This is a genomic window from Leucobacter sp. USCH14, from assembly GCF_037619215.1.
Lineage (GTDB): Bacteria > Actinomycetota > Actinomycetes > Actinomycetales > Microbacteriaceae > Leucobacter.
On the sequence record NZ_JAQPZP010000007.1, the window covers coordinates 1 to 113,819 of the forward strand.

The window sequence follows — 113,819 nt, forward strand, 5'->3', positions numbered from 1 at the left end:
GGGTTCGGGCGGTTCGTCATGTTGCGGTTGAGCTGTTCGAGGATCAGCACCGAGCAGCCGAGCTGCTTCGCGAGCTGCTTCGCAGCGTTCGCCCAGTCCTCGAGGTCTTGCTGGCGAGACTTCGACTCCGCCGGGCTCTTCACGAGGCCGAGGTAGTCGATCACGATCAGGCCGAGGTCGCCCTTGCGGTGCAGGGCGTTCGCGAACCCGATGATGTCTTCCCAGCGGGCGCCGGCCCGGTCGAATACCTCGAGGGGGAGCGCGGCGATCGCGGACTCGGCCGCCTTCACCGACGCCCACCCATCCGGGGTGAGCTGATGGTTCTGCAATGCGCCCTGGTGGATGCCCTGCATCATCGAGATCAGCCGCTTAAGCAGATCCTTCTCGGTCATCTCGAGCGAGACGTACCCGACGCGCTTCCCGAGCTCGGCGATGTGGAGGGCGAGCTGCAGGCCGAAGATCGACTTGCCCCCGCCGGAGCGCGCAGCGACGGTGTAGAGCGAGCCGGGGCGGATGCCGCCGATCATCGCGTTCAGCGGCACCCACGGCGTCGGCGTGAACGGCGCCCGCGTGCTCATCTCGTCGACGAGCTCCCCGAACACGGACCCGATGGGGCGCGACTGGCGCAGCGTGCCGCCGCGCAGGTCGGCGATGATGCCCGCCGCCTTCTCCACGATGTCGCCCTCAGCGTTCCCCGAGGCCGCGAGCGCCGAGATCGAGAGCGACGCCTCATGCAGCTTCCGCCGTTCCCCGTGGTCGCGCACGATCTCGGCGAACTGCATCGCCTGCACGCCGCGCGCCCCGAGCCCGTTGATGTCGTGCGGGTAGGTCGCGTCGAACTCGTGCGACCGCCCCGCCGCGACGCGCAGGTCGTTGACCGTGATCGGGGAGACGGTGATCCCCTCGTCGGCGAGCGCGCACATGATCGAGTAGACCGACGCCGCGCGCGGCACCGCGAAGTCCGTCTCGCGCACGATCTGCCGCACTTCCCAGATGCGCGCCGGGTCGTCGAACACCGAGCACAGCAGGTAGCTCTCGGTCTGCGAGTCGTACTCGATCGTGTCGTTCACGACTGCACTCCTTCCTCGACGAGCTCGACGATGTCGCCGGGGGTGATCCACCGGTGACGGTTGGGGCCCAGGAAGTACGCGCGCACTGCGGCTTGCGCGTCCTCCACGGGGATGCGGTACGGGCCGAGAGCGTCGCTCCATGCCACCGCCTCGCCCTCGCCCCGCTCGCGGGAGTCGTACGCGGCGACGTACGCGAGCAGGTTGAAAGCGGCGCGGCGCCCGACGACTCGTGGACGGCGATCTGCGGCGTCGGAAGACGCTCGGGCGACCGCCTGACCGGTCCTGCCCTGATCGCCCGCGGTGCACCCCATAGCGGCGCGCTCCGCGTGCGTCATGTGCTCAGGCGCCGAGTGCACGGGGCACCTCCTCCGACTGCATCGCGCGCGCCCGGGCGGCCATGCGTTCCACAGCGGTCCCGCCGGCGGCGCCCGCGCGCTGCGGCAGCGGGCCGTTCTCCCACGCCTCCGCGTTCAGCCAGGAAGCCGGGTACTTCGTGAACGCCTGCACCCGGTTCGGATCGTCGCGGTACTGAGCAGCAGCAGCGAGCAGCGCCTCGGCAGAGACCTTCTTGAGAGCGGCCTTGTACGCGGTGCGGGCTCGGCCCTTGTCCTTCTTGAGGGGGTAGACCTGCCACCACTCGTCGAACGAGTGCGCACTCTGCGCATGCGCACTTGCGCATGTATCTACCTCAGAACTATCTACCTCTATAGGAAGGACAGATTTTGCGCCTGTGCCGGTTGCTCTGTCGTCAGGTGCCGGTTGCTTCGGCCTACCGGCACCGTGTGCCGCTTGCTCCTCGTCGTCGCGCAGCGGCCGATCCATCAGGCGGTAGCCGTCGGGCAGCCGCCCCTCTCCGCGTCCTCCTCGGCGCACTCTCTCGACAACCCCGAGCGCTTCCAGCTCGGCGAGCGCGTCGCGCACCTTGCGCTCCGAGCACCTCGCCTCCGCCGCGAGCGTCGCCTGCCCCGGATAGTTCCCGCGCAGTCCCGCGCGGGTGGCGAGCGAGCCGAACACCATCACCGCGAACGATGAGACGCGATCGTGCTCGCGGAACATCCACGTCGGAATCGCTGCGAAACCCTCAGCCATTGCCCTCACTCCTTCCTCTGTCCTGTGGGCGGTCATGCCTGCCGCCCTCGTCGTCGAGCCACTGCGTGCGGCCCCCGAGGTCCACGTACGGAACCTCGCTCTCGTGCCGCCTCTCGTGGCGGCTGATCGCCCACCCGGGCGGCGCCTTCGAACCGCGATGCGCGATGCCGTGGCACTTGCCGTTGTCGTGGTTCCCGTCGCCGCAGAGAGCGAGCAGGTTCGCGAGGTTGTGCTTCCCGCTCCGGCTCAGGTAGCGGCGGTGGTGAATCTCCTCCGCCGGCCGCCCGCACCCGCCCTCGCACATGCCGCCCGAGCGCTCGACGAGCTTCTCGACCGTCTTCGCGGGCACGGGCCCCGTCCGCTTGTTGCTCACGCGAACGCCCCCGCCTTCGTCACACGGAACTCGTGCACGCCTTCCCACCGCATCCGCGTCACCGACCGGAGCGACTCGAGCGTGAGCATCCCCGTCTTCGGATCGCGGGCGTCGACGCGCCACGTGTCGGTGTCGTCATCCACCCGCACCGGGTCGCCGACGACGACCTCCTGCAGGCGGCGCTCGAGCGTCACAGCGTCACCCCGAACTTCTCGGCGGTGCGCTCCACAACGGCCGCCGCTTCCGCGGTGCCGATGTCTCGCGCCTGCCGGCGAGCTTCGAGCAGCACGCCCTTCGTCAGGTGCTCGCGCGCCTCGGCGAGGTCGGCGGCCGCGTTCGCCTGCGCGGTGCGAGCCGCCCGCGACTCCTCCTGCGCCCGGTCACGGTCTGCGATGAGCTGCGCGATCTGCACCTCTGACCACTCGGCCTGTTCTTCGTCTGACTGCATGGTCCTCATGCCCTTCTCGGATTGCTCGCCAACTGGTAGGTCGCGAGCACCAACTTCGATTGCGTCTGCAGGCTGCTCTTGCGGGAGTCGACGAGATCCGCGAGACCCTTCGCGTAGCGGTAGGCGATCTGCGCATCCACTTCGGCGTCGTGCTCGTCCTCCGTCGCGAGGTCCACCTCTGCGGCACGGACCTCGGCGTTCTTCCCCTCGGCGGTTCGCAGCGCCACGGCGCGCGCCCGGAGGAGAGCCTTCGCCGCGGTGGCCCGCACCTTGTCGGCTTCCTTCACGATCCACAGCGCATTGCCTGCGACCGCGTCGACGAGTTCGAGCTGGCTGATGATCTCGTCGGGGGTGCGGATGGTGCCCGGGGTGGGCGGTTCGATCGCGATTTCCTTTCGCATCCGAGCCACCCACCCTTCGACATCGGCTGCGGTGTTCGGGGCGGGCATGTTCACTCCTGCCCCCGCGCTTCGAGCTCGGCCTTCGCCTGCCGGAGCACCTGGTCGAACGTCAGATCCTCGACGAGCACGGTGCGCAGCAGTCCGGCCTCCTTCGCTTCCCCGTGCAGGGTGCGCAACATGTCGACACCGATCGCGACGTCGTCGGCCTTGAGGCACTGCTGAATGCGGTCGACCCATGCGGCCTGATTGAACTCCGGCTCGTTCACGACCTCCGCCTCGACCGGGTCCGGCTCCGCTTCGGGGCGAGGTGCGGGCTTCGGAGGGGTCTCAGACTGACGGGGAGTGTCAGCCTGCGCCATTTCATCCGAGGTGTACAGACCGGAATAGTCCTGCGGGTACGCCTTCCGAAGCGCGAGCGCTTCGGCAACCTTCGACGTCATAAGCGCCGGCATCTTGCCCCACTGACCCGTAGGTTCTCCGTTGCGCAGCGGCACGTACTCGTCGTAGCGAGCGACAGCGGTGATTGGCTTCACGAACCCATCGAGGTAAAGCGTGATCCGGGCAGCGGCGGGCGGCGTATTCTCGAGCCATACGTCACGCCAGGCACCGTCCGTGCCGCACCAGTGCTCCTCCATCCCCCGGAACGTGCCCTTACGGTCACGGATCACGCGGAACCCGTCGATGCTGGTCTGGATTGTGTACTTCGTGACCCAGTTGTTGCCCTGCTTCGATCGGCGCCCGATCATGTAGATCTGCCGGGCGAACGGATCCAGGCCGGAGCGCTTCGCCTGGTGGAAGAACGCCTCGATGTCGCCGCGTGGCGCATCGCCGAGACCCATCTGTACGAGCGCTGCCCGCTGCGCCTCATTGAAGAACTTCTGATCGGTCGCGATCGCGAGGTTCGTCTCGGTATCGTTCCGCTCTGCAAGTGCCGTGCTCATTACTTCGTTCCCTTCCCGGCGGTCACGGTCGCCCGAGCCGCCTTGCCCTTCCTCACGGTTCGCACCGTCTTCGTGTGCTGGTTCGCCAGCTCGTCGAACGCGGCCTGCAGCTTCTCCACGCGGGCCTTCGCTCGAGCGAGCTGTGCGGCCTCCTTCGGATGCGCCGCGTCGGCCGCCTCGAGGTCGACCACTTCCTCGTCGACCTCCTGGTCCGGGGTGCCCGGCGTGATCGTGACGCGGGCGAGCGGTGAGTCCTGCGAGATGCCCTTTGCAATGAGCGCCGAGTACGAGGTCTTCTTGAGTGCCTCCCACTTCTTCTCCTCGTCGAGCGCCCGGAGGTAGTTCACGGCGTGCGTATCCACCTCCTCGTCAATGACCGGGCCCGCTTCGCTGTCCATCGCGGCGAGCACCGTGTCAGCGACCTCGACGAGCTGCGCGATCATCCCCTCGTCGCGAGGGAACCACTCGCGCGACATCTCGCCCGCACGGAACTCGCCGGGACGGCCGAGGCGCAACTCGACATTCAGGTGCGAGCCGACGGCGCCGGTCACGTAGTTGCACCACTGCATCTGCCACTCGTAGCCCTTCTCAGCGAGCGCGGCGGAGCCCTTCGGCAGCGGCTTGCCCGACGTCTTGATCTCGTCAAGTTCGATCTCGCCGTCGAAGTTGATCGCGATCCCATCGGGGGAGGCGAGGTGGCGGGAGTTCTGCGCGGCATGGAACACTCGCGATTCCGCTGCGACGCCGTACCCCGCGAGGTACGCGGCAATGACCGGCTCGCGCAGGTTGCCCCACTCGGTGAACGCGTTCCCGGTGAACGGGTCGCCGTCGTGCTTCTTCTTCACGAGATCGGCGATCGCCACCTCGCGGTTCGGCGCGACCATGATCTTCGCGAGCTCGGTCGCGGTCACGCCGCCAGTGCGCTCCGCGAGCCACGCCTCGCGATCCTTATCGGATGCGCCGGCCCGCGACTCCAGGTCGACGAGCACGGGCGCCGGGTCGAGGTCGGTGAACGAGAGGCTCACTGGTCCGCCGCCTCTCCGTCGATGGGGAGCTGGCCGTCAGCCGGGAGCTCCTCGATCGGGAGCGGGGTATTCCCGGTGCGCTTCCCGTACGCCTCGTTAAGCAGAGTGCGCACGACCTTCTCGTCTTCGCCTTCGACCTGCTCGATGTGCTTCACGCGCACCGTCGCCTGCCACTCGTTCGACGGGTCGGTCTTCGCGATCCCGTGCCGCGAGATCACCGCCACGACCACGACGTCATCCGGGCTGCCCGTGGTGAAGTGGTCCTCGAGGTCTTGCAGACCGTCGAGCTCCTCGTCGGGGCGCTTGCTGGTGTACTTGAGTACCATTTCTCATTCCTTCTCTCGGTAGACGCTCACCTGAACGCCGGGGTTGGGGCCGTAGACCTTGCGGCCGGGCCACTGGACCATCTGCGCGTCGTCGCGCCACACACCCGCATCGGTGAGTGCGTCGCACAGAGCGCGCAGAAGCTTGTCGCCGTCCGGCTTCACGGACGGGTGAGCGCGCTTCACGCTCTTGGGGCGTTCGAACTCGAACAGCTGCGCGAGGATCAGGGGGCCGTCGAGCGGTTGCGAGATGCCGGCGGCGATCATCGCTGCGCGGGCGCTCGCGGTCACCTTCCGGCGCCACGGCCGGAGCTTCTTCGCGTTCGCGTCCACCGCGCGCCCGTTGAACACCGTCTTCGAGCCCTGCGGCACAGGCACGCCGTCGACGCGGAACGACAGGAGCAGCTCACGCGTCATCGCACGAACCCGACTGCTCGGGCGATAACGCGTACCGTGGCGACGATGCTGTCGACGAGGCGTAGTCCGCTATCACGATGACGAGCGCGAAGATCAGCACGAGCACGATCGCGACGCCCTGCACGATCGGTCCCACCAGGAACCAGAGGGGCGTGAAGGGGAGCGCTGCCGACGTGGCGGCGAGCAGGCACAGGGTCCACCAGGCCGTCGTCCAGTCGCCGCCGGCAGGGGCTCGTCGAGTGGCGCGGCGCATTCACTTCACACCTGCCTCGGCCTGGCACGAATCCGCGAGGTCCGCATAGACGCGACGCGCTTGGTCTGCGGAGATGGGCGCGTGAGCGATCATGCTGGCGGTCTCGGCGTTGATCCGCAGCGCGTCTGCGCGCTCGTCGCGCGCCTCGGCGAGCATGTTGGCCGCCTCGGCGCGGTGCTCGAGCGCCTTCTCTAGTCGGTGAGTAGCGAGCCACAGGAGCAGCGCGGCGATGAGATAGGTCGCGACGCCGGCGATGACGTTGATGTCCATGAGAGGGGAGTTCCTTCGTTTTCGGGTACGACAAATCGGCCCCCCACTAGGTCGGCGGAGGCGAGAACGGGAGAGCGGGGGAGCTACGCGGCGGAGCGCCGGGCCCGGGCTTCCGCTTCTGCGTGGAAGCCGCGGATCTGAGCTTCGAGCTCTTCTACCGAGGGGGTGACGTTCGGGATGTAGGCGCCGAGGGCCGCTTCGTGCGGGTCCATCGACATGGTGCGGATGACTGAATCGGTGAGAACCCGGCTGAACGATTCGACACAGTCAGCCCGTGACGGTCGGTTCTGCCGGGCACTCATGAAGCGGCGGCCTTCTCTGGAAGGCGTGCGCCCGGGATCGCTTCGGGAACGGAGAGGAACTCTTCGACCGAGAGTCCGAACACGGCGGCGATGGTGCCGACCTCGGCGAACTTGAACATGGTGCGGTTGTTCATGCGGTGGCCGATCCAGAACTGGTCCTTCCCCACCTGTTCGGCGAGCCACTTGCGGGTCTTGCCGTGGGCGACGAGGAGGAGGTCAATTGCAAGAACTACACCGTCTTGAGAGCTGTCGTTGTTTGGCATAGATGAAGCTTGGCATATCCGAAATGCAACCGGCAAGCTGATTTTCATACTTGACTAGCAAATAGCGCATATGCCAAGCTTTAGCGCGTGAGCAAATACCCTGAACTCAGCCCGTTCTCCCTCGCATTCGCGGACGCGTACCGCGGTTTCATGCGAGAGCACCGCATCACGGGCCAGGCGCTCACCGAGAAGCTCGGCCGTGCTCTGGGCTATGTATCGGAGCGAATTAATGGGAAGCGAGCCCTTGATACTGAAGATGTAGACGCGCTCGCGATGCTTGCAGGAAGCGAGTGGTCCGGTCGCACGCTCATGATCGAACTGGCGCGCCGTGCTCGCGTCGCGGTTGAAGGCCCGGGTGAAGATGCACTTCCCGACAATGTCGTACGTCTCCCGCAGACTGGCGGCGCCGTCAGCGCACTCGATCTCATTGACGATGCCGGAGTCGTCGAATACCACGGGCAGGCCGCTGATCGGGGGGAACACGAGGCCGACCGCCACTCGGCGCCCGGCGAACATCCAGACGACTAGGAGACGCAATGCAACGCCTGATCGCCCTCGCTGCCGAGGATGGGCTTTCCGTGCAAATCGCTACCATCACGCCCGGGATCCGCGGGTTTCTCGACCTCGCGACGATGACGATCTACCTGTCGCGCCGACTCAATCCTGTCGAGATGCTGTGCACGCTCGCGCACGAGCTCGGGCACTTCCACTACGGTCACGATTGCTCATCTCTGACCGCCGAAGCGCAGGCGAACAGCTACGCGTGCCGCATCCTGATCGACCCCGACGCCTACGCGGCTGCCGAGGCGCTCTCGCCCTACTTGCAGGACATCGCCGACGAACTCGGAGTCACTGTCACGATGGTCGAGCACTACCAGCGGCACGCGTTGCAGAAACTCGGCGAGCGCACCTATGCGCGAGCCCCGCATCGAAAGCTCGCATGAACACACAGCTTCGGCCAGTCCCCGCGGTTCGCCCACGTGCCGTTCTGTATCTGCGCCAGTCCGTCGCACGTGACGACTCGATCAGCCTCGAGCTGCAGGAGATCGCGGGCCGAGATCACTGCGCCCGCAGCGGCTATGACGTCGTACGCGTGGAGGTAGACGAGGGAATCTCCGGGCGCACGTGGGCGAAGCGCCCCGCCGTGCAGCGCGTCATGGGCATGATCGAGTCGCGTGAGGCAGACGTGATCGTGCTGTGGAAGTGGTCGCGGCTGTCGCGCTCCCGGAGAGACTGGGCCGTCGCGGCCGATCGCGTCGACGTCGCCGGAGGGCGCATCGAGTCGGCGACGGAGCCCATCGACACGGCGACCGCGTCGGGCCGCTTCGCGCGCGGTGTGATGACCGAATACGCCGCCTTCCAGTCGGAGCAGATCGGCGAGCAGTGGGCCGAGGTTCGCGCGCGCCGCTTCGCACTGGGGCTCCCTCCGACGGGTTCGGTGCCGTGGGGCTGGGTAAGCCGGAAGACTCACATCGAGCCACACCCGGAGCGCGCCCCCTTCGTGGCGGCCGCTTATCGGCTGTACCTCGAAGGTCGCGGCATGACGTACATCGCAGGGTGGCTGAACCGGTCAGATGCGCGCACATTGAACGGGCGCGACTGGATCCAGGCCACCGTGCGGAAGCTGCTCGATTCCCCGGTCCACGCCGGCTATGTCGAGTATCGCGGCGAGGTGAAGCGCGGCGCGCACACCGGGATCATCTCGGAGAGCGACTGGGCGCGCTACCAGGCTCGGCGGAGGGATCGCCACGTTCCCATGAAGGCGCGTACCTCGAAGCACCTACTCTCGTCTCTGGTCGTCTGCAACTGTGGACGGAAGCGCTACGGGAACACGACGATCGCCCGGCACGATGGAACGACCCGGTATCACTCGTACGTGTGTCCGTCGACGGTGCCGCATCCGCCGAGGGCCAAGACCATTGCAACGTGGCGCGTAGACGCTGCTGTCTCGAATTGGGTAAAGGGCATCAGCGACGCCTCCCCGGCGCTCTCTGAGGCGAACGCAGTGCGCGACGATGTCGAGGCCGTGGCCCGGGAGATCGTCGCCGCAGAACGGCGTCTCGTGAAGCTCACCGAGCATCTACTCTCCGGCCTTGTCCCGGAATCGGCATACCGGGCGTCTCGGGACAACCTCAACAACGAGATCGCGAGATTGAACGCCGAGCTCGCCAAGATGCAGCGCAGTCGCAAGATCAATCCCGCGGACTATCTACGCGGCATCCGCGACCTCGCCGCCCGCTGGGATACCGCGCAGTTCGACGAGAAGCAAGCCGCATTGCGGACCCTCATCGAGAGCGTGACGATCCTCGAGGCTCGGAAGATCGAGATCGTAGCCGTGTGGGGAGAGCATGTAGTTATCGACCTCTGATCGTCATCATGGCAGCCGTCGCGTTCGCCGGTCTCCTGGTGGCGATCATGCGTTCGAGCGAAATCCGAGCGATGCTCGTGCAGCTCGTCGAGAACGCTCTCGGCGCAGGATCCTGATGTTCGCGGCGCTGCGGCACGACGAACGCGGTACGGTCACGGCTGAGTTCGCGATCGTCGTGCCCGCAGTGCTCGCGGTGCTCGGACTGGTCATCGGCGGCATCTATCTGGCTGCGCATCGAATCACGCTCGTATCCGTTTCGGCGCAAGTTGCGAGGCTGGAGGCGCGCGGAGACGAGAGTCGGGCGGAGGAGCAGCTCGACGCTCTCGGCTCCCGAATCGTCGTCGACCGCGAAGAAGATGGAGCGCTGCACTGCGTCACCCTTCGCTCCCACCCGGCTGGCGGCCCCCTCGCGCACGTGGCGGTCGAGTCGCGCTCGTGCGCCGCCCGCACAGGAGAGGGGGCAGCCCCGTGAGCGCCCCGGCCACGCTCGTGTGCGCAGCAGCTGCGGTCTGCCTCGGGCTTCCGATCATCGCGGCCTCGTCGCACCTCGAAGCCGCCCACCGCGCTGCCGGGGCCGCCGATGCAGCCGCGCTCGCCGCAGCCGACGCCGCCGCCGGTTTCGTCGCCTCCGACCCCTGCGAACTGGCCGCCGATGTCGCGCGGTCGGCGGACGCCGAGGTCGTGCGCTGCGAGCTCGATGCGACGCTCGAGGACGCCAGGATCGAAGTGGCGACCGGTGGGCCGTTCGGTACGGTGACTGCTCTGGCGCACGCGGGGCCGCCGCCCTTCGCGGAAGCGCCGCGAGGGCCGGTCGGTGCGAACGGATGGGCATGGCCGAGCGCGGAACCCGGAATCACACAGGGGTTTCACGACGGCTACTCCATTGATCTGCGCACCACTGAGGGCTCTCCGTTGTACGCGCCCTATGACGGCGTGATCATCATGGCCGGAGCGGACGGCGGGGGCCCGCCTGCGCAGTGCATCGCCGAACCCTCCTGGTGGCGCGGGCCGAACTACACCGTACTGATGCGGCACGAGTACCGGGGCCACGTGCTCTACAGCTCGCACAATCACGTCGCCCCGGGGTCGCCGGAGGCATATGGAATCACGCCCGGTGCCACGGTGCGCTCCGGGCAGACCGTCGCGCTCGCCGGCATGAGCGGCTGCACCTCCGGCCCGCACTCGCATTTCACCCTCTCGACCAAGCCGTCGAACGCGTTTCCCGACGTGAATCCCTACCTCTATATCGGAGGGGGCGACGAGGGGTGATGCGCTCGCGGGAGACCCCGATGCGTGGACTTCGCGTGACGACGGACATAATGAAGGGAGAACGTGCGTGGAATCCCGGAGGTGGATTCTCACGCGAGAATGTGTATCGTGTCGGAGCAGAACCCTCAGCCGGTCCTGGCGGAGCAGCCCTACACTGCGTGAAGCAACGAAGGAGACCCGTGAAGGGTACGAAGAAACTCGTCATCGTCGAGTCGCCGACCAAGGCGAAGACGATCGGCGGCTACCTGGGAGACGAATACGAGGTCATCGCCTCGGTCGGTCACGTTCGCGACCTCGCGGAGCCGTCGGCCCTCCCCGCAGAACTGAAGAAGGGCGCCTTCGGCAAGTTCGCGGTCGACGTCGAGAACGATTTCGCTCCCTACTACGTCGTCAACGACAACAAGCGCAAGACGGTCTCCGAATTGAAGCGGGCGCTGAAGGGAGCCGACGAGCTCTGGCTCGCAACTGATGAGGACCGCGAGGGGGAGGCCATCGCGTGGCACCTCCTCGAGGTGCTGCAGCCCAAGGTGCCGGTGCACCGCATGGTGTTCCACGAGATCACCCGGGATGCGATCGAGCAGGCGAAGCAGAATACGCGCGATCTCGATACCGCTCTCGTCGATGCGCAGGAGACGCGGCGCATCCTCGATCGACTCTACGGGTACGACATCTCGCCGGTGCTCTGGCGCAAGGTCGCCCCGAAGCTCTCCGCCGGTCGCGTGCAGTCCGCGGCGACGCGTCTCGTGGTCGATCGCGAACGCGAGCGCCAGGCCTTCCGCGCGGCCGAGTACTGGGACCTCACCGCCACCTTCCGCCCCGATCAGGGCGCTGAGGATCTCACGGCGTTCGAAGCCCGCCTGGTGCGACTGGACGCGCAGCGGGTCGCGACTGGCGGCGACTTCGGCGATGACGGAACGCTGACGCCGCGCGCCGAGAAAGCGGGGGTGATTCCGCTGCAGCAGGAGCGAGCCGAGCGCATTGCGGCGCTGCTCGCCGCTGACGCGCGTGGTGAAGTCGTCTCGGTCGAGACCAAGCCGCACACCCGCCGCCCGGCCGCACCGTTCACGACCTCGACGCTGCAGCAGGAGGCCTCGCGCAAGCTTCGCTACAGCTCCCGCCAGACCATGTCGTTCGCCCAGTCGCTGTACGAGAACGGCTACATCACCTATATGCGTACCGACTCGCCCTCGCTCTCGAAGCAGGCGGTGCAGGCGGCGCGGTCGCAGGCCGCGGAGCTCTACGGCGCGCAGACGCTCCCCGAGAAGCCCCGCGTGTACACGGGCAAGTCGAAGGGCGCCCAGGAGGCGCACGAGGCGATCCGCCCGGCCGGCGACGTGTTCCAGCGGCCGACGTCGCTCAAGGGAAAGCTCACGCAGGGCGAGTTCGCACTCTACGAGCTGATCTGGAAGCGCACGGTCGCAAGCCAGATGGCCGACGCGAAGGGGTCGACGGACACCGTGACCCTCGCGGTGCAGGTTCGCGAGAGTGAGAGCGCAGCGCCGACGGCTGCGGAGTTCACCACGAGCGGCACGGTCATCACGTTCCCGGGCTTCCTTCTCGCGTACGAGGAGGGTCGCGATGAGAACCGCGGAGACAAGAGCGGCGATCAGAACGCAAAGCTTCCGCAGCTCACCGCAGGGCAACCGCTGGGCATCGAAGAGCCGTCGGCCAAGGGCCATGAGACGAGCCCGCCGCCTCGCTACACGGAAGCCAGCCTGACGAAGCGGCTTGAAGAGCTCGGCATCGGTCGCCCATCGACGTACGCCGCGATCATCAGCACGATCATGGATCGCGGTTACGTCGCGAAGAAGGGTCAAGCGCTCGTTCCGAGCTGGATCGCATTCTCGGTCGTGCGGCTCCTCGAGGAGCACTTCAGCGAGCTCGTCGATTACGACTTCACGGCCGAGATGGAGAACGATCTCGACCGCATCGCCTCTGGCGAGGCGGATCGCGGGAAGTGGCTCGGAGAGTTCTACTTCGGCTCCGATGCGCACCCCGGTCTGCGCGGTGTCGTGGACAACCTCGGCGAGATCGACGCGCGCGCGATCAACACCATCAAGATCGATGACGAGATCTCGCTGCGCAACGGCAAGTACGGCCCGTACCTGGAAGTCTTCGACGAGAAGTGCGAAGTGGGTGAGGACGGTGCGCTCAAGCCGCGCAGCGTCAACATCCCCGACGGGCTCGCCCCCGACGAGCTGACGCCCGCCAAGGCTCACGAGCTCGCCGATGCCGAACCAGCCGAGGATCGCGTCGTCGGTCTGCATCCGGAGACGTCGAAGCGCATCGTCGCGAAGAACGGCCGCTTCGGCCCCTACGTCACCGAGCTCCCCGATGAGGGCGAAGAATTGCCGAAGGGTCAGAAGCCGCGCACCGCGTCCCTGTTCAAGAGCATGGACCCGGCCACGATCGACCTCGACACGGCGGTCGCGCTGCTCGGGCTACCCCGCGTCGTCGGCGTCGACACTGAGTCGGAGGCCGAGATCACGGCGCAGAACGGGCGCTACGGCCCGTACCTCAAAAAGGGCAATGACACCCGTTCGCTCCCGAACGAGGACGCGATCTTCTCGATCGACCTCGCCGGTGCCCAGGAGTTGTTCGCGCAGCCGAAGTACGGCGCCAAGCGAGCTTCGAGCGCGCTGAAGGAGTTCGAGGCCGACCCGGTGAGCGGCAAGCCGATCAAGGTGAAGGACGGGCGCTTCGGTCCGTACGTCACGGACGGGGAGACGAACGCGACGATCCCTCGCGGCGACAGCGTCGACGACGTCGACTTCGCACGGGCAGTCGAGCTGCTCGCCATCAAGCGGGCGAAGGGCCCGGCGAAGAAGAAGGCACCGGCTCGCAAGCCGGCTGCGAAGAAGACAGCGACGAAGAAGCCGGCAGCGAAGAAGTCGTCGACGGCCAAGAAGTCGGCGGCGGCGAAGACTGTCGACCCGGCGCGGTCGGCGGCAGCGAAGAAGGCCGCCGCGACGCGCGCGGCCAACCGGGCCGCTGCCGAAGCGCAGGCGTAACCACGAGCGCGGCCGTGTGCGGTCGCTGAGGAGCACATGAGCGGGACCTTCATCACCTTCGAAGGGGGAGACGGCGCGGGCAAGACCACGCAGGCCGCGCTGCTCGAGCAGTGGCTCGAGGGGCGCGGGCTCGAGGTCGTGCGTACCCGCGAACCCGGCGGCACCCGCCTCGGGGCCGAAGTACGCCGTCTGCTGCTCCACGGAGGGGACGAGATCGGTGCCGTCGATGCGCGCGCCGAAGCCCTCCTCTACGCCGCCGATCGCGCGCAGCACGTCTCGAAGGTCGTTCGGCCCGCGCTCGACCGCGACGCGGTGGTGGTGCAGGATCGCTACATCGACTCCTCGCTCGCCTATCAGGGCGCGGGGCGCGTGCTCGAGGTCGACGAGGTGCGGCGCATCAGCGAGTGGGCGGCGGGTGGTCTCTGGCCGGATCTCACGATTCTGCTCGACATCGACCCCGAGTCGAGCGCCGGGCGACGCCGTTCTCGAGGAGACGCCGCCGATCGGCTCGAGTCGGAGGATGTCGCATTCCACATCGCGGTGCGGGAGGGATTCCGTGCACTCGCGAAGGCGGATCCGCACCGATACTTCACCGTCGATGCCACCCTGCCCGTCGACGAGATCCATACCCGCATAGTGGGGCGGGTCGCGGGGTTCATCACGCGCTGAGCAGCTTCCCGGCTGCTCGAGTGCGGGATTGTCCCTAGTCGTCGATCTCGAGCACGTCCCCCATGAACGCGTCGACGACGACCTCGCGATCCGTGCCCTGGAAATCCACCTGGTACACGAGTCGGCCGTCCGAGTACTCGAGCGACCACCGTTCAACCGGTCGGTCAACCTGGGTAGCCGCGCTCGTCATTGCGGCCTCGGCATCGATGACGTCGGAAAGCGCGATTGCGGGGTCGGGGCGATCGTCGGGCTCCAGCCGCTCGACGCGGGTATCGAGCACCGAACCGTCAGTCCCATCCACGAGGCTCTCAACCTCGTTCTCTGAGGTGACGATCTCGACGCGATAGACCAGGTTGCCGTTTCTGAACGCGAGTTCGACCGACTGCAGGTCGCCGGGAGCCGACGCTTGAGCGACATCCACCGCCTCTTCGATTGAGATCCCGGGAACGCTGTCGCGCAGGTCTGTGCTCGCGGACGCATCACCTTGCGCATCCGGGGCGGATTCTTCAGGTGCGGCGGTTGGGGCGGAACTCGACGGCTTCGGCGCGCTCTCACTCGGAACGTTACTCTCCGTGCAGCCGGTGAGCATGAGCGTTGCGGAGAGCATGGCGGGAACCACAAGGGTGTATGGACGAAGACTCATCGGATTCTCCTGCCGGGGTCGGGTGCAGTGCAGGGGAGGCCGGCCACACCCCTCAGTACATTGAAGTCAATCAACGCGCGCACCGCGACTGGAGATGAACGTTTGAGTAGAGGAGAGAATCACATTCAGTACGGTGAACGAGTACTGCGGATTCATGACTCACGTGCGCGAGCACGCAGCACCGGATTCCGTGGGAGAACCGGCCTCGATGAGGCCTCCTCTGCAGAAGATGTGTCGTCGAAACCGGTTCTCTCGTCCGAGCCAGGGCGGGCGATGCGTTCAGCCGATGACCGCCACCCCTCGCTTCGCTCCGTGGGCTGGCGCTGTGGCGCCACCACGGCCGTCGGCCGAACGCGGTGCGTTCAGCCGATGACCGCGCCGAAGCGGGCGGGGAGGGTGGCGCGCGAAGCCGCGCCGAGCTCCGAGAGCGGCAGCGTGAAGCGATCCTGCACCTCGATCGCGGCGTCGGCACCCGAGCCGTCCGTCACACCGATGCGCAGCACCGGGAAGTCGCGGCCCGAGCAGAGCCCGCGGAACTTGACCTCCTCCTCGTGCGGCACGGCGACGAGCACGCGCGCCTGCGATTCTGAGAAGAGCGCGGCGGTCGCATCGACGCCGTCGCGGGAGATGATCTCGTCGATCCACACGCGGGCTCCGACGCCGAAGCGCAGCGCCCCGTCGGTGAGTGCCTGAGCGAGGCCGCCCTCCGACAGGTCGACCGCACCTGAGATGAGCCCGCCCTGCGCGCCGGCATGCAGCAGCTCGGCGAGAGCGCGCTCGTCAGCGAGCGATGCGACGGGCGGGCGTCCGCCGAGATGGTCGTGCACGGTCTCGGCCCAGGCCGATCCGTCGAGCTCGTCGCGGGTGACGCCGAGCAGGTAGAGGTGCTCGCCCTGATCCTGCCAACCGCTCGGCACGCGTCGTGCGACGTCGTCGATGATGCCGAGCACGCCCACGACGGGCGTCGGGTGAATCGGGGTGTCGCCGGTCTGGTTGTACAGCGAGACGTTGCCGCCGGTGACGGGCACCTCGAGCTCGAGGCAGGCGTCCGAGAGTCCCTCGACCGCGCGCGAGAACTGCCACATGACCTCGGGGTTCTCGGGGCTGCCGAAGTTCAGGCAGTCGGTCACCGCGGTCGGCACCGCGCCCGACGTGGCGACGTTGCGGTAGGCCTCCGCGAGTGCGAGCTGGGACCCGACGTACGGATCGAGCTGGCAGTAGCGTCCGTTCGCGTCCGTCGCGATCGCAACGCCGAGGCCGCTCTCCTCATCGACGCGGATCATGCCGGCGCCGTCGGGGAACGCGAGCGCGGTGTTGCCGAGCACGTACTTGTCGTACTGATTCGTGACCCACGACACGTCTGCCTGGTTCGGCGAAGCGGCGACGGCAATCATCTGCGCGCGCAGGTCGTCGCCGGCGTCGGATCGCGAGAGGCCCGAGGCGTTCACGCCCGAGGCCTGCAACGCATCGATCCATGCGGGGTACTCGACGGGGCGCTCGTAGACCGGGCCGTCGACGGCCACGGTCGAGGGATCGACGTTGACGATCTCCTCTCCGCGCCAGTTGATGACGAGTCGGCCGGTGTCGGTGACCTCGCCGAGCACGCTCGTCTCGACGTCCCACTTCGCGGTGACGGCGAGGAACGCGTCGAGCTTGTCGAGGTGCACGACCGCCATCATGCGCTCCTGGCTCTCCGACATGAGGATCTCCTCCGCGGTGAGCGAGGGGTCGCGCAGCAGCACGCTGTCGAGCTCGATGAACATGCCGCCGTCGCCGTTCGCCGCGAGCTCGGAGGTCGCGCACGAGATGCCCGCGGCTCCCAGATCCTGAATGCCCTCGACGAGTTCGTCGCGGAAGAGCTCGAGGCAGCACTCGATGAGCACCTTCTCGGCGAATGGATCGCCGACCTGCACCGCCGGCCGCTTCGTCGGCCCGCCCTCGCTGAAGCTGTCGGAGGCGAGGATCGACGCGCCGCCGATGCCGTCGCCACCGGTGCGCGCGCCGAAGAGCACGACCTTGTTGCCCGTGCCCGAGGCATTCGCGAGGTGCAGATCCTCGTGGCGCAGCACTCCGACGCCGAGCGCGTTGACGAGCGGGTTCGCCTGGTACACGCCGTCGAACACGGTCTCGCCGCCCAGATTCGGGAGGCCGAGGCAGTTCGCGTACGAGGAGATGCCCGAGACGACGCCGTGCACGACACGGGCCGTGTCGGGGTCGTCGATGGCGCCGAAGCGGAGCTGGTCCATCACGGCGACGGGACGCGCGCCCATCGAGATGATGTCGCGGATGATGCCGCCGACACCGGTCGCCGCGCCCTGGAACGGCTCGATGTACGAGGGGTGGTTGTGGCTCTCGACCTTGAAGGTCACCGCCCAGCCCTCGCCGATGTCGATGACGCCGGCGTTCTCGCCCATGCCGACGAGCAGGCGCTCGCGCATCTTGTCGTTGACCTTCTTGCCGAACTGGCGCAGGTAGATCTTCGACGACTTGTAGGAGCAGTGCTCCGACCACATGACCGAGTACATGGCGAGCTCGCCCGAAGTGGGGCGGCGGCCGAGGATCTCGCGGATCCGCTCGTACTCGTCCGGCTTCAACCCGAGAGCGCCGAACGGCTGCTCCTTCTCGGGCGTCGCGATCGCATCGGCGACCGTGTCGGGGCGGGGACCGCTCTGGGTGGCGTCGATGTCTGTCACGCTCGATGTGCTCCGTGGATCGGGGTCGGTTTCGGCGCACGGGAGCGCCGAACGTACGGGATTCAGTCTACGCGGTCGTGCAACCCGCCCAGTGCCGTGCTGCTCCTGCGTTCTGCGGGGTATTCCCGGGCTCAAACGGCGGACGGTCTAGGGTGGAGTTTGTCAGCAGATCAGGGGAGACTGAACGCCATGAGCGATCCGAATACTCACGCAGCAGGCCAGACGCCCGTTCCGCAGCCGAGCGATCAGACGCAGGCTCCGTCGTTCTCGCCGAACGGCGCCCGGCAGGCCTCCGGCCCGACCTCGCGTCCGGAGAACCAGCAGCGCAAGCTGTCGACGTTTCTGAAGGTCAGCATTATCCTGCTCGCGGGCCTGACCGTGGCGTCCATCTCGTTGCTGTTCATCGGGGATTTCCAGGGCAAGTTCGAGCGCGTCTTCTCCACGTTCGCACTGTTCGCGGTGTTCGTCATCTTCACCGCGCTCGATACGCGCCGCGAGCAGAAGTCGGAATGGTACGCCCCGGTCGCGCTCATCGCGAACGCCTACATTCTCGGCCTCCTGATGATCGTCATCTGGATGACGCCGTACAACCCGTACTCGCTGCTGTGGGAGATCTTCTGGAAGTCGGTCTTCGTGATCCTCGTCACGCGGCTCGTCATCCTGTGCGCTCAGCTTCTGCTCCGGATGGGGTCGCAGCACTCCGAGACCATCACTCGATTCGCCTTCGTGACGAGCGTGCTGGCGGTACTCTCGGGGATCCTCTTCACCGCGCCGGTCGGCATCGATGCCTTCGACCTGCACGTGCCCGACATGTACTGGAAGATCGCCACGGCGATCCTGATCCTCACCGCGCTCGGTCTCTCGATCACGCTCCTGCTGCGCTGGTTCTTCGGCGCGGATGAGCGCGAAGCCGCCCGAGCGGCCCGTGGTGCCCGCCAGAGCGGCCCCGCCCCGTACGTCGCGCAGCAGTCGCATGGGCGTGCTCAGCAGCATCGCCCGCAGGCTCTGCAGCACCAGCCTCATCAGCCGGCGCCCGCGCAGCAGCAGCCCGCCGCGACGGCGCAGCAGCAGGCTCCCGCACCCGCGCAGCAGCAGCCCACCGCACCCGCGCGGCAGCCGCAGCCGCAGCAGCCGAGTGGCACTTCCGAACTGCTTCCCTGGCCGACCTTCGCGGACGGTCGTCCGATTCCGGCGGGGCCCGACGGCCAGCCCGACTTCTCCGTGCCGGGCGCCCCGCGCCCGCCGCACGCGCGGTAAGCACTCGAGCGTCTCCATCTCCCGGGTCCGAGTTTCGGATCCGGGAGATGTTCTGTGTGTTGCAGGCGGCGTTTTCCCGCGCTCCAGAAAGTCCCTCCGACCTGGAGGAAGTCGGCGTGAAGCGCGTCGGCGAAGCCGCCCTCGGTTGAACATCAGATGAAACATTGGCTAGGCTAACTCGCGGCCCGCGCTCCACCGCGCGACCACTGCGATCCGACTTCGCGTTCGGCGCAGATCGATGAGACCCGAGACGAAAAGAGCAGCCATCGTGTCCACCAAGATGTTGCGCAGCACGGCATTCACCGCCCTCGCTGCGACCGCCGCCCTCGCACTGTCGGCATGCGCTCCCGCCGCGGAAGCCGACACCGAGCAGTCGGCGTCGAGCGAGACGACGGTGACCGTCACCGACAACTACGGCGAAGTCGAGGTGCCGGTGAACCCCGAACGCGTCGTCGCGCTCGACAACCACGTGTTCGAGACCCTCGACGAGTGGGGCGTGCCGCTCGTCGCCGCTCCGAAGGGCATCATGGGCACGGCGTGGCCCGACTACACCGACGACGCGGAGGTCGCAGACGTCGGCACGCACCGCGAGCCGAACCTCGAGGCGATCGTCGCCGCGCAGCCCGACCTCATCATTGGCGGCTACCGGTTCTCGGAATCGTACGACACCATCGTCGAGCAGAATCCCGACGCCACGGTGATCGAGATCGCGCCCCGCGACGGCGAGGACCCGATGGAGGAGCTCAAGCGCGAGACCGAGATCCTCGGCCAGATCTTCGACCGCGAAGACGAAGCCGCCGAGATCACCTCCGAGTTCGACCAGTCGATCGCAGACGCGAAGGATGCCTACAACGGAACCGACACGGTCATCGGCCTCATCACCTCCGGCGGCAAGATCGAGTTCGCCGCTCCGGTGACCGGCCGCAGCGTCGGGCCCGTGTTCTCGGCCCTCGACCTGGCGCCCGCGATCGAGCAGGAGGCCGAAGACACGTCTCACGGCGACGACATCAGCGTCGAGGCGATCGCCGAGGCGAACCCCGACTGGATCGTCGTACTGGATCGCGATGCGTCGTTCGCCGAACCCGAGCCGGGCGCGGTGCCGGCCGATGAGCTGATCGCCGGCTCCGAGGCGCTGCAGGGCGTCACGGCAGTCGAAGAGGATCAGATCGTGTACCTCGACTCCGACTTCTACCTGACCGAGGACATCCAGGCGTACACCGGGCTGTTCGAGCAGCTGCAGGAGGCGTTCGCCGGCGCATGAGCGTGACGCAGCAGGCCGCCCCGGCGGTCGTCGACGGGGCTCGCACCGAGGGTGCGGGCCCCGCTCGTCGTTCTCGCTGGAGGAGCTCGATCGCGCTGATCGTCGCGATCGTCGTCGTGGCGGCTCTGCTCGCCGCGTCGCTGCTCATCGGAGCGTACGACATCGCGGGTGGCGAGCGCGGCGGCGAGATGTTCTGGATCACCCGAGTGCCCCGCACCCTCGCGCTGGTGCTTGCGGGTGCGGCCCTCGCGACGAGCGGTCTGGTGATGCAGATGCTCACGCAGAACCGCTTCGTCGATGCGACGACCTCGGGCACCACGGAGTGGGCGGCACTCGGGCTCCTGCTCACCGTGCTGATCGCGCCGCAGGTCGGCCTGGTGGGTCGCATGGTGATCGCGAGCCTCTCGGCGTTCGTGGGAACCCTGGTGTTCATGGCGATCCTCCGCCGCATCGTCATTCGCACCACGCTGGTCGTGCCGCTCATCGGCATCATGCTGGGCGCCGTGGTGAGTGCGCTGACCACGTTCCTCGCCGCGCAGTTCAACCTGCTGCAGATGATCGGCACCTGGTTCATGGGCAGTTTCACGTCGGTGGTGCGGGGCCGGTACGAGGTGCTGTGGGTGGTCGGCATCGTCACGCTCCTGGTGTTCATCCTCGCCGACCGCCTCACGGTGGCCGGTCTCGGCAAAGACGTGGCGACGAGCGTCGGCGTGCGCTACGAGGTGGTGCTGGTGGCGGGCACGGCGCTCGTGGCGGTGGCCGCCGGGGTGACGACCGTCGTCGTCGGCTTTCTGCCGTTCCTGGGTCTCGTGGTGCCCAACGTCGTGGCGATGATCCGCGGCGATCACGTGCGCAGCAATCTGCCCTGGGTGTGCCTGGGCGGAATCGCGCTCGTGACCGCATGCGATCTGATCGGCCGCACGGTGCGCATGCCCTTCGAGGTTCCGGTGTCGATGGTGCTCGGCATTGTCGGGTCAGTGGCCTTCATCACGATTCTGCTCAGGCGGCGCAGTGCGTAGCGGGCTTCGCGGCACGGCGGCCGATGCGTCGGCGGCGAGCGCGATCCGCCGCGAGGGCTCGAGCGCCGCGTGGTTCCGCACGCATCGCCCGCTGCTCGTCGTCGGAGTCGCGGCCATCGTGCTCGCGGCCGCGATTCTGGTGTACGGCAATCCCGCTGCGCCAGGCTCCGCCGGCTTCTGGATCATCGTGGACTCCCGGCTCACCTCGCTCGGCACGATCGTGCTCGTCTCGGTGTGCCAGGCGGTCGCGACCGTCCTCTTCCACACGGCGACCGCGAATCGGATCCTCACCCCGTCGATCCTCGGATTCGACGCCCTGTACGTGCTCTCGCAGACGGCGCTCGTCTTCGTCTTCGGCATGGCCGCGGTCGGCATGGAGGGGATTCCGAAGATCATCGCGCAGAGCCTCCTCATGATCGCGTTCGCGACGCTGCTCTACGGGTGGCTCTTCTCGGGGAAGCGCGCGAACCTGCACCTGCTGCTGCTCGTGGGCGTGGTGCTGGGCATCGGGTTCGGCTCGCTGTCGACCTTCATGCAGCGCCTGCTCACCCCGAGCGAGTTCGACGTGCTGAGCGCGCGCCTCTTCGGCAGCATCGGCAGGGGCAACCCCGACTACCTGCCCATCGCGGGAGCCATCGTCGCGATCGTGCTGGTCGTCGTGTGGCGTCGCCGCCGCGTCTTCGACGTCGTCGCGCTGGGGCGGGACGTGGCGACCGGGCTCGGGGTCGCGTACCGCAGAGAGGTCGTGCTGATCCTCGTGACCGTCGCGGTGCTCATCTCGGTGTCGGCGACGATGGTGGGCCCGATGACGTTCTTCGGATTCCTCGTCGCTACGATCGCGTACCAGTTCACGCGAGAGGATCGCCACGCCGAGACCCTCCCGCTCGCGATCGGGGTGGCCCTCGTCACACTGCTCGGCGCCACGTTCGTGCTCAAGCACGTGTTCGCCGCCGCGGGGCTCGTCACCGTGATCATCGAATTCGCGGGCGGACTGCTGTTCCTCGCCATCCTGCTGAGAAAGGGGCTCCGCTGATGAGCCGTCGCACCATTCGCCCGGCGACCGGAGACCGCGCATGATCGCGCTCACCGATGTCGCGAAGCACTACGCCGGGCACCGGGTGCTCGGTCCGATCGACCTCTCCATCGAGCGGGGCGGCGTCACCGCGCTGATCGGGCCGAACGGCGCCGGCAAGTCGACCATGCTCACCATCATCGGGCGCCTGCTCGACGCCGACTCGGGCCGGGTCACGATCGGCGATCTCGACGTGCGCACCGCGAAGCCGCGCGAGCTGGCGCGTGCGGTCTCGATCCTGCGGCAGGAGAATCACTTCATGTCGCGCCTCACCGTGCGGCAGCTCGTCACCTTCGGGCGGTTTCCGCACTCGGCGGGGCGCATCACCGCGGCCGATGTCGAGGCGATCACGTCGGCCATCGAGTTCCTCGACCTCACGGCGATGGAGCACCGCTTCATCGACGAGCTCTCGGGTGGGCAGCGGCAGCGGGCGTTCGTGGCGATGGTGCTCGCGCAGGACACGGATTACGTACTGCTGGACGAGCCGCTCACCGGGCTCGACATGCGTCACGCCGTGTCGATGATGGGGCAGGTGCGCGCCGCGGCGGATGCGCTGGGCAAGACCGTCGTGCTCGTCATCCACGACGTGAACTTCGCAGCGGCCTACGCCGACCGCATCGTGGCGCTCGCCGACGGGCACGTGGTCGCGTCGGGCACCCCCGACGAGGTCTTCACGCCCGAGGTGCTGCAGCGCGTGTTCGACACACCGGTCGAGGTCGTGGAGCACGGAGGTTCTCGCGTCGCGATCTACTACCGCCCGTAACAGGGTCGGGATCCGGATGCGTCCGAGCGCCGCAGCGTTTCAGCGCGACTGCGCCCGGCGGGGCCTCGCCCCGTTCGTCGGCTCAGGCGCGATCCGCCGATTCCAGGCCGAAGAGGGCGGAGAGCGCGTCGGACGCCTCCGACGCTCGGCCCTCGCGCCCGAGGGAGCGGATGCGCGTGGTGGGCGCGTGCAGCAGGCGGCCCGTGAGTCGACGCAGCGCGGCCTCCACATCGGCGGAGGTCGCCTCGTCGTCCTCGTCGCCCGATCGCCTGGCGCGGCAGAGCTCCTCCTCGAGAATCGCGTTGACGTGCCCGCGGAGCGCCAGCAGTACGGGGAGGGTGTCGCGCTCCGCCTGCGAAGCGCCGAACTCGACAGCCGCGTCGTGCACGATCTCCAGCGCCTCGTGCTCGGTGCTGAGCTCGGTGATCGGGGCGTGCTTCGCGACCGTCTCGAGGTCGAGCAGCTCGATGCCGTCGATGCGCGTCACCGCAGGATCGATGTTGCGGGGCATGCCGAGGTCGATGAGGAGGCGCGAGGCGCGCGGAGCGGAGTCGGCGTCAGTGAAGTCGGCCTCGGTGAAGTCGGCCTCGGTGAAGTCGGCCTCGGTGAAGTCGGCCTCGGTGAGCAGCGGCTCCTCGGTGCGGCTGCACGCGATGATGATGTCGGCGTCGTCGAGCGCGCTGCGCAGATCGGCGGGGTCGACGGCAGTGAGCTCGTGCCGCGCTGCGTAGTCGGCCGCTCGGCCCGAGGGCGAATGGACGCTGATGCGCTCCGCGCCCCGGGAGCGCAGCGCCGCGATGGTCGCTCCCGCGTAGGCCCCCGTGCCGATCAGGAGCACTCGCGCCTCCTCCCACACGGGCACGCGGCTCTCCGCGAGGCGGAGGGCGAGGCGCACGAGCGAGCGCCCCTGCGAGTGGATCTCGGTGCGATGCTTCACCGTGCGCGAGGTGCGCGTCGCCGTCTGGAAGAGGCGCTCGAGGTGATTGGTCATGGTTCCGCGCTCGCGTGCTTCGACGTGCGCGCGGCGCACCTGCCCAGCGATCTCCTCCTCGCCGACCACGGCGGACTTGAGCCCCGAAGCGACGGCGAAGAGGTGCTCGGCGGCGCGGTGATCCAGCTCCACGTCAGCGGCCATCGAGAGCGACGAGACCGGCACGCCCGCGGTCTCGGAGATCTGCTCGACGACGGCGTTGCTCGTGTCATGAGCGGCCTGGGCGTACACCTCGAATCGGTTGCACGTCGACAGCACGACGACGCCCTCCAGATCAGGCGCGGCGGTCAACGCGTCGGTGATCTCCCGGGTGCGCCCGGTGAGGCGCTCCAGCAGAGGGAAGGAGCACCCGCGGTGATCGAAGGAGAGGCACAGCAGCATAGATAATCGATACGTTTTCTGATCGGGGATTCGTGGATGTTTCGCGCGGCGTTTCGCTCGAATCTGAACACATCAGATGTGACACATCAGATCTATAAGCTAGCATCTCGACCGATGAACTTCCTCCCAGCTTCGCACCCGCTCGTCACCGGCCGAACGGGCGACGCACCATTGATCCGAGCCCTCAGGGGCGACCGCCCCGAGTCTACGCCGGTCTGGTTCATGCGTCAGGCCGGTCGCTCCCTGCCCGAGTACCGCGCCATCCGCGCCGATCACCGGATGCTCGATGCGTGCCTGACCCCCGACCTCGCCAGCGAGATCACCCTGCAGCCGGTGCGCCGGCACGGTGTCGACGCCGCGGTGTTCTTCAGCGACATCGTGGTGCCGATGAAGCTGGTCGGTGTCGACGTCGATCTGGTCGCCGGGCGCGGTCCCGTGTTCGCGAACCCGGTGCGCACCGCCGCGGATGTCGCTCGGGTTCGCGAGGAGTTCACGCCCGAGCGTCTTCGTGCCGCGCTCGACCCGGTGCGCGAAGCGGTGCGCCTCACCGCCGATGTGCTGGGCAGCACGCCGCTCATCGGGTTCACCGGTGCTCCGTTCACGCTCGCCGCGTATCTCGTGGAGGGCGGCCCGTCGCGCGACCATCTGCGCGCGCGCACACTCATGCACTCCGACCCCGAGACCTGGGCCGCGCTGCTCGACTGGGTCGCCGATCTCTGCGGAGTGTTCCTCGAAGCGCAGGTCGAGGCGGGCGCGAGCGCCGTGCAGCTGTTCGATTCCTGGGCGGGATCGCTGTCGCCGACCGACTACCGCGAGCGCGTCGCACCCGCGTCGCGGCGCACGCTGGAGCCGGTGCGCCGGCTCGGCTTCGCCGCCGGCGAGGGGTACGCCGCCGAAACGCGCGCCGTTCCGATCATCCACTTCGCGGTCGGCTCGGGCCACCTGCTCGAGGAGCTCGCCGAGGTCGGCGTGGATGCGCTCGGCGTCGACTGGCGCACGCCGCTCGAAGAGGCCAACCGCCGGCTCGGCGGCCGGATGCCCCTGCAGGGAAACATCGACCCCGCCTTCCTCGGCGCTGCTCCCGAGGTGCTCGAGGCCCACGTCGCCGATGTGCTCCGCCAGGGCCGGAGCGCCCCCGCTCACGTGCTGAACCTCGGTCACGGCGTGCCGCCGGAGACCGACCCCGACGTGCTCACCCGCATCGTCGCGCTCGCGCATGGAGCCTGACTCTCGGCGCCCGCGCATCGCGGTCGTCGGCGGAGGGGTCTCAGGGCTCACTGCGGCGCGCGAACTCGCCGTCTCGGGCGCTGACGTCGTCGTGATCGAGGGCGCCGATCGCCTCGGAGGTCGCATCCGCGGCGCCTCGATCGCCGGTGTGACCATCGACATCGGAGCCGAATCGTTCGCCACACGGGGCGGCACCGTTGCGGCACTGATCGACGATCTCGGCATGACCGATCAGATCGTTCGGCCCGCTCCGCTCGGTTCCTGGGTGATCGACGGACCGCGATCGATCCCGCTGCCCGCCGCCGGAACGCTTGGAATCCCGGCCGCCCCGCTCTCCCGCGCGACCGTTCGCGCGCTGGGCGCGCCGGGCGCGCTGCGGGCCGCGATCGAACCGCTGCTGCCGCGGAGCATCGGGCGCGACGCGGCCTCCCTCGCCGAGCTCGTGCGCGCTCGGTTGGGATCGCGCGCCCTGCACCGGCTGGTGCGGCCCGTCGCGCTCGGCGTCTACTCGTCCGACCCTGATCGGCTCGGCGTGACCACGGTGCCCGGACTCGCCGATGCGTTCGCGAAGCGGGGCACGCTCATCGCGGCGGCTCGCGACGTGCGCGGTGGACAAGCTGCAGCGGGCGGGGCGGTCGCGGGGCTTCGCGGCGGGATGACGCAGCTGATCGCCGGACTCGAAGCCGATCTTGCTCGGCTCGGCGTCACCGTGCGTCGGGGTGCGAAGGTGCGACGACTGCAGGAGCCCTCGGCCGTGCACGACACCGCGCATGCCTGGCGGCTGCTCGGCGACGACGATGCCGTGCTCGCGGAAGTCGACGGCGTCGTGCTGGCGGTCCCCGAGAATGTGGCTCGACGCCTCGTCGGCGAGAGCGGCACTGCCGGGCAGACGACCGATCGCATCGAGGTCGTCGCGCTCGCGATCGACGATCCGCGCCTCGATCGTGCACCGCGCGGCACCGGCGCGCTCGTCGCACGCGACGCGGTCGGGGCGGCATCGAAGCGCGGGGGCGAGGCCGCCCCGATCCTGGCGAAGGCGCTCACGCACGTGACCGCGAAGTGGCCCGAGCGCGCCCGCGAAGCCGGGCCGGGGCGGCACATCGTGCGCCTCTCGTACGGACGTGCGGGCTCGGCACCCGAAACGGTCGGGCTCGACGACGCCGAGGTGCGCAGCATCGCCCGCTACGACGCGTCTCGCATCCTCGGCATCGACATCCGCGCCGATACGGTCGTCGACCTGGTGCGCTGCACGTGGCGCATGGGCCACCCGCCCGGATCGCGCGATGCCCGCCCCGTCGTCGCACCGCCCGGCGTCACGCTCGCTGGCGACTGGGTGAGCGGAACCGGCCTCGCCGCGATCGTGCAGGGCGCGCGCGAAGCCGCCGTCGCGGCCCTCACCGCCGTCTCACACTGATGAATCGACCCGAAAGACTCCTCGACATGAACGCATCGCTTCCCACCTCGTCCGGCCGCGTCTTCCGCTCCGACGCGCCGCTTGCGGCCGCGCCGGGGCTGCTGCGCGTCGGAACTCGCGGAAGCGCCCTCGCCGTCTCGCAGACGACGATGGTCGCCGAGCAGATCGCGACGGCCACGGGCCTCGACGTCGCTCTCGTCATCGTCACGACGCACGGCGACGTGACCCGCGCTCCGCTGTCGCAGCTCGGCGGCACCGGCGTCTTCGTGAGCGCGCTTCGAGATGCGCTCCTCGCGGGCGAGTGCGATCTGGCCGTGCACTCGCTCAAGGATCTGCCGACGGGCGCCTGCCCGGGCATCGTGCTCGGCGCGGTTCCGGCGCGCGCGGATGCGCGCGACGCGTTGTGCGCGCGCGACGGCCTCACGCTCGTCGATCTTCCGGAGGGCGCACGCGTTGGCACCGGTTCGCCGCGGCGCGCGGCGCAGCTGCGCGCGCGCCGTGCAGACATCGAGGTGCACGATCTGCGCGGCAACGTCGACACCCGCCTCGGTCGTGTGGGCGTGGATCTCGACGCCGTCGTGCTCGCTGCTGCGGGCCTCGACCGGCTCGGGCGAGCGACCGCCATCACCGAGCGCTTCCCCCTGACCGACGTTCCCGCAGCTCCCGGCCAGGGCGCGCTGGCGATCGAGGTGCGCGAGGCCGACGCGACCACCGAGCCGTACGTCGCCGCCCTCGCGGCACTCGACGACGCCGAGGGGCGCGCCACCGCGCTCGCCGAGCGGGCGCTGCTCGCCACACTCGAAGCGGGGTGTGCCGCCCCGATCGGGGCTACCGCCGAGATCGAGGGCGATGCCCTTCGACTGCGCGCAGTGGTCTACCTTGTCGACGGCTCCGAGCAGCTGACCGCCGAGGCCGCCCTGCCGTGGAGCGGCACCGCCGCAGACGTCGAGGTGCCGGTGGCCGAGGTGCCCGCCGAGCTCGGGCGTCGGGTCGCCGCGGAGCTGCTCGAGAACGGAGCCGCGGAGCTCGCGCCGCTCGGGGGCGGGGCATGACGGACGAGGATCGCGCGGCCCGCTCCGCTGGGACCGCGCCCGCCGCATCGAGGCCGGGCGATCCGCACGCCTCCATGCTCGGGGGAGCGCGCGTGCTCGTCACCCGCGGCGGCGCCGCCGGCGAGCGCGACGCCGCGGAAGTGCGGGCGCGGGGCGGACTGCCCGTGCAGGCACCGCTCACGGAGATCGCCCCGCCGTCCGATCCGGCCCCGCTCGAGGCTGCTGCGGCGGCGTGGAACCGGGGAGAATACGAGTGGCTGCTGGTGACGAGCGCGAACGCCGCCGATGCCTTCGCGGCCGCCGGAGCGGCAGCACCGGAAGCCTCTCGGCCGGGAGATCCGCGCGTCGCCGCGGTCGGCCCCGCAACGGCTGACGCTCTCCGGGCGCGCGGCTTCGACCCCGCTCTCGCACCGTCCTCCGACTACTCGGCGGTCGGTCTCGTCGAGGCGCTGCTCGAACTCCCGACCGATGCCGCGCTGCGATTCCTCCTGCCTGTCTCCGAGCTCGCCGACCGAACCCTCGAGACGGCGCTCGAGCGCGCCGGGCACCGGGTCGACCGGGTGACCGCGTATCGCACGCTCCCGGCCCCCCGCGACACCTCGGTCGAGGCGAGCGTGCGCGCAGGCGAGGTCGACGTGATCCTCGTGCTCAGCGCTTCGGGTGCGCGCGAGGTCGCGCGTCGCTTCGCGCCGCTGCCGCCCGGGGTGCGGCTCGCCGCAATCGGCGCTCCGTCCGGCCGCGCGCTCGCGGAGCACGGCCTGGCCGCAGACGTCATCGCCGATCCGCACACCGTCTCGAACCTGCTCGATCGGGTTTCTCACGCACTGTTCCCGAGCACCCCAGGAGGTCGCCCAGCATGATTCCCACCGTTCGCCCGCGCCGCCTGCGCACCAGCCGCGCGATGCGCCGCCTCACCGCAGAGACCCGCCTGCACGCCGCGGACCTCGTGCTGCCGCTCTTCGTGCGCGAGGGGATCTCCGAGCCCCAGGCGATCTCCTCGATGCCCGGCGTCCACCAGCACACGATCGACTCCCTGCGCCGCGCCGCGGGAGAGGCGGCGGAGGCCGGGATCGGCGGCGTCATGCTGTTCGGCGTGCCCGAGGTGCGCGACGCCGTGGGCAGCGCGGCCGACGATCCGGACGGCATCCTCAACGTCGCGACGCGCGCCATCGCCGAAGAGGTGGGCGATGCCCTGGTCGTGCAGACCGACCTCTGCCTCGACGAGTTCACGGACCACGGCCACTGCGGCGTGCTGCGCGTCACCTCGCCCGACAGCGACCAGATCGTCGTCGACAACGACGCGACGCTCGAACGATACCGGGCCATGGCGCTCGCCCAGGCGGAGGCGGGCTCCGCGCTGCTCGGGCTCTCGGGAATGATGGACGGCCAGGTCGCCTCGGTGCGCGACGCGCTCGACGAGCACGGCTTCCACGACACGGCGATCCTCGCCTACTCGGCGAAGTACGCCTCGGCGTTCTACGGGCCCTTCCGCGAGGCGGTCGACTCCCAGCTCGTCGGAGACCGCCGCACCTATCAGCAGGATCCCGCCAACCGCCGCGAAGGGGTGCGCGAAGCCGAGCTCGATCTCGCCGAGGGCGCCGACATCGTCATGGTGAAGCCCGCCATGAGCTACCTCGACGTGCTCGCCGACGTCGCCGCGGTCAGCCCCGTGCCGGTATGGGCCTATCAAGTGTCGGGGGAGGCTGCGATGATCGAAGCGGCCGCAGCGAACGGCTGGATCGATCGCGAGCGCGCCATCGAGGAATCGGTGGTGAGCATCAAGCGCGCCGGAGCCGACACCGTACTCACCTACTTCGCAACCGAGATCGCAGGATGGAACCGATGAACGCGCACCTCATTCCCCACCCCGAAGCCGCCGCGAGCGCCGCGCTGTCCGAGCGCGCCGCACGCGTGATTCCCGGCGGCGTGAACTCGCCGGTGCGCGCGTTCGGGTCTGTCGGAGGCACCCCCCGCTTCCTCGTCTCCGGCTCCGGCCCGTACGTCACGGATGTCGACGGCAACGAATACGTCGACCTCGTAGCATCGTGGGGGCCGGCGCTGCTCGGGCACGCGCACCCCGCCGTCGTCGACGCCGTGCAGCAGGCGGCCGCGCGCGGCCTCGGCTTCGGGGCATCGGTGCCGCAGGAGGCCGAGCTCGCCGAAGAGATCATCGCGCGCGTGCCGGTGATCGAGCGAGTGCGGCTCGTCTCGACGGGTACGGAGGCGACGATGACGGCGATCCGCATCGCCCGCGGCGCGACGCAGCGGCCCCTCATCATCAAGTTCGCAGGGCACTACCACGGCCACTCGGACGGCCTGCTGGCCGAGGCGGGGTCGGGGCTCGCGACGCTCGCGATGCCGGGGTCGGCCGGGGTGACCCCCGAGACCGCCGGGCAGACGCTGGTGCTGCCGTACAACGACCTCGACGCGCTCGAAGCCGCCTTCGCCGAGCACGGCGACCGCATCGCCGCCGTCATCGCCGAGTCCGCCGCCGCGAACATGGGCGTGCTGCCGCCGATGCCCGGATTCACCGAGGCAATGATCCGGCTCGCGCACGCGCACGGCGCCCTCGTCATCCTGGACGAGGTGCTCACCGGGTTCCGGGCCGGGCCCTCGGGGTTCTGGGGCATCGAGCAGGATCGTGTCGCCCCGGGCGTGGCACCCGATCTGCTGACCTTCGGCAAGGTCGTCGGGGGAGGCCTGCCGCTCGCCGCGCTCGGCGGACGCGCCGAGCTGATGGAGCTGCTCGCTCCGCTCGGACCCGTGTATCAAGCGGGGACGCTGTCGGGGAACCCGCTCGCCGTCGCCGCGGGACTCACCACCCTGCAGCACGCCGACGACGCGGCGTACGCCCGTCTGTCGCACGCCGCCGACGTGCTCACCGGTGCGGTGACGGCGGCCCTCGAGGACGCGGGGGTGCCCCACCGCGTGCAGCGGGCCGGCACGCTGTTCAGCGTGCTGTTCGGCGCATTCCCCTCGGCGCCGCGCGGGTACGCGGAGGTGCAGCGGCAGAACGTCGCGGCGCATCGCGCGTTCTTCCACGCGATGCTCGAGCGCGGAGTGAACCTGCCGCCGAGCGCGTTCGAGGCGTGGTTCGTCACTGCCGCGCACGACGACGCTGCACTCGCGCGCATCATCGAGGCGCTCCCCGACGCGGCTCGCGCAGCCGCAGAGGTGCGCGCACCCGCAGAGGAGTAGGCTTCCGGGGTGCAGGAAACGATTGAGATTCGACGTGTGCGCCCCGAGGAGTACGCCCCGGTGGGCGCCATGGTGCGCGCCGCCTACGAAGGCGACTACACGCTGAACGACGAGTACCTCGCCGAGATCGAGGACGTCGCGGGGCGCGATCAGATCTCCGAAGTGCTCGTCGCCGTCGACCGGGCGAGCGGAGATCTGCTCGGCTCGATCACGGCACCGAGACCGGGAGAGCGGCTGATCGACGACACCGCCGAGAACGAGTTCGACGTGCGCCTGCTCGGCGTCTCGCGCGCTGCTCGCGGACGAGGCGTGGGTGAGGCGATCATGCGGCACGCCGCCGAGCTCGCGCGGAGACGCGGACTCGACCGCGTCGTGCTGCACACGGGCGAGCAGATGATCTCTGCGCAGCGCCTGTACGAGCGGCTCGGCTTCGTGCAGATTCCGGAGCGCGAGTTCACGATCGAGCGCGACATCGGGCCGCTGCGCGTCCTGTCATACGGCCTCGACCTCGCGCGAGTCACGGCCTAGGGGTGCCGTCCCCGAGTCGCCTCGGCAGCGCCGTTCAGGCTGCGCGCGCGACGAGCGCCTCGACGGCGCTCTCGAAGAAGCGCAGGCCGTCGGTGCCGGATCGCATGGCCTCGGGCATGTCGGGGCCGAAGCCGGCCTCCACCGCGTGCTCGGGGTGGGGCATGAGGCCGACCACGTTGCCGCGCTCGTTCGTGAGCCCTGCGATGTCGTTCAGCGATCCGTTCGGGTTCACACCGGCGTAGCGGAACGCGATGAGCCCTTCGCCCTCGAGGTACTTCAGGGTCTCCTCGTTCGCGATATAGCCGCCGTCGCCGTTCTTCAGCGGGATGACGATCTCCTCGCCCGGCTGGAAGCGGTGCGTCCACGCCGTGTCGGCGTTCTCCACGATCAGTCTCTGGTCGCGGCGGATGAACTGCTGATGCGCGTTGCGGATGAGCCCGCCCGGCAGCAGGTGCGCCTCCACGAGCACCTGGAACCCGTTGCAGATGCCCAGAACGGGCAGCCCTCGGTTCGCGGCGGCGACGACCTCGGTCATGATGGGCGAGACCGCTGCAATGGCTCCGGGGCGCAGGTAATCGCCGTAGCTGAAACCGCCGGGCAGCACGATCGCCTCCACGTCCTGCAGGTCGTGGTCGGCGTGCCAGAGCTCCACCGGTTCGCCGTCGGCGCGGCGAATCGCGCGCTGCGCGTCGCGGTCGTCGAGGGAGCCGGGGAAGGTGACGACCCCGATCCGCGGCATCAGCGGGCCTCGCCGGCGAGCGCGTCGGCAGCGGGCGCGTCGGCGACCTGGACGCCGTCGACGCTGATCGCGACGACGTCCTCGATGACCCCGTTCGACAGGATGTCGTCGGCGACCTGGCGCACCTCGGCGAGTACCGCGTCGGTCACCTCGCCGGCGACCTGGAACTCGAACCGCTTACCGATGCGCACGTTCTCGAACTTCTCGTGGCCGAGACGAGCGAGCGCCCCCGTGGTGGCCTTGCCCTGCGGGTCGAGCAGCTCGGCCTTGGGCATGACATCAACGACAATCGTGGGCACCCGGGGTCTCCGTTTCTCGTGGTGAAGCTCCTGAATATTCTCGCACGGATCGCGAGGTGTCGGATCGCTCGGCCGTTCAGACGGCGACGGGCGAGTACGGCGGCTCTCCGCCGGTCAGCCGCACGTAGAGCTCGCGGTACCGCTCGTACGTCTGCGCGACGATCGCTTCGGGCAGCACGGGAGGTTCGCCCGCCCCGTCCCAGTGCTCCGACAGCCAGTTGCGCACGATCTGCTTGTCGAAGGAGGCGAGGCGATCCTTCCGGGGGAGCGTCGTGTCGTGGTACACCGATGCGTCCCAGTACCGCGAGGAATCGCTCGTGAGCACCTCGTCGGCGAGCACGAGCTCGCCGGTGCCCGGGTCGCGCCCGAACTCGAACTTCGTATCGGCGAGCACCACGCCGCGCGCCGCCGCGAGCTCACGTGCGGCGGTGAAGATCTGCAGCGAGGCGTCGCGCAGCGCGGAGGCGACCTCGGCGCCCACGAGCTCGACGCTGCGCTCGAACGTGATGTTCTCGTCGTGCTCGCCGAGCGGCGCCTTGTAGGCGGGGGTGTAGATCGGTTCGTCGAGCAGGTCGCCGTCGCTCAGCCCCTCGGGCAGCTCGATGCCGCAGACCGCTCCGGTGCGCTGGTACTCGGCGAAACCCGACCCGGTGAGCGCGCCCCGCACGACGCATTCGATCGGGTGCATCTCCAGCTTGCGCGTCAGCATCGCGCGATCGGCGACCTCGTCGGGCACCGCCGGCGCCTCGGCCGCGTCGGCGACGAGGTGATTCGCGAGGTCGATGCGCGAGAACCACCAGTTCGACAGCGCCGTGAGCAGCGCGCCCTTGCCCGGGATCGGCGGTTCGAGCACGTGGTCGAAGGCGCTCACGCGATTGCTCGCGACGACGAGCAGATGCGCGGCGGAGCCGTCGGCGGGCGTGTAGAGGTCGCGAACCTTGCCCGAGTAGATGTGGCGCCAGCCGGCGAGCTGCGTGGATGCGGGGAGTGTGGTCACCCGATCATTCTCGCACTGCGCGCCATGCGCACGTGCGCGAGGACGCAGGATCGCCGGACGTGCTGCAACATCTCGATTCCGGCGGCAATACTCCGAAAGGCAGCTCGTCCGCGCCCGATTGTCAGGGGGTGGCGCTACGCTCGGAGAAAGGCGGAGACTCGTGCGCGAGCCGAGCATCCGCGGCCGGTCGAGAACGCCGGCACGAGTGACCTTGAGGAGAAGTATGATCCCGCTGGGGCCTGTGGTAGCGCGGAGTCGAGTGGGCGTCGCGCGAGCCGCTGCCTGGACGTATCTCGTGGAGCCGGATCGCCGGGCCGAGTGGTGGCCCGAGCTGCAGCTCGAGGCGCGCGTGGGCGGCGCTGTCGCGGAGCAGTGGTCCGAAGGCGAGGGGGATGCGGCGGTCAGCCGCGACGCCTCGGGCACCATCGACGTGTGGGTCGACGGCCATGCGGTCGGCTTCACGTGGCGCGAGGCGGGCGATGAGCGCGACACCGCGGTGCTGATCACGCTGCGCACTCAGGGGCTTGACACCGGCATCACCGTCACGGAGACGGGCTTCGACGCCCTGCCCGCGGCGAGCGAGCGAGCGGCGGCCTCCCAGGAGGGGTGGCAGGTGCTGCTGCGCGATCTCACGTCGGCGCTCGAGGCCGCGCAGGCCGCCGGCGTATTCGGCGAGCGGGAGACGCCCGCTGCGGGCGGCGAGGCGGCGGAGGGCGGAGCCGGTGCTGCGGCTGGCGCCGGAGCTGCTGCTGGAGCCGGTGCCGCCGGCGCACTGGAGGTCGCGGCGCCCGAGCTCGACGGCGAACTCGACGACGGAGACGTCGACGGCGCCCCGGAGTCGCCGTCGGCAGCGACTGACGGTCAGGCCGAGATCGAGCTGGAGGCCGAGCCGGCGGTCGGCGACCTTCCGGAGCTCGAGACGGGCCCCGTTGCGGTCGTCCCGACTGATGACGCCGAGGGGCAGCCGATCGAACGCCCCGCCGAGGTCGTGGCCGACGACTCCGAGGAACTCGTGCCCGAGCAGGACCTCGACCAGACGCTCCAGATCGATCGCTCCGAGCTCCCCGACGCGAGCGGGAGCGGCCGCACCGATCAGTCGGACGAGCCCGAACAGGCTGACGAGCCCGATCAGGCTGACGAGCCCGATGAGACGGACGAACCGGACGAGCCCGACTTCGACACGCTGATCCGCGGCAACTAGCGGTACAAGCGAGCGCGCCCGAACAGCTCGAGGTCCGTCAGGCGACGCGGGCCGCGATGTCCGTGCGCGACTGGCCGCCCTCGAGCGAGATCTTCGAGACGCCCGCATACGCGCGGTCGCGGGCCTCGGAGAAGTCGGCTCCGCGCGCGACGACGCCGAGCACGCGCCCGCCCGTCGCGATCCACCCGCCGTCTTCGCTCCGCGCGGTCGCGGCGTGCACCACATGCACGCCGTCGAGAGCGGCCGCCTCCTCGATCCCGGTGATCGTGCGGCCGGTGACCACGTCGCCGGGGTAGCCCTCGCTCGCGACCACGACGATCACAGCGGGGTCGGAGGAGAACTCGGGTTCGGGCGCGGCGGCCAGCGCGCCGTTCGCCGCAGCCAGGAGGTAGCGGCTGAGCGGCGACTCGAGCCGCGCGAGTACCACCTGCGTCTCGGGGTCGCCGAAGCGCGCGTTGAACTCGATGACGCGCACGCCCTTCTCGGTGACGATCAGCCCGCAGTAGAGCAGCCCGACGAACGGGGTGCCCTCGGATTCGAGCTGCCGCACCGTGGGCAGAGCGACGGTGCGGGTGATCTCCGCGACGAAGTCGTCGGCGACCCACGGGAGCGGCGAGTAGGCGCCCATGCCGCCCGTGTTCGGGCCCGCGTCTCCGTCGTAGATGCGCTTGTAGTCCTGCGCAGGGCTCAGCGGCAGCACGTCGTGCCCGTCGGCGAAGAAGAAGAGCGACACCTCCTGCCCGTCGAGGAACTCCTCGATGAGCACCTCCCCGTGCGGGGCCCAGGTCGCCACGTGCGCGAGCGCAGCGTCGCGATCCTCGGTCACGAGCACTCCCTTGCCGGCGGCCAAGCCGTCGGCCTTCACCACGTACGGCGCACCGTACTCGTCGAGCACCGCGCCTGCGGCTTCGACCGACGTGACCCGGGAGGCGCGGCCGGTGGGCACTCGGGCCTCTTCCATGACCCGCTTGGCGAACGCCTTCGAACCCTCGAGCTGCGCGGCGGCTCGGTCGGGGCCGAACACGGGAACCCCTGCAGCGCGCAGCGGATCCGCCACTCCCGCGACGAGCGGCGCCTCGGGGCCGATCACCACGAGATCGAATGCGCGATCCTGCACGAACGAGGCGACTGCCTCGGGGTCGGTGTACGCGAGCTCGGGCGTCTCGACCCCGCTCGCAGCGATGCCCGCGTTGCCTGGGGCGCAGACGATCTCGTGATCGGCGCCCTCCGCGAGGAGGGCGAGGACGATGGCGTGTTCTCGGGCGCCGGGGCCCAGGACGAGGATCTTCACGCCCTCCAGACTACCGAAGCGCGGATAGGCTGGAACCGTGGCGAAGCGGAGGATTTCCATCGAGGACGGGCGCGCAGCCCTGGCCGCCGTGCGGTCGGGGAGCACGGCGCGCACCGATGTTGCGACGGCGGTGCGCTACCTGCTCGAGGAACTCGCCGAGCGGGCGCCCGGCAACACCGTCGAGGTGCGCGTGCCGCCCTACGGCGCGACGCAGTGCGTCAGCGGCCCGAAGCACACGCGCGGCACTCCGCCGAACGTGATCGAAACCGATGCGGAGACCTGGATCGCGCTCGCCTGCGGCGACGTGGACTGGAGCAGCGCGGTGGACGACTCGCGGGTCATCGCCTCGGGTTCGCGCGCAGCGCTCGTCGGGCTGCTCCCGCTCGTGCGCGAGCACCCAGTCGAAGCTGAGACACTAGAGGTATGACTCAGTCCGATCTTCCGACGGGCCTTCCTGCACGGGAGCCCGCCGACGCCGAACCCGCGAGCACGGCACCCGCGCCCGCCGCACCAGAGGACGCCGTATCCGTCGAGCGCGAGCCCGTCGTCGAGGTGACGCAGCGCGAAGTCACCATCGAGCGCTCCGTGCGGGTGGGGCGCATCGTCATCGGCGGTCTCGTCGCAGGGGCGCTCATCGCCATGATCGCGTGCCTGTTCTTCCCGATCGAGGAGGGAGCCGAGTACACGCTCGGGCAGATCGTCGGGTTCATGGCACTCATCGGCGCGGCCATCGGCGCCGGCCTCGGCAGCCTCTTCGCGATCCTGCTCGGGTTCGCGGCGCGGCGCAGGCGCGGTACCGGTATCGCCATCCAGTCCGACGTGCGATAATCACTCAACGACGATTCGGAGAAACTGCCATGCTCGGTAACCTCACAGGGATGCACCTCGTTGCGATCCTCTTCATCATTCTGCTGATGTTCGGCGCTCCGAAGCTGCCGGCGCTGGCGAAGAGCCTCGGCCAGTCGATGAAGATCCTTCGCAAGGAGGTCGGCAGCGACGCCGAGAAGTCCGCGGAGGCGACCCCCTCCAACACCAAGACGGACGCTTCCTAAGCGTCTCGCCGCAACGATCGGAGCCTGCTTTCCATGATCGGCAACCTCTCAGGGCCGACGTTGATCGTCATCCTGTTCATCGTGCTGCTGTTGTTCGGCGCTCCCAAGCTTCCCGGGCTCGCGAGGAGCCTGGGGCAGTCGATGAAGATTCTGCGCAAGGAGGTCAGTTCGGATCGCGACGGCTCCGGCGACGATGCCGGACCCGCAGCACCGACGTCTTCGACCGAGCAGAAGAGCCCGACCGAGCCCGAGCGCCCGGCGACGCCGCCGGCCGCCCCCGCGGCTCCGCAGCACCCGACGCCCCCTGAGGTGCCCGGGTCGCAGCAGGTCCCTCCGCCGGCACCGGAGAGCCCGGTCGATCCGGAGAATCCGAAGCGCTGACGCTCGCTCGCCCCGAGACGAAACCCCCTGCTCGCGCACGCGAGGGCAGGGGGTTTCGTCGTGAAGCGGTCGGAGGGGGACGCCTCAGTTCACCGGCGTCTCAGCTCTCCTGCGTGGCCTCGACCCAGGAGAGGTACTCCTCGTCGACGCTGCCCGTGATGTACTCGCCGGTGAAGCAGCTCTGCTCGAGTTCGGTGACGCGATCCTGCCCCGCGAGAATCGCGCGGTTCATGCCCTCGACGCTCATGTAGACGAGGTGGTCGGCGTTCAGCTCGGCGGCGATCTCGCCGGTCGTGCGCTGGTGAGCGATGAGTTCGCTGCGCGACGGCATGTTGATGCCGTAGACATGCGGGAAGACCACGGGCGGGGCGGCCGACGCGAAGATGACCGACTTCGCTCCCGCAGCGCGAGCCATCTCGACGATCTCGCGCGACGTGGTGCCGCGCACGATCGAATCGTCGACGAGCAGCACGTTCTTGCCCGCGAACTCCGAGCTCATCGCGTTGAGCTTCTGACGCACGCTGCGCTTGCGCACGGCCTGGCCCGGCATGATGAACGTGCGGCCGACGTAGTGGTTCTTGAAGAATCCCTCGCGATAGGGCACGCCCAGACGCTGCGCGAGCTGCATCGCGCTCGGCCGGCCGGAATCGGGGATCGGCATGACCACGTCGATCTCGACGCCGGGCAGTTCCGCCTGCACCTGCTCGGCGAGCACGTCCCCCAGGCGCAGACGCGCTTCGTACACGGAGATGCCGCTGAGCACGGAGTCGGGGCGGGCGAGATAGATGTACTCGAACGCGCACGGAACGAGCCGGGTCTCGGTGGAGCACTGCTGCGACGTCATCGTGCCGTCGGGGGAGATGAGGATCGCCTCGCCGGGCTCGACGTCGCGCACGCGCTCGTACCCGCCCGACTCGAGCACCAGCGACTCCGAGGCGACGACCCACTCGTCGCCGCCATTCGCGCCGGTGCGGCGACCGAGCACGAGCGGGCGGATGCCGAACGGATCGCGGAAGGCCAGGAGACCGTAGCCCGCGATGAGCGCGATCGCCGCATACGACCCCTCGACACGCTCGTGCACGCGCGAGACCGCTGCGAAGACCTGCTCGGCGTCGAGCGACAGCCCGCTGATGGTCGACTGCAGCTCGTTGGCCAGCACGTTGAGCAGCAGCTCCGTGTCGGAGTGCGTGTTGAGGTGACGCCGGTCGACGTTGTACAGGTCGGCGGTGAGCTCGCGGGTGTTCGTCAGGTTGCCGTTGTGCACGAGGATGATGCCGTACGGGGCGCCCACGTAGAACGGCTGCGCCTCGTCCTCGGCGGCCGCGGAGCCGCGCGTCGCATAGCGCACGTGGCCGAGACCGACGTTGCCCATGAGGCTGCGCATGTCGCGGGTGCGGTAGGCCTCGCGCACCTGGCCCTTGGCCTTCACCATGTGGAAGAAGTCGCCGTCGAGCGTCGCGATGCCCGTCGAGTCCTGGCCGCGGTGCTGCAGCAGCAGGAGGCTGTCGTAGATCTGCTGGTTGACGGGTTCGGACGAGACGATACCGACGATGCCGCACATGCTGTAGTGAATGCTCCCTGCGAAGTGGGTGACGCGTCGAGTCGAGGTGACGCAGCGTCTAGTCTCCCACACGCAGCCGAACGCTCGATCGAGGGCCCCGATTCCGGGGTGCTGCACCGCAGGGTACGCTGTTCGGGTGAGCGAAAACGCGTCGATCTATGCCCAGTCCGGAGTCGATACCGCCGCCGGTGACCTGGCCGTCGAGCTGATGAAGTCCGCAGTGGCGCGCACGCACGGCCCCGAGGTGATCGGTGGCGTCGGCGGGTTCGCCGGGCTGTTCGACGCATCGGCGCTGAAGGAATACCGTCGCCCGCTGCTCGCGAGCGCTACGGACGGGGTCGGCACGAAGGTTGCGATCGCGCAGGCCATGGACATCCACGACACCATCGGGCAGGACCTCGTCGCGATGATCGTCGACGACATCGTCGTGGTGGGCGCGAAGCCGCTGGCCATGACCGACTACATCGCGTGCGGCAAGGTCGTGCCGCAGCGCATCGCCGACATCGTGCGCGGCATCGCGCAGGCCTGCGAGGCCACGGGCACGGCGCTCGTCGGCGGCGAGACCGCGGAGCACCCCGGCCTGCTCGGCGTCGACGACTACGACGTGGCGGGGGCGGCTGTCGGCGTGGTCGAGGCGGACCGCGTGCTCGGGCCGGAGCGCGTCGCCGACGGCGACGTGATCCTCGCACTCGGGGCCTCCGGTCTGCACTCGAACGGCTTCTCCCTCGTGCGCCACATCTTGGCCGAGCGGGGCGTCTCGTACACGGACCGCAGCGCCGAGCTCGGCGCGAGCTACGGTGAGGCGCTGCTCGTGCCGACCGCGCTCTACACCTCGCCGCTGCTGCGCGTGCTCGACGACCCGGCGCTCGACGGCGCCATCCACGCGCTCTCGCACGTGACGGGCGGGGGCATCGCGGCGAATCTCGCCCGCGTGCTGCCGGTCGGCACATGGACCGAGCTGGATCGCGGCGCCTGGTCGCCGCTCCCCGTCTTCCGGCACCTCGCCGATCTCGGCGGGCACACGCTCGAGTCGGTGGAGGGCGCGTGGAACCTCGGCATCGGCATGTTCGCGGTCGTCGACGCGAGCTCGGCGCAGCACGTCGCGGCCGCACTCACCGCTGAGGGGCTCGACGTGTGGGTTGCGGGAACCGTGTCGGCGTCGTCCCGCGATCTCGAGGGATTCGAGCAGGGCGCGAAGGGTGTGCAGGGCGGCGCGGTGCGCCTCGTGGGGTCGTACGCCTCCTAGCGTCGCGGGTTCGGCGGGAGGCTGTGCGGCTCAGGCGGCGGAGTGCTCGATGAGCGCCGTCGCGATCACCGCAAGACCCTCGCCGCGGCCGGTGAACCCGAGGTGGTCCGTGGTGGTTGCGGCGAGCGCGACGGGAGCGCCGACGAGCTCCGACATCGTGCGCTGAGCCTCGTCGCGCCGGGCCGCGAAGCGCGGGCGATTCCCCACGACCTGCACGGAGACGTTCACGGGCGACCAGCCGACGGACGCGAGGCGCTCGAGCGCCGCCGTCACGAACCCGGTGCTCGCGGCGCCGGCGGTAGTCGGCTCATCGACCCCCACCAATTCGCCGATGTCGCCGAGCCCTGCGGCTGAGAGCAGCGCATCAACGACGGCGTGGCATACGGCGTCGCCGTCGCTGTGCCCGCTGAGGGCCGGCTCTCCCGGCCAATCGAGGCCCGCGAGGCGCAGTACGGCATCGGGGCGCGCATCCGCGTACGCGTGCACATCGAAGCCGGTGCCGACGCGGATCACTGCTCATCCTCCAAGCCCGCGGCGTTCGCCGCGAGGAAGTGCTCGAGGATCGCGATGTCGTCGGGCGTCGTGAGCTTGTGGGCGCGCAGTTCGCCGGGCACGGTCCGCACGCGGCCGCCCCCGAATTGCACGACCGCTGCGTCGTCGGTCGGCGCGGCGCTCTGCAGCTCGGCGTCCGCGTACGCGGCGGCCAGAAGCTCGCGGGGGAACCCCTGCGGAGTCTGCACGACGACGAGCGATGCGCGATCCACCGTTTCGTGCACGAACCCGTCGGAATCGACCCGCTTCAGCGTATCGGTCACCCGGAGCGCCGGCACGACGCCGTCGCCAGTCGCCTGCACCTCGGAGATCACACGCTCGAAGAGCCCGGCGCTCGCGAAGGGGCGAGCCGCGTCGTGCACGAGCACCGTGTCGATCGACTCGGGCAGCGCTTCCAGGCCGAATCGCACCGACTCGTATCGTTCGCGACCCCCGGGTACGACGGAGACCTCCCAGCGGGTGCGATCGGGGAGCACCCGCTCGACGAGTTCGAGCGCCTGCGCCGCGTGCGACTCGGGCACCACCACCACGAGGTGGCCCGAGTGCGGAAGCGAGGTGACCACGCCGATGCCGAATTCGATGATCGGCCGGCCGTGCAACTCGAAGAACGCCTTCGGCTGAGCGCCTCCGAGCCGCAGCCCGCTTCCCGCCCCGACGAGCACGACGCCGAGCGTGGCGAGCGGATGCGGCACGGCGTCGTCCGCTTCGGTCAGAAAGGCTGAGCTGCTCATGCGCCCAGGCTACTCGGGTGCCGCGCTTTGGGGCCGGGCAGGATCGGCGATCCGCGATCCGACGCGACCTATGAGGCCAGCACCTCGTCGACGAGCGATCCGGCGCTCACCTCATCGGTCTTCTCTGCAAGAGCGACCTCGGACACGAGAATCTGACGCGCCTTCGCGAGCATGCGCTTCTCGCCGGCTGAGAGCGAGCGGATGTCGCGGTCGCGCCGCCACAGATCGCGCACCACCTCGGACACCTTGAGCACGTCGCCCGACGCGAGCTTCTCGAGATTCGCCTTGTAGCGACGCGACCAGTTCGTCGGCTCCTCGGTGAACGGAGCGCGCAGTACGTCGAACACGCGCTCGAGCCCCTGCTGATCGATGACGTCGCGCACCCCGACCAGCTCGCAGTTCTCCGCCGGAACCTCGATCGTGAGGTTGTCTTCAGGGACCTGAAGCGTGAGGAACGTCTGCTGTCGGCCGCCGAGTGTGCGCTGCTTGACCGCTACGATTTTCGCTGCACCGTGGTGGGGGTAGACCACCGTCTCTCCGACCTCGAATTGCATCGAATGGCTCCTTCTCGATCGCCCCCAGAATATCACAGCGACTCGCCGAAGTTAGGAGAGCCTAAGCTGCAGCTCGATGGTGCCACCGATAAGATGATCTCAACTGTGCGCTCATGTTTCGGTGCGCAATTCGCGGATCACATACGGCTCGGAGGACAACCTTGAAGACTCGGATCGCCTCGACCGTCGCTGTTGCGGCGGCCATCGTGCTCGGCGCGACCGGCTGCAGCCTCGTCGCTCCGATCGCCACCGCCACTCCGTACGGCCCGAGCGACGGCGTCAACGTCGATGTGGGCGCGGTCGATGTGCGCAACATCATGCTCGTGGCCGACGAGTCGGGCGACAACTTCAACGTCGTGTTCGGCGCGGTCAACCAGTCGGGCGAGACGCAGGATCTCACGATCACGTTCACCGGCTCCGGGTCGCAGCAGGCGAGCGCCGAGTTCGAGGTGCCCACGGGCAACACCCTCTTCGGTGATCCCGAGGGCGAGCAGACGCCCGTGCTCGTGACGCTCGACGGTCTGAAGGCCGGTTCCACTATCGAGGCGTACTTCCAGATCGCCGGCTCACCCGAGGTGCCCTACCAGGTGCCCGTGCTCGACGGCACGCTCGAGGAGTACCGCCAGTACGTGCTGCCCGAGAACTTCAGCGCTGACGAGAACGGCGACAGCACGGTCGGCGACGAGATCACCGAGGCCGATGAGGTCGCGGACCAGCCCAAGGTCGGAGACGACGTGACCGAAGAGGATGCGTCGGGCGAGGCGAACGCGGCCGAGTAGCCTCCGCACGAGACACGACGAAGCCCCCGGGATCCGGCAGGATCGCGGGGGCTTTCTCGTGCGGACCGACGCCGCGCCGGCCCGCGCCGGCCAGCGCCGCGGGGCTACCCGAAGCGGTACCCGACCCCGCGCACGGTGGAGATGAGCTTCGGCTTCGACGGCTCCTCCTCGATGCGCGCGCGGATGCGCTTGATGTGCACGTCGAGGGTCTTGGTGTCGCCGTAGTAGTTGCTGCCCCAGACGCGGTCGATGAGCTGGCCGCGGGTGAGCACGCGTCCGGTGTGGCGCATCAGCATCTCGAGCAGTTCGAACTCGCGCAGCGGCATGGAGATCTCCTCGCCGCGCACGGCGACCGCGTGCCGCTCGGAGTCCAGGCGGATCCCGAGCTCGTCGAGCACCAGGGCGTCGAAGTCGTCGGCGCGCTCCTCCTCGACGGAGCCCGACCGGCGCAGCGCCGCTCGCACCCGGGCGAGGAGCTCGCGGGTCGAGTACGGCTTCGTGATGTAGTCGTCAGCGCCGAGTTCGAGGCCGACGACGATATCGATCTCACTGTCTTTCGCGGTGAGCATGATCACCGGCACCTGCGAGGTCTGGCGGATCGCGCGGCAGACCTCCGTGCCCGGCAGACTGGGCAGCATCAGGTCGAGCAGCACCAGGTCGGGCTGCGCGGCCGTGAACGTGGTGACCGCCTCCGCACCGTCGTCGACCACGGTGACCTGGTAGCCCTCGCGCTCGAGCAGAAAGGAGAGCGGCCGGGAGATCGACTCCTCGTCTTCGACGAGCAGTATGTGCTGTGCCACTACTGTGGTCCCTTCTCGTGATCCGGCCCCGAGAGAGCCGGGGCGTTCGTGTGAGCCGTCTGATTCGCGCGCACCGCGGTCTTCACGGCGCGCTTCGCCTTCTTGACCCGCTTCGCGCTCTTCGCCTGATCCTTCTCGACGTGCAGCGGGAAGGTCAGGGTGAAGCTCGAACCCACTCCCAGCTGCGACCAAACGTCGACGTCGCCCCCGTGCGCCCGCATGGTGTGCCGCGCGATGCTGAGCCCGAGCCCCGTGCCGCCGTCGACGCGGGTGCGCGCTCCATCGACTCGGTAGAAGCGCTCGAAGATGCGCGGCAGGTGCTCGGAGGGAATGCCCTCGCCCTGATCGGTGACCGTCACGATGAAGCGGTTCTTCTCCCGCGTCATGCCGACGCCCACGCGCCCGCCCTCGGGAGAGTGGCGAATGGCGTTGCTCAGCAGGTTGGCGACGGCGGAGCTCAGCGAGGTGGGGCGGCCGAGGATCACCGCGTCGCGTTCCTTCGAATCGTCGGCGGTGACCACGAGGTCGACCTGGTGCTGCTCGGCGAAGGCGCGGTGGGTCTCGACCTCGGCGCGCACGAGGTCGATCAACGAGACCGATTCGCGATCCTCCGGTCTCAGTGTCGACTGCGCCTCGGAGAGCTGGATGATGTCGCGGGAGAGCTCGCCGAGACGTCGCGACTCCTTCACGAGACTCTTCGCGAAATCGCGCACGAGGGTCGCGTCCGCCGCCGCTTCCTGCACCGCCTCCGCGAGCAGACCGATCGCGGCGATCGGGGTCTTCAGCTCGTGGCTCACGTTCGCGATGAAGTCGCGGCGCATGGCGTTGACGCGCTGCTCCTCGCCCAGGTCTTCGGCGAGGATCACCACGAACCGCTGCTGCAGGCGCACGATGTGAATGCGCACGGTGTCGGAGGGATCGCTCGGGTCGGGGTCGTGCGTGTCGGGGATCCCTGACGTCATCACTCGGCGCACACGAGTGAGGAACTCGGTGTCCAGCAGCTCCTCGTCGCTCAGATGAGCCTCCTGGCGCGCCACGGGATTCACGTACACGGGCGCGAGGGCCGAATCGAGCACCACGGCGAACGTATCGACCTCGTCGAGGATCGCGGTGGCCACCTCCGGCAGCTCGGGTCGCATCTCTTTCGACCGTCGAACGCCCGCTGCGCGGGCACCCACGATTGCTATGGTGGTGCCTACGCCGATGAGTATGCCCAGTGCCGTCGCCGCGAGTACGAGCAGGGTCGGGTCCATGACTCTCATCGTAGAGGCGGGCGCAGACCCCAGACCCCAGAGTTCAACTGTTGTTTACCTGTTGGTGCGACGCGGTTCATCGGTTCCGCCCAAACTGGTTGAGGTTGCGCGTCTGCGCAGACAGAGAGGAAACCCCATGCGTGAGGTCTTTCAGCAGTCGCTTCGCGATGTGCAAGATCGCCTGGTCCTGATCGCCGAACTGGTCGAGCAGGCCATCACCGAGGCGACCACCGCCTTCGGCAGTTCCGACGTCACGATCGCCGAGAAGGTCATCGACCGCGTCGACGAGATCGAGGTGCTGGCCGCCGAGCTCGATCAGCTGACCATCGACATCCTGGCGCGGCAGCAGCCGGTCGCCTCTGACCTGCGCCTCATGGTCGGGGCGCTGCGCATGAGCGCGTCGCTCGAGCGCATGGCCGATCTGGCGCAGCACATCGCTCAGCTCGCCCGCTACCGCTACCCGGAGAGCGCGATTCCGGCCGGCCTCACCCAGACGTTCGCCCGCATGGGCGCGCTCGACGTGCAGATGGCCAAGAAGGTCGTCGAACTGCTCCGCACGCAGGAGCCCCGCGTCATCACCGAGGTGCGCGACCTCGACGAGGATCTCGACGAGTTGCACGCCAAGGTGTTCGAGAAGGTGCTCAGCGACAACCTCGCCGAGACTCCCGCCAACGTGGTCGACTCGACGCTCGCGAGCCGCTACCACGAGCGCTTCGGCGACCACGCGGTCAGCATCGCGCGCCAGATCCAGTACTTCATCAGCGGCTCCCTCGACTGAGCCCGTCGCGGTTCGCCGCTTCGTCTGCGCCCCGTTCGGCTTCGTGCCGGGCGGGGCGCAGTCGTGTGTGCGGGTTTGGGGATCCGGAAGAGCGGGATCCTGAGGAGCGGGGTCCGGGTCGAGCTGAGGTGCCGGCGGTAGGCTGATACCCGTGATTCAACGCATCTACGACTCGCGTGCGCAGGCCGTCGTCGACTTCTCACCGCTCGAGGCGGGCAGGGTCGGTCTCTACGTGTGCGGCCCGACCGTGCAGTCGGCGCCCCACATCGGCCACCTGCGGAGCGCGCTCGTCTACGACCAGATGCGCCGGTGGTTCTCCGCGACCGGGTACGACGTCACGCTGATCCGCAACGTCACCGACATCGACGACAAGATCCTCGACAACGCGCGCCTCGCGCAGGCGGAGCGCGGCTCGAACGAGGAGTGGTGGGCGCTGGCCTACCGCGTCGAGCGCGTATTCTCAGCCGCGTACGATGCGATCGGCGTGCTCGCTCCCACCTACGAGCCGCGTGCGACCGCGAACATCCGAGAGATGGTCGAGCTCATCGAACTGCTGATCGAACGGGGCCACGCATATGCGGCCGCCGACGGATCGGCGAGCGTGTACTTCGACACGGCGAGCTGGCCCGAGTACGGCGCGCTCACCCGGCAGCAGCGCGACCAGATGGAGGACGCGGCGGACTCCGAGCCCGTCGGCAAGCGCGACCCCCGCGACTTCGCCCTCTGGAAGGCGCATCGCGATGGCGAGCCGCTGACGGCCGCGTGGCCGTCGCCGTGGGGGCTCGGCCGACCCGGATGGCACATCGAGTGCTCGGCGATGGCGACGCGGTACCTCGGCGAGGAGTTCGACATTCACGGCGGCGGGCTCGACCTGCGCTTTCCGCATCACGAGAACGAGCTCGCGCAGTCGCAGGCGGCAGGCCACCCGTTCGCGCGCCACTGGATCCACAACGGACTCGTGAACACCGGCGGGCAGAAGATGTCGAAGTCGCTCGGCAACTCGCTGTTCGCGGAGGATCTGCTGGCGCAGGCCCGGCCGATCGTGCTGCGGTACTTCCTCGGCTCCGCGCACTACCGCTCGGTGCTCGAGTACTCCGAGACCTCGCTCGCCGAGGCCGAGGCCGCGTTCTCGCGCATCGAGGGATTCCTGGCGCGCGCGGGGGAGCTTCCGGGCTTCGAGGAAGCGCTTGCCGCACCGCTCGCGGGTCCTGCCGCCGACCGGCTGCCCGCCGCGTTCGTCGCTGCGATGCTCGACGACTTCGCGATCCCGCAGGCGCTCGCAGCCGTGCACGAGGCGGTGCGCGCCGGCAACTCGGCGCTGGCCGATGGCGATGTCGAGCGCGCGGCCCAGCACGGAGTCGAAGTGTCGCGTATGCTGGACGTTCTCGGCTTGAACCCGCGCGACCCGCACTGGGCCGCGGGCAGCGCCGAAACGAGCGGCGCCGAGTCCGCGCTCGGCACCCTGGTCGACGACCTCCTCGCGCAGCGCACTCGGGCGCGCGCAGACAAAGACTTCGCTACGAGCGACGCGATCCGCGACCGCCTGCTGTCAGCCGGCATCGCGCTCGAAGACACCCCGAACGGACCCCGCTGGAGCCTGACATGAGCAATAAGAAGAGCCGTACCGGCGCTGTACGCAAGAAGGGCCTGGGCAAGGCCGTCGGATCAGGCGGGCAGGGGCGCCAGGCGCTCGAGGGCCGCGGACCGACCCCGCGCGCTGAGGATCGCGAGTACCACGCGAAGTACAAGGAGAAGAAGGCCCGCGAGCGCTACGAGGCCGCGAAGGCCCGGTACACGGAGCGCACCGGTCGCCCGGCTGAGCGCGGAGGCCGCAATAAGAAGGATGAGAGCGAGCTCGTCACCGGCCGCAACTCGGTGCTCGAGGCGCTGCGCGCGAAGATTCCCGCAACGACCCTCTACATCGCGGCGCGGGTCGAGATGGACGATCGCATGCGCGAGATCCTGCGCCTCGCGACGAACCGGGGCCTCGCCGTGCTCGAGATCATGCGCCCCGAGATGGACCGCATGGTCGAGCGCGATACGGTGCACCAGGGCATCGTGCTGAAGGTGCCGCCGCTCGAGCACGCGCACCCCATGGAGGTGCTCGACGAGGTGATCGCCCGCGGCGACACCCCGCTGTTCGTCGCGCTCGACGGTGTGACCGACCCGCGCAACCTCGGCGCGATCATCCGCTCGGTCGCCGCATTCGGCGGTCAGGCGGTCATCGTGCCGCAGCGCCGCTCGACGAGCCTGAACTCCGCGGCGTGGAAGACGTCGGCGGGCGCCGCTGCTCGCGTTCCCGTGGCGATGGCGTCGAACCTGACGCAGACGCTCAAGGAGTTCAAGAAGCAGGGCGTGTTCGTGGTCGGGCTCGACGGCGACGGAGAGGTGTCGCTGCCGGGTCTCGAGCTGGCGGATCGCCCCGTCGTCGTCGTGGTCGGCAGCGAGGGCAAGGGGCTCTCCCGCCTCGTCACCGAGACCTGCGACGCGGTGGTGTCGATTCCGATCTCGTCGGCGACCGAATCGTTGAACGCCGGCATCGCCGCGAGCGTCTCGCTCTACGAGATCGCGCGCCTGCGGGCGGAGCGCGGGGCGTAGCCTCCCCAGACGAACCGCCAAATCAGTGCGAATAGGCCTGCCTGAGCGCACTGAACTGGCGGTTCGTCACTGGTTCGGGGTCCAGCCCCGCTGTCGCAGCGCCGTCTCGACCCGAGAGCGGAGCTCGCGAGTGCGTGCGTACTGAAGCGACGCCGTGACCCGGATCACGCGCCAGCCCGCCGCCTCGTAGGCGTGATACTTGTCAATGTCGCGGTTCCACTGACGTGCGTGCACCCGGTGATGCTCGCCCTCGTACTCGAGTGCCAACCGATACTGCGGAAACGCGAATTCACTCGCGCCGAGCCATCTGCCCCGGTGGTCGTACACGTCGTGATCGAGGACGGGGACGGGCAATCCCCATTCCATGAGCAGCAGGCGGAGGTGGCTCTCCGGCGCTGATGCGCTGCCGGTAGCGAGAAGCGGGAGCGCCGTGCGTAGCGCGGCGTTACCCCTTCGCTGCACGCGCTCGATGAGGGCGGCCAGGTCGTCCACAGTCGCAAGCGGCGGGCGTTCGAGCCGCCGCGTACCGGGAATCCGTGGGCGGCGGATCACCGCATCGCCGAGCGCCACGAGATCGGGGAGCAGAAGCTCGTCGCCGAGCATCGCCCACACGTCGGCGGGGGATGGGACCGGAAGCCCGGCGACCACGGTCAGCTCGATGCAGTCGGCCGTGAGGTATCGCCCCCTCACGCCTTTCATGCGGGGCGGGTGTTGCCCTTCGAGAGATGCGATGTCGATGCGATCGTCGTTGCGCGCGGGTATTGGAAGCCCATGAATGACTGCCGCCGTCGCATGACTGAAACAGTGTCGGGTGTGCAGCGCATGCGATGCTGCGCGAGCGCGAACGAGCTGGTTCCCCCGCCATAACGCGGCCGGATGCTCGGGAACCGCCGAATCTCGGAGCGGATCGACGCGGCGGTAGACACCGTGGAGCACGCGTTCGACATCGGGTGCCGAGAGCCGGCGCGACGAAACGCCGGCTCTCAGTGCTTCCGCCGTTGTGAAGGTGGTGCCGAGGCAATCGGGCAATGGGGCGGATCCGCGCGGCATACTGCCAGCGTCGCACCGATGCCGTGCCGCCAGTGGGCCCGGTCGCAATCTGTGGAGAACTGCGCCCGAGAGCTGCGCCGGCGTGAGGGTGAGCGGTGAGGCGCCGCGCCGCTAGGCTGGGGGCGTGCCGACCGCCGACTTCTCCCTGCTCCTTCCGGTGTACGCCGGAGACGACGCCGCATTCGTGCGGGCCGCGTTCGAGAGCTCCGTCGGCGGGCAGACGCTGAGCCCGGCGGAGGCCGTGATCGTGCAGGACGGGCCGGTGCCCGCTGCGCTCGCCGACGCGCTCGAACGCCTCGTCGAGGAGAGCCCGATCCCCGTGCAGCTCGTGCGCCTCCCCGAGAACCGCGGGCTCGCGGAGGCCCTCAATCGGGGGCTCGACGCGGTCACCCACCCGGTCGTCGCCCGGATGGACGCCGACGATGTCTCGGTGCCCGAGCGCTTCGCCCGCCAGTGGGAGCTTATCGAGGCGGGCTTCGACCTCGTGGGCACGGGTATGGCGGAGTTCGAGTCGGATCCGGATCGCCCGGTCTCCGTGCGCACCCCGCCGGTCGGGGCCGCCCGCATCCGCGAGCACGCGCGCACGCACAACCCGTTCAACCATCCGACGATGATGTACCGCGTCGACGCGCTCGACCGGGTCGGGCGCTACGAATCGTTCGGCAAGATGGAGGACTACTGGCTCGGCGTGCGCCTCATCGATTCGGGTGCGCGCGTCGAGAACATCGCGGAGCCCCTGCTGCGGTACCGGGTGGGCTCGGGATCCTTCGCTCGACGCGGCGGATGGCGCGAGGCGCGCACCGAGTGGAGGCTGCAGCGCGAACTGCTGCGCATAGGGTTCGTGACGCTGCCGCAGTACGCGCGCAATGTGGTGATGAAGGGCGTCTACCGCCTGCTGCCGGCGGGCGTGAAGCGGGTGCTCTTCAGAGGGCTCATCAGCAGCGGGCTGCCCGGGGATCGGGCGTAGTTCACTCGCCCTCGAAGATCTGGCCGGCCGCGACGCGCTTGTCGGCCTGGAAGCCGTCTTCGGCACGGCCGAGCGCCCAGTACGCGGAGAGCGAGAGTGCTCGTCGCTCGATTCCCCAGTCGTCGTGCAGCAGCACGCGGAGCTGCTTCATCGCGCCCCGCTCGCCGTGCGCGAAGACCTCCGGGAGCGTCTCCGGTCTGGGGAGCGCGCGGACGGCCTCGACGAGCGTCGCACCGTGCACCGCTTCGCCGCCATCAGGGCGAACGCGGTGCAGCCATCTCACCTCGATGCCCGCCGGGTGCGTGAGCTCGATCTCGTCCGCGGCGTCGCCGACCTCGATGAGCACGAGGCCCGAGGCGCTCGCGGGCGTCTCCTCGAGCGCTGCGGCGATTGCGGGAAGGGCGGACTCGTCGCCGAGGTAGAGGCGCGGCAGCTGCGCGTTGACCGACGGCTCGAACATTCCGCCGGGGCCGGAGAAGCAGAGCTGGTCGCCGGGCTCGGCCGACGCCGCCCAGGGCCCGGCGATCCCTTCGTCGCCGTGCACCACGAAGTCGATGGCGAGCGTGTCGGTCGCGGTATCGATGGAGCGGATCGTGTAGGTGCGACGCACCGGCAGGTCTTCGAGCGGCAGGCGCTCGCGCAGAGCCTCGAGATCGTACGGCGGTTCGAGACCGAGCTCGGGCTTCGCGAAGAGCAGCTTCACGTACTTGTCGGTCTTGGCGAGGCGAGCAGGATCGGCCTCACCCATGAACGCTGCGAAGTCTTCGCCACCGAGGTGCACGCGTACCAGGTGCGGGCTGATGCGCTCCGTGCGTTCGACGGTCAGAGTTCGAGCAGGGCCGCCCCGACGGGGGCGAGGGGAATCATTCACCCCTTTACCGTACCGCCGCGGCGCTCGCCGTCGCCAGCTTCATCTGATGATTGGCTTCCCCGGGTGGCGAGCAGCGACGCCGAGCAGCGGGCGGGGCACACGGCTAACATGAATACCGATGATCGAGATTCTGAACGACGACCAGCTGAGCCGCGCCCGACGGGCAGGAGCCCTTGTCGGCACCATTCTTCACACGCTCCGCGAGCGCGCAGCGGTCGGCACGAATCTGCTCGAGCTCGATCGCCTGACCGGAAAGATGATCCGCGACGGCGGGGGAGTGTCGTGCTACATCGACTACGCGCCCTCCTTCGGCAACGGCCCCTTCGGGCACTACGTGTGCACCGCCGTGAACGACGCCGTGCTGCACGGCATGCCGCACGATTACGTGCTTGCCGATGGCGATCTCCTCACACTCGATCTCGCCCTCACGGTCGACGGCATCGCCGCCGACGCGGCGATCAGCTTCATCGTCGGCGAGTCGAAGGACCCCGCCGACGTCGCGCTCATCGAGGCCACCGAGGAAGCACTGCGCGCCGGCATCGCCGCAGCCCGACCCGACGGTCGGCTGGGCGACATCTCGAACGCGATCGGCACGGTGCTGAAGGCCGCCGGGTATTCCATCAACATGGAGTTCGGCGGCCACGGCATCGGCTCGACCATGCACCAGGAGCCCCACGTCGCCAACAACGGTCGCGCCGGGCGGGGCTACCGGCTGCGGCCGGGTCTGCTCCTCGCGATCGAGCCCTGGGTGATGGCGGACACGGACAAGCTGGTGTTCGACGCCGACGGGTGGACGCTGCGCAGCGCCACGGGAAGCCGAACGGCGCATACCGAGCACACGATCGCGATCACCGAGAGCGGTGCGGAGATCCTCACCCTCCCGCCGAAGTAGTCTCGAGCTCGTCGAGCCTCTCGAGCTCTGCGATGAGTTCGCGGCTGATCACGGGCTCGAGGGTGTCGAGGTAGAACGTGCTCAGATGGTTCTTGTCGATGTAGACGACGACGTTGCCGATCACCGCGGGGCAGCGATCGGGGCAGTAGGAGTCGCTGAAATCGAGTACGGCGACGTGCGGTGATTCGAGGTCGTCGAGCGGGTTCGCGCGCGCGAGGGTCTGCCGCGGGTCGATGCCGCAGTCGGCCTGCGCCTCGTCGTCGGCGGCCTCCTCGACGCACTGGTAGACGTTGTAGGTGAACCGCGGATTGTCGCGGATCAGCACGGTCGGAATTCCACGCCGTCCGAGTCGGTCGACGGTGCGTTCGAGCCCTTCGGGTACCGACTCGCCCTCTCCCGCGGAACGGGGGCTCTCGGCGTCGGCCGCCTCGGTTCTCGTGCCGATCGTGACGACCGCGTCGGGCTCGATCTCCTCGATGAGCGCGATGACGTCCTCGTTCCAGTCTCGGCACTCCTGACGGTAGTACCCGCCCCGATCCTCGTCGACATCGCGCAGCCCGAATGCGCATGCCCCGAGAAGAAACGAGACCAGGCGCCAGTTCTCGCGCTCGGCGATGGTGTCGAGCGGAGCGAGCATCTGCTGGGCGTGCGAGTCGCCGACGACGATGATGGTGCGCTCGGCTTCGTCTGCGCCGATCTCGTTGTCGAGGCACGCGGGCACGCTCGCAGGGATCTCCACGACACTCCCGTCCCCGCAGTTCCGCGACAGCGTGCCCCACTGGTCTGAGACCTCCGAGGGGAACGGGCGCAGTGGCGCACCTGGCACGTCTCTGCCGTTCCAATCGTCGAAGAGCACTCGCGCCCCGGGGTTGCGGTACACGCGCTGCTCCTCGGCCTGCGCGATCGCTCGCTGCTCCGCCTCGAGCTGCCGGCGTGCCTCGGCCTGCGCCGGCACGATCGCGCCCGCCACGAGCGCCACGGAGAGCGCGATGACGCCGAAGCCGCGCCAGTTCGCGCGATCGATCCAGGCCAGTCGCCGCAGCGGTGCGTCGACGACGCCGGTGAGCAGGCGGGCGACGACGATCGCGCCCAGGATCACGATGAGGCCCTCGACGAAGTTCAACGGTTCGCCGTCGCGCGCGATCAGGATGAACACGAGCGCCGGCCAGTGCACGAGGTAGAGCGCGTACGAGCTCTTGCCGAGCGCGAGCACCAGCGGCTTCTCGAGGAGCATGGCGGGGCCGTAGCGGCGATCCTCGCCGTTTCCCGAGACGATGACGGCGGCGACGCTCAGCACCGGCCACAGCGCGAGGAAGCCGGGGAATCCGCCCTGCACGTCGAGAACGAGGCCGCACGCTATGAGGGCGGCGAGCCCTGCCCATCCGACGACGGCCCGCGCGACGACGGGGAGGCTCACCCGATGGATGACGAGGGCGAGGATCGAGCCGGCGGCGAACTCCCACAGGCGCGCCCCCGTGTTGAAGTAGGCGAGGGTCTGGTCGGCGGAGGTGACGAGGATCGAGAAGGTCAACGACACCGCGAACACCGCCCCGAAGGCGGTGATGGCGATGGTACGCGCCGGGATCCTGCCTCGCGTGGCGCGCGCGACCAGTGCGATCAGCACGAACAGCACCGGCCAGAGGATGAAGACCTGCCCCTGCACGGAGAGCGACCAGAAGTGCTGCAGCGGGCTCGCCTGCGACTGGTCGGCGTAGTAGTCGGCGGCCTCGGAGGCGAGCAGCCAATTCTCCGTGTACGAGATGGACGCCCACGCGTGGCGCCAGAGCGCTTCATGCGTGGAGCCGGGGAGGAGCTGCGCGCCGATCACGACGGTTGCCGCGATGATGATCGCCGCCGCCGGCATCATCCGCTTGAAGTTGCGGACCCACTGGCTCGCGGGCCGCACGCGACCCGTCGACTCCAATCGACGCATCAGGGCACCCGTCAGCAGGAACGCCGAGATCATGAGGAAGGCGTCGACGCCCCCGGAGACGCGCCCGAGCCAGACGTGGTAGACCACGACGAGCAGCACCGCGATGGCGCGGAGACCATCGATGTCGTCGCGGTAGCGCGGGGGCCCGGCCGCGGTCGACGGTCTCTGCACTGGTCGCGAACCGGTCAGTTGCGGGTGAACCGCAACCCCCCGTCGATGGCGAACCCCGCCGTTCCGTTCTGGAACTTCATGGTGCGCGTCTCGAAGTTCTCGATGATGCCCTTCGGCGCTCCCGCCATGAAGCCCCACTCGCCCGCGGGGCCCCCGGCTCTGCGGTACGCGGCGAGGAACACGCCGTTGCCCAGGCCCACGGTCGCGTGCTCGTCTCCGAGCCGCGCGGCGAGAGCGGCGGAGTGGGTGATCATGCCGTGATCGAACTCCTGGAAGACGCCGCCGCCGTTCTCAGCGACCTCGATCTGCGGGCCGGTGGGGCGCCCCCACCGCCGTGGATCGCGCTGGTAGAGGTCGTGGATCGCTCCCGTCACGGGGTGGACGTTCTCGTCGTTGTCGTCGCGAGGCTTGACGAACTCGATGGCCTCATCGATCGGACCGTCGAAGATCATGCGACCGTGCTCCAGCACAATGCCCCGCTCGCAGAGCTCCTGCACCTGACTCGCGTTGTGACTGACGACGAACATCGTCTTTCCCTCGTTCTGCAGCTCGCGCATGCGCGCCATGCACTTCTGACGGAACTGAGCGTCGCCGACCGAGAGGATCTCGTCTACGAGCAGCACGTCGAGTTCGGTGTGAATGGCGACGGCGAACCCAAGCCTCGAGTACATTCCCGAGGAGTAATGCTTGACTTCCGTGTCGATGAAGTCGCCGATCTCGGAGAACTCCAGGATCGACTCGAAGCGGGCATCCGTCTCCTGCTTGTCCATGCCGAGGATCGCCGCGTTCAAGTACACGTTCTCGCGCCCGGTCAGGTCGGGGTGGAAGCCCGCACCGACCTCGAGTAGACCGGCCACGCGGCCTCGGGTGCGGACCCAGCCCTGATCCGGCGACATCACGCCCGAGAGCAGCTTCAGGGTCGTCGATTTTCCCGAACCGTTGCGGCCGAGCAGTGCGACGGACTCGCCCTCGGCCACGGTGAACGTAACGCCGTCGAGTGCGTTGAACGAGCTGGAGAGCGGCTTGCGGCGCACGGCCGCGATGAACGTCTCCTTGAACGAGTGCGTGTGCTTGATCTGGAACGTCTTGCGCACCTCGTCGAGCACGATCGCCGGTTTGGTATCAAGCTCAGAGGCTCTGGGCAAAGGACCCCTCCATCTTGCGGAAGACGAGCTGACCGATCACGAGCGTGACGAGCGACACCGCGAGGCCGATCAGCACGTACGTGAGGAAGTTGTCGGGCCGGGGCATGGAGGGCTCGAGCGGGAGCCAGAACGCGTCGTGGAAGAGCTCGACGGCCCCGGTGATCGGATTCGACATGTAGACGTGGTAGAGCCACAGCGGCGCGCGGTCGTACACCAGGTTCCAGACGTACAGAACCGGCGAGGCCCAGGTCGAGAACATCAGGATCAGGTCGACGAAGTTGCGCGCGTCGCGATAGGCGACGTTGATCGCGCCGAAGAAGAGCCCGAGGCCGAGGGCGAAGAGCACGATGATGACCGTGCCCGCGATGAAGGCGATGATCTGCAGCCACCCGATCGTCCAACCGCACAGCAGCGCGACGATGAGCAGCAGGGCGGCTTGCGGCAGGAAGTGCACGAGGGCGACGCCGGTCGCGGCGACGGGGAAGAGCTCGCGCGGCAGGTAGATCTTCTTGATGAGCGATGCGTTGTCGACCACCGCGTTCGTGGTGTTGCGCAGCGTCTCGCTGAACAGGTTGACCGCGACGATTCCGGCGAAGAGGTACACCGGGAAGAACTGCATGCCGTGATCGGCCTGCAGAATCACGCCGATGACCAGGTAGTACATCAAGAACTGGGCGCCAGGCCGCACGTACGACCACACCCAGCCCAGAACGGAGCCGTGATAGCGGGTCGCCACGCCCTTCTTCAGGAGCAGGGTGAGCAGATACCGATGCCGGAAGACGTCGAACAGGCCTCGACTGGCGCCGGGCACGCGGAAGTCGGGGTCGTTCAGCAGGGAAGCGTCGCTCACGAAGAGATCCTATCGGCGACGCCTGTGGGAACGAGCGCGCCGTGCGACCGCCACCAGGTGATCGCCTCGACGAGCGGCTCGAGCTCGGGAACCGGAGTCCCCTCCGTCAGGAGATCGCCTCCGCGGTAGGTCTGCAGCAGGGTCGCGGTGAGCTCTGAGGAGAACCCGGCGCGCTCCAGCCCGACGCCGTTCACGCCTGCGATGCGCGGGGGAGTGCCGTACACCTTCGTGAACGGCGGCACGTCGCGGGTCACCGGCGTGCCCATGCCGACCATCGCGCCGTGCGCGATGACGCGGCGCTGATGCACGACGGCGTTCATGCCGATGTTGACGCGGTCGCCGATGGCGCAGTGCCCGCCGACGCTCACACCGGCGGAGACCGTCGAGTCGGCGCCGAGCAGCACGTCGTGCGCGAGGTAGGCGCGGTTGAGCACCCAGCTCCGGGGGCCCACGGTCGTCTCCCGGTAGCTGCCCTGATGGATCACGGCGCCCTCGCGAATCACGGCGCCGGCGCAGATGCGCACGCCCGAGTGCGTGAGGTCGCCGGTCCACGCCGTGTTCTGCGGGAGATTGCTCATCTCGGGCGGAGCGCCGATCAGCGCACCGGCGCCGATCCATGCTCCGTCCTCGATGACCGTGCGACCGAGAATCACGGCGCCGGGCCCGATGGAGACTCCCTCGCCGATCTCGACGCCTTCACCGATGAAGGCCGCCTGGCTGATCGGCGAATCGGGGCGAGTCACGCGCCCGCCCTCAGGGTCACCGCTGCCCCGGCGCGCGCCGATTCGATCGCGGCTTCAGCGACTCGCAGCGTCTCCGTGCCCTCGCGCAGCGTGACGGCATCCGCGCGGGTGCCGAGAATGGCGTCGCGGAACGCCTCGTGCTCGCTGCGCAGCGGTTCGCGCTTCTCGAGGGAGAACCGGGTCACCGTTCCCTCGCTCACGCCCCGGAAGGCCGCGACCGTGTCCCACGAACCGGCGTGCGTGCCGTTCTCGAAGAAGGTCAGGTCGGCGGTGATCGTATCGGCGACGAAGGCGCCGTGCTCCCCGGTGACGACGGTCAGGCGCTCCTTGAACGGCGTGAGCCAGTTCACGAGGTGATTGACCATGATGCCGTTCTCGAGCTTGCCGGTGATCGACACCATGTCCTCGTGCTCGCGACCCGAGCGGTGCGTGGTGTGGGCGGCCAGCGTCGCGTAGGGCGACTGCGCGAGCCACGAGGTCAGGTCGATGTCGTGGCTGCCGAGATCCTTCACCACTCCGACATCGGCGATGCGCGCCGGGAACGGGCCCTGACGTCGCGTCTGAATCTGGTAGACCTCGCCGAGATCGCCATTCGCGATGCGCTCGCGCAGGCTGATGAGGGCGGGGTTGAAACGCTCGACGTGCCCGACCGCGGCGATCTTGCCGGCGGACTCGAAGGCCTCGACGAGCCGCTCCGCCGCGGGGAGCGCGTGCGCGACGGGCTTCTCGATGAGCGCGTGGATGCCGGCAGCGGCGAGCGCGAGACCGACCTCCTCGTGGAACTTCGTGGGCACGGCGACCACGGCCGCATCCACTCCCGCATCGATGAGGCCCTGCACCGAGTCGTACATCGGGGTCTTACCCGCGACGCCGTGGGGGTCGCCCATCGCATCTGCGACGGCGACGAGATCGATGCCCTCGACCTCGCGGATCACGCGCGCGTGGTGGCGGCCCATCATTCCGAGGCCGATCAGGCCGTACTTGATCGTCACGTTCTCTCCTATCGGTTCGCATGCCGTGCGGTGACGGCGAGCATATTTAGTTCAGGTCGCATCCGGTGATGCGGTACAGCACGGCCCCGCCCTCGCGATCCACCTCGGTGAGCGTAGCGGATTCCTCGACGCCCGAGATGCCGAGATACGGGATCGCGCGAGGTGTGCCGGGGAAGACGTACTCGCGCCCGAAGTCGAGCACGAACTCGGCGCCCATGTCGTCCGCCGCCGCGCACGCCTCGGGGGTTCCGCGGTCGATGCCGGTGGTGATGTCGGCGACATCGGGATCGTAGTTGCCGCTCGTGTGCGGCACGAGCACCTCGAGCCCGGTGAGCGCGTAGGCGAGCGCACCGCCGTTCCAGGGATTGTCGATGATCACCGCGTCCTCGGGCACGTTCTCGGGAAGGCGTTCGATGATGGCGCGCTCGTCGGGGCTGAGAAGGGGCGACCACCGGTCGAACTCGTACTTCGAGCTGACGTAGTTGACGGCGGCGAAGGCGCCCGCGCCCTGGGTGGCTGCGAGCAGGAACAGCGTGGCGAACGCCACCCAGAATGCGTGACGCGTTCGCGAGCTCCGCGCCGGGAACATGCGCGCGACGCGACGGGTCGCAGGGCCGGCCACCGCCGCGGCCGCCGACGCGCCGTAGACGGCGAGCGGCAGCGCGCCCAGGGGCACCAGTGCGGCGAGACGCCACGGATCGTTGTACCAGGGGGAGAGGAAGAACGTGCGCCAGTCGGAGGTGGGGAATCCGTCGGCGATCACGTAGAAGGCGATCAGCACGACCGAGACGCCGAGCACCCAGCGCTGGCCGCGGCGGCGGATGAGCAGCGCGGCGCCGAGCAGCACGAGCATCGTGATCGGCCAGTTATGGCCTTCCATCTTCGGGGTCGATCCGATCGCGTCGAGGATCGCGCCGAACGGCGAGGGGTGCCCGCCTTCCCACGGGTTCGTCGTGGTGCGGCCGAAGTACCACGCGAGCACGACGATGCCGAGGAACACCGCGAGGCCGCCCGCCGCGAGCGTGCCTCGCAGGGCGCGGCCCCGTGCGGGCTGCACCATCACACCGTCGGCGGTGATGACACGGCCGCCCCGGAATGCGCGAACCGCAGCGGCGACGACCGGAACGGCCAGCCACAGGAGGAGGACGTGGACCGCATTGGGGTGCGCGAGCACCGAGGCTCCGAGCGAGCCGATGAAGAGGACCCAGCTCGTGCCGTGCTGGAGCGGGAGTGACTGCCGCGCCCAGCCGAGGGCGAGCAGCTGCAGGGCGGCGACGAGCACGTACGGGAGCAGCGCGAGCGAGAGCAGGTTCGGGTAGAGCACGCCGAACCCGGCGAGCGAGAGCGGGAAGTTGGGGAATGCCGCAGCGACGATGCCCGATACGACCGTGACGCGCGTCGACGGGCCGGCGAGGGCTCGCCCCAGTGCGACTGCGCCGATCGGCCAGACCACGCAGCAGACGACGAAGAGCACGGCGTTGGTGGCGAGCGGGATCGATGCGCCGCTGAGCTGGGCGACGAGCGCGACGAACCCGTGCCACAGGGTGGGGTAGAACGTCGGATCACCGGGGGATGCGAGGTCCATCGCGAACGGCGAGGCGTTGCCGCTGTCGAGGATCAGGCGAACCGCGTTGAGGTGGAAGATGGCGTCGTACGTCTGCGAGATCGCGTCCGCCGACTTCAGACTGAGTATGAGAATCGTGGCGGTCGCGAGCCCGCCGATAGCGGCTGCTCCAACCGGGACCCAGAAGCGCTGCGAAGGGGCGAGCCTCCGCGCATTGCGGTCGCGTGACTGGCCGAGCCACCTGCGGAGTACGAAGAGTACGAGGGCCAGGAGGAGCGCAACGGCCAGCGGAGAGAGGATCGTCCAGGGGAGACCGAGCACCCCTGAGAAGATCGGGGCGAGCGCGAGCACCGCGAATGCCGCCGGAACCGCGACGATCGCGACGGCAGCTCCGCGCAGTCTGAGCGCGAAGGCGCTGGGGAGCCCGAGAATCGCGACGACTGCGAGGGCGACGAGTGCCGGCAGGACCAGCGGCAGCCAAGCCGTCATGAGGCCGAGCCTTCGCCGGGCCCGGAGTCGTTCGTGCGCTCGGAGATCCGGGCCTCCATGAGTGCAACCGCCCGGGCCAGCTGAGTGACTCGCGCGTCGCTCCGGGCTTTGGCCCGAATGACGGCGACGGCGAAGGCGAGTACGGCGACGATGAAGACATAGAGCAGCAGGTCGGTGCCACGGCCGATGCCCAGGAGGTTCGCGACGGCGGTCAAGGCGTTCGGGAACAGGATGGCGAGTGCGGCGGCGATCACGAAGAGGATCGCGAAGATGCGCTTCAGGGCTAGTGAGCGTTCACCCGGGAGGAACCGGACGGCGAGCCCGGCGAGGAAGACCATCCCGAGGATGAGCAGGAGCTGGAAGATCGACATGGTGGCCTACCTGATGATGAGGTCGATGAGGATGTTGACCGAGTTGAGCAGCGACTGGCCCTTCGCCTTCGAGTAGTCGCTGTAGATGACCTCGACGGGTTCTTCAGCGTACGGGAGGCCGGTGCGCCCGAGCTGCACGACGATCTCGGTGCCGTGGGCCATGCGATCCTGACGGAGGTGAATGCCCCGCACCGCGTCCTCGCGAATGACGCGGAGGCCGTTGTGCGCGTCGGTGAGACGGGTGCGCGTCGTCCAGTTCGTCACGATGACGGCCGTCTTCAGCACGAGTTTCTTGAGGAAGCCCGCTTGGGTTCGATCATCGAGGAAGCGGGAGCCGAACACGATCGCGAGATCCTCATCGCGAGCGCGCTGCAGCATGGCCTGCGCGTCGACCACCCGATGCTGACCGTCGGCGTCGAACGTCACCACGTATCTCGCGCCGCGCTCGAGCGCGTAGGCGAAGCCGGTCTGCAGCGCGGCGCCCTGCCCGAGGTTGATCGGGTGGTTGACCACCCGCGCTCCCGCGGCGCGAGCGATCGCCCCCGAGCCATCGCGGGAGCCGTCGTCGATGCACACGACCTGGGGGAAGACGCGCAGCAGATCTTCGAGCACGCCGCCGATCACCGAGGCTTCGTTGTAGAGCGGAATCACCACCCACACGTCGAGATCGTGACGCTTCGAGGCGACGGGGGCAGAGTCCATGGCTTCTATTCTGGCAGACGAGCGCTGAAGCGCTTATTCTTTACCATCAAGGGTAAGTCGAAGCTCAGGCTTCACAATTGGGGAGTCTGCGTGCATTCGAGCAGCAACAGGAGGGGCGGTCTGCGAGCCGCCGTGATGGGGGCCTTCGCCGCAATCGTGATGTCCGTGACGATGCTCGTGCCCGGGTTGGGCGCGAGCCCCGCGCAGGCGGCGAACATCACGGACGGGTTCAATCCGGGGAATATCGTCTCCGACGCGAACTTCTACGACGGTCGCGCGCTCGACGCCGGCCAGATCCAGACCTTCCTCAATCAGCGGGTGCCTCGCTGCACGATCGGGGATCCCGGCCGCGAAGCGGGTATGAAGTGGGGCGAGACGAAGATCGCCTCGAAGTGCCTGCGCAACTTCTCGATGTCGACTCAGAGCCGACCCTCCAACGCGTACTGCGCCGCGTATCAGGGACGGAGCGGCGAGAGCGCCGCGCAGATCATCGCCAAAGTGGGCCAGGCCTGCGGCATCAGCCAGCGCGTGCTGCTCATCATGCTCGAGAAGGAGCAGAGCCTCGTCACGGACACTTGGCCGACCGTTCGGCAGTTCGACGTCGCGATGGGGTACGCGTGCCCCGACTCCGGCCCGGGCAACAGCGCGAACTGCGACCCCACGCAGACAGGGTTCTTCCAGCAGGTCTACCGCGCCGCATGGCAGCTGAAGGTGTACCGCGCCAACCCGAACAGCTACAACTACAAGCCGTTCCAGAACAACCGAATCCAGTGGCACCCGAACGCGGGCTGCGGGGCCTCGACCGTCTACATCTCGAACTGGGCGACCGCAGCGCTCTACATCTACACGCCGTACCGCCCGAATCAGGCCGCGCTCAATGCCGGCTGGGGCACGGGCGACGCATGCTCGAGCTACGGCAACCGCAACTTCTACAACTTCTACAAGTCCTGGTTCGGCAGCCCTCATCTTGCGTACCCCGTAGATGGTAGCATCCTCAGCTACTGGCAGGATAACCGTGCATGGCTCGGCAATCCCAAGGCCGCAGCAGTTTCAAATAGTGCCAACGGTGGAGGTCGTACCCAGCAATTCTCTGGGGGCATTGTTTTCGAGCCTAAAGCAGGGCAAGTGTCCGCAATGCAAAGGACAAGCCCTATTTATGTAACCTACTCGAAGGCCGGGGGCATTGGGGGCGCTTGGGGATGGCCTACAGCACCGGCCGTGAACCAAGGAACGTCGGGCAACAACACGATGCGCTTCCAAGGAGGTATTGCGGCGGAGGCCAAAGGCTACGGTGTTTACCTGGTGCCAACAAAAATTCAGACTCTTTGGGAAAAAGAGGGGGGATTCGGTGGGAAGATTGGGTTCCCAGTTGCGAACGCACTCGCGGGCGTCGGAGGTGCGGTTTCACAGAGCTTTAGATCAGGCGAACTCGTTTACAGCTCGAGTGGCGGTGCACTGAAGGTTGACCCCGACTTTCTCACGGCTTGGCGTGCTCTCGGCCCGGGCGGCGGATCCATCGGGGTGCCGATTGGATCGCCGGTAAGCACCAACGCGAATGGCGGCGGCAAGACATACCCGATGTTGCGCGGAACGATGTACCGAAGCTCTGCCGGAGTCTATGCGATCGGAACGGGGCCTTTCGGAGACGCCTACCGCTCCGCTGGAGGACCGAGCGGATCTTATGGATGGCCCATCTCATCTGCCGAATGTGGCCTCCACGAGAGTGGTTGTGCCATGGCTTTCCAGAACGGAATAGGTCTTTGGAGTAGCGCCTCCGGCATGGTGAAGCTGACCCCGGAAACCTATGACGCATGGAAAAGGCATAGCTCTAAGCTCGGATATGCGAAAGAAGCAGCCGCGGCGGTAGGAGCGGGGCCCAACGCCGGGAAGATACATCGATTCGCCAGTGGCGACGTATACCAGTCAGCGTCAGGAGCTTTCGCCCTTCCTGACGGCCCATTGCGAGATGCTTATCGGTCAGCTGGTGGACAACTCGGAGCATGGGGCTGGCCTGAGAGTGACCTAACCTGTGCTCAGGATGGGTCGAGATGTGTCATGTCCTTTGCCGAGGGTGTGGCAAGCGTGACCTCAGATGGTGCTCCGACTTTCGTACAGGATCTCGAAAAATTCCCGAAACAGCGTCTGAGTGGATCAGACCGCTTTGCAACGGCGGTTGAAGTAGCGAAGAGTGCATATCCCGCTACTGCTGGAACGGTAATCATCGCAAATGGATTGGATTACCCCGACGCACTGAGCGCTGGGGCACTGGGTGCAAAATGGAAAGCGCCACTACTTCTGACTACCCAAGCGAGTTTGCCGGAGGTCACTCGAACCGAGGTCGCACGCTTGCGGCCGGAACGCATCGTGATTGCTGGCGGTCCGGGAGTTGTCAGCAACAATGTGATGAGGCAGTTGAGTCAGCTCGCTCCGCGCGTCGATCGCATTTCTGGAGCAGACCGTTACGAGACTTCCCTGGCCCTCGCCCGGGCGGGATGGGCCGATGGGACTTCTTCTGGCGCGTTCATAGCTACAGGGACCGAGTTTGCAGACGCCCTCTCAGCAGGCGCTGCAGCTGGTGCTTCGGGTGCCCCAGTTTTGCTCGTTCCCGGCGCAGCAAGTGCATTGCCAAGTGCGATGCAGTCCGAACTGAAGCGACTTGGGGTGAAGAATGTCCACATCGCAGGCGGAACGGGTGCTGTTTCGGTAGGCATCGAACGCTCAGTTGGGCAGGATCATACTGTCAGGCGGTTCGCTGGTAAGGACCGTTATGACACCTCAGCGCTTATCGCCAATGCCTTTTTCGAAGAAGGGGAGAGCAACCCGTACTGGGTCAGCGGCCTAGACTTCGCTGATGCGCTGGCGGGGAATGCGATTTCCGGATCGCAGCGCTCACCATTGCTGCTGTCGAGAGCGACCTGTGTGCCGTTGAGCGTTTATGAAGCTACAGCGCTAATCGCACGAGATAAGATCCTGGTCCTGGGAGGTTCTGGGGTGCTTACAAATGACGTAATTATGGCGAATAGATGTGCTCTATGAACCTTGCCGGTCGACGGCATAAGCGAGAAGTTCGTGTGCGCAGGGGGTCGCTGCTCGGCATAATTCGTTCATGGGCCTGGAGTATTCTTGCGTTGCGGCAGCTTAAGAAAGACGGCGTGGCGTTTCCTGATTCCGCTCCAACCGAACGTGCAGGGGATCGGGTTCTTTTCGGCCCAGTGAACAGTGCCGGTCAGGGATATCTTTGGGCTCGAGCCCTGGAGCGGGCTCGGCCTGGGCTCTTGCCGATGAACTTGAAGGTTTCGTCTTCATCTGACCGTTACGGCTATCCCGCAGATCTTACAGTTGCCAGCGGATATGCTGCACATTCTCGCAAGTGGCAGAAAAATCAGCTGTCGGCACTCGAAAGTTATAGGGCCGTCCTTGTTGAGTCCGCATCGCTCGTCCTAGGAGGAGCATATGGGGCAGATTGCTTCACGCAGATCGAAGCTCTTCGACGGAAAGGCGTGAAGGTCGGGCTTATTTTCCACGGGAGTGACCTCCGGGATCCAGACTTTCATCTTGGGTCAGAACCGGACTCATATTTTGGTGTCGATGATGACTTCACGGACTCGATGCGAAGGAAGTCTCAAAGCAGTAAGGAACTGATTTCCAGAACGAGGTTGCCGGTATTCGTATCAACTCCGGACTTACTTCGAGAAACGGTCAACGCACGATTGTTGCCGGTGGTGGTGGATCCGGAGGCTTGGGCTACAAAGGAATCGCCTCTTACGAAAACTCGTCGTCCTCGTGTAGTTCACGCGCCGTCGAGCTCGCACATTAAAGGTACCGACCTCATCGAGGGCACGATGCAGCGGTTGAACGATAGCGGAGTGATTGAATATCGCCGAATCTCTGGACTTAGCCACAGCGAGATGCGTGAAATTTACCGTGAGGCCGACATTGTTCTCGACCAATTTCGCGGAGGGCCGTACGGAGTGGCTGCATGTGAAGCGCTTGCAGCGGGTCGGATTGTCGTTTCGCACGTCCCCTCGTGGGTACGAGAGTTGACTCGCGAGTTGGCCGGCCGAGAACTTCCCATCATCCAATCGACTGCAGCCGAACTTGAGCGTACTATCACTGAGATTCTGGCTCGTCCCGGCGTTGCAATCGAGAAGGCAGAGCAAGGTCCTGAATTTGTGAGGCATTGGCATGACGGTCGTGAAAGCGGCAGAGTACTGTCAGAGTGGCTCGACTCCGCTCACTGAATGTCACAGTCTGGCCGAACCATCGCAGGTGAATTCGTCACCAGAACTACGCTCATTGGCTTAATCGCACGGTGGCTCAGTTGCTCAGCTGAATCGACTATTCTGAAGAAGACTGTGCCGGTATTGGCTGGTGCACTGTGTGGGAGGTCGAGAATAATCATGGCATCTAGTTTCATTCCTCCGGCCAAGCCGATCATCGGCCAGGAGGAGCGTGAGGCAGTCGATCGCGTGCTCCGCTCCGGCATGATCGCGCAGGGGCCCGAGGTGACCGCCTTCGAGCAGGAGTTCGGCGCGCACTTCGCCGATGGTCGCGAGACCGTCGCCGTCAACTCGGGCACGAGTGGTCAGCATCTCGGCTTGCTCGCCGCGGGCGTGGGCCCGGGTGATGAAGTCATCGTCCCGTCATTTACCTTCGCGGCGACCGGCAACTCCGTTGCGCTGACCGGTGCTACCCCCGTCTTCGTCGACATCGAGCCCGAGTTCTTCACGCTCGATCCCGAGGCCGTGCGCGCGGCCATCACGCCCCGCACCAAGGGCATCATGCCGGTGCACCTGTATGGCCACCCGTTCCTCGTCGATCAGATCGAGGCGATTGCGCGGGAGCACGGCCTCGCGATCTACGAGGACGCCGCTCAGGCCCACGGCGCGAGCTGGAACGGGCGGCAGGTGGGAACCATCGGTGACTTCGCCATGTTCAGCCTCTACCCGACGAAGAACATGACGTCGGGCGAGGGAGGGATGGTCACCTGCGCTTCCGAGGCCATCGCCCGTAACGTTCGGCTGCTTAGGAATCAGGGCATGGAGACGCAGTACGCCAACGAGGTCATCGGTTTCAATGCGCGCATGACCGATGTGCACGCCGCCATCGGCCGCGTGCAGCTCACCAAGGTCGACGCGTGGACCGCGCAGCGCCAGAGCAATGCCGCGGCGCTGAACGCGGGGCTCGCGGGCGTCGCCGGCGTGCAGACTCCGAAGGTTCACGAGAACGCGATCCACGTGTATCACCAGTACACCGTGCGACTCGATGCCGGCGAGCGCGACCGCATCCGCGAGGCGCTGAATCAGGAGCACAACGTCGGATCGGGCGTCTACTACCCGATCCCGAACCACCGCCTGCCCTCGCTCGAGAAGTACGCGCCCGGGCTCGATCTGCCCGAGACGGAGCGCGCCGCTGCCGAGGTGCTGTCGCTTCCGGTACACCCGTCCTTGAGCGAGAGCGATCTCGAACGCATCATCGCCGCGGTGACGGCAGTCGCCGGGGCGGGCGCGTGATACCGGAGGCCGCGTCAGCTTGAGGATCGCAATCGCAAGCCGCATCTTCGAGCCGGAGCCGAGTGCGGCCTCGTTCCGCCTGGCCGCTCTGGCGCGCGCGCTCGTCGAGAACGGGCACGAGGTCGAGATACTCACGGTGCGTCCTCCCGCTCGACTTCGCAAGGCGAGTGATTCGGGCCGTGGATATCGGGTCAAGCGCTTCCCTGTGCTTCGCGACTCGAGCGGATACGTGCGTGGATATCTGCCGTACCTGAGCTTCGACGTTCCACTGTTCTTCAGACTGCTCCTGGGGCGGAGGCGTGATCTCATCGTCTCCGAACCGCCTCCCACGACGGGGTTCTTCGTACGGTTGGCGGCGGCGTTCCTTCGCACTCCGTATGCCTACTACGCCGCAGACATCTGGTCCGACGCCGCGTCGCAGACCGACGCTCCCGCCTGGATGGTGCGAACCGTTCGCGCACTCGAATCCTTCGCTCTGAGGGGTGCGCGTTCGGTACTCTCCGTCTCCGACGGAGTGACGCGCCGCCTCTCCGAATTCTCCGTCGCCGACGTCTCGACCATCGGCAACGGCGTCGACGCAGCGCGCTTCTCAGAGGCGCTGACCCTTGCTCAAGCGGAGACGGAGGATCTGCGCGAGCGGAATGACGAGTTCGTGTACGCGGGAACGGCCTCCGAGTGGCACGGTGCGAATGTCTTCGTCGAAGCCCTGCCAGCCGTGCTGCGAGCTCTACCGCGAGCCCGGTTGCGATTCATCGGCGGAGGTTCCGAACGCGAGGCTCTGGAACGCCGCGCGCGGGAGCTTGGGGTGGAGGGCGCGGTCGCGTTCGAGCCCGTGCTGAGCGCCGAGCTCATCGCTCCGGTACTTGCCGGCGCGACCGCGGCCATCGCTAGCGTGCAGCCTGGAGCGGGCTACGATTTTGCATTCCCGACCAAACTCTACAGTGCGGCCGTGTGCGGCGCTCCGCTCATCTACGCCGGTATTGGCCCGGCGGAGAATTTCGTGAGGACTCCCGTCGACGGCCTTCCGCTCGGGACCGCCGTGGCGCACGATCCGACGGAGGTTGCGGCGGCAATGGTGTCGGCTGCGCGTTTACTCGCCGATGTGGAGCCGGAGGCCCAGTGGAGGCGTCGACGGAGGGTCTCGCGGTGGGCCACCGAGAACGTCGGCCTTCAGGCGGTCGCGGCTCGCGCGGTCGCGGTGCTCACCAAAGCGGTCCGCCCGTGAGCGGGCATACGAAGACGAAGCCGAGCTGGAGCGACGCTGAGCTCTGCTTGCGAATCAGCGCGGCGATGAAGGAGACCGAACGATGAAACAGTTGTGGCGAACGTTAGTCGAGCTGTTTGACGTGCTGCCGAAGGGCGCGAAGCCCTTCTACATCGGGTACTCGATCCTCACGGGAGCGCTCGCCATCCTCGATACGCTGGCACTCGCTCTCATCGTCGCCGTAGTGACCCCGGTGGCGAGCGGCGAGCCGATATCCCTACCGATCATCGGAACGATTCCCACGGAAGCGACAGTGTGGATCGTGCTGGTGATCTGCGTTCTCTTCTTGCTGAAGAGTGTGCTCGCGATCATTTTGCATTGGTTCGCGACCCGACGCTTCGCCAAGTATGAGCTCGAAGTCGGGGGCGCACTCTTCCGCGCTTATACGCATTCGAGCTGGGAGAAGCGCTCGCAGATCAGCACGGCCGAAGTCACACGAATCGTCGATAGCTCGATGGCGAATGCGAACATGGGCTTCATCCTCCCGCTTTCGCAGGTACCCGGCAACGTGCTCACCTTCATATCAGTGCTGACGGTACTGGTTGTCGCCCAGCCGAGCACCGCGCTGATCGCGTTAATCTATCTTCTGGCGTTCTCCGCGCTGATGCTCCTGGTGATCTCGCGGCGCGCTCGGAAAGCGGGGCAGAATAACCGGAAGTACGCGTATCGAGTAGCCACGATCATGACTGAGATGGTGGACGCGCTCAAGGAAGTGGCGCTGCGCGGTAAGCTCGACGAAATCGGCCAAGTGGTTTCCGATAATCGTCGCATCGCCACGCGCGCTCGGGCGAACATCTCCTTCCTCGGAATCGTTCCGAAGTACGCCTTCGAGAGCGCGCTCATCGGGGGATTCGTGGTGATCGGCGGCAGCGCCTACCTCATGGGCGGGATGGCGGCCGCGATGACGTCTGTTGCGCTCTTCGCGGCGACGGGCTTCCGGATGATCCCTGCTATGACAACGGTGCAGTCGGCGTTCACTACAGCCGGCGCGAACGAAGTCTATGCACGCGACGTCATTCGAGAACTCGCTGCGTCGACGAGCGAGGACGTGCTCTCCGCACAGTCCGAGGATCGCGCGGCGCTTCCCGCGGTGGCTCGAGCGGTTGAACTTCGAGATGTCGGTTTCCGCTATCCGAATGCGGAGAAGAACGTTCTCGATGGATTGACGCTCACGATACCGTTCGGGAGCAGCCTCGCGATCGTAGGACCATCGGGAGCCGGGAAGTCCACGTTGATTGACATCCTGCTCGGACTCAGCCTGCCGACGGCGGGCGAGCTCCTGGTGGACGGGGTGCCGATCGCGGACGTGATGAAGCAGTGGCGCTCTCAAGTCGGCTACGTGCCGCAGCGGGTGGCGCTATTCGATGCCTCGATCGCGCAGAACGTGGCTCTGACTTGGCGCGACGATTACGACCCAGACAAGGTGCGTTCAGCGCTCGAGCGCGCGCATCTCGGAGAGTTGGCGCTCAGGGGTCGCGGCATCGAAGAGCACATCGGTGAGCGCGGCACATCGATTTCGGGTGGTCAGCAGCAGCGACTGGGCATCGCGAGAGCCTTGTACTCGCACCCGCGGGTGATGGTGATGGATGAGGCAACGAGCTCGCTGGACACGGCCACAGAGAACAGAGTGACCGAGTCGATGCGTGATCTGAAGGGCGAAGTCACGTTCGTCACGGTTGCGCACCGCCTCGCGACTATTCGCGATTACGACCAGGTCTGCTACCTGGACAAGGGCAGAATCCTCGGACGCGGCTCGTTCGAGGAAGTCGTTGCACAAGTGCCCGAGTTTCGACTTCAGGCAGAATTGGCGGGGTTGCTATGACTGTGAAACCGAACATGTTGATCCTGTCGTTCTCGAGAATCGAATCGGACGCGCGGATCTTGAAGCAGATTCGGCTGTTCGCCGACGACTTCGCGATCACCACGTGCGGCTACGGTGCCCGGCCCGAGGGCACGGTCGCGCACGTCGAAGTGGATTCCGCCGAGCCACGTCTCGTCGTGCTCCTCCGAGCGGCGTTCATTCGGCTCCATCTCTTCGCCCTTGCCTATCGGATCACACCGGCGGTGCGACAGGCGAAGCGGGGTCTCCGAAAGCGCGACTTCGATGTCGTTCTTGCAAACGACCTCGACACCGTCGGCGTAGCGCTCTCGGTAGCACCGCAGAACCGCGTGCATGTTGATCTGCATGAGTATTGGCCCGGACGTGAAGATCAGAATCCAGCGTGGGTGAAGGTTCGGCTGCCCTACTATCTCTGGCAGCTTCGCCGGAAAGCGACGCGAGCGCGCTCAGTGACGACCGTCAGCTCGACGATTGCAGCTCGGTATGCAGAAGAATTCGATATCGAAGCTGGTGTGGTGACAAACGCGAGCCCGGCTCGCGACTTCTCTCCAACGGAAGTCGCCGAGCCGCTGCGGGTCGTCCATTCGGGTGCGAGCCTTGCGAGTCGGCGTGTGGAGAACATCATGCGAGGTGTCGCGCAGGCGCGCAATGGCGCAACGCTCGACCTGTTCCTGGTCGGGGAGGGAACGCCGTACCATGACGGCCTCCGTGCGCTTGCGAAGGAACTTGGCCCGCGAATCACTGTGCTCCCGCCCGTCCCGCAGGAAGATCTCCTCGACACACTGAATCGTTACGACGTCGGCATTCACGTGCTGCCGCCCACCAATACGAATAACGCACTCGCATTGCCGAACAAGTTCTTCGATTATGTTCAGGCGCGTCTCGCCTTGCTCATCGGTCCGACCGCATCCATGGTCGACCTGCTCCAGGAACATGAACTCGGCGTCGTGACGGACGGGTTTACTCCTGCCGAGATCTCCGCCGCCGTGGAAGACTTGGACTTGGACAAAGTGCGGATATTCAAAGCGAACGCGGAGGCAGCCGCCGAGAGGCTCTCATCCGAGTATCAGAATGTGGGATGGGCGGACGCCATATACGCCATCACCTCGACGGGGAAGAACTGAACCGGAAGACCTGAGAACGTGACGCTGTGAGACGATGGTCTGGCTCGCTACTACGGGCCCTATTTCCACCGCGACGAGGCGAGAGATTCGTCGTGTCGTCTTCTGCCCTGAGCTGCTACGGCATTCGGCCAAGATGTCTTTCGATCGCATCGATCGCTTTTCGAGCGGCCGAGCCGTCACCGTACGGCGCCGCATTAGTTGACTGAGGAGTCGGACGCGTCAGTGCTTCCCTGATTTCCGACGACGTGTTCGCGAGCACGTTCCAGCCGAGTTCGACAGTTTCCACCCACTCTGTCTCACGACGCACCGTCGTGCACGGAACCCGCAACAGGAACGCCTCCTTCTGCAGGCCCCCGGAATCAGTGACAACGCCAGCGCTTGAGAGCACTGCCGCGATAAGCTCAGGATAGGAGAGCGGATCACGCGCTATCAGTGCTCCGGAGCTGAGTTCTATACCGTGAGCCGAAGCTTTGGCTCGCACCCGCGGATGCGCAAGGAGAACCACGGGTCGATCCGCCGCAGCGAGCGCATCGACGATCTCGCGCAGTCGCTCGGGGTCATCGGTGTTCTCCGCGCGATGAATCGTCGCGACGTAGTAACCGGCTGGAGCGTCAATCCCGGCGAGGGGGTGAGCCGATCCCGACGCTTGCACGGCATCTCTGACCTGGAGCAGCACGTCGGTCATCACATCGCCCACGAGCTCGGAACGCGTCTCTAGGCCCTCATCTGCGAGGTGCTGCATCGCCACTTCAGTCGGAGCGAGGCAAAGATCCGCGGCGTGGTCGGTCAGAACGCGATTGTGCTCCTCCGGCATCGCCCGGTTGAACGAGCGCAAGCCCGCCTCGAGGTGCGCGACCGGAAAATGCAATTTGACCGCACTGACGGCTGCCGCAAGGGTGGAATTCGTGTCTCCATACACGAGCACGCAGTCTGGTGTGAAGTTCTCCAGCACCTTGTCCATACTCGCAAGCATCGATCCGGTCTGAGCGCCGTGCGAGCCGGATCCCACGCCGAGATGAGCGTCGGGCTCTGGAATGCCGAGATCGCGGAAGAACACGTCCGACAACATGGGGTCGTAGTGCTGCCCGGTGTGCACGATCACGTGCTCGTGACCGGCTGCGGTCAGAGCGTTTGCGATAGGCGCGAGCTTGACGAATTGGGGCCGAGCCCCGACTACGCTCATGATTTTCACTCGACCATTCTACGGGTGAGCCTCGTGAATCCCGGGCAGGAGCACCAGCCACCATAGGTCGGGCGTGCGATAGTCTTGCGACCGCGATGGCGGAATGCGACCTGCGCCGTGACACGCTTTACATCGAAGGAGGCGACTTGCCCGAGAAGCCGGTAATGATTTTCCACGTCGCGTATCGGCTGAATCCCGAAGCCAAGAGCGCGAGCGGGATCCGCCCGGTGAAGATGCGCCGTGCCTTTGAGGAAATCGGGTACCGCGTCATCGAGATCTCGGGCCGTCATCCGGAACGCCGTGAGCAGATCAAGCGCGTACGCGAGCAAATCGAGCGAGGCCTGCACGTCGATTTCGTCTACTCCGAGTCAGCAACGGCTCCTACAGGCCTCGGGGAGCCGGTCACCCCCGCAACGAGTCTGAGTCGGGATATCCGCTTCTTGCAGTTCTGTCGCCGTTCGGGAATCCCGGTCGGTCTGTTCTATCGCGACATCTACTGGAACTTCCCCATTTACAGCCAGCTCGTGCGGTGGCCGTTGTCGGCAATCTTGCGCACGTTGCATCGACGCGACTTGCGCGCCTACCGACGAGCCGGAATCGACATCTACCTTCCCTCGATGGAAATGAGCAAATGGGTGCCGATCATCGACCGCGCTCGCTTCCGCGAGCTGCCTCCCGGGTGCGAGGTACGTGATACGGCACCATCCGAGAGCGACGGTGAGGCGAGCACCGCGGCACTCCGGCTTCTCTACGTCGGAGGGCTCAACGACAATTACCGCATGCATCAGAGCGTGCGCGCGATCGCCGGTAGGCCCGGGGTCGAACTCACGATTTGCACCCGCGAAGCGGAGTGGAAGCAGCGCGAACCCGAGTATCGCGAGCTCATGGCGCCGAATATTCGAGTAGTGCACCGCAGTGGGGACGAACTTCACGAACTCTACGATGAAGCGAACGCCTGCCTCCTCGCCGTCGAGCCGATCGTGTACTGGACGTTCGCTGTCCCGGTGAAGCTCTTCGAATACCTCGGCAATGGCAAGCCGGTGATCGCTTCCTCAGGGAGCTATTCAGGTCGTTTCGTGCGAGATCAGAGTGTGGGCTGGACCGTCGGATACGGCGACGATGAATTCGGTGAAACGCTCGACCGCCTCGTTGCGCGCCCGGAGGAGCTGGAAGCGGTCACCGAATGGGTGCGAGAGGTCCGCCATCGACATACATGGGTTGCCCGAGCGCAGCAGGTTGTGACCGACCTCGCTCGATGAGGCGCTCGAAGACCGCAGTCTTCGGTGAACCGAAAGGCACTCGGCGTGGGCCCGCCTGAGGTTCAGGTCCTAGGCTAGGTGTATGCGCGTTCTGGTCGTCACACCCTGGTTTCCGTCATCGGCCTCACCGGGATCGGGCGTATTCAACCTGCGCGACGCGCAGCTTATCGCGGCCGACCACGAGGTGACTGTCCTGCACTTGATCCACCCGCGATTGCTCTCTGAAAAGGAACGCGCAGTCGACGCCGTAGAACTTGGTGAGCTGCGGGTGGTACGCGTTCCCTTCAGCATTGAGCGTCCCTCGACAATCATCCCTGCAGCACGAATGATCCGCCGGATGGCGACCGACGCAGACGTTCTGCACTCAATGGCCTTCCCTGCTCTGCTGCCCGTGAGCTTGTCGAGGGTCGGCAGGCGAAAGCCGTGGTTGCACACCGAGCACTACTCGCAACTCGTGACACCGCCTGCTTCTACTCGAACAGCCGTGAGTCTGGCGGTGTTGAAACCCCTGTTCAAGCGCCCGCTGCGAACGATAGCGGTAAGTCGAGCCCTCGCGGACGTGATCGATCGGCATCGACGCACACCGACGATGGTGATCGGGAATGAAGTCATCATGCCCAGTGAGCCATTGAGGCCGCGTCCGTCTACGGTTTCCGATGGCACTGCTGTGAAGCTTGTCGGAGTGGGGTCGCTCATCGAGCGCAAGGGGCCCGTCATAGCGGTTCGCACGATGGTCGAGTTGCGATCGCGCGGCGTGGATGCGAGCCTCACCTGGGTCGGCGACGGCCCGCTCGCCGAGCAGATGCGCGAGCAGGCGCAGAAGGCCGGAGTGATCGAGAGCCTGCACTTGCGGGGCCATCTCACTCCCGAGGAGCTGTCACACGAGTTAGTCCGGTCGGACCTCTTTCTTCTTCCCGTCGAGACGGAAACCTTCGGGGTCGCCATGGCAGAGGCGCTCGCACATGGTCTGCCTGTCGTCGCCACCGGCACCGGCGGTCACACCGAGTTTCTTCCGAATGAGGCTTCACGCCTGGTGCAACGGCGCGATTCCGGTCCGCTGGCGGATGCGGTGCAGAACATATGCGCCGACCCCGATACCTGGAATCCTGCAGAGATCAGCGCTTACGCTGCAACGCGTTTCTCTCCTAGCGCACGTGCCACGGCGTATGGAGAAGCGTATAGCGGGCTAGACTGATCCCGTGAAAATTGCAGTCGTTGCCACCGGAAAGATCGGGCTCCCGCTCGCCACGCAGTACGCCTCGATGGGGCACGAGGTCGTGGGGGTCGACGTCAACCAGGCTCTCGTCGACTGCATCAACCGCGGAGAAGAGCCGTTCCCCGGCGAGGCGGGTCTCGCGGAGAAGCTCGCAGAGCAGGTTCCCGCGGGCAAGCTGCGCGCGACCAGCGATTACGCCGACGCGATTCCCGGGGCGGACGCGGTCGTGCTCGTCGTGCCGCTGCTCGTCGATGAGGAGACGTGGGAGCCCGACTTCAAGTGGATGGATGCGGCGACTCGCTCGCTCGCCGAGCATCTGACCCCCGGCACCCTCGTCTCCTACGAGACGACTCTGCCGGTCGGCACGACGCGCGGCCGCTGGAAGCCGCTCATCGAGGAGGTCTCGGGCCTCTCCGAAGGCACCGACTTCCACCTCGTGTTCTCGCCGGAGCGCGTGCTCACCGGCCGCGTCTACGCCGACCTCAAGAAGTACCCGAAGCTCGTCGGCGGTCTGAACGAGGCCGGCACTCGGAAGGCGATCGAGTTCTACGAGTCGGTGCTCACGTTCGATGAGCGCGACGATCTGCCCCGCCCGAACGGGGTTTGGGACATGGGTACGGCCGAGGCTGCTGAGATGGCGAAGCTTGCGGAGACGACGTACCGCGATGTGAACATCGGACTCGCCAACCAGTTCGCCCGCTTCGCCGATACCGCCGGCATCGATGTGTACAAGGTGATCGAGGCGTGCAATTCGCAGCCGTTCAGCCATATCCACCGCCCCGGCATCGCCGTCGGCGGCCACTGCATCCCGGTGTACCCGCGCCTGTACCTGTCGACCGACCCCGACGCCGACATCGTGCGCACCGCCCGCAACTACAACGCGACCATGCCGTCATACGTGGTGGATCGCGTGCAGCAGACCATCGGCGACCTCTCGGGGCAGCGCGTCGTCGTGCTCGGCGCAGCGTACCGCGGCGGCGTGAAGGAGACCGCGGTCTCCGGCGTCTTCCCGACGGTCGAAGAGCTCACGAATCGCGGTGCCGTCGTGACCGTGCACGACCCGCTCTTCTCGGACGAGGAGCTGGCGGCCTACGGGTTCACGGCGCACGCGATCGGCGATCCGGTGGACGTCGCGATCCTGCAGGCCGACCACGCCGATTACCTGACGCTCGGGCCCGCCGACTTCCCGGAGATCAAGCTGTTCGCCGACGGCCGCAACGCCACCGACCCCGCGAAGTGGACCGGCGTGCCGCGCATCGTCATCGGCGCTTAAGGTCGGCACAAGGCAGCCTTGAGGGCTCGGGGGCATGATGTCCCCAAGCCCTGCTTTGCCTTCGAACTCGGCTAACGGATGTCAGCGACGGCCTGTTCTATTCGCGGGCCTAGTACGCCCCAACCTCCGACGAGGGTGATTTGTTGGGTTCCTCTCCCGTTTTGCAGAGCCGATGTTGTCTGCGGCGTCAATGTTGCGGAGCGCGCAAGAAGAAGTGGTGCCTCGCCTTGCCCTGCGAGAACACCAGCTGTGAGTCCGTCGGGAAAGTCCAAGCCGGGCGCTATATACGCTCGGGTCGTACGCTCAAAGTAGCGAGACGCGATCTGCCTCGCAGTGTCGAAGCGATCGGTGCCGAGAACCGCATGAGTCGGATTGAGGCCTGCTGCGCGCATGGACGACACTGCGGGCCCTCCTAACGCATGGGCGGAGCGGGCGGCGATAAATGACTTTGCCGTGCTCGCTTTGGCATTGTCGTCATACAGCACAATTGAACGGCTATCTTTAATCGCCGCGGGCACGGCGGAAATGGCGTCCGCGAAATCCTGGCCTGTCGTTACGAAGACATCGCGCTTCTTCCCACCGAGCTCGGACTCAAGTCGTTTGGCGACAGCGACGGAAGTCTCGTAACGATTGGCGCCCTGCGGACGGTTCTCGTCGAGTGCGACCCCGGTTGGCAGTTGCCCGGAGACGGACTCGGGAATCGCCCCAGTGCCTCCGACGGGCACCGCCTTGGAAGCGCCAAGCCGGTCAATCTCTGCGACGGTTTCGGGCGTGAGTTTGCCTCCCGGTTGGACAAGCAGAATCGGAGCGTCGAGTGCGGCGGCAAGAGGTCCCGCGGAAAGCGCGTCCGCGAAGTCGTCGCCCCGTGCGAGCACTACGGTGTCCGCACGGGCATAGGTTTGTCGAGAGACCGCGACGGCAGTTGCGTAACGGTTGACACCTTCGACGCGCGACGGTACGCGAGGCGTTCCCTGAGCCGCGACTCCCGTCACACCGTTTGCACCGGCTGAGACGAATGCGATGCGCTGAACGGCTTGTGGCGCTTCCATAAGTGAGACGAAGGACGGAACGATACTAGAACCGAAATTCCGAATGTTTGTGAGTGTAGCTCCGAAGCGCGTAACTCCGACTTGCTTGATGGATGACGAGAGATGTATAGCAAGATAATTGTTCGACCCGCGCATCCAACGGATTGGCCCGTCCACTTGCTGCTGCCAGAGCACCGCGCCAGTGTCTGGATCGAGGCCCAGAAGCCAGCCGCGCGCGCCGGTCGCCGGGTCGGCTGCGACTACGAGCTGCTGACCTGACTCGTCGTCGACAAGGTGGACTCCATTAACCTTTGCGACATTGACGGGAAGCATCGTGCTCCACACGGTCGTGCCTGTCACCGGATCTCCTGTACCGCGCCATCGAACGATTTTGGCGCGTTCTCCTGGGAGAGCCGGCTGAGCTTCTCCGATTGTAGAGGTGCCGAGGAAGAGTTCGCCGTCGACGGGATGAATCACCGAAACTTGGTGGCGTCCAACAGGAGAGGTGTATACCTGCGGTTCGGAATCCGGCTGCGGAGAGACGAGGCTCAGGCCGCCGCCGTACTGCCCATACGCAGGCCCAGTCGCAACTGCAAGCTTTTGTAAAGTTGGATTGTAGGTGATTGCGGTAGGACGCATCTGACCGTGCCCAAGCGCCGCTACTTTGTTTACCTTAAGCGAGGAATCGAGTTCATACACGGTAGCTGAGGGGTACATCGCTGAATACAACTTGTCACCGACGACGACTTGGGCCTTTGGCTCTCCCGGTACGCGAATTTGTTGCATCGACGGATCGTGGTGGACCTGGTATCGCCAGTGCCCACCGACTAGTAGCCGATCACCGAACTCGATCACACCTTGAGGGATGGTGTCGCGCAGTTCTTGGCTGAGTGGGACGAGGTTACGTCGCGGGAGGACTTTGCTGGTCAGAGGGTCGAAGGTCCACGCCTCGCTCGTACCTGTCACGCCACGGATCATTCCTTCGACCACCTGCAGCGAGCGAGTCTCGCTTCCGGGTTCGGGCGTACCATGAGCGACTGGAGTCGATGCCGGGTCGGTGAGATCGAGCGAGTATAGCCTTGCGTCCGGCCGAACGGTAAACCATGCTTGCGCACTGGACGGGTCAATCGTGATTCGATCCACGGTGTTGCCATCGAGGAAATGGACCCGTTGCTGAGCGGGAAGAGGAGTAGCTCCCGGAGTAGAACCCACAAAGACGGAAGCGCTGGCCTCGGAGCCGATGACGACGATCGGCGCCTCACCTTTCGACGGGTCTATTGCAGCAGCAGAATATGCGAGGGAACGTCCATCAAAAGCTCGCGTGGCTTCCGGCCAACTGCTCAGGCGTTGCGAGGATCGGTCAAGTCTCCAAACCGCAGCCGGGGTTCCTAGGCCAATGGTGAGACCCGCAGCATCGGTCGCGAGCGTGCGTACATAGCGAAGGGTCTTCCAGGCATCGGCGGGTGTGTAATCGATCGCAGTTCCCGTTGCGAGGTTTACTCGGAACAGCTTAGCTCCGGCCTTGTGATAAGTGCCGACCCAAAACCAGCGGCCGTTTCCGGGAGTCGAGAGCACGGTGTCCTCTACGACGCTCATGACCATCGACGACCTTGGGAGATCTACTGATGATGTGAAACTGGCAGTCTTAGTGTTGAAGCCGAGAAGTCGGGTCGAGGGATGACTCGAGGGCGCGTTAGTGCCAACAGCGAGCGTGGTACCGCTGAGCGCCAGATCCCAAGACCCGGTGCCGAACGGGAGATCCTTCGCGATCGTGGCAGCTTCGGGGGACGGCGGCGCACTGTACAATCGTGCTGGAGACGCCGAGCGGGTCGCAGCGTAGCTATATCCGGAAACGGGGTCGACGATAGCTGCGGTCACGGCGTCTGTTCTAACCGGAATGTCGGAGAGCGCCAGACTTGCATCGCTTTTCAGGGGAGCTGCGTCCGATGGCTCAATCATTCCCTCGAGCAACGGATCACCAATAGGTGCTTCGCCTTCTCCAGGGCGATCGGGTGTGGCCAGGACGTCTTCTTGCTCCATAGGAGCCTGCAGAGGTTCGACTTCACCGTCTACAGCTAAGGCGGGGGATATAACACCGATGAGCATCGCGAGAGCTGCGAGTAACGCGCCGATGCTCGTTAGGCGGACGGAACGACGCGCGGAAATGTGAGCGGATGACACCAAGAATTCTCCAAGCGCACCCGCTCCGACCGGGCGTCGGCACGATGATGCTACGAGGATCCTAGGCGACGACCAATCATAATTTCAAACGTGGACGCTCGCAGCATTCGTATTCGGAATTCGAACAGCTCAGCGCCGGTAGCGCGGGTCGTTCGGGAAGCGCGGCTTCGGGTCGAACGAACGAGCAGCCTTCAACGCGCGGAACATGCGCTTGCGCACCGGCTTCGCGACGTTGCCCTCGCGCATCTCGAGGAAGAGGCGTCGGTAGTACATGAGGTACGACACGCGCCCCTCGCGGCGCAACCGGTACGAGGCCTGGTTGCGGGCGCCCTTCTCGAATTTCCAGACGTTGCTCTCGTCGATGAAGCGGTAGTTCACGCCGGCGTTCACGCCCATGTCGTGCACCACCTCGCTGTCGAGCGCGATGATGCCCGGGCCGTACGCGTGGGTGAGCCGCTTCGTGTACTCCTTGTCGTCGAACCAGATGAAGTACTCGCCGAGGGGGAGGCCCTGCTCTTCGATGGCCCAGCGCGGTACCAGCACCGAGACGAAGGTGCACTCGACGACGAGCAGCGACTTCACGCCGGCGAGGTAGGCGCGGGGCCAGTCCCAGGTGGTGATCGGATTGTTCATCTCGCACAGGGAGCCGTCGATGTACTTCACGATCGAGCAGGCGAAGGGCACCTCGCGTCCCAGCGCGCGAGACGACGCATCGCGCTGATCGAGCAGCGTCGACAGGGCATCGGGGTCGGGGTAGCAGTCGTCGTCCATGATCCAGACGTAATCGGCCCCGAGATTGACCCCGTGTGCCATGCCGTGCTCGAAGCCGCCGGCTCCACCCAGGTTCTCGTCGAGGTGCAGCACCACGAGCTTCGGGTCGTCGAGCCCGTCGAGGTACTCCTTCGTGCCGTCCGTCGAAGCGTTGTTGACGACGACGATCCAGTCGCACTCGTGCGCTTGAGCCCCCACCGTGGCGAGCGTCTGCGGCAGCTTCGCCAAACGGTTGAAGGTCACGATGACCGCGGCGACGCGGGCGCGCTCGCCGTCTGCGGAGAGCGCAGCGCCGACGATGGGCACCGGGTGCGTGTCGGGATGGACCTCGGTTTCGGATTCGGTCATGCTTCGGCCTTCGGTGTGTCGCTGGGTGCTGGTTCGGGGGTCGTGGCGGAGCTCGCAGCGCCACCGCGCGAATCGTCGTTCGACGCCGGCGTGAGGCGCTGTTCGGCGAGGTCGAGCAGCTCCGCGACACGGAGACTGTCGCGCCGGTACTCGTCGAGCTCGTTCTCGAGCTCGCGAACGCGCTCGGTGAGCGCTTCGAGCTGCGCGCGCGCACCGGCGGGGCGAGCGCGCATGACGAGCCGCTTCAGTCGTTGCTTCATCGAGGTCTCCTTGCGAGTGGGCGGGGGAGTTCCGAGGGTGAATCTCACGCCGTAGGGGCGTCGTTGCTGCTCGTTCGGGTGGGGGTCGATCGGCTCCACCTCGATTTCGAGGCCGTACGCGCGCGCTTCTCGCGCGAGATCGATCGTACTCAGGTGCCAAGTTGTGGGATCGCCGAACGAGACGTCCGCGGCGTGCTCTCGATACGCGGTCGCGACCGCGGTGCCGCCCGAATGCAGCGCCATGCGGATGAGCCGCAGCGTATTGGCGCGCGCGATGTGCCCCACCTGCTCGAGGAGGTGGTTCGCGACGATGTCGACCGGCCCCGTGATGCCGAGCCGTCGGAAGACGTCGAGGGAGAGGGTGCGGTACAGATTCACGTGCGCGGTCTCGAAGCCGGAGTCGTCGAGCGCGTTCGAGCGTGTGCGGGCCGCGGCGAGCGCGCTCGCGGAGTAATCGGCCGCGACGATGCGGGTCGCCGCTGCCGCGGACTCGCTCCGCAGACGCGCGGCAAGGGCACCGCTTCCGGTGCCGAGTTCCAGCAGCACCGGGGCGCGCAGAGACTCGCGCTGCTTCAGAATCCACTCCGCTCCCGAGCGCCACTGCGCATCGGGATCCGGGTTCCCATCGTCCGTGTAGAACTCGTTCCAGAAATCCCGCTTGAAGTGGTACGAGCCGAACCAGCTCTGGAATCGGCGCGACGTGCTGCGGGGCGTGCCGAGATGGTACCCGGGAATCGGGGTGCGCCAGTTCTCGTCGTAGTTGATGACGAGCCAGGCTTCGGGGTCTGCAGGGGCCGGGAAAGGGCGGCCCGCGATCTGCACGGTGCCGAACGGGAGCATCTGATCTTCCCGCAGCGGTCCGCGCACGTGGAACGGCTGGTTCATGTTCCCGTCGTCGGTGAAGAAGGCGGTGAACACGTCGACGTAGTGATCCACCGACCCCGCTGCGTTGCGGAAGTAGAGCTGCATGTGCGTGGCGCTGTGACGCACGAGCTCGTACCCGAGCTGCTGCAGGCGATGCCCCACGGCGAAGCCCTCGCGCGCGACATCGGCGGGGTTGCGCAGCTCCGACAGGTAGGCGACGTCGGCGTCGTCGTCGTGGGGCAGCAGCGCGCCCTCGCGCACGCCCCCGAGCAGGGTGCCCCCGACGACGAAGGGCCGCAGCCCCATCTCGGCGAGATGCGCGATGATCTCCTCGGTGCGATCGAGGATCCGCTCCTGCACGCCGGCGTTCCCCGCTCCGAGCGTCTTCCCCAGGCGACCCCACTTGTTGATCGAGAGCGGAATGCCCTCGGCGTCGACCACTCGGGTGGGATGCGGATCCTCGGTGAAGGCGACGCGCGATCGTCCGAGCTCCTCCCCGTCGCCCGACCGCCGCAGCACGACCTCGGAGAACCCGGTGAGGTGCGGGTGGAGTGCCGGGGGCCAGGGGAGCGCCCGGGTCGGGGCCTCGTCGCGATCCCGCAGATCGATCGACCACACCCGGTGCTCGCCGAAGTGCACGTCGACCGACCGAACGTCCTCGGTGAGGTCGGGCAGGGTGAGACCCTGCGGTGTCGCGGTGAAGGGCATGGGCGGAAGTGCTGCTCGTTTCTGCGCCGTTCATCTGACGCTCGCTGAAAGTTTACGCGCTTGCCGGGCGGGTCGCGCGCGAGCCCGGCACGGCGCAGGGAAGCGGCCGGCCCCGCCGGTATGCTCGATGCCATGGATCTTCTCGTCGTCGGATCAGGTTTCTTCGGGCTCACCATCGCCGAGCGCGCCGCGAGCGCGGGCAAGCGGGTCGTGGTCATCGACCGCCGCTCGCACATCGGCGGCAACGCCTACTCGGAGGCGGAGCCGGAGACCGGCATCGAGGTGCACCGGTACGGCGCGCACCTCTTCCACACCTCCAATGAGACGGTGTGGGAGTACGTCAACCGCTTCACCACCTTCACGAACTACGTGCACAAGGTGTACTCGAACTTCAAGGACGAGGTGTACCCGCTGCCGATCAACCTCGGCACGATCAACCAGTTCTTCCGCTCCGCCTACGGGCCGCAGCAGGCGCGCGAGCTCATCGCCGAGCAGGCGGAGGAGTTCGACACGAAGTCGGCTCAGAACCTCGAGGAGAAGGGCATCTCGCTCATCGGGCGCCCGCTCTACGAGGCGTTCATCCGCGACTACACCGCGAAGCAGTGGCAGACGCCGACCACCGATCTGCCGGCCGAGATCATCAGCCGCCTGCCGGTGCGGTACACCTACGACAACCGCTACTTCAACGACACCCACGAGGGGCTGCCCACCGACGGGTACACGGCGTGGCTCGAGCGGATGGCCGATCACCCGAACATCGAGGTGCGCCTCGACACCGACTTCTTCGACGAGAGCCAGCCGCTCAACAAGCGCGCCGTCGTCGGCACGGTGCCGATCGTCTACACGGGCCCCGTCGACCGCTACTTCGACTACGCCGAGGGCGAGCTCGGCTGGCGCACGCTCGACTTCGAGCAGGAGGTGCTGCCGGTCGGCGACTTCCAGGGCACGAGCGTCATGAACTACGCCGGAGCCGACGTGCCGTACACGCGCATCCACGAGTTCCGCCACTTCCACCCCGAGCGCGAGTATCCGAGCGACAAGACCGTCATCATGCGCGAGTACTCGCGCTTCGCGACGCGCGACGATGAGCCGTACTACCCGGTCAACACCCCCGAGGATCGGGATCGCCTGCTCAAGTACCGCCAGCTCACCGAGGGCGAGAACGGCGTGCTCTTCGGCGGGCGCCTCGGCACCTACCAGTACCTCGACATGCACATGGCCATCGGGTCGGCGCTGTCGATGTACAACAACAAGCTCGCCGACCTGCTGTAGGCCCGCCTGGGGCAGTGAGCCCGGGGCCGTGAGACCGGGGCGGTGGGAACGGGCTGGTGAGCCGGGCTCACGCTTCCGGCGCGCTGCCCTGATACACGTCGGGCACCCCGTCGCGATCCGCGTCGATGCGATCCCGACGCTGCACGCGGCCGTAGTGCCGGTTGCGGAGGCCGAGCAGGATCGCCGCGAGTGCTGCGGCGATCACCGATGCCGCGAGAATCGCGACCTTCGCGGTGTCGTGCGCCGTGGTGCCCGCAGCGAAGCTGAGTTCGGCGACGAGCAGTGACACCGTGAAGCCGATGCCCGCGAGGAAGCCGACGCCGACGATGTCGACCCAGCGCAGCGCCGGGTCGAGCCGGGTGCGCGTCGCCTTCGTGATCAGCCAGGTGGCGAGCACGATGCCGACCGGTTTGCCGAGCACCAGGGCTGCCACGATGCCGAAGGTGACGGGATTCGTCACCGCCGCCTGCAGGCCCTCCCAGCCGCCCACGGAGACTCCCGCCGCGAAGAACGCGAAGATCGGGACGGCGAAGCCCGCCGAGATCGGGCGGAACCGGTGCTCGAACCCTTCGGCGAGCCCGGGGGAGGAGCGCTGCTCATCGCGCCGAGCGTGCAGCACCGGAATGGTGAAGCCGAGCAGCACGCCCGCGATCGTCGCGTGGATGCCCGACGCGTGCATGAAGGCCCAGGCGGTGACGCCGATCGGCAGCAGCACGACCCAGGCGGCGAGCGGCCGCGTGCTGAAGAATCGCCGGAAGACTTGCGCGATCGCTCCGTAGACCGCGATCGAGAGCAGGGCCAGCAGGAGCGGTGTCACGGCGATGCTGTCCGTGTAGAAGATCGCGATGATGCTGATCGCGAGCAGATCGTCGACGACGGCGAGCGTCAGCAGGAAGATGCGGAGCGCCGCAGGCAGCTTCGACCCGATGATCGCGAGCACGGCGACCGCGAAGGCGATATCCGTCGCCGTCGGTATCGCCCAGCCGACGCGGAGCTCGGGGTTCGACCAGACGATCGCCGCGTAGATGCCGGCGGGTACGAGCACCCCGCCGACGGCGGCGGCGATGGGCACCATGGCCGTGCGCACGTGCTTCAGGTCGCCCGCGACGAACTCCCGCTTCAGCTCGAGGCCGACGAGGAAGAAGAAGATCGCGAGCAGCCCGTCAGCGGCCCAGGCGCCGAGGCTGAGTCGCAGATGCCACGGCTCGTACCCGATCTCGAAGTCGCGCAGCGCGAAGTACGTATCGGCGGCGGGCGAGTTCGCCCAGACGATCGCGATGACGGCAGCGCAGACGAGCAGGATGCCGCCGACGGCCTCTTTGCGCAGGATCGTGCTGATCCTGCGAGCTTCGGAGAAGGTTCCATAGCGCGGAACGTTCTGATCGTGTGTACGGGGTGTGGATGCCACAGCGTCTCCCAGGTGTCGTTCGCAGTCTGAACAGTGCGTGAACGGCAGAGCGCATCGGCGTGGCTGCACTGCAGGCCACGGCGACGGCGCCGTTCTAGGCTGCGACGCGCGTGGGAGTGGTGCCCGAGAGCATGGCACCCCACGAGGAGACGTATCCGTTGGTGCCCGGGTGCGACAGCATCCACTCCATGGGAGTGAAGGTCTGGGGGAACCCGTGCGAAATCATCCCTCCCAGAGTATCAAACGACGTTCCGCATTCAGCGGCCCTCGAAGGTGCGCTTCCACTCCTCCGGCGAGGTGAGCTGGGGCAGCGCCGCGCGGTACTCGGCGGCGAGCCGATCCCAGTTCTTCTCGATCTCGCGCACGAGCTCGCGCGACTCCTTCAGGAGGCGGCGGAACTTCGCCTGATCATGGCGGTACCACATCTTGCCGCTGCCGTCGGCCGCGCCGATGAGCACGCTGGAGTGCCGCGGGATGCGCCACCACAGCGCGTCGACCTTCGCGTACTCGAGCTCGGGAGCCTGCGCGTCGTGCTCGCTCACGGTGCGCCGCCAGTGGGTCGGGATCATGCGCGCGGTGAACGCGCCGAGCCGGAGGCCCGTCGGGTAGTCCTTCGGCCTCTTGAGCAGCGGGAGCGCGCGGCCGCCGCGGGCATGCGGAGTGTCCGGATCGCCGGAGCGGTAGACATGCGTCTCCGGGAAATCGGCAGCTTGAGCGCGGGCCGCCGGCATAACCTTCGGGAGATCCTCGTGGAGACTGCTCGGGCCGCGCAGCACCGAGCGCATGCCGTCGACCGCGAGCTGCGTCGCATAGTACTGCATGTTGAGCAGCTTCTTGATGTCCTGCCGACCGCTGTTCTGCAGCAGCTTGCCGCTGCCCGGCTGATCGGAGTGCAGGAGACCGGCGATGATGCGGTTGCGGGTGTGGAAGAACGCCTGCCAGTCCTGCGAATCGTCCTTGTCGATCCAGGAGACGTGCCAGAGGGCCACCCCGGGCATCGAGACGGTGCGGTAGCCCGCAGCACGCGCCCGCAGGCCGTACTCGGCGTCATCCCACTTGATGAAGACGGGAAGCGAGAGGCCGATCTCGGCGATGATCTTCTTCGGGATCATGCACATCCACCAGCCGTTGTAGTCGGCGTCGAGGCGTGCGTGCATCCACGGCGTCTGACGCAGATTGCGCTTGCGGAAGTCGTGGCGGTGCTGATCGTCGAAGGAGGGGCCCCACAGGAACGGCCCCGGCCGCACCACCTCGGCCCACGCGTGCAGCACCGGCTTGTCGAGCAGATCGAACATGTGGCCGCCCACGATCACCGGGGTGCGGCTGAAGCGACCGAACTGCAGGGCGCGCAGGGCGCTCTCGGCCTCGAACTCCACGTCGTCGTCGAGCAGGAGGAGGAAGTCGGTGTCCTCGCGCTCCAGCGTCTCCGACATCGAGCGGGCGAAACCGCCCGAGCCGCCCAGATTGCCCTGTTCGATGACCTGCAGTTTCTCGCCGAGCGCCGCAGCGACCTCGTCGAAGCCGGACTCGTCGCGCACCTTCCGGGTGCCCTGGTCGACGAGGAAGATGCGGTCGATGCCGTCGAGCAGACCGGGGTTGTCGGCGACGTTGCGAAGGGTGCCGACGCAGTAGTCGGGTTTGTTGTACGTCGTCATGCCGAGGCTCAGCTTGCCGGTCTCGACGGGCTGAGCGTCGGTCGACCAACGGCCGCCCTGCAACTCGAGATCCTCGGTGCTCGCGATGAGATCGAACCAGTACCAGCCGCCGTCGCTGAAGGAGCGCAGGGGCAGATCGAAGGTCGTCGTCGCCTCGCCGGTCACGGCCTGCGAATCGACGCGCTGCTGCACGCCCGAGGCGTTCGACCGGTACACGATGATGGTGCCGGGCCCCTGCGTGCGCAGCTCGAGCTGCACCGTGTCGACGACCGTCCAGTGCTGCCAGTACGCGGCCGGGAACGCGTTGAAATAGCTCGCGTACGAGACGCGATGGCCCGAGCGCACGCGCATGCTGTCGCGCGAGAGCACGTGATCGATGTGCGCATTCTCGCTGAGCCGCACGGGTCGGCCTCGCACCGTCGTCCAGGTCTCGGCGTCCGCGTAGAGCGGCAGCACGTCCGGGTCTTTGGCGACGGGGAAAACGACGTTCTGCAGGATGGTCGGCATCGGGGGCGAGCCTCTCTGGGCGTGCGGCGGGCAGAGTACCGGCTCAGTCTAGCGGCGCGGGCGTGGAGGTGGCTGGGGCGGTGCCGCGCGGCGTGCGGGCGCGTCTTAGCATTGAATGGAGCGGTCCGATCCGGGGCTGCTGATCCTCCGTTCTGAACAGGAGCCACCGTGGCCGCACCCGACTCAGCCGCCGTTTCCGACCTCGCCGCCGTTTCCGATCTCGATGCCGTCTCCGACCTCGCCCGTGCGATCGACCACACGTTCTTGAAGCCCGAGGGTCGTCGCGCCGACGTCGAGCAGGCCGTCGCCGAGGCTGCAGCGCTCGGTGTGTACAGTGTGTGCGTCTCGCCGAGCGAGCTGCCGCTGGCGCTGCCCGAGGGGAGCGCGCTGAAGGTGACGGCGGTGTGCGGGTTCCCGAGCGGCAAGCATCGCTCCGCCGTGAAGGCCGCTGAGGCGGAGTTCGCCGTTGCGCAGGGGGCCGACGAGATCGACATGGTGATCGACATCGGGGCCGCGCTCGACGGTCGCTTCGATGCGGTCGAAGCCGACATCCGCGCCGTGCGCGCTGCCGTGCCCGCACCGACCGTGCTCAAGGTGATCATCGAGTCGGCCGCGCTCGACGACGACGCCATCGTCGCCGCGTGCGGTGCGGCCGAGGCGGCCGGGGCGGATTTCGTGAAGACGTCGACCGGGTTCCATCCGTCGGGCGGCGCCACGGTGCACGCCGTCGAGGTGATGAAGCACGCGGTGGGGGATCGCCTCGCGATCAAGGCGTCGGGCGGCATCCGCAGTCGCGAGGATGCCGAGGCCATGCTGCGCGCCGGTGCGAGTCGGCTCGGGCTCTCGTCGAGCCGCACCGTGCTCGAGGGCGGGATGGGCGCGTCCGGGTACTGAGGGAGCTGCGGCGTCGTTTTGTAGGGCGCTCAACAATTTTCGCTCGCGATGTTTGGACCGGGAAGGGCGGCTGAGGGGCCTGGAACGTCGGTGGTCGCGGGCAGGCTTGATCCATGGAAGCCGCATCGTTCTTTCCCGAGCCGCAGGGCGCCGAGCTCGACGCGGCGGTGAGCGAGCTGGCCGCGGTCGAGCGGGAACTGAGGGCGCTCGAGGCGCGCAAGCGGATGCTGCTGGCGCGTGTACGGGAGGCGGCCGATGCGGTATGCGAAGCGGAGCGGCGCACGGGGCGAGCGGCAGAGCTCGTGCATCGGGCGGCGTCGGCCGAGGTCGGCTTCGCGCTCGGAATTGCGGACCGCAGCGCGGAAGCCCTCATCGAGCGCTCCCACGACCTGTGCACGAAGTTCGCGGCGGCGCATGCTTCGCTGGCCGCGGGGCGCATGTCGGTGGCGCACGCATCGGCGGTAGCCGACGCCGGGCTCGTCATCGCCGACGCCGCCGCTCGCGAGGCGTACACGCGGGCAGCTGTGCAGATCGCGGAGGCCGAAACCCCGAACCGGGCTCGACGCGCCGCGAAGGTGCTGGCGGAGCGGTTCGCCGGGCGCACGATCGCCGAACGGAGCGCGGAGGCCGCTGAGCAACGACGAGTCTGGGTGACGCCGCTCGACGATGGAATGGCGGAACTGCACGCGGTGGTCGACGCGGTGCTCGCCACGGCGCTGCACGACCGATTGACGCGGGTGGCTCAGGCTCAGGTCGAGGCCGACCGCGAGGGCGCCGAGTCTCTGGCGAGCGGGAGCGGGTCTCGCGAGACCGGGGTCGTCGCTCCGCGCACGCTCGATCAGGCGCGGGCCGATCTCTTCACGGATCTCCTGCTCAACGGCGACCCGTCGGAGCTCTGGCGTGCGCACGGCGGAGTGAGCGGTGAACGGATCGACGCGCGCGTGCAGGTGATCGTTCCGGTGAGCGCATTGGCGGACGAGGCCGCCGCTCCGACCGCCCCGACCGTTCCGACCGTTCCGGGCGGCGCCCAGCCGAGCCCGGGGCTCGCCGCGCCCGCGGCGCTCAGTGGATACGGCGCGATCGGCGCGGACCGCGCGCGACTCCTCGCCGGCCTCGCTCGCGGCTGGGACCGGGTAGCCGTCGACGACGCGACCGGAGCGGTGCTCGCGGTGGATCGATACCGACCCTCCGAGGAACTGCTCCGGTACCTCCGAGCGCGGGATCAGCACTGCCGGTTCCCGGGTTGCCAAGTCGTGCCCTTCCGTGCGGATATCGATCACACGTACGACGCGGCCCGGGGAGGAGCCACCTCGGTCGTCAACCTCGCCGTGCTGTGCCGAAGGCATCACACGATGAAGCATCACGCGGGAATCGAGATGACGCAGCACGCCGATGGTTCAGTGGACTGGGTGACCGCACTGGGACGCCGAAAACGCGAGCGGCCGCCGTCGCGGGTGATGTTCGCGCCGATCGATGACGCGAGTATCGGGGGCGAAGAACGGCGGCGGGGCAGCAGTGCCGCGGCATGACGCCCGCGGCCTGAGCACAGCGCCGCGCCGTGACCGCAGCCTCAGTCCGCAGCCTCAGTCCTCGTGGACGTGCAGTTCCTGCCCCGCGCGCCATACGGCGACGGTGAGCGGGGGCGCGCTCGCCGCGATCTCGCGGAGGAGCTCGAACTCGACGCGATCCGCGTTGCGCTGATGAATCGCGGCGTCGGTCCCGCCGGCGCGCGCGGCGAGGCGTGCGAGCCCGAACTCGGCGAGCAATCCGCGATCCTCGAGCATCTCGTCGCGCAGGGCACGCACGACGAAGTCGTCGACCTCCGGCGTCTCCGCGTAGGCGGTGGCGGGATCCTCGCCGTCGCGCACGAGATGCTCCAAGATGGTCTCGCGCTCGATCCGCGCTTCGGACCGCAGTTGTACGAGGCGCTCGGTGGTCAAGTGCAACGCGTTCATCGCTGCACCCCGATGGCGCCCGTCTCCTGCGTGATGGGAATCCGGCGCCAGGGCAGCTGCGTGGGTTCGGCCTCGAGCGAGGGCAGCTGGAAATCGAACCTCGATTTCACCGCGAGCAGCACCAGCAGCAGCCAGTTCCCCTCGATGATGAGCCGACTCTCGGTCAGCGACTGCACGAGAAGCGCGATCATCACCAGGAACGGCCAGAGCGCGCTCGTCGCGTAGGTCAGCGGCGGGCCGTACCCGCGCCGCGGCGGGTCGACCGCGCGGAACCAGACGCGCCAGGTGGTGAGCACGATGAGCGGGGCGAACGCCAGCAGCCCGACGATGCCGAGCTGCAGCCACACGTCGAGCCAGGCGTTGTGCGCGCTCATCACCTGGAGGCCCGCCTTCTCGTCGAGCGACGCGAAGGGCTCGGCCCACGGCGCCCAATAGCTGATCCAACCCCAGCCGAACCAGGGCCGCTGCTCGGCAAGGTCGATGACCTTCTGCCAGGTCTCGACGCGTCCTGTGAGGTCCCCGCTCTTGCCGAGCAGCCCGAACACGAAGTCGCGGGCGAAGAGCACGAGCCCGAGCGCGGCCACCAGCACGGCCCCGCCGGTCGCGTAGAGCGGTACGCGTCGCTCGGGCCCCAGCCGCCGCGCCCAGAGCGCGAGGGTCAGGCCGACCACCACGGCCGCGAGCGCCACCCACACGGTCGCGCCGCGGGTGAGCAGGATCGTGCCGAACGAGAGCGCGACCCAGAACCATCCGCGCACGGGGCGCACGAGCCCGGCGCGCAGCTGGATGACGAAGACGATGAACCCGAGCAGCGCGATGAAGCCGAGCAGCACGGAGTTGGCGACGAGCCCCTGAATAGGGCCTCCGACGAACAGCAGGTCGCGGCTCCAGTAGAGCAGCTTCGACACCTTGCCCGACTCTGGCACCTCGATGAAGTTCTGGAACACCGGGCGCTGCACGAACACCGCGACGATCAGCTCGAAGACGAGCGAGAGCCCGATGAGGTAGCGCAGCGCCGTGCCGAGGGTGCGGAGCACCTCGTGCCACGACAGCACGAACGCGATGACGACCGCGAGGAGCGTCGTCGCCAGTTGGGCGACCACGCCGAGCACGCTCTCGAACCGGTATTGCGACCAGAGAATCGAGAGGATCGCGAGTCCGAGGAACCAGTACAGCGGCGCGGGCAGGCGATACCACCGGAAGCGCTCCGGCCGCTCGCGCACGAAGATGACGACTCCCCAAACGACGAGCGCCACGGCGAGCCCCAGAAATCCGGGCCATCCCACGAGATTGCGGACCCCGTTGCTGCCCAGCGTCAGGATGAACACGCAGATCGCGAACGCGCTCACACCGAGTCTGGTCTTGCTCTCCGACATAGTCGGTATGGTAGTTCATGCCCTGCGGCGGTCGGTGCGCACGGGGAGCCCCCGAGACAGCCGGAGCGCAACGGCCGATGTGCGGAGGCGGAGGAGTAACGTGCTGATCTTCATCGAGAACACCCCGCGGGCGTACGCGTGGGGTTCGACCGAAGCGCTGCCCGACATGCTCGGGACCGCCCCCACCGGCGAGCCGCAGGCCGAGCTCTGGCTCGGAACCCACCCCGGCAGCCCCGCGCACGTGGCGAAGGCCACCCCCGTGCAGCACACGCTCATCGACCTGGTGGAGAGCGACCCCGACCGGTACGGCGTCGACGGCGGCCCGCTCCCGTTCCTGCTGAAGGTGCTGGCCATCGGCGCGCCCCTCTCGCTGCAGGTCCACCCCGATCGCGACCAGGCGGCGGCCGGATTCGCCGCCGAAGAAGCGGCCGGCGTGCCGCGCGACGCCCGAGAGCGCAACTACTGCGATCCGACGCACAAGCCCGAGCTGCTGGTCGCGCTGAGCGAGGTCACGGCGCTGAGCGGGTTCCGCGATCTCGCGAATGCTCGCGAAGACCTGCTGCTGCTGGCCGCCGCCGCGCGCGAGCTGGGCCTCACGGACGGCGCGGAGGGCTTCGAGCGCGCCGCCTGCCGTCTCGTCGGGCGTGACGCGGGGGAGCTGCGACGCGACTTCCTGACGTGGGTGTTCACCCGCGACACGTGCATCACCGCCGCCCTCGCCTGCCTCGCGGAGGTGCTGGCCGCCGCGGAGGCCGGGGACATCGGGTTCTGGGAGCGTGCCCTCGAGGAGGGCACCATCGATCCGGATCGCCTCGCCGCTCTCCGCGCGCTCGCCGCAGCGCATCCCAGCGACCCCGGCGTGCTCGTGTCGCTGCTGCTGCACCTCGTGCACCTCGCCCCGGGGGAGGCGATCTTCTTGGGGGCCGGGCAGATCCACGCCTATCTCTCCGGCGTCGCCGTCGAGGTCATGGCGTCCTCTGACAACGTGCTGCGCGCCGGGCTCACGCAGAAGCACATCGACATCGAAGAGCTCTGTCGCATCGTGAACACCGGTGAACTCGTGGATCCGCGCTTCCCGTCCGAGCGCCTCGACCACGGTCTGATCGCCTGGCGCCCGGAGGTGCCCGAGTTCCAGCTGATGCGGGCGCGCGTGCGCGAAGCCGATGCCGAGACGGGCAGCGGTTTCTCCGATGCCGACGCTGCCACGCGCATCGACCTTCCGGCGCCGTCTCCCGTCGTGCTCGTCGTCACCGCCGGCAAGGTGCGCATCGAGCGCCCCGATGCGCAGCCCTCGGAGGTCGTGAGCGCGCGTCGAGGGCAGTCGCTGTACGTCTCGGCGGGGGAGCCGATCTGCATCACCGGTCATGGCGAGGTATTCCTCGCGACCGTCGGGCACGACGAGCGCTGACCCGCGGCCCCGGCGAGCTCGTCAGAGGCGAGTACACTGATCCGCGTGTCGAACGCCGAATCCGAAGCCACCGCATCGCCAGCAGCAGCCCCCGCAGCCCCGCGGACGGCCGGGCGCTCGGCGAAGCCGGGCTCGGCCGACCCGGGACGGGGACCAGTCGAACCGAGCTCCGCGACGAACGCGTCCGATCGGCTCGGCGGCCTGGGCCGCGTGCTCATCGCGGTCTACATCGTGCTCGCGCTCGCCGCGACCTTCCGATCGATCTATCAGATCATCGCGAAGTTCGACGAGGCCCCGCTCGCGTACTCGCTGTCGGCGCTCTCGGGCGCCGTCTACATCGTGGCGACGATCGCGCTGATCAAACGTCGCGGCGTGTGGCGCACCATCGCCTGGGGCGCCCTGATCTTCGAACTCTGCGGTGTGCTCGTCGTGGGCCTCCTCAGCATCGTCGAACCGCAGCTCTTCGGCCACCCCTCGGTCTGGTCCTTCTTCGGCAGCGGCTACCTCTTCATCCCGCTCGTGCTGCCGGTGCTCGGCCTGATCTGGCTCCGCAGCACGGGTCGTGCAGGATCCGCCTGATGCAGATCATCGAGACGCTCGAGGCGATCCGGCCCGCCGATTTCGCTTCGGGCAGCTCCGTCGCTATCGGCAAGTTCGACGGGCTCCACCTGGGCCACCAGGCGATTCTCGGGCGGATGCGCACCGAGGCGCGAGCGACGGGCGCGCGCAGCGTCGCCTTCACCTTCGCGAATCATCCGCTCAGCTACCTGCGCCCCGAAGCCTGCCCGCGCCCGCTCATGAGCCGCGCCCAGCGGCTGGAGGCGATCGCGGGCCTCGGCCTCGATGCCTGCGTCATGGTGGAGTTCGACGCCGAGTTCGCCGCGATCCCCGCCGAGGAGTTCGTCGTCGATGTGCTGGTCGGCAGGCTCAACGCCAAGCACATTCTGATGGGCGCCGACTTCCGGTTCGGGCACCGCGGCTCGGGTGATGGCGCCCTCTTGCGCGAGCTCGGCGAGCAGCACGGCTTCACGGCCGAGGTGCTCGACTGGGTCGAGGACGATGAGGAGGGACAGGTGTCGTCCTCCCGCATCCGCGAGGCGCTGGGCGCGGGCGACGTCGAGGGCGCCGGGCGCATGACCGGTCGGCCGGTCGCGGTGCGCGGCGAAGTGGTGCACGGCGACGCGCGCGGGCGCGAGCTCGGCTTCCCCACCGCCAACCTCGGCGGGACGGTGGAGGGGCTGGTGCCGGCCGACGGCGTCTACGCCGGCTGGGCGGTGCTCGACGGAGTGGCGCACCCGGCCGCCATCTCGGTCGGCAACAATCCGACCTTCACCCCCGACGAGGCATCGCGCGTCGAAGCGTACATCCTCGACTTCTCCGACGACATCTACGGGCGCACGCTCGAGATCCGTTTCGCCCATCGCCTGCGCGGCACCGAGCGCTTCGACGGGCTGGAAGCGCTCATCACGCAGATGAACGCCGACGTGGTCGAGGCCAGGGCGCTGCTCGCGGACTGACGCAGAACTCCGAGCGCGCTCTCGCGATCCGTCCCGGCACGGATGCTAGAATCGGAGGCACGGTCGCGCTTTCTGCGGTTCGCGAGTCCCATGCCGCGCATGAGGTCAGGCTCCGAGCCCGCGAGCGGCCCGCGACTCGGTACGCGTTCCGAGACTGCAACTCGCCGATCAGGAGATCCATTGGCATCCACCACTGCCACGCGTCAGCCCCAGACGAAGAGCGGCGCGCAGCGCGGTCAGTCGCGCTCGAACGGTCGCCGCAAGCACACGCACAACGAGGGCATCATCCCGCTGCTCGCGCGCGCCGTCCGCGAGGTCGAGGCTTCGGCGCAGCGCGGCAAGGCGACGCCCGCCAATCGCACCAAGTTCCACGTCATCGCGCTGCTGATGCGCGAGGAGCGTGCGAGGGTGAAGACCGATGAGCAGGTGAGCGACTCCGAGCGGGCCGAGACCCTGAAGCGGCTCGACGGCGTCGCCTCGATCCTCGCGAAGACCGCGGCCCGCGACACGAGCCTCATCACCCTGCTCGAGCCGACCGCCCCGATCACCGAGGCCACGCGACTCCTGAAGCGCAAGATGCTCGCTCAGGCGGGCATCGAACTGCCCGAGGAGGAGAAGGCGGCCCCCGAGCCCGCCCGCGCCATCGTGCCCCCCGAGCTGGCCGAGCGCCAGGTGGAGCCCGCCGGCATCGAGGCGCGCATGCGCGCCAACCCGTTCTTGAAGCCCGATCTCGCTCCGCCGAAGCAGCCGACCCCGGTCGTGCGACTCGCGAACTGGGAGCTCCTCGGCCCGCTGCTCAAGTCGTTCGAGCAGGGCGGCGGCGGTTCCGCGTGCATGGAGCTGCCCGAGCCTCCGGTGCCGGATCGCCTCGCCCCCGCCGGACGTGAGCTCATGCCGCATCAGGCACGTTTCCTCGCGAGCGTGCGCGACGGGCACCGCAGCTTCCTGCTCGCCGACGAGCCCGGCCTCGGCAAGACCGCGCAGTCGGTGCTCGCGGCCTCGGTGGCGGACGCGTACCCCCTGCTCGTCGTCGTGCCGAACGTCGTGAAGATGAACTGGGCGCGCGAGGTCGAGCGGTGGACGCCGCAGCGCCGCGTCACCGTGATCCACGGCGACGGCAACGATGTCGACGCCTTCGCCGACGTGTTCATCGTCAACTACGACATCCTCGATCGTCACCTCAGCTGGATCTCCGACTTCGGCTTCGCGGGCATGGTCGTCGACGAGGCGCACATGATCAAGAACGTGCAGTCGCAGCGATCCCGCAACGTGCTCGCGATCTCGGAGCGCATCCGCGAGCGCACCCCCGGGGTGTCGCCGCTGCTCATCGCGCTGACCGGCACGCCGCTCATCAACGACATCGACGACTTCCGAGCGATCTGGCGCTTCCTCGGCTGGACCGAGAGCGACAAGCCGGGGCCCGAGCTCATGGCGCAGCTCGAGAACAACGGCTGGACGCCGGCCGACTCGGCGTTCTACCCCGAGGCGCGCCAGAGCGTCATCGACATGGGTATCGTGCGCCGCCGCAAGATCGATGTCGCGTCCGATCTGCCCGCGAAGCGCGTCGTCGACCTGCCGGTCGAGCTCGACGACGAACTCGGCCGCGGCATCCGCGAGGCCGAAGCGCAGCTCGCCAAGAAGCTGCTCGATCGCTTCCGGGTCGTGAAGCGCGGCAAGCTCGGCGAGAAGCTCGACGACGCCGCCATCATCCGCATGGTCGCCTCGCAGGAGCTCGAGGAGTCGCACGCCTCGGCCGACGGACTCAACGTCTTCACGATGGTGCGCCAGATCGGTCAGGCGAAGGCGCAGCTCGCCGCCGACTACGCCGTGCAGCTCGCGCGCTCGGTCGGCAAGGTCGTGTTCTTCGCGAAGCACATCGACGTGATGGATCGCGTCGAGCGTCAGCTCGCCGAGGCCGGCCTCAAGACGGTGTCGATCCGCGGCGACCAGACGGCCGCCTTCCGCCAGGAGCAGATCGACGCCTTCAACCAGGACCCCGAGGTCTCGGTCGCCGTCTGCTCGCTGACCGCCGCCGGCGTGGGCGTGAACCTGCAGGCCTCGTCGAACGTGGTGCTCGCCGAACTCAGCTGGACGGACGCCGAGCAGACGCAGGCCATCGACCGCGTGCACCGCATCGGCCAGGAGGAGCCCGTCACCGCCTGGCGCATCGTGGCCGCCCAGACCATCGACGCGAAGATCGCGGAGCTGATCGACAGCAAGGCCGGCCTCGCCGCCCGCGCGCTCGACGGCGCCGCCGCCCCGGCGGAGGACGCGGACTCCGTGCAGCTGCTCGCCCTCGTGAGCGTGCTCACTCAGGCGGTCGAGCGCGAGGGCGCCTGACCGCGCGCAGCCGGGCGAGGTCCGGGTTCGGGTCCGGGTTCAGATCCGGGCCCCGATATGCTGGCGGATTCCGTATCGAATTTTGGCGAGAATAGTCGTATCCGAGTGGATTCTGCCAAAGCTAAGGTGGAACGGGGTCGTCTCGACCGGTAGTCCGCGCGCCGAAGAATGAGGAGTCGCATGCGCATTGGTGTCCTGTGCTCAGGGGGCGACAGCCCCGGAATGAACGCTGCGATCCGCGGGGCGGTGCTCCGCGGCGTCGAGGTGCACGGCTTCGAGATGGTCGGGTTCATGGACGGCTGGCGCGGCTTCCACGAGGACGACCGCATCCCGCTCGATCGCGCCGCGGTGCGAGGCATCTCGCCGCTCGGCGGGGTGATCCTCGGCACGAGCCGCGTGCAGCCGTTCCTGTCGGGGCGCGGCGACGATGCCGACATCCAGACGATCCGGGATCGCGTGGAGGAGTACGGCCTCGACGCGTTCCTGCTCATCGGGGGCAACGGCACCCAGACCGTCGCGCAGCTGCTCACCGATCACGGCATCCCCGCCATCGGCCTCCCGAAGACGATCGACAATGACCTCAGCGGAACCGACTACACGTTCGGCTTCGACACGGCCGTATCCATCGCGTCCGAGGCGATCGACCGCCTGCGCACCACGGGCGACTCGCACCGCCGCTGCATGGTGCTCGAGGTGATGGGACGCGATGCCGGCTGGATCGCGCTCCACGCCGGCATGGCCGGCGGCGCGCAGGTCACGCTCGTGCCGGAGTTCCCCGAATCGATCGAGCAGATCAGCGAGTGGGTGCTGAGCGTGCGCGATCGCGGCCGCTCGTCCCTGGTCGTCGTGGCCGAGGGATTCCGTCTCGCCGGCGGCGCGGCTCAGACGACTCGCGACGGGCTCGACGGGTTCGGGCGCAAGCGGCTCGGGGGAGTGGCCGAGGTGCTCGCGCCGCTCATCGAGCAGCACACGGGCATCGAGACGCGCGCGACCGTGCTCGGGCACGTGCAGCGGGGCGGATCGCCCACCGCCTTCGACCGGGTGCTCGCCACCCGCACGGGCATCGCGGCCGCCGACGCCGCCCAGGCGGGCCAGTGGGGCACGATGGCGGGCCTTCGCGGCGACCGCATCGCGATGGTGCCGCTCGCCGAGGCCGTCGGGCACCTGAAGACCGTGCCCGAGGCGCGCTACGAAGAGGCCCGGCTGAACTTCGGCTGAGCCTTGGTCGAGCCTCGGCGGAGCTTCGGCTGACGGGGCCGCCGGAGGGCGGAGCTCCGGGTCAGACGGAGAGGCGCTCCTGCACATCCTTGAGCGACGGGTTCGTCGCCGTCGTCCCGTCGGGGAAGACGAGCGTCGGCACGACCGCGTTGCCTCCGTTCACCGACTTCACGAGGTCCTCGGTGCCGGGCGTCTCCTCGATGTCGACCACCGTGTACGCGATGCCCGTCTTGTCGAGCATCAGCTTCAGGCGCTTGCAGTACCCGCACCAGACGGTCGAGAACATGGTGACCGTTCCGGCCTCGGGGGTGAACTCGCTCAGCGTTGCAGTACTCATGCGCCCAGCGTACTCGCAGAAGCCGCGCGGGCACTGTGCTCCGCCGCGAGCTCGTCCCCCTCGATCTGGAGCCCAGGTGAACGGAGCGTGAACGGGATGGGGCCAGCTTGACCTGCCGAGGGCGAGGTGGAACCATGATTACGGCGCTTGCGGGGGCACCCTGCGGGTTTACGGGAACGTGAACGCGAGATGACTTCGCCGGTGTTCGTTAGGACCCCCCGACCCCGAACCGAAAGACGCCGGTGGAACTCACCATCATCGTGCTGCTGGTCATCGTACTGGCCCTCTTCTTCGACTTCACGAACGGTTTCCACGACACCGCGAACGCGATGGCGACGCCCATCGCGACGGGTGCGCTGAAACCGAAGACCGCGGTGCTGCTCGCCGCGATCCTCAATCTCGTGGGGGCGTTCCTCTCGACCGAGGTGGCGAAGACCATCTCGGGCGGCCTCATCAATGAAGGGGGCGACGGCGTGCTCATCACGCCCGAGCTGATCTTCGCGGGCCTGATCGGCGCCATCGTCTGGAACCTGGTGACGTGGCTCTACGGGCTGCCCTCCAGCTCGTCGCACGCCCTGTTCGGCGGCCTCATCGGAGCTGCGATCGTCGGTGCCGGCGTCGCCGCGATCAACGGCGAAGTCTTCCTCTCCAAAATCCTCATCCCGATGGTCGCCGCACCGCTCACCGCCGGCATCGTCGCCTTCACGGCCACCAAGGTGGCGTACGCGATCACGCGCCGTCATGACGGGAAGAAGGACGGCCGCGGCCGGTTCCGGTACGCGCAGATCGCCTCCTCCTCGCTCATCGCCCTCGCGCACGGCACGAATGACGCCCAGAAGACCATGGGCGTCATCACGCTGACGCTCGTCGCCGCCAACCTGCAGGAGCCCGGCACCGGCCCGCACCTCTGGGTCGTCGTCGCCTGCGCGCTCGCGATCGCGATCGGCACCTACTCGGGCGGTTGGCGCATCATCCGCACCCTCGGCGCGGGTCTGACGCAGGTGAAGCCCGCGCAGGGCTTCGCCGCCGAGACGAGCAGCGCGGCCACGATCCTCGCCTCCAGCCATCTCGGGTTCGCGCTCTCGACCACCCAGGTCGCCTCCGGCTCGGTCATCGGCTCCGGCCTCGGCCGGCGCGGATCGAGCGTGCGCTGGCGCACCGTCGGCCGCATCGCCTCCGGGTGGCTCTTCACGCTCCCCGCGTCGGGGGCCGTCGGGGCGATCGCCGCCGCCATCGCCCACACCGGAATGGTCGGCGTGATCATCGACGCCGTGCTGGGCTTCGCCTTCATCCTCTTCATCTTCTGGCGCTCGCGCCGCAACAAGGTCGACCACTCGAACGCGATCCCCGCCCCCGACGTCGCCGAGTCGGGGTACGCGGTGCGCATCCGCAAGGGCAAGGTGAAGGCGCCCAAGTCGAAGAGCGGCGCCCCGGCTCCCCTGAACTCGGTGGCGCAGACGGCGATGCGCGACGACGAAGCCGCCAAGGAGGCGGCGCGCGAGGCAGCGCGTGAAGCGGCGCTCGCAGCCCAGCGGGCCGGCGACGCCATGCCCGGCGGGTACGGGCCGATCCCGACCCGCGGAACCCAGCAGCAGGAGGGCGACCGATGATCGACTGGATGGCTTTCCTCATCGTCTTCGGGGCCGCGCTCGTCTCGGCGCTCTTCGTCGTCTCGCTCTACTCGCTCGGGCTGCGGTTCCTCGCGACCCCCGCCCCGGCAGCACGTCTCGCCGACGGGTCGATCGCGCCGCACGGCCCCTCCCGCGACGACGAGGACGACGACGTCGACGCGATCGGCCGCCCGCGGTGGGCGACGGTGCTCGCGAACATCTGCTTCGGGCTCTCCGTGCTGGTCGTGCTCGTCGGCATCTTCCTCATCGTTCCCGCGTTGCACTTCTGGTAAGCCGCCGGGAGTAGTGTGACCGCATGACTGCGACCGCACTGCAACGCATTCCGACACTCGTCGCCGGTCTCCGGCACAGCCACTCCCGGGGTATCACCCGCCCCGAGGAATGGCGACGCGAGCAGTTGACCCGCCTCCGGGCGCTGCTGCAGGATCGCGGAGCCGATTTCGAGGCAGCGCTGCGCTCCGATCTCGGCAAGTCGGGCACCGAGGCGAGGCTCACCGAGATCGACTTCCTCGTCTCCGAGATCGACCACGCGCTCGCGCACCTCGCTCGCTGGATGCGACCGCGCCGGGTGCGAGTGCCGCTCGCGGTGCAGCCCGCCTCCGCGCGGATCGTGCCCGAGCCCCTCGGAGTCGTGCTCGTGATCGCTCCCTGGAACTACCCTTTGATGCTCGCGCTGTCGCCCGTCATCGGTGCCCTCGCGGCGGGCAACGCCGTCGTCGTCAAACCGAGCGAACTCGCGCCGGCGACGTCGACCCTGATCGCGCGCCTCGTGCCCGACGTGCTCGATCGCCGCGCCGTGGCCGTCGTCGAGGGCGGCGTGCCCGAGACCACCGCGCTGCTCGCCGAGCGCTTCGACCACATCTTCTACACGGGGAGCGCGCGCGTCGGTCGCATCGTGGCGCGCGCCGCCGCCGAGCATCTCACGCCGATCACCCTCGAGCTCGGCGGCAAGTCGCCCGTCTACGTCGACGGCACCGTCCCCCTCCACCTCGCCGCGCAGCGGATCGCGTGGGGCAAGTTCATGAACGCCGGTCAGACGTGCGTCGCGCCCGACTACGTGCTCGGGCGGCCCGAAGTGCTGCGCGAGCTCGCACCCCTGCTCGCCGAAGCCGTGCACCACCTGTACGGGAGCGCGCCCGAGAAGAACCCCGACTACGGCCGCATCGTCAATGCCGCCCAGTTCGACCGTCTCGTCGGCTATCTCGCCGACGGCGACGCCGTGCTCGGCGGAGCGCACGACGCCGAGCAGCGCTTCATCGCACCGACACTGCTCACCGGCGTCGACCGAGCGGCTCCGGTGATGCGGGACGAGATTTTCGGGCCGATCCTGCCCCTGATCGAGGTGTCGGGGCTCGACGACGCGCTCACGTTCGTGACGGGTCGGGAGAAGCCCCTCGCCGCGTACGTGTTCAGTGAGAACGCCGCCGTGCGCCGCCGCTGGGAGCACGAGACCAGCTCGGGAGCGCTCGGGTTCGACGTGCCGGCGCTGCACCTCGTCGTGCCCGATCTGCCCTTCGGCGGTGTGGGGGAGAGCGGCATGGGCGCCTACCACGGGGAGCGTTCGTTCCGCACCTTCAGTCATGAGAAGTCGGTGCTCTCGAAACCGCTGAGCCCCGACACCCTCGCCGCGACGATCATGCCGCCGTTCACCGCGAGGAAGGACGCCATCGTGCGTCGCTGGGTCGGCAAGCTGCGCGAGCCCCGCGTATGAGCGGCATCGAATCCCGCCGTCGCTAGGATTGCCCTGTGGAAGACCCCCAGAACAGCCGACATGCCGCCGGCGCCGGCGACGCGTCTCACGAGTTGCCCCTCGGTGTGAGGGTCGCAGCGGCCTGGTCATGGCGGCTCCTGCTCATCGGCATCGCGCTCGCAGGCTTCCTCTGGCTCGTCGTGCAGGTGCGGATCATCGTCATCCCCGTGCTCGTCGCCATTCTGCTGACCGCCCTGCTCGCGCCGGTCGTGCACTGGTTCGAACGGCAGAAGCTGCCACGGGCGCTCGGCGTCGTGTTCGCGCTGGCGCTGTTCGTGGCGTTCGTCTGGGCGCTGCTCACGCTGATCATCACCCAGCTGCGCGACGGTCTCGGAGACGTGGCGAGCCGCTCCGAAGAGGTGTGGTGGGAGATGCTCCGCTGGGCGGAGGCGACGTTCGGCATCTCGGCGAACGAGATCGGCGCGTTCACCGACCAGCTCTGGAGGACGGTCGACGAGCACCAGTCGGAGCTCTGGAACGGCGCGCTCGGGGTGGCGACGTCGGCGGGTCAGTTCGTCGCCGGGCTGCTGCTCACCGTCTTCTCCCTCATCTTCATGCTGATCGACGGGCGGCGCATCTGGAACTGGGTGCTCGGGTTCCTCCCCGCCCGCGCGCACGCCCCGGTCGACGCCGCCGGTCGCGCGGGATGGGTCTCCGTGGGGCAGTACGTGCGCGTGCAGATCTTCGTCGCCTTCGTCGACGCGGTCGGCATCGGCGTCGGAGCCGCGGTGCTCGGGGTTCCCCTCGCCATTCCGATCGCGATCCTCGTGTTCCTCGGATCCTTCATCCCGTTCCTCGGCGCCATCAGCACCGGCCTCCTCGCCTCCTTCGTCGCGCTCGTGTACAACGGACCGGTCACGGCGCTGCTCATGCTCGGCGTCGTGATCCTCGTCAACCAGATCGAGGGTCACGTGCTGCAGCCGCTCGTCATGGGAAGCGCCGTACGCGTGCACCCGCTCGGCGTCGTGCTCGCCGTCTCCACGGGCACGCTGCTCGCCGGCATCCCGGGCGCCCTGTTCGCCGTTCCGCTCGCCGCTGCCGCGAACTCGATCGTCAACACCCTCGTGAAGCGGCAGTGGGAGACGGGTGTGGATCCCGTAGCGGACTATCACCGCCGATATCAGTTGCAGCACCGCGCCCGCCACCGGGCGAGAGCCGTCGCCAAGCTGCGGCGCAAGGAAGGACGTTCATGACCGAGCAGACCCCCGCACCGGTGCTCGAGGATTTCGAGCGGGCGCTCGAGGTCGTGCACCGGGTGACCCAGCGCACCCCGCTCGAGACCTCCCGGTACCTCGCCGAGATCCTCGACGTGCCGACCGTCTACATGAAGTGCGAGAACCTGCAGCGCACCGGAGCCTACAAGCTCCGCGGAGCCTACTACCGCCTCACGCAGCTCACCCAGGAGGAGCGCGCGCGCGGTGTCGTGGCGGCCTCGGCCGGCAACCACGCGCAGGGCGTCGCCTTCGCCGCCCGTGAGCTCGGCATCAAGGCGACCATCTTCACGCCCCTCGGGGTCGCACTGCCCAAGCTGCAGGCGACGCGCGGGTACGGGGCCGAGGTGGTGCTCGAGGGGGCCACGTTCCACGAGACCAACGCGGCCGCGCAGCGCTTCGTCGCCGAGACCGGGGCCGTCTTCATCCCGCCCTTCGACCACGAGGCGGTGATCCACGGTCAGGGCACGGTCGCGCTCGAGATCCTCGACTCGGCGCCGGAGGTCGAGACCATCGTCGTGCCGATCGGCGGGGGCGGTCTCGTGTCGGGCGTCGCCGCTGCGGCGAAGCTCCGCGCCGAACGCGACGGCCGGCCCATGCGCATCATCGGCGTGCAATCCGAGAACGCGTCGCCGTTCGTCGCCTCGCTCGACGCGGGCGAGCCCGTCACGATCACGACCAAGCCGACGATCGCCGACGGCATCGCCGTGGCCCGGCCCGGCGACCGCACCTTCGAATACGTGCGCGACTACGTCGACGAGGTGGTCACGGTGAGCGACGACGACATCGCTCGGGCCATCGTCGTGCTGCTCGAGCGCGCCAAGATGGTCGTCGAGCCGGCGGGCGCCGCCGGAGTCGCGGCGATGCTCGCCGGGAAGGCGCAGGTCAGCGGGCCGACCGCGGTGATCCTCTCGGGCGGCAACATCGACCCGCTGCTGCTGCAGCGCGTGATCGGCCACGGACTCGCGGCGTCGGCGCGCTACATGAAGCTCCGCATCCTGCTGCCCGACGTGCCCGGTCAGCTGGTGCGCACGGCGTCGATCGTCGCCGAGCACAACGCGAACGTCGTCGAGGTGATCCACACCCGCCACGCGACCGAGCTCCCCATCAGCGAGGTGGAACTCGAGCTGCACATCGAGACGCGCGGTCACGACCACGGCGAGGTCGTCGCGCAGGCGCTCCGCGACGCCGGCTACATCGTGAGGGTGGGCGAGCGCTACTAGGAGCGGCACGCATCGCGTGGCGCAGGAGCGCTCGGTGCCGCCCACGGCGGCAGCCCACGGAGCGGAGCGCGGGGTGGAGCGCTACTAGGAGCGGCACGCATCGCGTGGCGCAGGAGCGCTCGGTGCCGCCCACGGCGGCAGCCCACGGAGCGGAGCGCGGGGTGGAGCGCTACTAGGAGCGGCACGCATCGCGTGGCGCAGGAGCGCTCGGTGCCGCGAGTGTTCGGCGCCGTCAGTGCGCGTCCTGCGAGCGTGGCAGCGGCGCGCCCGCCTGCTGCGCGTAGAGTGCGATGGCTCGCCGGGCGTCGGCGACCGTGATGCTGCCGCCGCCCGTGATGTGCAGCCCGTAGGCGTCCTCGAGGGCGACGAGGTTCATGGCGATGTCGTCGAGCGGTCCGGTCAGTGCGAAATCGCCTGCGGCGACTCCCTCGGCGAGGATGCCGCGGAAGAGGTCGAGCTGCTCCCGGTACAACCGCTGCACGAGCTCATCATGCAGTGGTGATTTGCCGCCGAGCACGTCGAACTCGTAGAGCAGGCTCATCAGCGCGTCGTCGGGCCCGGTGGGAAGGCCCGCGGTGATGGCGACGTCGAGCTTCGCCGGCGCGCCGACCTCATTCGCGACCAGCGCGGCGCGCTCGGCGCCCACGCGCTCCATGCCCGCGGCGTGCGCCTCGACGAGGATCGCGTCGAGGTCGTCGTAGTAGTAGAGCAGGGCCCCTCGCGTCACCCCGGCCTGATTCGCCACGTCGGTCAGCGAGAGGCTGCGGAGCCCGTGCTGCGCGGCGGCCGCGAGCGCGGCGTCGACGACCTCCTTGCGGCGCTGCTGCTGGGTGCTGGGACGGGCCATGCCTGTCAGTATGCCAGCCGGGTCGGCCGCCTCGCGCGAGCGGGGTCCCTTGCGGAGGGTGTCGTGCCCGCGCACGGTGCCGACACCCTCCCGAAGTGACCCCCCTCGCAGAACGCGGGCGAGCGACCGGGCGACCGGTTATTTGACAACTGCGTAAATTAATTTACTGTTGAGTAAAAGAACTCGGCGAATCGACGTCGAGCCGAACGCGTAGGAGCTGACATGGCCGTCGACACCCTCTTCACCGGAGGCCGCATCCGAACCTTCGACCCGGCACAGCCGTGGGCCGAAGCGCTGGGCGTCACCGACGGCCGCATCTCCTACGTCGGGCCCGCCGCCGACGCCCCGGCCGCTCGCCGCACGGTGCAGCTGGAGGGGCGCCTCCTCACCCCGGGCGTCGCCGATACCCACAACCACCTGCTGCTCGGCTTCGACGACCTCGCGGTCAGCCTCGACCAGGTGCAGAGCCTCGACGTGGTGCGCGCCCGCATCGCCGAATTCGCCGAGAGCCACCCCGAGCTCGACTGGATCTGCGCCGAGAACGCCCTGTACTCGGTCGTCGAGGGCCGCCGCCCCCGCGCCGACGACCTGGTCGGCGTCACCGACCGTCCGGTCTTCATCACCACCTACGACCAGCACTCCGTGTGGCTGAACCGCCCGGCGCTCGCGAAGCTCGGCATTCTCGGCGGCGGCGACATCGCGTGGGGCAACCCCGAGATCGACGCCGCGACCGGCGAGCCCACCGGCTGGGTCACGGACTTCTACACGAGCGCGATGACCATCGCGGGCCTGGCCGAGCTGCAGCGCGACATTCCGATGTACTCGCCCGACCGGCGGTACCGCAAGATCACGAACAGCCTGGAGATGGCCGCGCGATCCGGCATCACCTCGGTCGTCGAGCCGCAGGTGCCGCTCGCCGAACTCGACCTGTTCGCGCGGACCGAGCGCGAGGGCAAGCTCACCAGCCGAACGACCGCCGCGATCTACCACCCGGTGGGTGCTGACGGCGACTTCCGGGCGCGCATCACCGAGGCGATCCGCGAGACGCCGCAGCACGAGCGCTTCACGCTCGGCCCGGTCAAGCTGTACGCCGACGACGTCATCGAACCGCACACCGCCGCGATGCTCGAGGACTACGCCAACCGCCCCGGGCACCGCGGACACCCGAGCCTCGAGCCGACGGAGTTCACGAAGCTCTTCATCGAGCTCGACCGCCTCGGCTACCAGGTGCACACGCACGCGACCGGGGACTGGGGCATCCGGCTCACGCTCGATTCGATCGAAGCGGCGCAGCGAGCGAACGGGCGACGCGGCGCACCGCACGACGTCAGGCACGGCATCGTGCACGTCGAGTGCCTGGCCCCTGAGGATCTGCCGCGCTTCGCCGAGCTCGGCGTCGTCGCCGCCATGCAGCCCCGGCACGCCTCGCCCGACCTGGTGGCCGGCACCTGGATGGAGAACATCGGCGAGGCCCGGTGGGATCGCGCCTGGCGCTTCAAGTCGATGCTCGACTCCGGCGCGCTCGTGACGTTCTCGAGCGACTGGCAGGTGGGCGAGATGGATCCGCTGATCGGCCTCTACAGCGCCATGACCCGCGCTCGGCTCGATGGCAGCGACGCATGGACGCTCGGCGAGCGCCTCGACCTCGACCGCGCCCTCCGGGCGTACACGCTGGGCGGCGCGGAGGCGTTCCACCGCGAGCACGAGGTCGGCGCCCTGCGGATCGGCGCGCTCGCCGACGTGGTCGTCTGGTCGGGCGACCTCTACGCGATGGAACCGGCCGAGCTGCTGCAGCAGCGGGCGGACCTCACGGTGGTCGGCGGCACCGCGATCCACGACGCCCGCGGTGAGCTCGGCGGCGTCGCAGCCGCAGCGCACGGGCAGGATCCGGCCGGCGCCGGGCAGTCCTGCGCCGAGCCCGCAGCCGCAGGCGCTCACGCTCACACGCACTGACTCAGCACGGCACCCAGCACACCGACACTCAGCACACCGAACAGAGGACGACAGATGTCAACGATGCCATCCCATTCAGCAGTCGCCGTCGGCGACGAACGTCTCGCCCACGAGGTCGCAGGTGAACACGGAGCGCTCAAGCGCTCGCTGAAACTGCGCCACCTGGTCTTCATCGGTCTCGCCTACATGGCGCCGCTCGCGGTCTTCGACATGTTCGGGATCGTGGCCGATGTCACCGCCGGGCACGTGCCGCTGGCGTACCTGGTCGTGATGGTCGCGGTGCTCTTCACCGCGTTCAGCTACTCCCGCATGGTGCGCTTCTTCCCGATCGCGGGGTCCGCATACACCTACGCGAAGGAGGCGATCAACGCCCACCTCGGCTTCCTCGTCGGCTGGGTCGCGACCCTGGACTACCTGCTGCTGCCGATGATCAACGCGATCCTCTCGGCGATCTACATGACCGCCGTGATCCCGTCCGTGCCCTTCTGGGTGTGGGTGCTGCTCACCGTCGGCATCTGCACGGTCCTGAATCTCGTCGGGGTGAAGCTCGCCGCGAGCATGAACGTGATCCTCGTCGGAATTCAGCTCGTCGTCGCCGTCGTCTTCGTCGTGCTCACGGTGGTCAACATCGTGAACGGCGCGAACGGGGCGGAGTTCACGGCTCGGCCGTTCATCTCGAGCGATGTGCAGGGCGCGGCGATCGCGGCGGGGGCGGCGATTCTCGCCCTCTCGTTCCTCGGATTCGACGCGGTCTCGACGCTCGCCGAGGAGGCGGAGAAGCCCGAACGCGACATCCCTCGCGCGATCTTCATCATCATCGCGGTGGCCGGCGCGTTCTTCCTCACCGTCACCTACGTCATGCAGACGCTGTTCCCCGACGTGACGCAGCTCGCCGACATCGTGGGCGCGTCGCCCGAGATCGCGAAGTACATCGGCGGCGCCGCGTTCCAGGCGATCTTCGTCGGCGGGTACATGATGGCCGTGCTCGGCTGCGGCATCACCCAGCAGATGAGCGCCGCCCGCCTGCTCTACGCGATGGGCCGCGACGGTGCCCTGCCGCGGCGGCTCTTCGGCACGGTGAACCCGCGCACCGGCATCCCGGTGGTCAACGTGCTGATCGTCGCCCTGGTCGCGCTCACCGCGCTGTTCGTCGACCTCGACCAGGCGGCCTCGATGATCAACTTCGGCGCGTTCATCGCCTTCACCTTCGTCAACCTGTCGGTGATCTTCGTGTTCTTCCGCTTCCTGCAGCGGCGCACCGCCGGTGCGTGGGCGACGTTCGTGGCGATCCCCGCCATCGGCGTCGCGATCAACGTGTGGCTGTGGCTGAGCCTCGACCCGATCTCGATGATCATCGGCGGCATCTGGCTCGCGGTCGGCGTCGTCTACCTGCTCGTGCAGACGCGGGGCCTGCGGGCCCCGGCTCCCGAGCTCACGGGGCCGATCAACCTCTCGATGTACGAGTAGGCACGGGTAGGTACCCATAGGGGCGGGGCCCCCGCGCGGCCCCGCCCCTCAGTTCTGCCGTTGCGCGTCAGCCGGCGTACGTCTCGACCGAGACGATCGTGACGGCGATCTCCTTACCGGTCGGGGCCGCGTACGTGACCTCTTCGCCGACCTTGCGGCCGAGGATGGCGGCACCCAGCGGGCTCTCGGCGCTGTACACGTCGAGGTCGGAGCCGTTCGCCAGCTCGCGGTTGCCGAGCAGGAAGCGCTCCTCGTCGCCGAAGATCGTCGCCGTGACGACGGTGCCGATCTCGACCACGCCGCTCGCCTGCGGCGCTTCGCCGACGACGACGTGCTTGAGCAGCTCCTCGAGGTCGCGGATGCGGGCCTCCATCTTGCCCTGCTCATCCTTCGCGGCGTGGTACCCGCCGTTCTCCTTGAGGTCGCCCTCCTCGCGCGCTGCCTCGATGCGCGCGGCGATCTCCTTGCGGCCCGGCCCGGAGAGCTGCTCAAGCTCGCCGTTGAGCCGATCGTAGGCTTCCTGGGTCAGCCAGGTCTGGGTGGGCTCGGCCATGGACGATCCTCGTTTCAGAATGAGTGGTCTCGGAGTCGGAGCGCGAACGCCCCGGGGATACAGAGAGCGCCCTGAACCATCAGGGCGCGAGCTCCAGGCTAGCAGGGCGGGGGCCGGGTGTCAGATCGGCCCTGAGGGGGTTGACGAACGCCGCAGCCCCGCGCCCCGTCAGCCGGCGGTCGAGCGCTCGATCACCCAGCAGTCCCGCACCGACGCCGCGGTGGCAGGGTTCGTGACCACGACATTCGTCGTGACGGTGTGCGACTGCTGCTCGGTGACGGGCAGCTCCACGATCTTCCACCCGACGGTCGCCTTCGAGGTGTTGAGCGCTTCGACCGCGCATGCCACCGGAGTGTTCGGCTCGGCGGTCACCTGGAACTTCATGTCGAGGCTCGTGACGCCCTGCTTCGTGAACCCGATGTCCTGGAAGGCGACGCGGTTCGGCTGCTGCCATCCGCTGAACACGAGGAACGCGATGCCTCCCGCGACGAGGAGGCCCGCGGCGATCCAGGCGAAGCGGCGGTCGAAGCTGGCGCGCCGCCCGGAGCCGTAGCGATCCTCGAGGGACTGCGCGGCCGCGGCAGAGGCTGAGGATGCGTCGGCCTGCGGCACGGCAACCTCCGATCTGCGCTGGGTAAACTGGATCCTTAGTTGCCAGAGTACCGGGAGGCTCCCGGGAAGCATGTGAGAGGACCCTCATGACGCTCAGGTTGATCGCGGTGCACGCGCACCCCGACGACGAGTCCAGCAAGGGCGCCGCCACCTACGCGCACTACGTGGATGCCGGCGCCGAAGTGCTGATCGTGAGCTGCACCGGGGGAGAGCGCGGCGACCTGCTCAACGAGCTCGTCTCGCGCGATCCGAAGAGTCGACGCGACCTGCCGGGCCTGCGCCGCGACGAGATGGCTCGGGCGCGCGAGATCATCGGCTTCCAGCACCGATGGCTGGGGTATCAGGACTCCGGGCTCCCCGACGAGGGCGAGATCGTGCCGGAGACCTCCTTCGCCGGTATCCCGGCCGACGTCTCGGCGGAGGCGCTGGTGCGCATCGTGCGCGAGTTCCGCCCGCACGTCATGATCACCTACAACGAGCAGGGCGGGTACCCCCACCCCGATCACATCCGCTGCCACGACATCAGCCGCATCGCCTGGGAGCGCTCGGGCGACCCCGACGCCTACCCCGAAGCGGGCGAGCCGTGGGAGATGTCGAAGCTCTACTACGAAGAGATCTTCAACGCGAAGCGCGTCAACACGATCTATCAGTGGCTCACCGACAACGACCCGACGTCGCCCATCATCGAGCAGTTCACCGAGATTCGCGAGTGGATGACGCGTCGCCCGTACGTCGGCACCGCGAGCATCGATGTGGGGCGCTTCTTCGAGCGGCGCGATGAGGCGCTGCGCGCGCACGCCAGCCAGGTGCCGCCCGACAGCACCTTCTTCTTCTGGCCGAACGAGCTGCAGCGCGAGGCCTGGCCGTTCGAGGACTACCGGCTCGCCGCGTCCCGAGTCGCGACGAGCGAGTTCGAAGCCGATCTGTTCCAGGGAATCGAGGAGGGCGCATGAGCCTGCTGAGCGTGCCGACCCTGCTGACCCGGGCGGTGCGCGCCGCCAAGGAGGCGGAGTTCGACCCCGATATCGTGAGCCCCGGAGTCGCCGGGTTCATCGCCTTCGCGGCACTCGGCATCGGCATCATCCTGCTCGGGTTCAACCTGGTGCGGCGCCTGCGGCGCAACAGCTACCGTGCGGAGGTGCGCGAGCAGATCGAGCAGGAGATCGCGGAGCAGAACGGTGCGCTCGGTACCGCAGTGCAGGATCCGCAGCAGTCGTCCGGCCCCCTCTCCGAGCCGGGCTCCGAGCCGGGCCCCGAACTCGACGGCGAACCGCGTTCCGAGCCGCGGAGCTGAGGCTGTGACGGGCGGCCGGGCGTCGCAGGAGCGACACGAGCAGTACGAGCGATCCGGGCAGTACGAGCGATCCGGGCAGTACGAGCAGAGCGCCGACTTCGACTTCAGCTATGACGAGCGCTGGCCAGGGGAGGCCTGGGGCGCCCCGCCGCCCGACGCTGTGGCCCCCGTGCCAGAGCATGCGGCTGCAGACCGCGGGCCCGTCCCCTCGTCGGCAGCCTCGCCTGCCGCCTCGCCGCGAGCCGGCTCGAGCGCCCCGGGCCCGCACGTGGGTCGCGATCCGCGCGAGGTGCTCTCCGAGGTGTTCGGGTACGACGCGTTCCGCGGCGAGCAGGAGGAGATCATCCGGCAGGTGATCGGCGGCGGTGACGCCGTCGTGCTCATGCCGACCGGCGGCGGCAAATCCATCTGCTACCAGATCCCCTCGCTCGTGCGCGAGGGCACCGGCATCGTGCTCTCGCCGCTCGTGGCCCTGATGCACGACCAGGTGGCCGCGCTGCAGCTCGTCGGGGTGCGCGCGGCCGCGCTCAACGCCGCGATGTCGATCGAGGATCGCCGGGCCGTCGAGCAGGCCTACCGCGACGGGCAGCTCGATGTGCTCTACCTCGCCCCCGAGCGGCTGTCGGCGCCGGGCACCGTCGACCTGCTCGCGCAGGGGCGCATCGCACTCTTCGCCATCGACGAGGCCCACTGCGTCTCCCAGTGGGGGCACGACTTCAGGCCCGACTACCTCCGGCTCGGCGCGCTCGCCGAGCGCTGGCCCGACGTTCCGCGCATCGCCCTCACCGCGACCGCGACGCCCGAGACGCACCGCGAGATCACCGAACGCCTGCACCTGCAGCGCGCGCGGCACTTCGTGTCGAGCTTCGACCGACCGAACATCCGCTACCGCATCGAGTCGAAGCAGAATGCGCGGGCGCAACTGATCTCCTTCGTGAGCCGTGAGCACGCCGGCGAGGCTGGCATCGTGTACGCGCTCAGCCGCAAGCGGGTCGAGCAGACTGCGGCCGCGCTGCGCGACGCGGGGGTCGACGCTGTTGCGTACCATGCCGGGCTCCCCGCGCACGTGCGTCTCGACGCGCAGACGCGATTCCTCCGCGAAGACGGGGTCGTGGTGGTGGCGACCATCGCGTTCGGCATGGGCATCGACAAGCCCGACGTGCGGTTCGTGGCGCACATCGATCTGCCGAAGTCGGTCGAGGGCTACTACCAGGAGACCGGTCGCGCCGGCCGCGACGGGCTCCCCTCCGAGGCGTGGCTCGCCTACGGGTTGCAAGACGTGGTGCAGCAGCGGCAGATGATCGAGTCGGGTGACGGCGACCAGGCGACGCGCGCGAACCAGACGCGGCACCTCAACTCCATGCTCGCGCTGTGCGAGGGGGTGCTGTGCCGACGCGTGTTCCTGCTGCGCTACTTCGGCGAGGATCGAGCCGAGTCATGCGGCAACTGCGACGTCTGCCTCGCGCCGCCGAAGCTGTGGGACGCCACGATCCCGTCGCAGATGCTGCTGTCGACCGTCATCCGCACGCAGAAGGAGCGGCATCGCACCTACGCGGCCGGGCAGCACATCGACGTCTTGCGGGGGGTCGCCTCCGAGCGTGCGACGCAGATGCGGCTCGACGAGCTCTCGACCTGGGGCATCGGCACGGAGTGGTCGGTCGCGCAGTGGCGCGGCGTGGTGCGGCATCTGCTCGCCGCCGGCCTGCTCGAAGCCCAGGGCGAGTGGGGGGTGCTCGCCCCGACGGAGGCGGCGAAGCCGGTGCTGCGCGGCGAGGAGACGGTGATGATGCGCGAGGAGGTCGTGACGCGCGCATCCGCCGGCCGTGGGCGTGCGACGCGCGGGGCACCGGGCCGCAGCGGCGAGAAGCGCTCGGCGGCTGCGGCCGACCTGACGCCGGATCAGGCCGAGACCTTCGAACGTCTACGCGCATGGCGGGCCGGTGAGGCGCGCTCCCAGGGCGTGCCGGGGTACGTCGTCTTCGGCGACGCGACCCTCGCGGCCCTCGCCGTGCACGAGCCGAAGACCGACGAGGAGCTGCTCGCGATCTCGGGCATCGGGCAGGTCAAGCTCGAGCGGTACGGCGCCGCCGTGCTTGAGACGCTCGGGGCTCGGCCCACGCACTGAGGGTCTGCTCCCAGGGTGTCGCCTCGAGCCCGAGATCGGCGGTGAGGCGACCGGGGACGAGCTCGCTCGGCGACTCCCACAGGTATCGCTGGTGGAACATCTCTCGCATCATCGGCGACCCCGCGCCCGCGATCGCGAGGAGTGCGGGAGGGATCCGCAGCACGCGGCCCGGCGGAAGACCGAGTGCCGCTGCGGCGTCGCCCGCCATCTTCCGCTGCGACCGAGCCGGAGGCGTCGGGGCGATGAGTCGGGTGTCGTTCGGCGCCGCCAGCGGAACCGAAGCGATCATTGCGCGGCACAGATCGGGAATCGCGGTGACCGCGTGCGGGGCGTCCGGATCGCCGAGCAGCCACGCGGTGCGCCCGGCCGCCACCGGGGTGAAGATCATGCCGAGCACGACCGAGGTCTGAGCCACCGCGGTCAGGCCGATGAGGTCCGAGGCGATCACCGATGCCGTGCGGGCCGGGTGCGCGGCGCGGGCCTCGAGCAGCGCTGCGCGCACCTCACCCAGGGGCGACACCGGCGCGAGGGGGGACTGCTCGCCGACCGAGCGCGCCCCGCGTCCGTAGGCGTACACCGACTCGGGGAAGATCACGGGGATGTCGAGCTCGGCCGCCATGTCCATCACCGCCTGCTCGCGGTGCGGCAGCTCCCGGCGCCAGACCGGAGCGGAGTACGCCGCGTGAATGCAGTGGAAGATCGCGTCGGCGCCGAGTGCGGCGGCGCGCAGGTCGTCGCGATCGCCGGCGTCGCCGGTGCGCACGTGCGCGCCCGCTACGGGCGCGCTGTCGCGGCGCAGCACGATGACGGTGCAGCCCGCCTCCGAGAGGTCGAGGGCCAGCTGTCGGCCGATCTGACCGGCTCCGGTGATGAGATAGCGCATGGGTCGTC

Annotated in this window: 111 protein-coding genes; 59 read left to right on the forward strand and 52 right to left on the reverse strand. The window is 68.1% G+C overall.

Annotated features, from left to right (window positions below; all coding sequences use genetic code 11):
- The 15 genes from PQI23_RS08415 to PQI23_RS08485 all read right to left on the reverse strand — a co-directional run.
- Positions 1-1,070, reverse strand: a 1,070-nt coding sequence (locus PQI23_RS08415) for a replicative DNA helicase (RefSeq protein WP_339973475.1), incomplete at its 3' end; no start/stop codon positions are given.
- Positions 1,067-1,426, reverse strand: a complete 360-nt coding sequence (locus tag PQI23_RS08420) for a hypothetical protein (RefSeq protein ID WP_339973477.1) — start codon at positions 1,424-1,426, stop codon at positions 1,067-1,069. The genes PQI23_RS08420 and PQI23_RS08415, both read right to left, overlap by 4 nt.
- Positions 1,410-2,159: a helix-turn-helix domain-containing protein gene (locus PQI23_RS08425; RefSeq protein ID WP_339973479.1), complete on the reverse strand. Its 750-nt coding sequence runs from the start codon at positions 2,157-2,159 to the stop codon at positions 1,410-1,412. Before PQI23_RS08425 ends, PQI23_RS08420 begins: the two co-directional genes overlap by 17 nt.
- Entirely contained in the window at positions 2,152-2,532 is a 381-nt protein-coding gene (locus tag PQI23_RS08430) for an HNH endonuclease (protein ID WP_339973481.1), read from the reverse strand. The genes PQI23_RS08425 and PQI23_RS08430 overlap by 8 nt, the downstream gene beginning before the upstream one ends.
- Positions 2,529-2,726 carry a hypothetical protein gene (locus PQI23_RS08435; RefSeq protein WP_339973483.1) on the reverse strand — a complete coding sequence of 66 codons (198 nt, stop codon included), beginning with the start codon at positions 2,724-2,726 and terminating at the stop codon, positions 2,529-2,531. Before PQI23_RS08435 ends, PQI23_RS08430 begins: the two co-directional genes overlap by 4 nt.
- On the reverse strand, positions 2,723-2,980 hold the full coding sequence (locus PQI23_RS08440) for a hypothetical protein (RefSeq protein WP_339973485.1): 258 nt from the start codon (positions 2,978-2,980) through the stop codon (positions 2,723-2,725). Before PQI23_RS08440 ends, PQI23_RS08435 begins: the two co-directional genes overlap by 4 nt.
- Positions 2,981-2,985: 5 nt before the next feature.
- Positions 2,986-3,429, reverse strand: a complete 444-nt coding sequence (locus PQI23_RS08445) for a hypothetical protein (protein WP_339973487.1) — start codon at positions 3,427-3,429, stop codon at positions 2,986-2,988.
- A gap of 2 nt (positions 3,430-3,431) precedes the next feature.
- Positions 3,432-4,322 carry a RecT family recombinase gene (locus PQI23_RS08450; protein WP_339973488.1) on the reverse strand — a complete coding sequence of 297 codons (891 nt, stop codon included), beginning with the start codon at positions 4,320-4,322 and terminating at the stop codon, positions 3,432-3,434.
- Positions 4,322-5,347, reverse strand: a complete 1,026-nt coding sequence (locus PQI23_RS08455) for a YqaJ viral recombinase family protein (RefSeq protein WP_339973490.1) — start codon at positions 5,345-5,347, stop codon at positions 4,322-4,324. Before PQI23_RS08455 ends, PQI23_RS08450 begins: the two co-directional genes overlap by 1 nt.
- The gene (locus PQI23_RS08460) at positions 5,344-5,673 is read right to left on the reverse strand and encodes a hypothetical protein (protein WP_339973492.1); all 330 of its coding nucleotides are present in this window, start codon (positions 5,671-5,673) and stop codon (positions 5,344-5,346) included. The genes PQI23_RS08455 and PQI23_RS08460 overlap by 4 nt, the downstream gene beginning before the upstream one ends.
- Before the next feature lie 3 nt (positions 5,674-5,676).
- Positions 5,677-6,087: a RusA family crossover junction endodeoxyribonuclease gene (locus PQI23_RS08465; protein WP_339973495.1), complete on the reverse strand. Its 411-nt coding sequence runs from the start codon at positions 6,085-6,087 to the stop codon at positions 5,677-5,679.
- The gene (locus PQI23_RS08470) at positions 6,077-6,340 is read right to left on the reverse strand and encodes a hypothetical protein (RefSeq protein ID WP_339973497.1); all 264 of its coding nucleotides are present in this window, start codon (positions 6,338-6,340) and stop codon (positions 6,077-6,079) included. The genes PQI23_RS08465 and PQI23_RS08470 overlap by 11 nt, the downstream gene beginning before the upstream one ends.
- Complete coding sequence (locus tag PQI23_RS08475) at positions 6,341-6,610, reverse strand: hypothetical protein (protein WP_339973499.1); 270 nt, start codon at positions 6,608-6,610, stop codon at positions 6,341-6,343. It abuts the gene before it with no gap.
- Between the two features lie 83 nt (positions 6,611-6,693).
- Positions 6,694-6,828 carry a hypothetical protein gene (locus PQI23_RS08480; RefSeq protein WP_339973501.1) on the reverse strand — a complete coding sequence of 45 codons (135 nt, stop codon included), beginning with the start codon at positions 6,826-6,828 and terminating at the stop codon, positions 6,694-6,696.
- Between the two features lie 80 nt (positions 6,829-6,908).
- Positions 6,909-7,175, reverse strand: coding sequence for a hypothetical protein (locus PQI23_RS08485; RefSeq protein WP_339973503.1), 267 nt, complete (start codon positions 7,173-7,175; stop codon positions 6,909-6,911).
- A gap of 87 nt (positions 7,176-7,262) precedes the next feature.
- On the opposite strand from PQI23_RS08485, the gene PQI23_RS08490 reads away from it, so the two are divergent.
- The 8 genes from PQI23_RS08490 to tmk all read left to right on the forward strand — a co-directional run bounded on the left by PQI23_RS08490 (position 7,263) and on the right by tmk (position 14,492).
- Positions 7,263-7,703 (forward strand): hypothetical protein, encoded by a 441-nt coding sequence (locus PQI23_RS08490; protein ID WP_339973505.1) that lies wholly within the window; start codon positions 7,263-7,265, stop codon positions 7,701-7,703.
- Between the two features lie 8 nt (positions 7,704-7,711).
- On the forward strand, positions 7,712-8,119 hold the full coding sequence (locus PQI23_RS08495) for an ImmA/IrrE family metallo-endopeptidase (protein ID WP_339973508.1): 408 nt from the start codon (positions 7,712-7,714) through the stop codon (positions 8,117-8,119).
- Entirely contained in the window at positions 8,116-9,543 is a 1,428-nt protein-coding gene (locus PQI23_RS08500) for a recombinase family protein (protein ID WP_339973510.1), read from the forward strand. Before PQI23_RS08495 ends, PQI23_RS08500 begins: the two co-directional genes overlap by 4 nt.
- Before the next feature lie 8 nt (positions 9,544-9,551).
- Positions 9,552-9,659: a DUF4244 domain-containing protein gene (locus PQI23_RS08505; protein ID WP_339973513.1), complete on the forward strand. Its 108-nt coding sequence runs from the start codon at positions 9,552-9,554 to the stop codon at positions 9,657-9,659.
- A complete protein-coding gene (locus PQI23_RS08510; RefSeq protein WP_339973515.1) occupies positions 9,659-10,015 on the forward strand; it encodes a TadE/TadG family type IV pilus assembly protein in 357 nt (118 codons plus the stop codon). Before PQI23_RS08505 ends, PQI23_RS08510 begins: the two co-directional genes overlap by 1 nt.
- Positions 10,012-10,812, forward strand: coding sequence for a M23 family metallopeptidase (locus PQI23_RS08515; protein ID WP_339973517.1), 801 nt, complete (start codon positions 10,012-10,014; stop codon positions 10,810-10,812). Before PQI23_RS08510 ends, PQI23_RS08515 begins: the two co-directional genes overlap by 4 nt.
- Positions 10,813-10,991: 179 nt before the next feature.
- Positions 10,992-13,823 (forward strand): type I DNA topoisomerase, encoded by a 2,832-nt coding sequence (gene topA, locus PQI23_RS08520; protein ID WP_339973520.1) that lies wholly within the window; start codon positions 10,992-10,994, stop codon positions 13,821-13,823.
- Positions 13,824-13,859: 36 nt separating this feature from the next.
- Positions 13,860-14,492 (forward strand): dTMP kinase, encoded by a 633-nt coding sequence (tmk, locus tag PQI23_RS08525; protein WP_339973523.1) that lies wholly within the window; start codon positions 13,860-13,862, stop codon positions 14,490-14,492.
- 34 nt (positions 14,493-14,526) lie between these two features.
- Here tmk and PQI23_RS08530 read toward each other — a convergent pair whose 3' ends face one another.
- Both PQI23_RS08530 and purL read right to left on the reverse strand, forming a co-directional pair.
- Complete coding sequence (locus tag PQI23_RS08530) at positions 14,527-15,135, reverse strand: PepSY domain-containing protein (RefSeq protein ID WP_339973525.1); 609 nt, start codon at positions 15,133-15,135, stop codon at positions 14,527-14,529.
- A 362-nt stretch (positions 15,136-15,497) separates the two neighbouring features.
- Positions 15,498-17,828 (reverse strand): phosphoribosylformylglycinamidine synthase subunit PurL, encoded by a 2,331-nt coding sequence (purL, locus tag PQI23_RS08535; RefSeq protein WP_339973527.1) that lies wholly within the window; start codon positions 17,826-17,828, stop codon positions 15,498-15,500.
- A 189-nt stretch (positions 17,829-18,017) separates the two neighbouring features.
- Here purL and PQI23_RS08540 point away from each other — a divergent pair, with 189 nt between their 5' ends.
- From PQI23_RS08540 to PQI23_RS08560, 5 genes are all read left to right on the forward strand, one after another.
- Positions 18,018-19,085, forward strand: a complete 1,068-nt coding sequence (locus PQI23_RS08540; RefSeq protein WP_339973529.1) for a hypothetical protein — start codon at positions 18,018-18,020, stop codon at positions 19,083-19,085.
- A gap of 268 nt (positions 19,086-19,353) precedes the next feature.
- Positions 19,354-20,346 (forward strand): siderophore ABC transporter substrate-binding protein, encoded by a 993-nt coding sequence (locus tag PQI23_RS08545; protein WP_339973532.1) that lies wholly within the window; start codon positions 19,354-19,356, stop codon positions 20,344-20,346.
- On the forward strand, positions 20,343-21,365 hold the full coding sequence (locus tag PQI23_RS08550) for an iron chelate uptake ABC transporter family permease subunit (protein ID WP_339973534.1): 1,023 nt from the start codon (positions 20,343-20,345) through the stop codon (positions 21,363-21,365). Before PQI23_RS08545 ends, PQI23_RS08550 begins: the two co-directional genes overlap by 4 nt.
- Positions 21,358-22,398: an iron chelate uptake ABC transporter family permease subunit gene (locus PQI23_RS08555; protein WP_339973536.1), complete on the forward strand. Its 1,041-nt coding sequence runs from the start codon at positions 21,358-21,360 to the stop codon at positions 22,396-22,398. Before PQI23_RS08550 ends, PQI23_RS08555 begins: the two co-directional genes overlap by 8 nt.
- Positions 22,399-22,438: 40 nt before the next feature.
- Entirely contained in the window at positions 22,439-23,200 is a 762-nt protein-coding gene (locus PQI23_RS08560; RefSeq protein ID WP_339973539.1) for an iron ABC transporter ATP-binding protein, read from the forward strand.
- Between the two features lie 82 nt (positions 23,201-23,282).
- On the opposite strand, the gene PQI23_RS08565 is transcribed toward PQI23_RS08560, so the two are convergent.
- Entirely contained in the window at positions 23,283-24,572 is a 1,290-nt protein-coding gene (locus PQI23_RS08565; protein ID WP_339973541.1) for a glutamyl-tRNA reductase, read from the reverse strand.
- 114 nt (positions 24,573-24,686) lie between these two features.
- On the opposite strand from PQI23_RS08565, the gene hemE reads away from it, so the two are divergent.
- From hemE to PQI23_RS08600, 7 genes are read left to right on the forward strand one after another with little or no spacing between them, the layout of a single operon-like run.
- Positions 24,687-25,799, forward strand: a complete 1,113-nt coding sequence (gene hemE, locus PQI23_RS08570; RefSeq protein ID WP_339973543.1) for a uroporphyrinogen decarboxylase — start codon at positions 24,687-24,689, stop codon at positions 25,797-25,799.
- Positions 25,789-27,213 (forward strand): protoporphyrinogen oxidase, encoded by a 1,425-nt coding sequence (hemG, locus tag PQI23_RS08575; RefSeq protein WP_339973545.1) that lies wholly within the window; start codon positions 25,789-25,791, stop codon positions 27,211-27,213. Before hemE ends, hemG begins: the two co-directional genes overlap by 11 nt.
- Positions 27,214-27,239: 26 nt before the next feature.
- Positions 27,240-28,265, forward strand: coding sequence for a hydroxymethylbilane synthase (gene hemC, locus PQI23_RS08580; RefSeq protein WP_339973547.1), 1,026 nt, complete (start codon positions 27,240-27,242; stop codon positions 28,263-28,265).
- Positions 28,262-29,125, forward strand: a complete 864-nt coding sequence (locus tag PQI23_RS08585; protein ID WP_339973549.1) for a uroporphyrinogen-III synthase — start codon at positions 28,262-28,264, stop codon at positions 29,123-29,125. Before hemC ends, PQI23_RS08585 begins: the two co-directional genes overlap by 4 nt.
- Positions 29,122-30,111, forward strand: a complete 990-nt coding sequence (gene hemB / locus PQI23_RS08590) for a porphobilinogen synthase (protein WP_339973551.1) — start codon at positions 29,122-29,124, stop codon at positions 30,109-30,111. Before PQI23_RS08585 ends, hemB begins: the two co-directional genes overlap by 4 nt.
- A complete protein-coding gene (gene hemL, locus PQI23_RS08595; RefSeq protein WP_339973554.1) occupies positions 30,108-31,463 on the forward strand; it encodes a glutamate-1-semialdehyde 2,1-aminomutase in 1,356 nt (451 codons plus the stop codon). The genes hemB and hemL overlap by 4 nt, the downstream gene beginning before the upstream one ends.
- Before the next feature lie 9 nt (positions 31,464-31,472).
- Positions 31,473-31,991 carry a GNAT family N-acetyltransferase gene (locus tag PQI23_RS08600; RefSeq protein WP_339973556.1) on the forward strand — a complete coding sequence of 173 codons (519 nt, stop codon included), beginning with the start codon at positions 31,473-31,475 and terminating at the stop codon, positions 31,989-31,991.
- A gap of 34 nt (positions 31,992-32,025) precedes the next feature.
- Here the strand turns inward: PQI23_RS08600 and purQ are convergent, their stop codons facing one another.
- The 3 genes from purQ to PQI23_RS08615 form a co-directional block, all read right to left on the reverse strand.
- Positions 32,026-32,733 carry a phosphoribosylformylglycinamidine synthase subunit PurQ gene (gene purQ, locus PQI23_RS08605; RefSeq protein ID WP_339973802.1) on the reverse strand — a complete coding sequence of 236 codons (708 nt, stop codon included), beginning with the start codon at positions 32,731-32,733 and terminating at the stop codon, positions 32,026-32,028.
- Positions 32,730-33,029: a phosphoribosylformylglycinamidine synthase subunit PurS gene (gene purS, locus PQI23_RS08610; RefSeq protein WP_339973558.1), complete on the reverse strand. Its 300-nt coding sequence runs from the start codon at positions 33,027-33,029 to the stop codon at positions 32,730-32,732. The genes purQ and purS overlap by 4 nt, the downstream gene beginning before the upstream one ends.
- Before the next feature lie 76 nt (positions 33,030-33,105).
- Positions 33,106-34,026: a phosphoribosylaminoimidazolesuccinocarboxamide synthase gene (locus PQI23_RS08615; protein WP_339973560.1), complete on the reverse strand. Its 921-nt coding sequence runs from the start codon at positions 34,024-34,026 to the stop codon at positions 33,106-33,108.
- A gap of 259 nt (positions 34,027-34,285) precedes the next feature.
- Between PQI23_RS08615 and PQI23_RS08620 the strand changes: the two genes are divergently transcribed.
- Complete coding sequence (locus tag PQI23_RS08620) at positions 34,286-35,227, forward strand: SRPBCC domain-containing protein (RefSeq protein ID WP_339973562.1); 942 nt, start codon at positions 34,286-34,288, stop codon at positions 35,225-35,227.
- A 37-nt stretch (positions 35,228-35,264) separates the two neighbouring features.
- Here PQI23_RS08620 and purD read toward each other — a convergent pair whose 3' ends face one another.
- Positions 35,265-36,518, reverse strand: coding sequence for a phosphoribosylamine--glycine ligase (purD, locus tag PQI23_RS08625; RefSeq protein ID WP_339973564.1), 1,254 nt, complete (start codon positions 36,516-36,518; stop codon positions 35,265-35,267).
- A gap of 37 nt (positions 36,519-36,555) precedes the next feature.
- On the opposite strand from purD, the gene PQI23_RS08630 reads away from it, so the two are divergent.
- Genes PQI23_RS08630 through PQI23_RS08645 form a run of 4 tightly spaced genes read left to right on the forward strand, consistent with a single transcriptional unit; the run spans position 36,556 to position 37,951 of the window.
- A complete protein-coding gene (locus tag PQI23_RS08630) occupies positions 36,556-36,945 on the forward strand; it encodes a sterol carrier family protein (protein WP_339973566.1) in 390 nt (129 codons plus the stop codon).
- Positions 36,942-37,346: a hypothetical protein gene (locus tag PQI23_RS08635; RefSeq protein WP_339973568.1), complete on the forward strand. Its 405-nt coding sequence runs from the start codon at positions 36,942-36,944 to the stop codon at positions 37,344-37,346. The genes PQI23_RS08630 and PQI23_RS08635 overlap by 4 nt, the downstream gene beginning before the upstream one ends.
- 50 nt (positions 37,347-37,396) lie before the next feature.
- Positions 37,397-37,570: a twin-arginine translocase TatA/TatE family subunit gene (locus PQI23_RS08640; RefSeq protein WP_339973570.1), complete on the forward strand. Its 174-nt coding sequence runs from the start codon at positions 37,397-37,399 to the stop codon at positions 37,568-37,570.
- Positions 37,571-37,603: 33 nt separating this feature from the next.
- Entirely contained in the window at positions 37,604-37,951 is a 348-nt protein-coding gene (locus PQI23_RS08645; RefSeq protein WP_339973572.1) for a Sec-independent protein translocase subunit TatA/TatB, read from the forward strand.
- A gap of 100 nt (positions 37,952-38,051) precedes the next feature.
- Here the strand turns inward: PQI23_RS08645 and purF are convergent, their stop codons facing one another.
- Positions 38,052-39,512, reverse strand: a complete 1,461-nt coding sequence (gene purF / locus PQI23_RS08650; protein ID WP_339973576.1) for an amidophosphoribosyltransferase — start codon at positions 39,510-39,512, stop codon at positions 38,052-38,054.
- A 136-nt stretch (positions 39,513-39,648) separates the two neighbouring features.
- Here purF and purM point away from each other — a divergent pair, with 136 nt between their 5' ends.
- Entirely contained in the window at positions 39,649-40,758 is a 1,110-nt protein-coding gene (gene purM, locus PQI23_RS08655) for a phosphoribosylformylglycinamidine cyclo-ligase (protein ID WP_339973577.1), read from the forward strand.
- A 30-nt stretch (positions 40,759-40,788) separates the two neighbouring features.
- Here the strand turns inward: purM and ispF are convergent, their stop codons facing one another.
- The 3 genes from ispF to PQI23_RS08670 all read right to left on the reverse strand — a co-directional run bounded on the left by ispF (position 40,789) and on the right by PQI23_RS08670 (position 42,595).
- Positions 40,789-41,271: a 2-C-methyl-D-erythritol 2,4-cyclodiphosphate synthase gene (ispF, locus tag PQI23_RS08660; RefSeq protein ID WP_339973580.1), complete on the reverse strand. Its 483-nt coding sequence runs from the start codon at positions 41,269-41,271 to the stop codon at positions 40,789-40,791.
- Positions 41,268-42,041, reverse strand: coding sequence for a 2-C-methyl-D-erythritol 4-phosphate cytidylyltransferase (ispD, locus tag PQI23_RS08665; protein WP_339973582.1), 774 nt, complete (start codon positions 42,039-42,041; stop codon positions 41,268-41,270). Before ispD ends, ispF begins: the two co-directional genes overlap by 4 nt.
- 68 nt (positions 42,042-42,109) lie before the next feature.
- Positions 42,110-42,595: a CarD family transcriptional regulator gene (locus PQI23_RS08670; protein ID WP_339973585.1), complete on the reverse strand. Its 486-nt coding sequence runs from the start codon at positions 42,593-42,595 to the stop codon at positions 42,110-42,112.
- A 161-nt stretch (positions 42,596-42,756) separates the two neighbouring features.
- Here PQI23_RS08670 and PQI23_RS08675 point away from each other — a divergent pair, with 161 nt between their 5' ends.
- Complete coding sequence (locus tag PQI23_RS08675; protein WP_339973587.1) at positions 42,757-43,374, forward strand: DNA modification methylase; 618 nt, start codon at positions 42,757-42,759, stop codon at positions 43,372-43,374.
- Positions 43,375-43,478: 104 nt separating this feature from the next.
- Here PQI23_RS08675 and PQI23_RS08680 read toward each other — a convergent pair whose 3' ends face one another.
- Positions 43,479-44,174, reverse strand: a complete 696-nt coding sequence (locus PQI23_RS08680) for a response regulator transcription factor (RefSeq protein ID WP_339973589.1) — start codon at positions 44,172-44,174, stop codon at positions 43,479-43,481.
- Positions 44,174-45,427, reverse strand: coding sequence for a sensor histidine kinase (locus PQI23_RS08685; RefSeq protein ID WP_339973591.1), 1,254 nt, complete (start codon positions 45,425-45,427; stop codon positions 44,174-44,176). The genes PQI23_RS08680 and PQI23_RS08685 overlap by 1 nt, the downstream gene beginning before the upstream one ends.
- 136 nt (positions 45,428-45,563) lie before the next feature.
- On the opposite strand from PQI23_RS08685, the gene phoU reads away from it, so the two are divergent.
- The 3 genes from phoU (at position 45,564) to rlmB (ending at position 48,803) form a co-directional block, all read left to right on the forward strand.
- On the forward strand, positions 45,564-46,205 hold the full coding sequence (gene phoU, locus PQI23_RS08690) for a phosphate signaling complex protein PhoU (protein ID WP_339973595.1): 642 nt from the start codon (positions 45,564-45,566) through the stop codon (positions 46,203-46,205).
- A 151-nt stretch (positions 46,206-46,356) separates the two neighbouring features.
- Positions 46,357-47,811 (forward strand): cysteine--tRNA ligase, encoded by a 1,455-nt coding sequence (cysS, locus tag PQI23_RS08695; RefSeq protein ID WP_339973598.1) that lies wholly within the window; start codon positions 46,357-46,359, stop codon positions 47,809-47,811.
- Positions 47,808-48,803 carry a 23S rRNA (guanosine(2251)-2'-O)-methyltransferase RlmB gene (gene rlmB, locus PQI23_RS08700; RefSeq protein ID WP_339973600.1) on the forward strand — a complete coding sequence of 332 codons (996 nt, stop codon included), beginning with the start codon at positions 47,808-47,810 and terminating at the stop codon, positions 48,801-48,803. The genes cysS and rlmB overlap by 4 nt, the downstream gene beginning before the upstream one ends.
- A gap of 66 nt (positions 48,804-48,869) precedes the next feature.
- On the opposite strand, the gene PQI23_RS08705 is transcribed toward rlmB, so the two are convergent.
- Positions 48,870-49,502 carry a hypothetical protein gene (locus PQI23_RS08705; protein WP_339973602.1) on the reverse strand — a complete coding sequence of 211 codons (633 nt, stop codon included), beginning with the start codon at positions 49,500-49,502 and terminating at the stop codon, positions 48,870-48,872.
- Positions 49,503-49,977: 475 nt separating this feature from the next.
- Here PQI23_RS08705 and PQI23_RS08710 point away from each other — a divergent pair, with 475 nt between their 5' ends.
- Positions 49,978-50,820, forward strand: coding sequence for a glycosyltransferase (locus PQI23_RS08710; RefSeq protein ID WP_339973604.1), 843 nt, complete (start codon positions 49,978-49,980; stop codon positions 50,818-50,820).
- Between the two features lies 1 nt (position 50,821).
- Here the strand turns inward: PQI23_RS08710 and PQI23_RS08715 are convergent, their stop codons facing one another.
- Positions 50,822-51,691: a siderophore-interacting protein gene (locus PQI23_RS08715; RefSeq protein ID WP_339973606.1), complete on the reverse strand. Its 870-nt coding sequence runs from the start codon at positions 51,689-51,691 to the stop codon at positions 50,822-50,824.
- Between the two features lie 118 nt (positions 51,692-51,809).
- Here PQI23_RS08715 and map point away from each other — a divergent pair, with 118 nt between their 5' ends.
- Entirely contained in the window at positions 51,810-52,583 is a 774-nt protein-coding gene (gene map, locus PQI23_RS08720; protein WP_339973608.1) for a type I methionyl aminopeptidase, read from the forward strand.
- On the opposite strand, the gene PQI23_RS08725 is transcribed toward map, so the two are convergent.
- The 8 genes from PQI23_RS08725 to PQI23_RS08760 are packed head-to-tail and all read right to left on the reverse strand — an operon-like array spanning position 52,564 to position 61,543.
- Positions 52,564-54,687, reverse strand: a complete 2,124-nt coding sequence (locus PQI23_RS08725; RefSeq protein ID WP_339973610.1) for an acyltransferase family protein — start codon at positions 54,685-54,687, stop codon at positions 52,564-52,566. The two genes, map and PQI23_RS08725, sit on opposite strands and share 20 nt — an antisense overlap.
- Positions 54,688-54,701: 14 nt before the next feature.
- Positions 54,702-55,832 (reverse strand): ATP-binding cassette domain-containing protein, encoded by a 1,131-nt coding sequence (locus PQI23_RS08730; RefSeq protein WP_339973612.1) that lies wholly within the window; start codon positions 55,830-55,832, stop codon positions 54,702-54,704.
- Entirely contained in the window at positions 55,816-56,682 is an 867-nt protein-coding gene (locus tag PQI23_RS08735; protein WP_339973614.1) for an ABC transporter permease, read from the reverse strand. Before PQI23_RS08735 ends, PQI23_RS08730 begins: the two co-directional genes overlap by 17 nt.
- Positions 56,679-57,425, reverse strand: a complete 747-nt coding sequence (locus PQI23_RS08740; RefSeq protein ID WP_339973616.1) for a DapH/DapD/GlmU-related protein — start codon at positions 57,423-57,425, stop codon at positions 56,679-56,681. Before PQI23_RS08740 ends, PQI23_RS08735 begins: the two co-directional genes overlap by 4 nt.
- Complete coding sequence (locus PQI23_RS08745) at positions 57,422-58,417, reverse strand: Gfo/Idh/MocA family oxidoreductase (protein WP_339973618.1); 996 nt, start codon at positions 58,415-58,417, stop codon at positions 57,422-57,424. Before PQI23_RS08745 ends, PQI23_RS08740 begins: the two co-directional genes overlap by 4 nt.
- A 46-nt stretch (positions 58,418-58,463) precedes the next feature.
- Positions 58,464-60,470, reverse strand: a complete 2,007-nt coding sequence (locus PQI23_RS08750) for a DUF6541 family protein (protein WP_339973620.1) — start codon at positions 60,468-60,470, stop codon at positions 58,464-58,466.
- Positions 60,467-60,841 carry a DUF2304 domain-containing protein gene (locus PQI23_RS08755; RefSeq protein WP_339973622.1) on the reverse strand — a complete coding sequence of 125 codons (375 nt, stop codon included), beginning with the start codon at positions 60,839-60,841 and terminating at the stop codon, positions 60,467-60,469. Before PQI23_RS08755 ends, PQI23_RS08750 begins: the two co-directional genes overlap by 4 nt.
- A gap of 6 nt (positions 60,842-60,847) precedes the next feature.
- Complete coding sequence (locus PQI23_RS08760; protein WP_339973625.1) at positions 60,848-61,543, reverse strand: glycosyltransferase family 2 protein; 696 nt, start codon at positions 61,541-61,543, stop codon at positions 60,848-60,850.
- 90 nt (positions 61,544-61,633) lie between these two features.
- Between PQI23_RS08760 and PQI23_RS08765 the strand changes: the two genes are divergently transcribed.
- From PQI23_RS08765 to PQI23_RS08790, 6 genes are all read left to right on the forward strand, one after another.
- Complete coding sequence (locus PQI23_RS08765; protein WP_339973627.1) at positions 61,634-64,579, forward strand: cell wall-binding repeat-containing protein; 2,946 nt, start codon at positions 61,634-61,636, stop codon at positions 64,577-64,579.
- 245 nt (positions 64,580-64,824) lie between these two features.
- Entirely contained in the window at positions 64,825-65,784 is a 960-nt protein-coding gene (locus PQI23_RS08770) for a glycosyltransferase (protein ID WP_339973629.1), read from the forward strand.
- 159 nt (positions 65,785-65,943) lie between these two features.
- Positions 65,944-67,056 carry a DegT/DnrJ/EryC1/StrS family aminotransferase gene (locus PQI23_RS08775; protein WP_339973631.1) on the forward strand — a complete coding sequence of 371 codons (1,113 nt, stop codon included), beginning with the start codon at positions 65,944-65,946 and terminating at the stop codon, positions 67,054-67,056.
- Between the two features lie 19 nt (positions 67,057-67,075).
- On the forward strand, positions 67,076-68,281 hold the full coding sequence (locus PQI23_RS08780; RefSeq protein WP_339973633.1) for a glycosyltransferase: 1,206 nt from the start codon (positions 67,076-67,078) through the stop codon (positions 68,279-68,281).
- 82 nt (positions 68,282-68,363) lie between these two features.
- The gene (locus tag PQI23_RS08785; protein WP_339973635.1) at positions 68,364-70,142 is read left to right on the forward strand and encodes an ABC transporter ATP-binding protein; all 1,779 of its coding nucleotides are present in this window, start codon (positions 68,364-68,366) and stop codon (positions 70,140-70,142) included.
- On the forward strand, positions 70,139-71,284 hold the full coding sequence (locus PQI23_RS08790) for a glycosyltransferase (RefSeq protein ID WP_339973637.1): 1,146 nt from the start codon (positions 70,139-70,141) through the stop codon (positions 71,282-71,284). The genes PQI23_RS08785 and PQI23_RS08790 overlap by 4 nt, the downstream gene beginning before the upstream one ends.
- A 115-nt stretch (positions 71,285-71,399) precedes the next feature.
- Here PQI23_RS08790 and wecB read toward each other — a convergent pair whose 3' ends face one another.
- On the reverse strand, positions 71,400-72,476 hold the full coding sequence (wecB, locus tag PQI23_RS08795; RefSeq protein WP_339973639.1) for a non-hydrolyzing UDP-N-acetylglucosamine 2-epimerase: 1,077 nt from the start codon (positions 72,474-72,476) through the stop codon (positions 71,400-71,402).
- An 86-nt stretch (positions 72,477-72,562) separates the two neighbouring features.
- Here wecB and PQI23_RS08800 point away from each other — a divergent pair, with 86 nt between their 5' ends.
- The 3 genes from PQI23_RS08800 to PQI23_RS08810 all read left to right on the forward strand — a co-directional run bounded on the left by PQI23_RS08800 (position 72,563) and on the right by PQI23_RS08810 (position 76,215).
- A complete protein-coding gene (locus tag PQI23_RS08800) occupies positions 72,563-73,726 on the forward strand; it encodes a glycosyltransferase family protein (protein WP_339973641.1) in 1,164 nt (387 codons plus the stop codon).
- An 82-nt stretch (positions 73,727-73,808) separates the two neighbouring features.
- On the forward strand, positions 73,809-74,921 hold the full coding sequence (locus tag PQI23_RS08805) for a glycosyltransferase (protein ID WP_339973644.1): 1,113 nt from the start codon (positions 73,809-73,811) through the stop codon (positions 74,919-74,921).
- A 4-nt stretch (positions 74,922-74,925) separates the two neighbouring features.
- On the forward strand, positions 74,926-76,215 hold the full coding sequence (locus PQI23_RS08810) for a nucleotide sugar dehydrogenase (RefSeq protein ID WP_339973646.1): 1,290 nt from the start codon (positions 74,926-74,928) through the stop codon (positions 76,213-76,215).
- Between the two features lie 71 nt (positions 76,216-76,286).
- Here the strand turns inward: PQI23_RS08810 and PQI23_RS08815 are convergent, their stop codons facing one another.
- The 3 genes from PQI23_RS08815 to PQI23_RS08825 form a co-directional block, all read right to left on the reverse strand.
- Positions 76,287-79,283, reverse strand: coding sequence for a cell wall-binding repeat-containing protein (locus PQI23_RS08815; protein ID WP_339973648.1), 2,997 nt, complete (start codon positions 79,281-79,283; stop codon positions 76,287-76,289).
- Positions 79,284-79,553: 270 nt separating this feature from the next.
- Positions 79,554-80,543 carry a glycosyltransferase family 2 protein gene (locus PQI23_RS08820; protein WP_339973650.1) on the reverse strand — a complete coding sequence of 330 codons (990 nt, stop codon included), beginning with the start codon at positions 80,541-80,543 and terminating at the stop codon, positions 79,554-79,556.
- Positions 80,540-82,375, reverse strand: a complete 1,836-nt coding sequence (locus PQI23_RS08825; protein WP_339973652.1) for a DUF6752 domain-containing protein — start codon at positions 82,373-82,375, stop codon at positions 80,540-80,542. Before PQI23_RS08825 ends, PQI23_RS08820 begins: the two co-directional genes overlap by 4 nt.
- Before the next feature lie 132 nt (positions 82,376-82,507).
- Between PQI23_RS08825 and glf the strand changes: the two genes are divergently transcribed.
- Complete coding sequence (gene glf, locus PQI23_RS08830) at positions 82,508-83,647, forward strand: UDP-galactopyranose mutase (protein ID WP_339973655.1); 1,140 nt, start codon at positions 82,508-82,510, stop codon at positions 83,645-83,647.
- A gap of 67 nt (positions 83,648-83,714) precedes the next feature.
- On the opposite strand, the gene nhaA is transcribed toward glf, so the two are convergent.
- The 3 genes from nhaA to PQI23_RS08845 form a co-directional block, all read right to left on the reverse strand.
- On the reverse strand, positions 83,715-85,055 hold the full coding sequence (gene nhaA, locus PQI23_RS08835) for a Na+/H+ antiporter NhaA (protein WP_339973657.1): 1,341 nt from the start codon (positions 85,053-85,055) through the stop codon (positions 83,715-83,717).
- Between the two features lie 94 nt (positions 85,056-85,149).
- Complete coding sequence (locus PQI23_RS08840) at positions 85,150-85,281, reverse strand: hypothetical protein (protein WP_339973659.1); 132 nt, start codon at positions 85,279-85,281, stop codon at positions 85,150-85,152.
- 31 nt (positions 85,282-85,312) lie between these two features.
- Positions 85,313-87,217, reverse strand: a complete 1,905-nt coding sequence (locus PQI23_RS08845) for a glycosyltransferase (protein ID WP_339973661.1) — start codon at positions 87,215-87,217, stop codon at positions 85,313-85,315.
- 168 nt (positions 87,218-87,385) lie between these two features.
- Here PQI23_RS08845 and deoC point away from each other — a divergent pair, with 168 nt between their 5' ends.
- Both deoC and PQI23_RS08855 read left to right on the forward strand, forming a co-directional pair.
- Complete coding sequence (gene deoC / locus PQI23_RS08850) at positions 87,386-88,111, forward strand: deoxyribose-phosphate aldolase (RefSeq protein WP_445238417.1); 726 nt, start codon at positions 87,386-87,388, stop codon at positions 88,109-88,111.
- 113 nt (positions 88,112-88,224) lie between these two features.
- Complete coding sequence (locus PQI23_RS08855; RefSeq protein ID WP_339973663.1) at positions 88,225-89,640, forward strand: HNH endonuclease signature motif containing protein; 1,416 nt, start codon at positions 88,225-88,227, stop codon at positions 89,638-89,640.
- Positions 89,641-89,694: 54 nt separating this feature from the next.
- Here the strand turns inward: PQI23_RS08855 and PQI23_RS08860 are convergent, their stop codons facing one another.
- Together PQI23_RS08860 and PQI23_RS08865 are read right to left on the reverse strand one after the other, a co-directional pair.
- Complete coding sequence (locus PQI23_RS08860) at positions 89,695-90,066, reverse strand: hypothetical protein (protein WP_339973665.1); 372 nt, start codon at positions 90,064-90,066, stop codon at positions 89,695-89,697.
- Entirely contained in the window at positions 90,063-91,442 is a 1,380-nt protein-coding gene (locus tag PQI23_RS08865) for an O-antigen ligase family protein (protein ID WP_339973667.1), read from the reverse strand. Before PQI23_RS08865 ends, PQI23_RS08860 begins: the two co-directional genes overlap by 4 nt.
- 100 nt (positions 91,443-91,542) lie before the next feature.
- Between PQI23_RS08865 and manA the strand changes: the two genes are divergently transcribed.
- The 5 genes from manA to PQI23_RS08890 all read left to right on the forward strand — a co-directional run bounded on the left by manA (position 91,543) and on the right by PQI23_RS08890 (position 97,925).
- Positions 91,543-92,850: a mannose-6-phosphate isomerase, class I gene (gene manA / locus PQI23_RS08870; protein WP_339973669.1), complete on the forward strand. Its 1,308-nt coding sequence runs from the start codon at positions 91,543-91,545 to the stop codon at positions 92,848-92,850.
- A gap of 45 nt (positions 92,851-92,895) precedes the next feature.
- Complete coding sequence (locus PQI23_RS08875; RefSeq protein WP_445238418.1) at positions 92,896-93,429, forward strand: hypothetical protein; 534 nt, start codon at positions 92,896-92,898, stop codon at positions 93,427-93,429.
- The gene (locus PQI23_RS08880; protein WP_339973671.1) at positions 93,429-94,367 is read left to right on the forward strand and encodes a bifunctional riboflavin kinase/FAD synthetase; all 939 of its coding nucleotides are present in this window, start codon (positions 93,429-93,431) and stop codon (positions 94,365-94,367) included. Before PQI23_RS08875 ends, PQI23_RS08880 begins: the two co-directional genes overlap by 1 nt.
- Before the next feature lie 180 nt (positions 94,368-94,547).
- A complete protein-coding gene (locus PQI23_RS08885) occupies positions 94,548-96,707 on the forward strand; it encodes a DEAD/DEAH box helicase (protein WP_339973674.1) in 2,160 nt (719 codons plus the stop codon).
- Positions 96,708-96,887: 180 nt separating this feature from the next.
- Positions 96,888-97,925: a 6-phosphofructokinase gene (locus tag PQI23_RS08890; RefSeq protein ID WP_339973677.1), complete on the forward strand. Its 1,038-nt coding sequence runs from the start codon at positions 96,888-96,890 to the stop codon at positions 97,923-97,925.
- A 61-nt stretch (positions 97,926-97,986) separates the two neighbouring features.
- Here the strand turns inward: PQI23_RS08890 and PQI23_RS08895 are convergent, their stop codons facing one another.
- The gene (locus PQI23_RS08895) at positions 97,987-98,262 is read right to left on the reverse strand and encodes a mycoredoxin (RefSeq protein WP_339973679.1); all 276 of its coding nucleotides are present in this window, start codon (positions 98,260-98,262) and stop codon (positions 97,987-97,989) included.
- A 242-nt stretch (positions 98,263-98,504) separates the two neighbouring features.
- On the opposite strand from PQI23_RS08895, the gene PQI23_RS08900 reads away from it, so the two are divergent.
- The 5 genes from PQI23_RS08900 to ilvA are packed head-to-tail and all read left to right on the forward strand — an operon-like array spanning position 98,505 to position 104,077.
- Positions 98,505-99,872, forward strand: coding sequence for an inorganic phosphate transporter (locus PQI23_RS08900; RefSeq protein ID WP_339973681.1), 1,368 nt, complete (start codon positions 98,505-98,507; stop codon positions 99,870-99,872).
- On the forward strand, positions 99,869-100,165 hold the full coding sequence (locus tag PQI23_RS08905) for a hypothetical protein (protein ID WP_339973684.1): 297 nt from the start codon (positions 99,869-99,871) through the stop codon (positions 100,163-100,165). Before PQI23_RS08900 ends, PQI23_RS08905 begins: the two co-directional genes overlap by 4 nt.
- Before the next feature lie 23 nt (positions 100,166-100,188).
- On the forward strand, positions 100,189-101,604 hold the full coding sequence (locus PQI23_RS08910; RefSeq protein WP_339973686.1) for an aldehyde dehydrogenase family protein: 1,416 nt from the start codon (positions 100,189-100,191) through the stop codon (positions 101,602-101,604).
- A gap of 35 nt (positions 101,605-101,639) precedes the next feature.
- A complete protein-coding gene (locus tag PQI23_RS08915) occupies positions 101,640-102,836 on the forward strand; it encodes an AI-2E family transporter (RefSeq protein ID WP_339973687.1) in 1,197 nt (398 codons plus the stop codon).
- Entirely contained in the window at positions 102,833-104,077 is a 1,245-nt protein-coding gene (ilvA, locus tag PQI23_RS08920; protein WP_339973689.1) for a threonine ammonia-lyase, read from the forward strand. The genes PQI23_RS08915 and ilvA overlap by 4 nt, the downstream gene beginning before the upstream one ends.
- Before the next feature lie 232 nt (positions 104,078-104,309).
- Here the strand turns inward: ilvA and PQI23_RS08925 are convergent, their stop codons facing one another.
- Positions 104,310-104,924, reverse strand: coding sequence for a TetR/AcrR family transcriptional regulator (locus tag PQI23_RS08925; RefSeq protein WP_339973692.1), 615 nt, complete (start codon positions 104,922-104,924; stop codon positions 104,310-104,312).
- Between the two features lie 222 nt (positions 104,925-105,146).
- On the opposite strand from PQI23_RS08925, the gene PQI23_RS08930 reads away from it, so the two are divergent.
- Together PQI23_RS08930 and PQI23_RS08935 are read left to right on the forward strand one after the other, a co-directional pair.
- Positions 105,147-106,877 (forward strand): amidohydrolase, encoded by a 1,731-nt coding sequence (locus tag PQI23_RS08930; RefSeq protein WP_339973694.1) that lies wholly within the window; start codon positions 105,147-105,149, stop codon positions 106,875-106,877.
- Positions 106,878-106,940: 63 nt separating this feature from the next.
- The gene (locus PQI23_RS08935) at positions 106,941-108,344 is read left to right on the forward strand and encodes an APC family permease (RefSeq protein ID WP_339973695.1); all 1,404 of its coding nucleotides are present in this window, start codon (positions 106,941-106,943) and stop codon (positions 108,342-108,344) included.
- 67 nt (positions 108,345-108,411) lie between these two features.
- On the opposite strand, the gene greA is transcribed toward PQI23_RS08935, so the two are convergent.
- A complete protein-coding gene (gene greA / locus PQI23_RS08940) occupies positions 108,412-108,897 on the reverse strand; it encodes a transcription elongation factor GreA (RefSeq protein WP_339973697.1) in 486 nt (161 codons plus the stop codon).
- A 168-nt stretch (positions 108,898-109,065) separates the two neighbouring features.
- Complete coding sequence (locus PQI23_RS08945; protein ID WP_339973699.1) at positions 109,066-109,509, reverse strand: DUF4307 domain-containing protein; 444 nt, start codon at positions 109,507-109,509, stop codon at positions 109,066-109,068.
- 86 nt (positions 109,510-109,595) lie between these two features.
- Between PQI23_RS08945 and mca the strand changes: the two genes are divergently transcribed.
- Genes mca through recQ form a run of 3 tightly spaced genes read left to right on the forward strand, consistent with a single transcriptional unit; the run spans position 109,596 to position 112,928 of the window.
- Positions 109,596-110,462, forward strand: a complete 867-nt coding sequence (mca, locus tag PQI23_RS08950) for a mycothiol conjugate amidase Mca (protein WP_339973702.1) — start codon at positions 109,596-109,598, stop codon at positions 110,460-110,462.
- Complete coding sequence (locus PQI23_RS08955) at positions 110,459-110,803, forward strand: hypothetical protein (RefSeq protein ID WP_339973705.1); 345 nt, start codon at positions 110,459-110,461, stop codon at positions 110,801-110,803. The genes mca and PQI23_RS08955 overlap by 4 nt, the downstream gene beginning before the upstream one ends.
- A gap of 4 nt (positions 110,804-110,807) precedes the next feature.
- Positions 110,808-112,928, forward strand: coding sequence for a DNA helicase RecQ (gene recQ, locus PQI23_RS08960; RefSeq protein WP_339973707.1), 2,121 nt, complete (start codon positions 110,808-110,810; stop codon positions 112,926-112,928).
- On the opposite strand, the gene PQI23_RS08965 is transcribed toward recQ, so the two are convergent.
- Entirely contained in the window at positions 112,867-113,811 is a 945-nt protein-coding gene (locus PQI23_RS08965; RefSeq protein WP_339973709.1) for an NAD-dependent epimerase/dehydratase family protein, read from the reverse strand. The genes recQ and PQI23_RS08965 overlap by 62 nt on opposite strands.
- Positions 113,812-113,819: the final 8 nt, after the last annotated feature.

Coding starts and splice junctions, on each gene's coding strand:
- PQI23_RS08425 (WP_339973479.1), bottom strand. CDS start 2,159: ATGGCTGAGGGTTTCGCAGCGATTCCGACGTGGATGTTCCGCGAGCAC.
- PQI23_RS08440 (WP_339973485.1), bottom strand. CDS start 2,980: ATGCAGTCAGACGAAGAACAGGCCGAGTGGTCAGAGGTGCAGATCGCG.
- PQI23_RS08445 (WP_339973487.1), bottom strand. CDS start 3,429: ATGCCCGCCCCGAACACCGCAGCCGATGTCGAAGGGTGGGTGGCTCGG.
- PQI23_RS08450 (WP_339973488.1), bottom strand. CDS start 4,322: ATGAGCACGGCACTTGCAGAGCGGAACGATACCGAGACGAACCTCGCG.
- PQI23_RS08460 (WP_339973492.1), bottom strand. CDS start 5,673: ATGGTACTCAAGTACACCAGCAAGCGCCCCGACGAGGAGCTCGACGGT.
- PQI23_RS08465 (WP_339973495.1), bottom strand. CDS start 6,087: ATGACGCGTGAGCTGCTCCTGTCGTTCCGCGTCGACGGCGTGCCTGTG.
- PQI23_RS08470 (WP_339973497.1), bottom strand. CDS start 6,340: ATGCGCCGCGCCACTCGACGAGCCCCTGCCGGCGGCGACTGGACGACG.
- PQI23_RS08475 (WP_339973499.1), bottom strand. CDS start 6,610: ATGGACATCAACGTCATCGCCGGCGTCGCGACCTATCTCATCGCCGCG.
- PQI23_RS08480 (WP_339973501.1), bottom strand. CDS start 6,828: ATGTCGATGGACCCGCACGAAGCGGCCCTCGGCGCCTACATCCCGAAC.
- PQI23_RS08485 (WP_339973503.1), bottom strand. CDS start 7,175: ATGCCAAACAACGACAGCTCTCAAGACGGTGTAGTTCTTGCAATTGAC.
- PQI23_RS08495 (WP_339973508.1), top strand. CDS start 7,712: ATGCAACGCCTGATCGCCCTCGCTGCCGAGGATGGGCTTTCCGTGCAA.
- PQI23_RS08500 (WP_339973510.1), top strand. CDS start 8,116: ATGAACACACAGCTTCGGCCAGTCCCCGCGGTTCGCCCACGTGCCGTT.
- PQI23_RS08505 (WP_339973513.1), top strand. CDS start 9,552: ATGGCAGCCGTCGCGTTCGCCGGTCTCCTGGTGGCGATCATGCGTTCG.
- PQI23_RS08510 (WP_339973515.1), top strand. CDS start 9,659: ATGTTCGCGGCGCTGCGGCACGACGAACGCGGTACGGTCACGGCTGAG.
- tmk (WP_339973523.1), top strand. CDS start 13,860: ATGAGCGGGACCTTCATCACCTTCGAAGGGGGAGACGGCGCGGGCAAG.
- PQI23_RS08530 (WP_339973525.1), bottom strand. CDS start 15,135: ATGAGTCTTCGTCCATACACCCTTGTGGTTCCCGCCATGCTCTCCGCA.
- PQI23_RS08540 (WP_339973529.1), top strand. CDS start 18,018: ATGAGCGATCCGAATACTCACGCAGCAGGCCAGACGCCCGTTCCGCAG.
- PQI23_RS08550 (WP_339973534.1), top strand. CDS start 20,343: ATGAGCGTGACGCAGCAGGCCGCCCCGGCGGTCGTCGACGGGGCTCGC.
- PQI23_RS08560 (WP_339973539.1), top strand. CDS start 22,439: ATGATCGCGCTCACCGATGTCGCGAAGCACTACGCCGGGCACCGGGTG.
- PQI23_RS08565 (WP_339973541.1), bottom strand. CDS start 24,572: ATGCTGCTGTGCCTCTCCTTCGATCACCGCGGGTGCTCCTTCCCTCTG.
- hemE (WP_339973543.1), top strand. CDS start 24,687: ATGAACTTCCTCCCAGCTTCGCACCCGCTCGTCACCGGCCGAACGGGC.
- hemG (WP_339973545.1), top strand. CDS start 25,789: ATGGAGCCTGACTCTCGGCGCCCGCGCATCGCGGTCGTCGGCGGAGGG.
- hemC (WP_339973547.1), top strand. CDS start 27,240: ATGAACGCATCGCTTCCCACCTCGTCCGGCCGCGTCTTCCGCTCCGAC.
- PQI23_RS08585 (WP_339973549.1), top strand. CDS start 28,262: ATGACGGACGAGGATCGCGCGGCCCGCTCCGCTGGGACCGCGCCCGCC.
- hemB (WP_339973551.1), top strand. CDS start 29,122: ATGATTCCCACCGTTCGCCCGCGCCGCCTGCGCACCAGCCGCGCGATG.
- hemL (WP_339973554.1), top strand. CDS start 30,108: ATGAACGCGCACCTCATTCCCCACCCCGAAGCCGCCGCGAGCGCCGCG.
- PQI23_RS08635 (WP_339973568.1), top strand. CDS start 36,942: ATGACTCAGTCCGATCTTCCGACGGGCCTTCCTGCACGGGAGCCCGCC.
- PQI23_RS08640 (WP_339973570.1), top strand. CDS start 37,397: ATGCACCTCGTTGCGATCCTCTTCATCATTCTGCTGATGTTCGGCGCT.
- PQI23_RS08645 (WP_339973572.1), top strand. CDS start 37,604: ATGATCGGCAACCTCTCAGGGCCGACGTTGATCGTCATCCTGTTCATC.
- purF (WP_339973576.1), bottom strand. CDS start 39,512: ATGTGCGGCATCGTCGGTATCGTCTCGTCCGAACCCGTCAACCAGCAG.
- ispD (WP_339973582.1), bottom strand. CDS start 42,041: ATGAGCAGCTCAGCCTTTCTGACCGAAGCGGACGACGCCGTGCCGCAT.
- PQI23_RS08670 (WP_339973585.1), bottom strand. CDS start 42,595: ATGCAATTCGAGGTCGGAGAGACGGTGGTCTACCCCCACCACGGTGCA.
- PQI23_RS08685 (WP_339973591.1), bottom strand. CDS start 45,427: ATGGACCCGACCCTGCTCGTACTCGCGGCGACGGCACTGGGCATACTC.
- phoU (WP_339973595.1), top strand. CDS start 45,564: ATGCGTGAGGTCTTTCAGCAGTCGCTTCGCGATGTGCAAGATCGCCTG.
- rlmB (WP_339973600.1), top strand. CDS start 47,808: ATGAGCAATAAGAAGAGCCGTACCGGCGCTGTACGCAAGAAGGGCCTG.
- PQI23_RS08705 (WP_339973602.1), bottom strand. CDS start 49,502: ATGAAAGGCGTGAGGGGGCGATACCTCACGGCCGACTGCATCGAGCTG.
- map (WP_339973608.1), top strand. CDS start 51,810: ATGATCGAGATTCTGAACGACGACCAGCTGAGCCGCGCCCGACGGGCA.
- PQI23_RS08750 (WP_339973620.1), bottom strand. CDS start 60,470: ATGACGGCTTGGCTGCCGCTGGTCCTGCCGGCACTCGTCGCCCTCGCA.
- PQI23_RS08755 (WP_339973622.1), bottom strand. CDS start 60,841: ATGTCGATCTTCCAGCTCCTGCTCATCCTCGGGATGGTCTTCCTCGCC.
- PQI23_RS08760 (WP_339973625.1), bottom strand. CDS start 61,543: ATGGACTCTGCCCCCGTCGCCTCGAAGCGTCACGATCTCGACGTGTGG.
- PQI23_RS08770 (WP_339973629.1), top strand. CDS start 64,825: ATGAACTTGAAGGTTTCGTCTTCATCTGACCGTTACGGCTATCCCGCA.
- PQI23_RS08775 (WP_339973631.1), top strand. CDS start 65,944: ATGGCATCTAGTTTCATTCCTCCGGCCAAGCCGATCATCGGCCAGGAG.
- PQI23_RS08785 (WP_339973635.1), top strand. CDS start 68,364: ATGAAACAGTTGTGGCGAACGTTAGTCGAGCTGTTTGACGTGCTGCCG.
- PQI23_RS08790 (WP_339973637.1), top strand. CDS start 70,139: ATGACTGTGAAACCGAACATGTTGATCCTGTCGTTCTCGAGAATCGAA.
- PQI23_RS08800 (WP_339973641.1), top strand. CDS start 72,563: ATGGCGGAATGCGACCTGCGCCGTGACACGCTTTACATCGAAGGAGGC.
- PQI23_RS08805 (WP_339973644.1), top strand. CDS start 73,809: ATGCGCGTTCTGGTCGTCACACCCTGGTTTCCGTCATCGGCCTCACCG.
- PQI23_RS08815 (WP_339973648.1), bottom strand. CDS start 79,283: ATGGAGCAAGAAGACGTCCTGGCCACACCCGATCGCCCTGGAGAAGGC.
- PQI23_RS08820 (WP_339973650.1), bottom strand. CDS start 80,543: ATGACCGAATCCGAAACCGAGGTCCATCCCGACACGCACCCGGTGCCC.
- PQI23_RS08825 (WP_339973652.1), bottom strand. CDS start 82,375: ATGCCCTTCACCGCGACACCGCAGGGTCTCACCCTGCCCGACCTCACC.
- glf (WP_339973655.1), top strand. CDS start 82,508: ATGGATCTTCTCGTCGTCGGATCAGGTTTCTTCGGGCTCACCATCGCC.
- PQI23_RS08840 (WP_339973659.1), bottom strand. CDS start 85,281: ATGATTTCGCACGGGTTCCCCCAGACCTTCACTCCCATGGAGTGGATG.
- PQI23_RS08845 (WP_339973661.1), bottom strand. CDS start 87,217: ATGCCGACCATCCTGCAGAACGTCGTTTTCCCCGTCGCCAAAGACCCG.
- PQI23_RS08855 (WP_339973663.1), top strand. CDS start 88,225: ATGGAAGCCGCATCGTTCTTTCCCGAGCCGCAGGGCGCCGAGCTCGAC.
- PQI23_RS08860 (WP_339973665.1), bottom strand. CDS start 90,066: ATGAACGCGTTGCACTTGACCACCGAGCGCCTCGTACAACTGCGGTCC.
- PQI23_RS08865 (WP_339973667.1), bottom strand. CDS start 91,442: ATGTCGGAGAGCAAGACCAGACTCGGTGTGAGCGCGTTCGCGATCTGC.
- PQI23_RS08880 (WP_339973671.1), top strand. CDS start 93,429: ATGCAGATCATCGAGACGCTCGAGGCGATCCGGCCCGCCGATTTCGCT.
- PQI23_RS08890 (WP_339973677.1), top strand. CDS start 96,888: ATGCGCATTGGTGTCCTGTGCTCAGGGGGCGACAGCCCCGGAATGAAC.
- PQI23_RS08895 (WP_339973679.1), bottom strand. CDS start 98,262: ATGAGTACTGCAACGCTGAGCGAGTTCACCCCCGAGGCCGGAACGGTC.
- PQI23_RS08905 (WP_339973684.1), top strand. CDS start 99,869: ATGATCGACTGGATGGCTTTCCTCATCGTCTTCGGGGCCGCGCTCGTC.
- PQI23_RS08910 (WP_339973686.1), top strand. CDS start 100,189: ATGACTGCGACCGCACTGCAACGCATTCCGACACTCGTCGCCGGTCTC.
- ilvA (WP_339973689.1), top strand. CDS start 102,833: ATGACCGAGCAGACCCCCGCACCGGTGCTCGAGGATTTCGAGCGGGCG.
- PQI23_RS08925 (WP_339973692.1), bottom strand. CDS start 104,924: ATGGCCCGTCCCAGCACCCAGCAGCAGCGCCGCAAGGAGGTCGTCGAC.
- PQI23_RS08930 (WP_339973694.1), top strand. CDS start 105,147: ATGGCCGTCGACACCCTCTTCACCGGAGGCCGCATCCGAACCTTCGAC.
- PQI23_RS08935 (WP_339973695.1), top strand. CDS start 106,941: ATGCCATCCCATTCAGCAGTCGCCGTCGGCGACGAACGTCTCGCCCAC.
- greA (WP_339973697.1), bottom strand. CDS start 108,897: ATGGCCGAGCCCACCCAGACCTGGCTGACCCAGGAAGCCTACGATCGG.
- mca (WP_339973702.1), top strand. CDS start 109,596: ATGACGCTCAGGTTGATCGCGGTGCACGCGCACCCCGACGACGAGTCC.
- PQI23_RS08955 (WP_339973705.1), top strand. CDS start 110,459: ATGAGCCTGCTGAGCGTGCCGACCCTGCTGACCCGGGCGGTGCGCGCC.
- PQI23_RS08965 (WP_339973709.1), bottom strand. CDS start 113,811: ATGCGCTATCTCATCACCGGAGCCGGTCAGATCGGCCGACAGCTGGCC.